The following is a 115,343-nucleotide window of genomic DNA, read 5'->3' as shown; positions in this document are numbered from 1 at the left end:
CCATGTTCGTCTGAAAGTTTTACTGTTGGAATCCATTCTTTGTTTGGTGCCTGTACCCCAATTAATTTCATAACGATATTCATTGGTTTTAAACCTACATCGTTCGTAAGGTTGGTTCCTATACCGAAAGAAATACCGATTTTTCCTCTGCAGTAATTGGTGATTTCTTCTACCTTCTCAAGATTAAGAGCGTCAGAGAAGATAATATATTTAAACATCGGATTAATGCCGTTATTCTGATAATGAGCAATGGTTTTATCGGCAAATTCTAACGCATCACCGCTGTCATGGCGTACGCCGTCAAACAGTTTAGCAAATTTTTTGTCGAACTGCTGGAAGAAAACATCAGTAGTATACGTATCAGATAAAGCAACCCCGAGGTCTCCTCTGTATACATCTACCCAATGTTCCAGAGCCATTTCGTTGGCCATTTTAAACCCATATTCGGCAGCATGGAACATAAACCATTCATGCGCATGGGTTCCAATAGGTTTTACTCCGTACTTCATGGCAAAATGAACGTTGGAGCTTCCGATAAATGTAGACTCTTTTTTCTGTGTCAAAGCCTCCATTACCAGATTTTGTACCTTATAAGAATGTCTTCTTCTGGTCCCGAATTCAGCAAAAGTAACACCAAGTCTTCCTAATGAATCTGCTTTTTCAAGGGTTTTACTCATAACAACTTCGTTAGAGTCTCTTTCCATATGGTTCATTTCGTAATGGAGCTCACTGATGAGTGCCAATAAAGGAACTTCCCAAAGAATTGTTCTGTACCAAAGCCCTTCAACCGTTACGGAAAGGTCGCCGCCTTCCTGGTGAATCTTCACCTCAGACGGATCGTAATGATAGCCTTCTAAGAAATCAAGATAAGGTAAATCTATATAAGGACATGTTCTTGCCATAAACTTTTTCTCATCCTTAGTCAGTTTCAGTTCTGCCATTTTATTTACCGCTTCCCTTAACGCTGCATCAAAACCTTCCGGGAAATGATGTTTTCCTCTGTTGATAAATTCATATTTTACAATGGAACTTGGGAATAGTTTCACCACGGCATTCTGCATTGTTATCTTGTAAAAGTCATTATCCAGGATAGAGTTCAGTCTTACGTCGTTCATAATATGTGTAATTTTAACGCAAATATAAAAATAAAAAATAAAATCGCCTAAATGTAAGGCGATTTTTTTGAAATATTTCAATGCTTTTTGTTAGCTTATTTTCCCAGATAAGAATTATACATCCACACTTCTTTCTCCTGTTCCGTAATATAGTCGCTCATTTGAGAGTTGGTACCTTCATCCCCCGCCTGGTCCGTAATATCCAACAGCTCTCTCTGCAGGTCAATCACTACCTTGAATGAGCTTAGGATCTGTTCAACACTTTTTGTGCCATCTGTTACTTCTTTACTTTCCTTAATGGTGGCTACTTTTAAATAATCGGAATAGTTGTGTGCCGGAATAGCTCCTAATGTAAGGATTCTTTCTGCAATCTCATCGATCTTTAATACAAGGCTGTTGTACAGCTCTTCAAATTTCGGATGAAGCGTAAAAAACTGCTCACCTTTGATGTTCCAATGAGAACCTCTTGTATTCTGATAAAATACAGAATAGTTAGCTAAAAGTACATTTAATTTTTCTGAAATCTTTTTACAATCGGCTTCTTTAAGGCCGATAATACTAGCGTTTTTCATATGTATATATTTATTTTTTCTGAAGTTTATTTTTGTCTATCTCAAATTTACGAAATATTGTGCCGAACTCCCATGATTATTAATAGATGATAACTATAAGAAAATTTTTAAATATAGTTTGGATATATAGAATAAGACTATTGGCATTGTATTTTGGAAGCGAATTATTTAAATATTATAAATTTCATAATTATTTAATACTCATTTTTTAAGCAAAGAAGGGGAGTGGTATTTGTTCATTTTTGGCCTATATATTATGCTTGTCCGATTGTCATATGGAAAGGTCTTCCATTTTGGATGTAAGTATTTGATTTTAATTTTTATATAAGTATTTGCAGATTAAAAAAATATTCCTATTTTTGCACCCTAAAATAAAAAGCAATTAAATGCCTACTATTCAACAATTAGTAAGAAAAGGAAGAGCCACGCTTGCCAAGAAGAGCAAATCGGCTGCCCTTGATTCTTGTCCACAAAGACGTGGAGTATGTACGAGAGTATATACTACTACACCTAAGAAACCTAACTCTGCACTTAGAAAAGTTGCAAGGGTAAGACTTTCTAACGGTAAAGAAGTGAATGCCTATATCCCGGGCGAAGGACACAATCTACAGGAGCACTCGATAGTATTGGTTAGAGGCGGAAGGGTGAAAGACCTACCGGGAGTACGTTACCACATCGTAAGAGGTGCATTAGACACCGCTGGTGTAAATGGAAGAACTCAGAGAAGATCTAAGTACGGAGCTAAGAGACCTAAACCAGGACAAGCAGCTGCTGCTCCTGCAAAAGGAAAGAAAAAATAATCATTAAATAAGGTACAAAAGCAATGAGAAAGACAAAAGCGAAAAAAAGACCGTTGTTACCAGATCCGAAATTTAATGATCAATTGGTAACGAGATTCGTAAACAACTTAATGCTTGACGGTAAGAAGTCAATTGCATTCAAAATTTTCTATGATGCATTAGATATCGTAGAAACTAAAAAAGGAGATAACGAAAAAACTGCACTTGAAATCTGGAAAGATGCACTTACAAATGTAATGCCTCACGTAGAAGTACGTTCTAGAAGAGTAGGTGGAGCTAACTTCCAAATCCCTATGCCAATCAGAGCTGATAGAAAAATTTCTATGGCAATGAAATGGTTAATCAAATATTCTAAAGCTAGAAATGATAAGTCTATGGCTTTGAAATTAGCTAACGAAGTTGTAGCTGCTTCAAGAGAAGAAGGTGCTGCTTTCAAAAAGAAATCTGATACTCACAAAATGGCGGAAGCTAACAAAGCTTTCTCACACTTCAAATTCTAATCTGAAATGGGAAGAGATCTTAAATTTACAAGAAATATTGGTATCGCTGCTCACATTGATGCAGGTAAGACTACCACTACAGAAAGGATTCTATTCTACACAGGGGTAAACCACAAAATTGGAGAAGTTCACGATGGTGCTTCTACAATGGACTGGATGGAGCAGGAAGCAGAAAGAGGTATTACTATTACTTCTGCAGCGACCACTTGTTCTTGGAACTTTCCAACAGATCAAGGAAAACCTCTAGCTGATACTAAGCCTTACCACTTCAACATCATTGATACACCGGGACACGTTGACTTCACAGTAGAGGTAAACAGATCTTTAAGAGTATTGGATGGATTGGTATTCTTATTCTCTGCAGTAGATGGAGTAGAGCCTCAGTCTGAAACAAACTGGAGACTTGCTGACAACTACAAAGTTGCTAGAATGGGATTCGTAAACAAAATGGACAGACAAGGTGCTGACTTCCTTAACGTGGTAAACCAGGTTAAAGAAATGTTAGGATCTAACGCAGTTCCAATCGTTTTACCAATCGGTGCTGAAGAAGATTTCAAAGGTGTTGTTGACTTAATTAAAAACAGAGCGATCATCTGGGATGAAGCAGGACAAGGAGCTACTTTCGAAGTAGTGCCAATTCCTGAAGATATGAAAGATGAAGTTCTTGAATATAGAGAGAAATTAGTAGAAGCTGTTTCTGAATATGACGAAACTTTGATGGAGAAATTCTTCGAAGATCCGGATTCAATTACAGAAGAAGAAATCAATGCTGCATTGAGAGCTGCTACTATCGATTTATCTATTATCCCAATGACTTGTGGTTCTTCATTCAAGAATAAAGGAGTACAGTTTATGTTGGATGCAGTATGTAAATACCTTCCTTCTCCATTGGATAAAGATGATATCAAAGGTACTGATCCAAGAACAGACGCTGAAATCACAAGAAAACCATCTGTAGACGAGCCTTTCTCTGCATTAGCATTTAAGATTGCTACCGATCCTTTCGTAGGAAGATTAGCATTCTTCAGAGCTTACTCTGGAAGACTTGATGCAGGTTCTTATATCTTGAACACTCGTTCAGGTGATAAAGAAAGAATCTCTAGAATCTATCAGATGCACGCTAACAAGCAAAACCCGGTAGAATATATTGAAGCTGGTGATATTGGTGCAGCGGTAGGATTCAAGTCTATCAAAACTGGTGATACAATGTGTGATGAGAAAAACCCGATCATTCTTGAATCAATGGTTTTCCCTGATCCGGTAATTGGTATCGCTGTTGAGCCTAAAACTAAAGCTGACCAGGATAAAATGGGTAACGCTCTAGCTAAATTGGCTGAAGAAGATCCAACGTTTACAGTAAGAACTGACGAGGCTTCTGGACAAACGATCATCTCTGGTATGGGTGAGCTTCACTTAGATATCATTGTTGACCGTATGAAGAGAGAGTTCAAAGTTGAAGTAAACCAAGGACAACCTCAGGTAGAATACAAAGAAAACTTAACAAAAGTTGCTCAACACAGAGAAGTTTACAAAAAACAATCTGGTGGTAAAGGTAAATTTGCTGATATTGTATTTGAATTAGGACCTGCAGATGAAGGTAAAATTGGTTTAGAATTCATCAATGAGATCAAAGGTGGTAACGTTCCTAGAGAATTCGTTCCTGCAATTGAAAAAGGCTTTAAAGCTGCAATGAAAAACGGTCCTTTGGCTGGTTTCGAAGTTGAAGGTATTAAAGTTGTTCTTAAAGATGGATCTTTCCACGCGGTGGATTCTGATGCTCTTTCCTTTGAAATGGCTGCTAAATTAGGATTTAAAGAAGCGGGACGTGCTGCTAAGCCAGTAATTATGGAGCCTATTATGAAACTGGAAGTTGTAACTCCGGAAGAATATATGGGTAACATCATTGGTGACCTTAACAAGAGAAGAGGTACAATCAGTGGTCAGGAAGAGAAAAATGGAGCTGTTGTAATTAAAGGTTCTGTTCCACTTTCTGAAATGTTTGGATACGTAACTACTCTAAGAACACTTTCATCAGGAAGAGCTACTTCTTCTATGGAATTAGAGAAGTACCAAGCTACTCCACAAAACGTTGCTGAAGAAATCATAGCTAAAGCAAAAGGTTAATTTTTAAATTAAAGAAATGTCACAAAGAATCAGAATAAAACTAAAATCTTACGATTACAACTTGGTAGACAAGTCTGCTGAGAAAATCGTAAAAACGGTAAAGGCTACTGGTGCTGTTGTAAACGGACCAATTCCATTGCCAACGAATAAGAGAATCTTCACTGTGTTGAGATCTCCGCACGTAAACAAGAAAGCAAGAGAGCAGTTCCAGCTTTCAGCTCACAAGAGACTGATGGATATCTACTCTTCTTCTTCTAAAACTGTTGATGCTCTAATGAAATTAGAACTTCCTTCAGGAGTAGACGTAGAAATTAAAGTGTGATAAATGCATACTTTGCAATGATTATACAATCCCTTTTCTTACGAAAAGGGATTTTTTGTTTTAATATAATGTGTTAAAAACAGAAATAGGTATTACATGGTTCTATATTTTGTATAAATTTGTGCAAATCTATGCTTATGAAAACAACTGTCTTTTTATTGATATTCTGTGTTTCCACTTTAAGTGCACAAACACACCGCTATATTTATGATCTGGTGTATAAACCGGATTCCGCTTCTGTAAACACCCGTAAAGCGAACTATTACCTGGACATTAACCCGACGGAAACCTATTATTTTGAGAGACCTTATTTTGTAAGTGATTCCATTGAAACAGCCACGGGAAGGAAAATATTTTCCGGTAAGACCAGCGATCTTTTAAGTAAAAATCTTAAAACCAATGAATATACTCTTTTTAGTATTCAATATTTTGAAGTGTATCAATTGAAGGATAAACCACAGATGAAATGGAAAATTGAAAATGAAACCAAGACATTTTCTTCCCTGCAGCTGCAAAAAGCAACGACCCGTTTTGCCGGAAGAAATTGGGTGGCCTGGTTTTCAAAAGAGTTTCCGTTTCAGGAAGGTCCCTATAAGTTTCATGGCTTGCCGGGAATGATTATTGAAATCTATGATGATAAAAAAAATTATCATTTTACCCTCAATAAATCTGAAAATTTCAAGGAAACCTATTCTATGAAAATCTTTAAGAATGCCAGAGAAAGAGGAACGGAAATACCCTATTCCAAATACCAATCTTTACTGATGAATTACTACCAAAATCCGTTGAAATTTATTCAAAGCGGTCAACTGGAGATTAATGAAAATAATAAATTGACATTGGATGACGGAAGAACAATCTACAAGCCCGAGGAGCTGCGTCTCTTTGAAAAAGAAGAACAGGAGAGATTAAGGAAATACAATAATCCCATTGAACTTGATAAAGCAATACGCTATTCCGGTTTTAAAAAATAAAATATAAATTCAACTGTTTTAAAGCGCCCAAAGTATCATTATCCAATACTTTGCAGTAATTATACAATCCCTTTTCGTAAGAAAAGGGATTTTTTTGTTTTTCAGAATCAAATTTCAAAAAAGGTATTTTAGTTATTCCGGCTTAGTATATTCACCTTCCACATAGCCTCCATTTACATATCTTGTGGTATCATTTGTATGCCAGGCATATACACCTGAAACCATAATACCTAGATCCTGAACATATTCTTCTACAAGATTCTGAAAATGATTAAAAGGAGGAATATGCTTTTGTAAGATCAGAAATTCTTCTAAATATTCATCATGCAGTGCAAGAGCTGCCATATAAGCCTCATATAAAGTACTGTTGTTTTGTTTTTGGAATACTTTTACAAGGTTCATAGTATCTTCTTCCCTGTGAAGTTCTTTAGGTAAAGAAATGATGTCATTATGAATGCCAATCATTAAAGAACATAATGTGTAGATTCGTCTTATGTGAGGATGTTCAAAAATCTCATCTGGTAACTTACGATAATCTTTTTGCATGACAACGTAATCTGAGAAAGGTTGTGCCCCGCTTGTCGCTTCTCTGATAATTAAATATACTGGTAAAGGGGGAATTGTATTTGTTCTGTAGTATACTTTCTCATCCGCATAGCCCATGAACACATATTGAATAGAGTTTACAAATCTCTTATACAAATGTTCTGGAAGCTTACATTTAATAGCATCTTGTCGCAGGACCCAAAATAAATGATATACACCATTTTCAGTTGGCTCATTGGGATTATCGCCCGTTAATATATCTGTTATATTACTTGCAATTTCATACATTTCCTCGTGCGAGCAGCGGTCGAAATAATCATCCATCATGGCTCCGTTGGACGCATAATTAGCCAATGGCCTCAGTTCTTCAATTGTTTTAAGAAAAGGACATCCACGTGCAGCAATATCAGTTAGATGATGTTTCTTGTGTTTCTCGCGGGCTTCACGACTATGTATTACATACTCTGTGTCAATCCACTGATAATACTCTTCCCGCTGTTGTTGGAAATTGTTGTGAATAAAATCTTGAAATGGATACCTGGGCTTGGGAAGATCCTGCAATCCTGCATAGAATTCTTCATCTGAAATTGATGTTTTCATATTATTTTGTTTTTATGGTTGATTAAAATTATGTATAAATACAGATTTATTAATAAATATTGTGAAATATTTATGATTTGTGATTTATTATTTTTATCCTTATTTTGTGAATTATTTTATTAATAATATAGATCTATTCGTTGATTACAAGTATTTCATTACTCCTGTTTTAAAGATTTGTTTTTAATAGTCATATAATAAGTTTTAAGAAAAATTGGCTATTTATTCTGAGTATATGTTGATGTATTATGATCATATATGTGTTATTAATGGTAATGTGATATTGATAGTTCTTTGATGGGTGACATATGTCACTTTGTTTTATTTATTTAGAATGAATAAAAACAATAAATTTGCAAAAAATTATCAGATGAATAAAGTAGTATCCTTTTCTCTGCTATTATTGGGTGGGGTTCTGGCGAATGCGCAGAAGACAAATGATTCGATTAAGCATAAAAAAATCGATGAAGTAGAACTGTTTGGTGAAAGAAAGAAACAGCCGCAAGGTTTAGAAGCCATTACAAGATTGCCATTAAAACCAAGAGATCAGATCCAAAGTATTTCTGTAATTTCTTATAAAGTAATTGAAGATCTTGGAGGTTTGACTGTGACGGATGTTGCAAAGAATGTTCCAGGGGTAACTCAATTCGGAAGTTATGGTGGTATCAGAGAAAGTATGTCAATCCGAGGATATAGAGGAGTTCCTGTATTAAAGAACGGGGTTCAGATGGATTCGGATTTCCGTACAGGTGCTATGCTTACCGATATGCAGGGAGTAGAGAGTATTCAGGTAATTAAAGGTTCTGCTGCTGTAACGCAGGGAATCGGAGACGGGCTGGGTTCTGCCGGAGGAGTCATTAATGTAGTAACTAAAGTTCCCAAGTTTATCAATCAAACCAACGTAGGTTTCAGATACGGAAGCTGGGATTTTTATAGACCGACCGTAGATTTTCAAAGAGTATTAGACTCTCAGGGGAAAGTTGCCGTAAGATTAAATGCGGCCTATCAGAGCAGCAATAGCTTCAGAAGATTTGTAAATACAGATCGTATTTACGTAAACCCATCCATCGCAATCCGTCCGGATGATAAAACGGAAATTGTGGTTGAAATGGATTATATGCATAATAATACCACACCGGATAGAGGAACCATCAACCTTGCTAAAGGAGATGTTGAAGCTATTTATAAAATGCCGGGAAGAAAATTCCTTGGATTCTCTACGGATAATGCAAAAATAGAAACATTCAATTTCTCAACTACGGCGACAAGAAAGCTGACTGAAAAACTAAAATTAAGAGCAGCTTTTATGAGCTCTTCTTATCAGTCTGAAATTGTAGGAGCTGCTTTAGCTCCACTAAAGAGAGAGAACCCGACAGAAGAACGTAACAGAACATTAACAAGATCAGACAGAGAAGATATAAATAAGGTTTTTCAATTTGACTTCATCGGAGCAGATGTGATGACCGGATTTATGAAACATACATTCCAGGTAGGTTTCGACTGGAAAGAATCTAATGTAACAACTACTTCTTACAAAGCAGTGGATGTTGATAAGATCAATGTTCTGAATGAAATTAACAATATTCTTCCTTCCAATATTAATATAAACTTATCAACCGCTAATCCTGTTAACGCAGTTGCTCCTACAATGGGGTTAATGGCTCAGGATGTTATTACCTTCAACAAATACATCAAAGCTCACTTAGGGATTCGTTACAGCAGACTGATAGGTTCAGATAAAGAAAAAGATTTCGCGTGGAACCCGTCATTAGGAATTATGATCTCTCCAATTGAGAACATGAACATTTTTGGATCCTATACAAGTACCACTGCTTTAAGAAATGCTAATAATCAATTATTAGCCGGAGGTACGGTAGGAGCTTCTACAACCAGACAATGGGAGGCAGGAATCAAATCAGACTGGTTGAATGAAAGATTGAGATTCAATGTTACATTCTTTGATATCAATACCGATAACCTGTCATATGAAGTTCTTGGAAATAATGGTCAGGGAATAGGAAAATATGCTTTAGCAGGAGAACTGAGAAGAAAAGGAATGGAAGTAGAATTAATCGGTAAGATTCTACCTAACCTTCAGGTGATGACAGGATGGGCATATGTTGATGCACAATATCAGGACAGCCCTTCATTTGTAAGTGGTTCAGCGCCGATTAATACCCCTAAGAATACTGCAAATGCATGGTTGAATTATAAATTTAATACAGGTGTTTTGACAGGGTTCGATATTGGGGCTGGAATATACTATGTAGGAACCAGACCTGTTGATGATTATAAAAATGAAGCCATCATTGATAACGGGCATGTAAACGGAACGCAGCCGGGTGAAAGACCATTCAATATGCCGGATTATACTACTGTGGAAGCTCAGGTGGGATACACTTTCAAAAATGGGTTAGGGTTAAGAGGATTCTTCAATAATATCTTTAATGCAGTAGGATACAATTCTTATTTCAGAGGAGGATATATCGATCAGATCCAGCCAAGAAACTTTGCGGTACAGGTAAATTATAAATTCTAATTACACAATCATTAAAGTATGAAAAGTTTAAAATCATTATTATTCGCATTCGCTATTGGAGCTGTTTTCGCTTCATGTGCCGGAGATAAGAAGAAAGGAATAGATTATAACCAGTTCAAAACTGAAGTTCAGCTTACCCCTGATCAGGTGAAAAGTTTCGACGAGATCACCAAAAAATATCAGGATCTTCAGGAACAAAACTTCCAGGCGGCTAAAGCTCAGGGAGGAAATATGGACCGTGTAGCATTGGGGATCAAAAATGAAGAACTGAGAGCTCAGCAGTCTCTTGAAATGGCGAAAGTTCTTGATGCACCACAAATGGAAAGATTCAACAAATTTGTTGATGAAAATTCCAGAAAAAGACCGAGATATGATAATGCTTTATTGGAAAGAATCAAAACTGAAGCTCAACTTTCCGAAGAAGAATTCAAAATGGTAAATGCGGCCAATGATGCTTTTGAAAAAGCCTTCAATGACGCTCACGATGTGTATCACGGAAACAATGATTTAGCTAAAGAATACTGGGAGAAATTTGATGCGCAGAGAAAAGCTGCCATTCAGAAAGCACTTAGTCCTGAACATTACACGAAATTTGAAGAGATTGTGAAAGATGTTCAGTTCAAAGGAAGAAAGTAATGAAGACCGGAATTAAAGAGAGGAACCTATTCCAATCATTATTCTTGTTTTTATACTCATCCATATAAACACATTTTTTTTATTCATATCAATTTTAATATCTAAAAACATTAAGACGGTACAGCTGTCTTAATGTTTTTGCTGTTATCACCTGATGAAGTTATTATTTAAAAGCCTTTACAGAAAAAGAAGAAAAAATGAATCAGTTACAAAATATCTGATGTGGCTCATCCATCTTTGGCTGGGACTTTTATCAAGTATAATTGTCTTTATGATGTGTCTTACCGGCTGTCTGTATGCATTCAAAAATCAGATTACAGATTTTAACAACAGAAATAAAGTGTATATCACACCAGTTTCCACGGCAGTGAAAAAACCAGGCCAGATCCAGGCTGAGTTTTTAAAACAGAATAGAGAACTTACTTCTTTACTGATTCCTGAGGATAAAGGACGAAGCTATGTGATAGGTTATCGCGAAAACCAACTGGATAAAAGTACTTACTATAATCAGTATACAGGTGAAATTCTTGGGCAGCCTGATGTGAGTTCCAGCCGGTTCTTTGAAGTGGTTCTGGATCTCCATAGAAATCTGATGATGGGAAATGCCGGCCGTCAGGTTGTAGGAGCTGCAGTACTGATGTTTTGTATGCTGCTGATCTCAGGGTTGATTCTTTGGCTTCCGAAAAAACTAAAATTTTTGAAACAGGGATTAACAGTTATGCTTAAAGCAAAATTTCAAAGATTAAACTATGACCTTCATAATACACTCGGTTTTTACACCTTTCTAATGCTCTTCTTTATGGCTGTTACCGGATTGTATGTCACTTATCCCTGGGTGAAAAATGCTCTTATTGTAAGCTTGGGGGGCAGTTCAATAAGTAATATTTCAAAAGAAAAAGATAACGGGGATAATGCTTTTGAAGGGCTTCTGGAAGATATGCTTCAGAAACAGAGTGAGAAAGAAAATCTGAAAGATGCAGCTTCAGCTTCTATTGATGAGATTTTAAAACTCGCCAATCAAAAGCTCCCTTACAAGGCAGTTACGAGTATAGAGCTTCCTAATAAAGACAATCCGAGATATGTGGTGATTAAAACCAACAGGCAGAACTTTCTCGGAATGATGCTCCCGGACGAAGTAACATTTGATAAAACCGGAGTCTTCAAAACCAAAGAGTTATTTTCAGACAAACCTCTGAATAAACAGTTTACTGCATTGGCTAAGCCTTTACATACCGGAGAAATTATGGGGCTGCCAAGTATTGTTCTCTATTTTATAGTTTCTCTTATAGGCTGCTCTCTGCCGGTGACAGGATTTTTGATCTGGTGGCACAGATTCAGAAAAATGAAATAGAAAAATGCAGCGCCTTTCAGTTTATATACCTTAGTTTTTCATATTCTAATGATTGGTTCACGTTTATTTTATACATTTATTATATCAAATAACTTAGACTATGGAACATAAGAATCGTAATTTTTTTGAAAAATTTTCTAACTGGGCAGTGAAATTTACAGGAAGTGCGAATGCCTTTATCGGGGCTATGCTTATTGTAATTGTCTGGGCTGTTTCCGGACCTTTTTTTGATTATTCAGAAACATGGCAGCTTGTTATCAATACCGGAACCACAATCATTACTTTCTTAATGGTATTCCTGATTCAGAAGGCTCAGAATAAGGATTCAAAAGCTATACAGATTAAGCTGAACGAACTTATTGCCGCTCACGAAAAAGCAAGCAACAGAATTGTAGATATTGAAGATCTTACAGAAAAAGAACTGGATCAGCTTCATTGTTATTACGAAAATCTTGCGCAGTTTGCTAAAAAAGATGCAGATATCCATACTTCCCACTCCATAGATGCTGCCCAGAGAAATCAGGACTATAAGCATGAGTTTTTCAAAAGAAAACACGAAGAATGGCTGCAAAAACAAGAGCAGAAAAAGTAGAGTAATTTTGAAGAATGTTCCTGCCGGTCTTCGATTGTGTGGTCTTGATATTTTTTATTTATTTACTGTATTTGTATGGATTCTTAATTAAATCGTGTGTTTTATTTAATGATATTCAATAAGTGTATATATTTGTTGGGTAAAAAATAATCTCATGAATAAAAAACTATTCTGTTTACCCTTGTTGTTTTTAGCAGCAAGCGTAACTGCACAATGGGCAAAAGGTGTCCCCGATAAGAAGATCATAAAAACAAGTGATCGCTCAGTTTATTATAAGCTTGATATTGATCAGGTGAGAACCCAGCTTCTCAGAGCCTCAAAGGCAGGAGAAGGATCTCCGGTTACAATCAGCATTCCTACTTTAGCAGGAAAAATCGAAAGATTTACCGTGAATAGCTTTCCTGTAATGGATGAAGCTCTGGCTAAGCAATATCAGCTTGGATCATATGTAGGAGTAGGACTTGATGACCCTTCCAAATACATCCGCTTTAGTGTCGCTCCGAATGATTTCCAGTCTATGATTATTCATGACGGAAAATATGAATTTATTGAGCCGGCTACAGCAGATAAGTCTTATTATTCCATACATGGAAAAAGCAGTAAAAATGGGCATGCATTTAAATGTTCTACCAAAGAAGATAAAGAATCTGTAGCCAGATTACAGCAGTTAATGAAAAACGGTGAAGCAGAGAAATCAGGAAATAAAACATTCCATACATTAAGATTAGCATTATCCGTTACCGGTGAATATACCAGTCATTTTGGGGGAGTAGCCAATGCCCTTACACAGATTAATGCAACACTTTCTAAGGTAGATGCCATTTTCGAACAGGAGTTTAATATACACCTTACAATGATTAATGCTCCGAATCTTATTTTTGCTGATGCGAATACAGATCCTTATAGTACTTCCGAATACATGTGTAAATGGAATTATGAGCTGATGAATACTTTGCATGGCGGAACTTATGGAGTCAGCGATGCCGGCTTTGATATCGGTCACTTGTTCGGAGCAACAGGAGGGGGAGGAAATGCAGGCTGTATAGGCTGTATAGGAAGTAATGATGTTTCAACAACATCTTATACGGCAGCGCAAAGTGACTGTCAGAACGCTGCCGGTACTTACTATGCTTATATTTCTCCTAATAACTATAAGGGAAGCGGTATCACGTCACCTGCAGATAATAACCCTAATGGAGATAACTTTGATATCGATTATGTAGCTCACGAAATTGGACACCAGTTGGGAGATAACCACACTTACAGTTTCAAAGAAAATACAGGGGTTGAAGTTGAGCCGGGGTCAGGTTCAACAATTATGGGATATGCTGGGATTACAGGAACAACAACGGATCTTCAAGATCATTCTGATCCCTATTTTCATAGTGTAAGTATCGATCAGGTTCAGGCTAATATGGCGACGGTAACAGTGGATGTGGAAACTCCTATCACCAATAACCCTCCGGTGGTTGCCGCAATGAATACTACCTATACCATTCCGAAATCTACAGCTTTTGTATTAACTGCCTCAGCTACTGATCCGGATAATGATCCTCTGACATACAGCTGGGAGGAAGTAGATGCAAGTACTTTGACAAATGGAGTTACTAAGACCAATCTTGGAAATACATCATCCGGAGCAACTTTCAGATCGTGGCCGGCAACATCTAATCCAACAAGATATTTCCCTAAACTGGCTACAGTACTTGGAGGCGCTGTAAAAAATACAACAGATTTTGAAGCGGCAAGCACAGTTGCCAGAACAACTAAGTTCAGAGCCACTGTAAGGGATAATAAACCTGCCGGACAAGCACAGACTGCTTATGCAACACAAACCATTGTAGTGGGATCAGCAGCAGCATTTACAGTAAATACAACATCTCTTACTCCAAATACTAACTCAACCATCGCATGGACAGTTTCAGGAACCACAGCTTCTCCATACAACGTAGCTAATGTGAAAATTGATTGTACTGCAGATGCAGGAGCAACCTGGACTGATCTGGCTGTTTCAGTTCCTAATAGCGGATCTGCAAGTGTTTTCATCCCGGCATCTTTGGCGGGCAAAACAATTTATATCAGAGTTTCAGCCATAGGAAATGTATTCTATGCCGTGAAAAGTGCTACGGTAGCAACATTAGCTGTATCTGAAGCAGGAAACGTAAAATCTGTTCAAATCTATCCGAATCCGGTTGAAAATGTATTGAATATTACCAATGTTTCTTCAAGATCAGCATATGAAATTTATAATGCACCGGGACAGTTGGTTGCAACCGGAACCGTGGGAGAAGGTAAAATTGATGTGACTAATCTGGTAAAAGGAGTTTACTTCATTACAATCAGTAATAACGGAGAAAATATCAAAACCAAGTTCGTTAAAAAATAAACTTTAAATTTAAAATAAAAAACCTCTGAGCGATCAGAGGTTTTTGTTTTTATTATCTCATAAAATAATTAAAATAGCTGCAGCTTCCCATCAGATTTTTAGTGGTTTCGGTATCAGAATACTGCGCTTTCAGCTGAGCGAAATATGTTCTGTACTTCTGGTTTCTGAGGTTGTTCAGTTCTTTTTGGTGGGCATCCTCTTTTTCAGACCATTTCGGATCGGAATAATCATATTTCAACTGATTTTTAGCTTCGTACTGGTAATATTTTCCCTGTTCGGCACTTGCCATCTGGAAAAGAATTCTGGCTTTCTCTTCCTTATTGTTGGAAAGCTTAAGTGCTTTTTGATAATAACTGATAGTAAGGTCAAAATTATCAGGTTCAATATAAGACGTATCCAGGAAGTTCTTATAATAATATTTGTAAGGGTTCTTTCTGTCGGTGTTCCAGAAATCATATTTTCCACCGTTACTGTTATCAATATCCATAACGAACAACTGTCTGTAATATCCTAAAATAGAAGTATTGTATAACAGGTTTCCTATAAGCTGATTAGCTCTTGCGGCTTTTTCATCGTTTCCGTTTCCTATTTTCTTAAGCTGAATTAAAACATCGGTCAATTGAAGTTTATTCATATTATCTTTGATGAAAGGGAAATCTGAGTAGTTTTCAGCTTTCATGCTTTCAGAGTCCTGGCTTCCGAAACTTTCCCACACATTATGCCCGAAGACAAGGCTGGAAATATTATCAAACCCATCGTATTCTTCACTTGTGTATTGTTTAGGCGTAATTTTTTCTCCTTCTTTTTCGGTCCAGTCGTAATTTACTCTTGGTATTCCGGCGAACTTCTGAGCTTTTTCATAATAAGATTTAGCCTTTTCAAAATCAGCAAGCCTCATGGCTCTGTCTCCATAGATGGTACTGAAGAATGCATCTATATTACCAACGCTGTCCATGTTCTTGGCAATGATCTGCTGCTCAAATTGAGTTTTGTTCGGTTTTCTGTAAAAGTCCTCAACGCTCTTTACCAGACTGGAGTTAGGATTGTACTGAAGGTCGGAAAGTTTATTGTTCATCAGGAAGGATTTTCCATCTTCGCCCTGAAGGAAATAGCGGTTAGCGATAACATCTTTAAGGAAATCCGCCGTAGAGGGAGCATCTCCGTAATAGTCATACCTTTCTGTATTAACCGTATCTTTTTCAACCTTTTTCTCTACAAAATATTCAGCATAATCTTTCATCAGATGATCTTCATAGGCAGCATCAATTTTAGGCTGGGAAACAATGTCGTTCAGCACTTTCATTCTTTTGATCTCTTCCAGATATTCAGGATTGGTAGTTTTGATCTCATTGAGAATTTCTGTACTTTCTTTGTAGTCTTTTTTCAGAAATTTAAGATAAGCATCTGCAATCTGCCAGTATTCATCCTTAGATTTTTCTTTCGTTTTATCCGTGAATTTCTCCAGGCTGTCAAGGAAGTCCTGTGTTTTTTCATCATAGTAATAAGCCGTTCTATTGTAGAATGGAATTCTGTCCGGGTTGTTGAAAAGTTCATCATCGCTCTGGTCATTCTTGGCATTATTTCCTGTTTTGTCAGATTTAGAACCTCCAAAGAGATTTTTGAAAAACCTTACGATTTTTTGCCATAAAGAAAGCTTCTCTTCCTTTACCTCAGAGTTTGTTTTGTCTGCTGAACCGTCTTTTGAAGTATTTTCCGCAGAATTTTCTTTAGCAGAAGTCTTTTGTGCAGCATCCGAGGTATAATAATAAGTAGGAAGGTAGCTTCTTTCAAGCTCATTGATGCTTCTGGCGGCCATTACCTTCAGAATTTCAGAATCAGGATTAATGTCATACATCTTTTCCATGATAGGAATAGGATTGTTGAAATCTTCATAACCTAAAAGGAAATATGCCATGTTCTTTTCCTCATTCGTACCTGCTCTTTTCATAATATTGCTGAAAGAAGCCGTATCCGAAAGTTTCATAGAAATAAAAGCAGATTCCTTACGGTCTTTACTATTCATAAAAACCTGGAAGAAGTTCCAGTTGGCATCACTATTCTTTTCCAGTCCTCTTTGTGCTCCGGCAAGCTGATCCAGGGCCATAAAGTAAACCGTGCTTTTTAGTTTAATAGGTTCTACATAGGTTTTGAATGCCTGTGCAGCAGAGTCGTAGTTTCTTGTATAATGGTTGAAGCGTACCAGCTGATATCCGTAACGTTGTTTGATCTCGGGATTTCTGGCTGCATTATATAAAGATGCCAGAGCAGCGATGGTTTTGTCATAGTTGAGAGAAGTTGCATTCGCTCTGTTAGCATCTCTGTCGTAATAAAATGAATTTTCGCTTTCAATATAATTAATACTCATATAAGGCTCCAGGTATTTAGCCTCAATCAGATAATCTATGCCTTCTTTGTATTTTTGGTAAAATCCTGTTCCCAGCTTCTGTAACAGTGGATTTGTTGGAGTGCCTTTCTTTAAAGCATTAAGGTCATTGATGCCTATCTTGTATACGAGATTGCTTGTATCTGCATAGCTAAGCTGATTGTTGAAATACTTTTTCCATGTTTCGATATTATCGTCAGGAATCAGTGAGGGATTGTAACCACCGTAGAACCTCGAAGAATAACTGTGTAGAAAAGGAAGGTAAGACTTATCCTTTATGATGCTCTGGGTGAAAAGATTGAAATAATCATAATCAGGATCCGACCAGGCGCAAGCGTCAGATTTCGTGTAGAAAAGTGATGCAACGGCAAGTGAAAGAATATACTTTTTCATAGGATGTGTGGTGTGTTTTTAATTTTTTATAGTGTCGTTTATAATCAAAATTTGAACAAATAAGCAGCTGTGATCTTAATGTTTAAGGGGGCTGCCTATCTGTAAAGGGCTTACAATCTTCTATCTAACACAAATTTACTATCTAATTGATAATAAATAATATTAAAATTTGGGATTTTTTTCTGTAAGAATCGGATAACATCCTCTAGCTGTTCCTCAGATATTTCCTCTACTTTTATTCTGAAGCCTTTGTTCAGATAATTTCCGAAGTAAAAACCATCTTTCATGATTTCAATTTCATGGTCTGAGATCTTTTTAAAGTTGGGATTTTCAAGGTCTTTTACAGATAGAGCATTGATCAGCTTATGCTTTTCCAGGTGATTGGTAACAATTCCCCAGGAATAAATAGGTAATGCCACTTCAATTTTTTTAATAGGATACTCTTCAAGCTTAGAAAGATAACTTTTTAAAATGGTTACATCAAGGATCGAATTTTTATCAGAATTTTCCAGCGGAGATGAAGTAGAGTAGCACATCAGATATACTTTTTCCACTGGTGGAATTCCGGTTTGCTTTTTATCTTTCACCTGATGAAGCCTTAGAGTACAGGTTATATCTTTTCCGGAAACTCTTTTCAGCTCCTTTAAGAATTTGAAATAATCATTTCGGGTTCCCGCAGTCCAGTCACAGTCAATCTGAATTTCATTATTGGTTTTAAGGTGATATGCTTCGGTTTTCTTCAGAATTAAATCATGAATGCTTTTTGCAAGAAATGTAATCTCTTCCGAAGAAATACCCAATAAGGTCTGATTAGTGATAAAGACAGTTGGGACAATCAGTTTGTCAGTCTGAAAACTTTTGTTTTTTGTAATAACGGCTACCGGCTGAAACTTTCCGTTGGCTTTGTCCACATCAAAAAAACGTGTATACAAAAAAGGAGACGGTGCCTTATCTAATGCTTTTTTCTCTTCAGTATCCAGTTTCAGGTGAGTTTTCCAGTAATAAAAAGTGTAAGGATGGTCCTCTTTCCCGCCGCAGGAAATAACAAAGAAAAGGAAGAATAAAGCTTTTAAAATTTTCATTGATATTAAATACTCTTGGAGTCACATCTTTTTTCTGAAGAACATAGAAAATAAGCTCCTTATTTTCTTCAAAATTAAAAATATTTGATCAATACTGAAACCGTAAAATCCCGGTGATTGCTGATTTTATATTGGCTTTGTTCTCAACCTTAAAATGAATAGTTTGCTGTTGTTGATTTACCTATTCCCTTCCTTTGGAGGAGGTAAATCGAAGATTTGACGGGGTGGTTTTCAAAGAAACAACAGCCACTCCATAAGGAGCAGCTGTTGTATCATATAATTAAAGTTCCATTTAAAAAACTGTTGCTGCAAGTTGTATCCTTGCGAACTTATTAGAAGGATTCCACATCGCCATCATAGAAACGGGAAGGCTGTAATGCTCTGTGATCTTAATCACTTTTCCTGCTTTTACGCCTACATTAACAATGTCAAAACTGTTTTTGCCGTTCCCGTACAGAAAGGTTTTATCATTAAGAGCAAAGCCGGCTCCTACAAAAGCATCCAGATTCACTTTCTGTCCGCTGATGACGGGGTAACTTGCCTGAATATAGGTAGAATACCTGTTCTTTTTATATGTTCCGTCCTGATTCAGAATAACTTCTCCCGCGTTGGCACCTCCGTAAAGCATAATGTCTGCTTCGATATTAATCGGAAAAGACGGACCGAAAGTATAGTTGGTTCTTAAATCAATAATATGAGCGGTTCTTCTCTGCGAATAACTGAAAATATCATCTGCAGCTACAGCAGTATTAATGTTTCTTGAATTATAAAGATCCCATAACCCAATATAAAAACGTCCGTTAGAATACTGAATATAATAATTGATTTCCTTATAATGTGTATTGTCTTTATCATCAGCCAAAGCCGAAGCTCCCCAGATTCCTACTTTCCATTTTTTTTCAGCATCTAATGCGTAGGAAAGATTTCCCATTACAACAGGTTTATCTGTAATAATAAGGCCTCTCCATAAATGGTTGTTCTGAATATTGGCTGTAAAATCAAGTCTTCCTTCCTTGGTTTCTGTGCTTTCCTGTGAAAGTAATCTTCCGGTGCCTAAAATCAGCAGCAGAATCCCTTTTAATGCTTTCATCATCTGTATTCTTTGTTTTTATTTTAAAACCATATATAAAAGGGCAGCAATCACAGCTCCAGTAATGGGGCCTATCACCGGAATCCATGCATAGCTCCAGTCACTGCTCCCCTTTACAGGAAGAATAGCGTGCATGATTCTTGGAGCAAGATCTCTGGCAGGATTAATAGCATATCCTGTAGTTCCGCCAAGAGATAACCCGATTACCCAAACCAGAAATGTAACAGGAATGGCTCCTACTGTGCCCAGTCCAATCTTCGCATGAGGGTCCGTCTGTAAGGAAACGCTCGGATCTGAAAAATGAAAAATAACAAATACAAGCACAAAAGTTCCGATAATCTCACTGATCAGATTTGAAGAAGTCTTTCTGATAGCAGGTGTAGTGCTGAAGCAGGCCAGTTTCGCTCCCTCATCTTCCGTAATCGCAAAGTGATCTTTGTGAAAAAGCCATACCAGGAAAGCTCCTAACATTCCCCCGATCATTTGAGCCGCAATATAAGACGGTACCAGGTCCCATGAAAACTTTCCTGCAGCAGCAAGACCAATAGTTACGGCAGGATTCAGATGGGCTCCACTTATTGGCCCTGCAACGGTTACTCCCACAAAAACGGCTAATGCCCATGCGGTAGTAATAACAATCCATCCGGAATTATTTCCTTTGGTATCTTTTAAGACAACATTGGCTACCACACCGTTGCCTAATAGTATAAGAAGCATCGTTCCGATTACTTCTGCAATAAATGGAGTCATAGATGTATTTTTAAAGTGAGGAGATTAATCTTCGATCCAATTTTGAGCACGGGAAACAGCTCTTTTCCAGGAATGGATCATTTTTTCAACCTTTTCTTTTTCAAGTTGAGGATGGAAATCTTTATCAACGATCCATTGGGCCTGTATTTCGTCCACACTTTTCCAGTATCCCACGGCAAGTCCTGCCAGATAAGCAGCTCCTAATGCTGTAGTTTCAAGTGTTTCAGGTCTTGTGATTTTAAATCCGAAAATATCAGATTGTATCTGCATCAGAAGATCGCTTGCGGAAGCACCTCCGTCCACTCTTAATTCAAGACTTGCTCTTCCGGAGTCAGCTTCCATTGCTTTTACAATATCATACACCTGGAATGCAATTCCTTCCAGTGTTGCTCTTGCAATATGGCCGTCTGTAGTTCCGCGGGTGATACCTACAATAGTTCCGCGAGCATACTGATCCCAATAAGGCGCTCCTAAGCCGGTAAGTGCAGGTACAAAATAAACTCCGCCATTATCTTCAACGGTAGAGGCAAGGTCATTCACCTCTTCTGAAGAATGAATCAGCTTTAAGCCGTCTCTTAACCATTGAATAGCCGCACCTCCCACAAATACACTTCCTTCCAATGCATAGTTAACTTCTCCGTTGATCTTCCATGCCACAGTGGTAAGGAGATTATTCTTAGATAAAACAGCTTCTTTTCCTGTATTCATTAATAAGAAACAGCCTGTTCCATAAGTATTTTTTACCATTCCGGGAGTGATGCACATCTGTCCGAATAGTGCGGCCTGTTGGTCTCCGGCAATCCCTGCGATCGGAATTTTTGTAGAAAACAGGGTAGTGGCAGTCTCTCCGTATACTTCGCTGCTTTGTTTTACTTCCGGAAGGATGTTTTCAGGAATGTTGAATAACTCCAGCAGATCTTTATCCCATTCTAAAGTGTGAATGTTCAACAACATTGTTCTGCTGGCATTGGAAACGTCGGTGATAAACATCTTCCCGCGGGTAAGCTTCCATACAAGCCAGGTATCAACCGTACCGAAACATAGCTTTCCGGCAGCGGCTTTTTCTCTTGCTCCTTCTACATTATCAAGGATCCATTTCAGTTTGGTTGCAGAAAAGTAAGCATCAAGTACAAGTCCTGTTTTTTCTTTAATGGTTTCGGTATGACCTTGTTCTTTCAGTTCATCACAATATTTGGATGTTCTTCGGTCCTGCCATACAATGGCATTATAAATCGGTTCCCCGGTTTCTTTGTCCCAGACAATGGTTGTTTCACGCTGGTTTGTGATTCCGATGGCGGCAACTTCAAGTCCGGATATTCCTGCTTTTGCAATAATTTCTGCGGCTACGGAAATCTGAGATGACCATATTTCGTTTGGATCATGTTCTACCCAGCCCGGAGTAGGAAATATTTGTCTGAAATCTTTCTGAGATACATACTTGATTTCTCCACTGTGATTGAATAAGATCGCTCTGGAGGAAGTTGTCCCCTGATCTAAAGCGAGAATTAACTTTTCATTCATATATGTAGTGTTAATTTAGGTTGATAACTTTAGGTGAATAAGGAGTCAGTAAATATCCCCTCGCGAGCTCGATAAACTCATTTTCCTGATTCTGTGCCCATTCTTCAGTATATCCTTTTTCCTCAGCAATGATCCGTGCTATGTTGTGGGCGCTGTCTATTGCGGCTCTTGCATCCAGGAACAGCATACGAACTCTTCTTGCCAAAACATCCTCAATAGTTTCTGCCATCTCATTTCTCACTGCCCAAACCACTTCTGCAACGGTAAACGGATGGTCCGGATGGATTTTCTGTGCATATCGCGGATTGCTGTTCTGTAATGATTTTATTGCAGGGATGTCAGAACCGTAAACATATAAATGATTGGATCTGTCCACCTGTTCAGGTTTCATATTCCCATGAATTGAAAGATGTTCTGTTTTTGATGGTGAATTACCCAGCCTGTGAACTTTCATGGCTTCGTTTACGGTGTCTTCAGCCATTTTACGATAAGTAGTCCATTTTCCTCCGATAATGGAAACGAGTCCTGTTTCGGAAGTGATGACTTTGTGGCTTCGGGAAACCTCTTTTGTGTTTTTGCTCCCGTCTTTAGGGGCTGCAAGTGGACGTAAGCCTGCAAAAACAGATTTTACGTCTTCTCGGGTAGGCTTTTTGGCAAGGTATTGTCTTGCTGTATTCAAAACAAAGCTGATCTCTTCTTCCAAAGCACGAGGTTCAAAGCTTTCATCCTTTAAAAGAGTGTCCGTAGTTCCTACCAATGCTCTGTCGTGCCATGGGACAACAAACAGAACTCTTCCATCCGATGTTTTCGGAATCATGATGGCATCATCACTTTTCAGAAATGATTTATCCAGCACTAAGTGAATTCCCTGGCTTGGAACTACAAATTTTCCATGCTTAGGGTTGTTCATGTTAAGAATATCATTTGTAAATACCCCGGTTGCATTGATTACTACGTTTCCATGGATCTGATACTGCTGTTGGGTAAACTGATCTTCTGCTGTAACCCCGATAATTTTTCCGGCATCATTTTTCAAAAGGCCAATTACTTTCATGTAATTGATAGCACTTCCTCCTTTTTCAATGATAGTTTGAGTTAGGTTTATGGCTAATCTGGCATCATCGAACTGCCCGTCCTGATAAACAACACCACTCATTAAATGATTTTGTTCAATAGTAGGAAGTTTTTCAATGGTTTTTGATTTGCTGATGTATTTCGTTTTACCCAAACTTAGTTTTCCTGCAAGAAAGTCATAAACGGATAATCCTATTTTATAATAGATACCGCCCCACCATGTATAGTTGGGAATAATGAAAGACTGGTTTTTTACGATATGTGCTGCGTTTTTCGCTAATAAGCCTCTTTCTTTCAGTGCTTCTTTTACTAATCCGACATCTCCCTGAGCAAGATATCTTACTCCACCATGCACCAATTTGGTGCTTCTGCTGGATGTTGCTTTTGCAAAGTCATGAGATTCAAGTAGTAAAGCTTTGAATCCTCTGCTCACTGCATCTAATGCTGAACCTAAACCGCTGGCTCCTCCTCCTATGACTATAAAGTCCCATTCTTTTACTTGGGTTAATGTATTGAGTTCTTCGTTTCGTTTCATAAATGTTTCGTTTATGTTTCGTTTTCAAATATATAAATTAAAAATGAAAGCAAAAAGAAAATAAATGAAATTTTAAAATCTGAGAAAAAAACGATAATTTTGAGGAAACGAATAAAATGGAAAAGCTTATACCAAGGCAGGATGAAATATTAAAAGAGCTTAACGAAAAAGGTCATGTTCTGGTTCAGGATCTGTGCGAAAAACTGAATGTTTCTTCGGTTACGATTCGAAAGGATCTGAACTATCTTGAAAGTTTAGGGCTACTTTTCAGAAATCACGGAGGAGCAAGCAAGCAGGTGAGGTATGCTTATGAGAAAAATGTAGGTGAGAAGGAGAATATTAATGTAGAAGCCAAACAGGCGATTGCGAAAACGGCTTTATCATTGATTCAGGAAAATGATTGTATTATTCTGGCTTCAGGAACTACTATGCATTATCTTGCAAGAATGCTGGTGAATTTTGGACCGCTTACTGTTTTGACATCTTCTCTGCGGGTGGCTATTGAACTTTGTAATAATCCTAATATTAACATCATTCAGTTGGGAGGAGAGGTTCGCAAAAGTTCCACTTCTATTGTTGGCTCTATTTCGGAAGGTATTCTTAAGCAGTTTTCGTGCAATAAACTTTTTCTGGGAGTTGACGGTATTGATCCGGAATTTGGGATCAGTACATCCAATGCAGCAGAGGCACATCTGAATCAGGCGATGATTGAGTGTTCGGACAAGGTGGTTATTCTTGCTGATTCATCCAAGCTGAATAAAAAAGGTTTCGGGAAAATAGCATCTCTGGACCAGATTGATTATCTGATTACGGATAATGGGATTTCTGATGAAGATAAAGTTATTCTGGAAGAAGTTGGGGTGAATGTACTGACATAAATTAACCCTCTTTTTACATTATTTTTAAAATCAAAATAAAACGCGGGAAAATTGGCTCTGAATTTTCCCAAAAATATCTAATTGATTAAAAATCAAAATATTTTACTCAAAATATTTGTCAGTAATAAAATTATTCATAAATTTGCACACTCATTTTAGGAGCGTAGTATGCCTATATCAAAAGTAGAAATTACTTCAGACTTCCGAAAAATGGGGATAAATAAAGGATAAATTTTATTATAATATAAACAATGTCAGGTATTATTGGTAAAAAAATCGGTATGACATCTTTGTTTAACGAAGAAGGAAAAAACATTCCTTGTACAGTTATTCAAGCTGGTCCATGCTCGGTTTTACAGGTCAGAACCATAGAAAAAGACGGTTATAAAGCTGTTCAATTAGGTTTCGATGACAAGAGTGAGAAGAACGTTGGTAAAGCGTTAGCTGGCCATTTTAAAAAGGCTGGTTCTGCTCCTAAAGCTAAATTAGTAGAATTCTACAGAGAATTCGTTGATGAAGTAAAAGTAGGAGAAGAAGTAAAAGTTGATTTATTCGCTGAAGGTGAATTTGTTGACGTAACAGGAACTTCAAAAGGTAAAGGCTTCCAGGGTGTTGTTAAGAGACACGGATTTGGAGGTGTAATGCAGGCAACTCATGGTCAGCACAACAGACTTAGAGCTCCAGGTTCTATCGGTGCTGGTTCAGACCCTTCAAGAGTATTCAAAGGGATGAGAATGGCTGGAAGAATGGGAGGTAAGCAGGTAACTGTTCAAAACCTTCAAGTGTTAAAAGTTGATCAAGAACAAAATCTTTTAGTAGTAAAAGGTGCTGTTCCGGGAGCTAAAAATTCTTATGTAATTATCAGAAAATGGAACTAGTAGTATTAAATACATCAGGAAAAGAGACCGGAAGAAAAGTAACTCTAGACGAAACAGTATTCGGAATTGAGCCAAATCAGCACGCGGTTTACTTAGAAGTTAAACAGTACCTTGCTGCACAAAGACAAGGGACTCATAAAGCAAAAGAAAGAAGCGAAATTACTGCTTCTACTAAAAAGCTTAAGAAGCAAAAAGGATCAGGATCTGCTAGATATGGTGATATTAAATCTCCAACTTTCAGAGGTGGAGGTAGAGTATTCGGACCAAAACCAAGAGACTACAGATTCAAATTGAACAAAGCTCTTAAGAGATTAGCTAAAAAATCTGTTTTATCTCAAAAAATGAGAGACAACAGCATTAAAGTTTTAGAAGATGTGAGCTTTGACGCTCCTAAGACTAAAGATTTCATCAATGTATTAAACGCATTGGAACTTAACGGTAAGAAGTCTTTATTCGTTCTTCCTGAAGCTAACAAGAATGTGTATTTATCTTCAAGAAACTTACCTAAAACTAAAGTAATGAACTTCAACGAGATCAGTTCTTACGATTTAGTTAACGCTGGTGAGATTATTTTCTTCGAAGGTGCAGTTGAAAAATTCCAGGAAAATTTAAAGAAATAAGTCATGTCAGTTATTATTAAACCAGTTATTTCAGAAAAGGCTAACTACCTTACAGATTTAAGAGGTACTTATTCTTTCTTAGTTAACCCTAAGGCGAATAAGATCGAGATCAAAAAGGCTGTTGAAGCAGCTTACGGTGTAAAAGTAGCAGACGTTAACACAATGATTTATGCTCCGAAGGTTTCTTCAAAATACACTAAAAAAGGTCTTCAAGTAGGAAAGACAAACAAATTGAAAAAAGCGGTAATCAAACTTGCTGAAGGTGAGGTTATCGATATTTTTGCTGTAAATTAATTATTAATTATAAATAATAGTAATGTCTGTTAGAAAATTAAAACCTATCACCCCGGGACAGAGATTCAGAATTGTAAACAATTTTGAGGAAATTACTACCAACAAACCAGAGAAATCTCTAACAGTTGGTATTAAAAAGTCAGGTGGACGTAACCAAACAGGTAAAATGACCATGCGTTACACCGGAGGTGGACACAAAAAGAAATACAGAATTATTGACTTCAAAAGAAACAAAGCAAACGTTGAAGCCACTGTAAAATCTGTAGAATACGATCCAAACAGAACTGCATTTATCGCATTACTTGAGTATGCTGACGGAGAGAAGAGATATATCATCGCTCCAAACGGTATCAAAGTTGATCAGAAAGTAATTTCTGGTGAAAGCGTAGAACCAAATGTAGGTAACGCAATGAAGTTGAAAAACATTCCTTTAGGTACTGTAATTTCTTGTGTTGAAATGAAGCCTGGTCAAGGTGCAATTTTAGCAAGAAGTGCTGGTTCTTCAGCTCAATTGACTTCTAGAGACGGTAAATATGCAATCATCAAATTACCTTCAGGAGAATCAAGAATGATCCTTACTGAATGTATGGCAATGATTGGATCAGTTTCCAACTCAGATCACCAATTAACTGTATCAGGTAAGGCTGGTAGAAGCAGATGGTTAGGTAGAAGACCAAGAACAAGAGCGGTTGTAATGAACCCAGTAGATCACCCAATGGGTGGTGGTGAAGGACGTTCTTCAGGAGGTCACCCAAGATCTAGAAACGGTAAACCAGCTAAAGGTTACAAAACTAGAAAGAAAAACAAAGTGTCTAACCGTTACATCGTATCTAAAAGAAAATAATTATGGCAAGATCACTTAAGAAAGGACCGTTCATTCATCATACTTTAGATAAGAAGGTTCAGGCAAATATAGAGTCTGGTAAGAAGACAGTTATCAAAACTTGGTCTAGAGCATCGATGATCTCTCCGGACTTCGTAGGACAAACTATTGCTGTGCACAACGGGAAATCTTTTATCCCTGTATATGTTACAGAAAACATGGTTGGTCACAAGTTAGGCGAATTTTCTCCAACAAGATCTTTCAGAGGTCATGGTGGTAACAAAAACAAAGGAAGCAGATAATCATGGGATCAAGAAAACAAGATAGTTCAATCGCAAGAAAAGAAGCTAACAAAGACGTTGTAAAAGCTTCATTAAATAATTGCCCGTCTTCTCCAAGAAAAATGAGATTAGTTGCTGATATCATTAGAGGAGAGCAGGTAGATAAAGCTCTTTATATCCTAAAATATTCTAAGAAGGATGCATCTAACAAGTTAGAGAAATTACTTCTTTCTGCTATGGCAAACTGGCAGACTAAAAACGAAGGTGCGGATATTGAAGAAGCTAACCTTATCGTTAAAGAAATCTTCGTGGATAGTGCAAGACAACTGAAGAGACTAAGACCAGCTCCACAAGGTAGAGGGTACAGAATCAGAAAAAGATCTAACCACGTTACATTAATCTTAGGTAATAAAGAAAATTAATCAAGGTATGGGACAGAAGACAAATCCAATTGGTAATAGATTAGGTATCATCAGAGGATGGGATTCTAACTGGTTTGGTGGAAACGATTATGGAGACAGAATCGCTGAAGACTACAAAATCAGAAGATACCTTGAGGCTAGATTATCTAAAGGTGGTATTTCAAAAATCTATATTGAAAGAACACTTAAATTAGTAACAGTTACAATCACTACTGCTAGACCGGGACTTATCATCGGTAAAGGAGGTCAGGAAGTTGATAAATTAAAAGAAGAGTTGAAGAAATTGACTGGTAAGGATATTCAAATCAACATCTTCGAAATCAAAAGACCTGAATTAGATGCTGTATTAGTTGCTGATAGTATTTCTAAGCAAATTGAAAACAGAATTTCTTACAGAAGAGCTGTTAAAATGGCAATGGCAAGTACTATGAGAATGGGTGCTGAAGGTATCAAAGTTCAGATTTCTGGTAGATTGAACGGAGCTGAAATGGCAAGATCAGAATCTTTCAAAGAAGGAAGAATTCCATTGTCAACTTTCAGAGCTGATATCGATTACCACTGGGCAGAAGCTCACACTACTTACGGTAGACTAGGGGTAAAAGTTTGGATCATGAAAGGGGAAGTTTACGGTAAAAGAGAACTTTCTCCACTAGTGGGACAACAGAAAAAAGGAGGTCAGTCAGACAGAGGAAACAGAGGAGGAGACAGAGACAACAGAAGACCTAGAAAAAACAACAACAATAACAATAATAATTAAAATTTTAGATTAGAAATTTTGAATTTTAAATTACCGTTACTTTTTTAAAATTAAAAAAAATCTAAAATCTAAAATCTAAAATCTAAAATTTAGAAATTATGTTACAACCAAAAAGAACCAAATTCCGTAGAGTTCACAAGATGAAGATGAAGGGGAATGCCCAGAGAGGTAGTCAACTTGCATACGGAACTTTTGGGATCAAGGCAACGGAAGGAGCTTGGATCACTGCAAGACAAATTGAAGCGGCTCGTATTGCTGCTACAAGATACATGAAGAGAGAAGGTCAACTATGGATCAAAATCTTCCCAGATAAGCCAATTACTAAGAAACCAGCGGAAGTACGTATGGGTAAAGGTAAGGGTGCTGTTGAATATTGGGTAGCTGTAGTAAAACCAGGTAAGATTATGTTCGAAATCGGAGGAGTATCTTACGAAATCGCTAAGGAAGCTTTAAGACTTGCTGCACAAAAATTACCAGTAGTTACTAAATTCATCGTTGCTAACGATTTTGTTAAACCTCTATAATCTTTGAATACAATGAAAAATGCTGATATTAAAAATTTAAGCGCGGGTGATATTCAAGCTCAATTAACTGAAGCAAAAGCTCAATATTCTAAATTGAAATTGGCTCATGCAATCAGCCCAATTGAAAACCCGATTCAAATCAGAGATTTGAGAAAAACAATCGCAAGACTAAACACTGAGTTAACTAACAAACAATAATTTCATTTTACAATGGATAGAAATTTAAGAAAAGAAAGAATCGGAGTGGTTTCCAGCAATAAAATGGAAAAAACTATTGTTGTTAGTGAAACTACAAGAGTAAAGCACCCGATGTACGGTAAATTCGTTTTGAAAACGAAAAAATATACTGCACACGACGAGAACAACGAATGCACAGAAGGAGATACAGTTTTGATCCAAGAAACTAGACCTTTGAGCAAGAATAAGAGATGGAGATTAGTAAGAATCATTGAAAAAGCTAAGTAATAATGTTACAAACAGAATCAAGATTAAAAGTTGCTGATAATACAGGTGCAAAAGAAGTACTAGTTATCAGAGTTCTGGGAGGAACCAGAAGAAGATATGCTTCAGTTGGTGATAAAATCGTTGTTACGATCAAAGATTCTACACCATCAGGAAACGCTAAAAAAGGTCAGGTATCTAAAGCTGTAGTAGTAAGAACTAAAAAAGCAGTAAGAAGAAAAGATGGTTCATACATCAAATTCGACGACAATGCTTGTGTATTACTAAACGCAGCGGGAGAAATGAGAGGAACGCGTGTTTTCGGACCAGTTGCTCGTGAGTTGAGAGACAAAGAATATATGAAAATCATTTCATTAGCTCCTGAAGTACTTTAATTTTTAAAATTTTTTAAAGAAATGTCAAAGTTAAAAATAAAAAGAGGAGATAACGTAATCATTACTACTGGTAAGAAAGATATCAAAGGTAAGACTGGTGAAGTTATTGAAGTGATCAAGAAAGAAGGAAGAGACCCTAGAGTAGTTGTTGCAGGACTTAACATCATCAAAAAGCACGTTAAGCCTTCAGCTTCAAATCCTCAAGGAGGAATCGTTGAAAGAGAAGCTTCTATTCATATCTCAAACGTAGCTTTAGTTGGTAAAGACGGAAAAGCTATCAAAGTAGGTTACAAAATCGAAGGAGATAAGAAAGTAAGAATCAACAAAAAAACGGGTGAAACTTTATAATTTTAAATAACACATGGAATATATAGCAAGACCCAAAAAAGCATATAAAGAAACAATTGTTCCTGCAATGATGGAAGAATTCGGGTATAAGTCAGTAATGCAAGTACCTAAATTAGAGAAAATCGTTGTATCACAAGGTTTAGGTGATGCTACTGCAGACAAAAAAATCATTGATTATGCTGTAGAAGAGCTTACAAATATCACTGGTCAAAAGGCTGTTGGTACGATCTCTAAGAAAGACGAAGCTGCTTTCAAATTGAGAAAAGGTATGCCAGTAGGTGCAAAAGTTACCCTAAGAGGAAATCAAATGTATGAATTCTTAGACAGACTTACTTCTTCTGCTTTACCACGTATCAGAGATTTCTCTGGAATCAAAGCTGATGGTTTCGATGGTAGAGGTAACTATAACCTAGGTATCACTGAGCAAATTATCTTCCCTGAAATCGTAATTGACAAAGTGAAAAAAATCCAAGGGATGGACATCACTTTCGTTACTACTGCGAAGACAGATAAAGAAGCTAAAGCATTATTAACTCACTTCGGTTTACCATTTAAAAAGAACTAAGAAATGGCTAAAGAATCAATGAAAGCGCGTGAGCGCAAAAGAGAAGCACTAGTTGCTAAATACGCTGCTAAAAGACAAGCTCTTAAAGAAGCTGGTGATTACGAAGGACTTCAAAAATTGCCTAAAAATGCTTCTCCTGTAAGATTACACAACAGATGTAAACTAACAGGTAGACCAAGAGGATACATGAGAACGTTCGGTATTTCCAGAGTAACTTTCAGAGAAATGGCAAACAACGGTCTTATCCCAGGTGTAAGAAAAGCTAGTTGGTAATAATTACTAATTAAAAATCGGAACAATTAAGTTGTTCAGATACTAAAGATAAAAATATCAGACCGAAGATTTCTGACGTCTGATATTTTACTCTTCAAGTCTTTGCAAAACTGATTGTTCTTTAACCAATAATTTATAAAAGAAAAATGGTAACAGATCCAATTTCAGATTTCCTAACAAGAGTAAGGAACGCACAAAGCGCAGGCCACAAAGTGGTGGAAATTCCTGCATCGAAAATCAAAAAGGAGATTACTAAGATCCTATTTGATCAAGGGTATATCTTAAACTACAAGTTTGAAGATAACGCTGTTCAAGGAGTGATCAAAATCGCTTTAAAGTACGATAAGCAAACCAACAAACCAGCTATCAAGTCTATCCAAAGAGCTTCTAGACCAGGTTTGAGACAGTACAAAGGTTCAACTGAACTTCCAAGAGTACTAAACGGTTTGGGTATTTCTATCATCTCTACTTCTAAAGGAGTAATGACTGACAAGAAAGCTAGAGAAGAGAAAGTAGGCGGTGAAGTAATCTGCTATGTTTATTAATTTTTAATCAGAGGAAAATGTCAAGAATTGGTAAAGCAATTATAACAATTCCAGCTGGAGTTACAATCACTGAAAACAACGGTGTAGTAACTGTAAAAGGAGCTAAAGGAGAACTTTCTCAAGAGCTTACAGCAGGAATTACTGTAGAACAAAAAGATGGAGAACTGAACGTAAACAGACCATCTGATACTAAGCAACACAAAGCGCTTCACGGTTTATACAGAGCGTTAATCAACAACATGATTGTTGGTGTAAGTGCAGGTTTCGAAAAGAAACTAGAACTAGTAGGGGTAGGATATAGAGCTTCACACGCAGGTCAAAAACTTGAGTTAGCTTTAGGATTCTCTCACGGTATCGTATTAGAACTTCCTAGCGAAGTAAAAGTTGATACATTGACTGAAAAAGGTAAAAACCCAATTATTACTTTAACGTCTCACGACAACCAACTTCTAGGAATGGTAGCTGCAAAGATCCGTTCTTTCAGAAAGCCTGAGCCATACAAAGGAAAAGGTGTAAGATTCGTAGGAGAAATTGTTAGACGTAAAGCTGGTAAATCTGCTTAATAAATTATAAGTATTATGGCATTAAGTAAATTAGAAAAAAGAATAAGAATCAAAAGAAGAGTAAGAGGGAAAATCTCTGGATCTTCTGAATTGCCAAGATTATCTGTATACAAAAGTAATAAGGAAATTTACGCTCAGTTAATCGACGATAAAAATGGTAAAACTTTAGCATCAGCTTCTTCTAGAGAAAAAGGTGTAGACGCTAAAGGTACTAAGACTGAAGTTTCTGCTGCTGTTGGTAAAGCTATCGCTGCTAAAGCTATCGCTGCAGGAATCGAAAGTATTGTATTTGACAGAAACGGTTTTGTTTACCACGGTAGAGTAAAAGCTCTAGCTGATGGTGCAAGAGAAGGAGGACTTAAATTCTAATCATTAAATTTCGGAAAATATGTTAGGACTAGATAATATAGAAAGAGTAAAACCGGGAGGATTAGAATTAAAAGATCGTCTCGTAGCTGTTAACAGAGTAACAAAAGTAACTAAAGGGGGTAGAGCTTTCGGATTTTCTGCTATTGTTGTAGTAGGTAACGAAGAAGGTGTTATCGGTTTTGGTTTAGGAAAATCTAAAGAGGTTGCTTCTGCAATTGCTAAAGCAGTAGAAGACGCTAAGAAAAACCTTGTGAAAGTTCCTGTAATGAACCACACTATTCCTCACCAAACTTCTGCTAGATACGGTGGTGCAGATATCTTCTTAAGACCTGCTTCTCACGGTACAGGACTTATCGCCGGTGGTGCGGTAAGAGCAGTATTGGAATCAGCTGGTATTCACGATATCCTTTCAAAATCTAAAGGATCTTCTAACCCTCACAACGTGGTGAAAGCTACTTTCAAAGCGTTATTAGACATCAGAAGACCTGAAGAGATCGCTAGAATGAGAGGAGTTTCTCTAAGTAAAGTGTTTAACGGTTAATAATAAAACAATGGCAACAATTAAAGTAAAGCAAGTAAGAAGCGCTATTGGTAGAACAAAAACCCAAAAGAGAACGCTTGAAGCATTAGGATTAAAGAAACTTCACCAAGTTGTAGAACATGAAGCTACTCCTTCTATCTTAGGAATGATAGCTGCAGTGAGTCACTTACTTGAAGTTCAAAAATAATTTTATAAAAGAGAAATTAAAATGAATTTAAATAACATAAAACCAGCTGCAGGATCTACTTTCAACTCTAAAAGAATTGGTAGAGGTCAAGGTACTGGAAAAGGAGGTACTTCAACAAAAGGACACAAAGGTCAGAAAGCTAGAGCTGGTTATTCTCAGAAAATCGGTTTCGAAGGTGGACAGATGCCTTTACAAAGAAGATTACCTAAATTCGGTTTCAAAAACGTAAACAGAAAAGAGTTTAGAGGAGTTAACCTTGATACTATCCAGACTTTAATCGAGAACAAATCCATCACTGGAGATATCACGAAAGAAGTTTTAGTAGAAAACGGAATAATTTCTAAAAACGAATTAGTGAAAATTATGGGTAGAGGAGAATTGAAATCTGCGGTTTCAATCTCTGCTGACAAATTCACTAAATCTGCTGAAGAGCTTATTGCTAAAGCAGGTGGAAAAGCAATTACCTTATAATACTTACTAATGAAAGAATTTATACAAACACTTAAAAATATTTGGAGTCTTAAAGAATTGAGAGATAAAATTCTCTTCACTTTAGGTATTATCCTTGTGTATAGATTCGCATCTTATATCTCGCTTCCCGCAATTAACCTTGCAGAAGTGGGAGATCTCTTAGAGCATTATAAAAATCAAGGCGGTAACAAGCAAGGAGCAGGTCTCCTTGGCTTGCTTTCGTCGTTTACGGGGGGAGCTTTCAGCCACGCTTCCGTAATGGCGTTGGGAATTATGCCTTATATTTCTGCTTCTATTATTGTTCAGTTGATGGGGATGGCTATTCCTTATCTTCAGAAGCTTCAGAAAGATGGAGAGTCAGGTAGAAATACATTGAACCAAATTACAAGATGGTTAACGATTGGAGTTTGTCTGGTACAGGCACCTTCTTACTTAACTTCTATTACTCAATTATTCTTACCATATGCTCAGTTCCAGTCTGCATATTATGTAGAGCCTAATTCAATCATGTTCTGGTTGCCAAGTATTGTTATCCTGGTTGCCGGTTCAGTTTTTGCAATGTGGCTAGGTGAAAAGATTACCGATAAGGGAATCGGAAACGGTATTTCTATCCTTATTATGGTAGGAATCCTTTCAAGATTGCCTGAGGCATTCGTACAGGAGATTGCCGTGCAGAACGGAAAAGGAGGAATGGGATCTATCATGATCCTTATTGAAGTATTATTCTGGATGTTGGTAGTTCTTTTAGCAGTAATCTTATCAGTTGCTGTTAGAAAAATTCCGATTCAGTATGTAAGCAGAGCTCAAGCAAGAGGAGGTGTAAACAGAAATCTTATGCAGGGAGCAAGACAATGGATCCCATTGAAAGTGAATGCTGCTGGTGTAATGCCGATTATCTTTGCCCAGGCATTGATGTTCGTACCAGGATTATTAACAAAATTCGATGAGTCCAATACTTTTCTTGCAGGTTTCAAGAATGTTTTTAGCTGGCAGTACAATGTATTGTTCGCGCTATTAATTATTATCTTCTCATTTTTCTATACTGCGATTACAATTCCGGTGAACCAGATGGCTGATGATTTGAAGAGAAATGGAGGTTTAGTACCGAAAGTAAGACCCGGTAAAGAAACAGCTGATTATTTAGATGATATTTTATCAAAAATTACCTTGCCAGGTGCAATTTTTTTATCTATCTTTGCAGTCCTTCCGGCAATTGTGCATGGAAGCTTTGTTCAGACAGATGCGTTTGCCCTATTTTTCGGGGGAACGTCCCTATTAATTATGGTGGGTGTAATTTTAGATACAGTTCAACAGATTAATACATATCTGCTGAACCATCACTATGATGGCTTAATGCAGTCTAAATTATCAAGAACGACTGGATATTAATTTATGGCAAAACAAAAACATATTGAACAAGATGGCGTGATCGTGGAAGCACTTTCGAACGCCATGTTCCGTGTAGAGCTGGAAAATGGGCATATCCTTATTGCTCATATCTCTGGTAAAATGAGAATGCATTATATTAAACTTTTACCTGGTGATAAGGTAAAACTAGAAATGTCTCCCTACGATTTAACAAAAGGGAGGATCACATTTAGATATTAAAACAATTAGCCAAATGGAATTCTCATTCCATTTGGCATTTGTAAAAAATAAATACTATCAAAATGAAAGTAAGAGCATCAATTAAAAAAAGAAGCGCTGATTGCAAAATCGTACGCAGAAAAGGTGTACTGTTCGTAATCAACAAGAAGAACCCAAAATTTAAACAAAGACAAGGTTAACATTAAATTATGGCGAGAATTGCAGGTATTGATTTACCAAAAAACAAAAGAGGTGTTATCGGTTTAACTTACATCTATGGAGTAGGAAGAAGTACTTCTTCTGAAATCCTTAAAGCTGCCGGTATCAGCGAAGACAAGAAAGTCAACGAATGGAATGACGATGAATTGGCTGCAATCAGAACATATATCTCTGAAAACGTAAAAGTAGAAGGAGAATTAAGATCTGAAGTGCAATTGAACATCAAGAGATTGATGGACATAGGATGCCAACGAGGAATACGTCACAGACTTGGATTACCTTTAAGAGGCCAGAGAACGAAAAACAACTCTAGAACACGTAAAGGGAAGAGAAAAACTGTTGCTAACAAGAAAAAAGCTAGTAAATAATCGTTAGGAATTATGGCAAAACAAACTAAAGTAGTTAAAAAAAGAAAAGTAAAAGTTGAAGCTATTGGTGAAGCTCATATTCAGGCTTCTTTCAATAACATCATCATTTCTTTAACAAATAAAAACGGAGAGGTTATCTCTTGGGCTTCTGCCGGTAAAATGGGTTTCAGAGGTTCTAAAAAGAATACTCCATTTGCTGCTCAGATGGCAGCTGAAAATTGCTCTGCTGTAGCTCACGAAGCTGGTTTAAGAAGAGTAAAGGTGTTTGTGAAAGGTCCAGGTGCAGGTAGAGAATCTGCTATCAGATCTATCCACAATTCAGGAATTGAAGTTAGCGAAATCGTTGATGTGACTCCAATGCCACACAACGGATGTAGACCACCAAAAAGAAGAAGAGTTTAATTTTTAGAATTTACCCATTATGGCAAGATATATTGGACCTAAAACTAAGATTGCTAGAAAGTTTGGTGCTGCAATCTACGGAGATGATAAAAACTTCGAAAAAAGAAAGAACCAACCGCCAGGACAACACGGTCCTAACAAAAGAAGAGGTGCTAAAAAATCAGAATATGCAGTTCAGTTGGCAGAAAAACAAAAAGCTAAATATACTTACGGTATCTTAGAAAGACAGTTTGCTAACTTATTTGAAAAAGCACACAGAAGTAAAGGTGTAACAGGGGAAGTTCTATTACAACTTTGTGAATCAAGATTGGATAACGTAGTATACAGATTAGGTTTTGCTAAAACAAGATCTGGTGCTAGACAATTAGTTTCTCACAGACACATCACTGTGAACGGAGAAATTCTTAATATCCCTTCTTACTTGGTAAAAGCTGGTGATGTAATCACTGTAAGAGAAAAGTCTAAGTCTCTTGAAGTTGTTACCAATGCATTGGCTTCTAAGTCAAACTATGAGTGGTTACAATTCAACGATGAGAAGAAAGAAGGTACTTTCATTTCTGCTCCTGAAAGAATCCAAATTCCGGAGGACATTAAGGAAAACCTTATCGTCGAACTTTACTCTAAATAATTTTTTAATCAAATTTTTGCTCAACCCAATAATATGGCAATTTTACAATTCATAAAACCCGATAAAGTAATTTTACTTAACTCTGATGAATTTAAAGGTCAATTCGAATTCAGACCTTTAGAACCAGGTTTCGGGCTTACAATCGGTAATGCTTTGAGAAGAGTGTTGCTTTCTTCTCTGGAAGGATACGCTATTTCATCTATCAAAATAGAAGGTGTAGAGCACGAATTTTCAACTATTCCAGGAGTAATCGAAGACGTTACCGAAATTATTCTTAACCTTAAGCAGGTAAGATTAAAAGCTGCAGCAGAAGGCCAGGCTAACGAGCAGGTTGTTGCTAAAGTTTCAGGTCAGACGGTTATTACTGCTGGTGATTTAGGAAAGTCTATCAATGGATTTGAGGTTCTAAACCCAGATTTAGTGATCTGCAACCTAAACAGTGATGTAACTTTCGAAATTACTTTCAATATTGAAAAAGGAAGAGGGTATGTGCCTTCTGAACAAAATAAGTCAAACAATGCACCTGTAGGTACTATTGCTATTGACTCTATTTTCACGCCGATCAAGAAAGTACAATACAGCATTGAAAATTATCGTGTAGAGCAAAAAACAGACTACGAAAAACTTGTATTAGATATAGAAACTGACGGATCTATCAGTCCGCAGAACGCTTTAACTGAAGCTTCTAAGATATTAATCTATCACTTCATGTTATTCTCTGATGAGAGAATCACCCTTGAAACAGAAGCTGTAAAAGCATCTATCCAATACGATGAAGAAACTCTTCACACAAGACAACTTCTTAAGTCTAAATTAGCAGATATGGATCTTTCAGTAAGAGCCCTTAACTGTCTGAAAGCAGCTGAAGTAGAAACTCTTGGAGAATTGGTTTCTTACAGTAAGTCTGATTTGATGAAATTCAGAAATTTTGGTAAAAAATCTTTGACAGAACTAGAAGAATTAGTGCATTCAAAAGGTCTTAACTTCGGTTTCGACGTTGCAAAATATAAGTTAGACGCTGATAAATAATTAATAATGAGACACGGTAAAAAATTCAATCACTTAGGAAGAACAGCTTCTCACAGAAGTGCTTTACTTTCTAATATGGCTTGTTCTCTAATTGAGCATAAAAGAATCAACACTACTGTAGCTAAAGCTAAAGCTTTAAGAGTATATGTTGAGCCTCTATTAACAAAAGCAAAAGAAGATACTACACACAACAGAAGAGTAGTATTCTCTTACCTTCAAAATAAATTTGCGGTTGCTGAATTATTCAGAACTGTAGCTCCTAAAATCGCTGAAAGAAACGGTGGTTATACAAGAATCATCAAGACAGGATTCAGACCAGGTGATGCTGCTGATACTGCTCTTATCGAATTAGTAGATTTCAACGAGCTTTACAACCCTAATGCTGAAGAGAAAAAAGCTACAAGAAGAAGCAGAAGATCAACTGCTGCACCTAAAAAAGCTGAAGCTGTAGTTGCTGAAGCTCCTGCAGTAGAAGAGAAAGTAGAAGAAGCTAAAGCTGATACTACTGAGGAAAAAACTGAAGAATAATATAATATTATTTCAGATATAAATTGAAAACCATTCGGATTCCGAATGGTTTTTTTTATTTCCTTACTATTTAATTTATATCTTTGAGATAAATTTGGGACTGAAAAAAAATCTTTATCATGATAATTTTAAAAGATAAGTTAGGAAAAACAATTTCCGGTGAGAGTATTAGCTTTGTAGATACTCCAAATAAAGGGGGAATTATTATTCCTGAATATATCATTATCCATTTCACTGCAGGAAGAGGGGCGGAAAGTTCTATAAGCTGGTTTAAAGATCCTACAGCAAAGGCTTCAGCACATATTGTCATAGATAGAGATGGCAGAGTTACTCAAATGGTGGAATTCAATAAAAAAGCCTGGCATGCCGGAAGAAGCAAATGGGCAGATCGTACAGGATTTAATGACTTCTCTATTGGGATCGAATTGGATAATCCCGGGGAGCTTACCAAAGTTAATGACAGGTATTATGCCTGGTTTGAAAAAGAATACTCAAAAGATGTAGTGGTGGAAGCCAGACATAAACATGAAGATACGACCTCTTATTGGCATAATTTTACAGAAAGACAAATAGATTCCTGTTTTCAGGTCTGTAAAACCTTAATGGAAGCCTACAATATTAAGGATATTCTGGGGCATGATGATATTGCTCCTTTCAGAAAACATGACCCGGGACCAGCATTTCCTATGGATAGTTTCAAAGCAAAACTGTTCGGAAGAGAAGATGATACTGCAGATATGTATAAAGTAGCAGCTGATCATGTAAATCTGAGAAGTGGAGCGGGAACTGAGTTTACTCCAATTATGCAGCTTAAAAAAGATACGCAGGTTGAGTTTATTAAAAGTAAGCTGGGATGGTTCTATGTATATATTGTATTGGAAAAAGGCAGTGATGGCGAACCTATCTATGGGTGGATCAACAGTGATTTACTGGAAAAATTTTAAGTCCGTATAAAAATAATATACCTCTCAATTGAGAGGTATATTTATTTTAGATCTTAGTTCTTTTAAGTTCAATGATATTGTTCCCTTGTTCAAGGTGAAGGCTGTCTCCTTTTACCCTTGCAGTCATATCATCCTTCTTGTAGATGGTTTCATCTCCTTTGGTTTCCGACTTAGGTAATGTAAATGTTTTTTTATTACTGGTAATAGCAACTGTGCTTTCCTTAGGATCATTCTTGAATACAACTTTCACTAAAGTTCCATCTGTCGCTTTATAAACAAAATCAGTTTTTTCAGTTTTCTGTCCGTTTACATCTACTGTTGAAGAACTCTGTGTTACAGAATCAATTTTTCCGTTGTGGTCTGTAACGACAGTTTCCGAACTGTCTGTTTTGATAACGCTTTTGTTTCCGCTTTCACTTTTTTTACAGCTTACTACAGCTAATGTGAGTATAGCACCTAGTGCTAAAAGGCTTTTTTTCATGATTATATTATTTGATATTCAATATGATTTTTATATTTTAATTTTACAAAAATCATGCCTTACAATATGAGAAATTTCAGCCGATATTTATACATAATTCTTTTCTTTTTCTCTTTTAATACAGGGTTTTCACAAAAAGGAAAATTTGAGATTAAAAATGGAGATTTCCTCTTGAACGGAAAGCCTTTCACAATTTATTCCGGAGAAATGCATTATCCGAGAGTTCCCTCAGAATATTGGAAGCATCGAATGCAAATGATGAAGGCGATGGGACTGAACACAGTAACTACCTACGTTTTCTGGAATTATCATGAAGAAGCTCCTGGGAAATGGAATTTTTCAGGCGAAAAGGATTTGCGGAAGTTTATAAAAACAGCACAGGAGGTAGGTTTGTATGTGATTATCCGACCTGGCCCATACGTTTGTGCAGAATGGGAATTTGGCGGCTACCCATGGTGGCTGCAAAAAAATAAGAACCTTGAAATAAGAAGAGATAATAAAGCCTTTTTGCAGGAATGTGAAAAATATCTTAATCAGCTGGCAAAACAGATTGTTCCTTTACAGATCAATCATGGCGGGCCGGTGATTATGGTTCAGGCGGAAAATGAATTTGGATCTTATGTGGCCCAAAGAAAAGATATTTCTTTAGATGAACACAAAAAATATAGCCATAAAATCAAAGATATGCTTTTGAAAAGTGGAATTACTGTTCCGTTATTTACTTCGGACGGAAGCTCCCTTTTCAAAGGAGGTTCTATTCAGGGAGCTTTGCCTACCGCAAATGGCGAAAGTGATATTGAAGTTCTGAAGAAAAACATCAACGAATACAATGACGGACAAGGCCCTTATATGGTTGCAGAGTATTATCCCGGGTGGCTGGATCATTGGGCAGAGCCTTTTGTAAAAGTTTCCACGGAAGAAGTAGCAAAACAAACAGAATTATATATTAAAAATGGGATTTCCTTTAATTATTATATGATACATGGCGGAACTAATTTTGGATTTACAAGCGGAGCCAATTATGATAAAGACCATGATATTCAACCGGACATTACCAGCTATGACTATGATGCTCCCATCAATGAAGCCGGAGGGGCAACCCCAAAATATAAAGCGCTAAGAGAAATTTTTCAAAAAATAAATCATAATCAGCTCCCCGAAGTTCCAAAACCTGTAAAAATTATTACAATTCCTTCCATTGAATTTTCGAAAATCAGTTCTCTTTTTGATATTACAGATCGGCAGAAACCCACTGTTAATGATCAGCCGCTTACATTTGAAGACCTGAATATCGGAAACGGATATATGCTCTACAGAAGAAAATTCAACAAAGCCCAAAGAGGGGTATTGGAAATAAAAGGATTGAGAGATTATGCTAATATTTACATTAATGGGATCTGGAAAGGAGAGCTCAACAGAGTATTCAAAAAATATGACCTCGATATTGATATTAAAGCAGGAGACCGCTTAGAGATTCTCGTTGAAAATATGGGAAGAATTAATTACGGAGCCGGGATCGTTCATAATTTAAAGGGAATTATCAGCCCGGTAAAAATAGGAGAAACAGAAATTTCCGGTAATTGGGAAATGTTTCCGCTGCCTTTTGATCAATTTCCTAAACATACTTACCAACACAAAGACATTACAGACCATTCCCCCGTTATTCAGGAAGCTGAATTTAGACTTAGTGAAACCGGAGATACTTTTCTTGATATGAGAAATTTCGGAAAAGGAATTGTTTTCATCAATGGCAGGAATATTGGCAGATATTGGAGTAAAGCCGGCCCGCAGCAGACGTTGTATATTCCGGGTGTCTGGTTGAAAAAAGGCAGAAATCTTATCCAGATCTTTGAACAGATCAAATATCAACATTCCGTTAACAGTATTGATCATCCTATTCTTGATCAGCTTGCGAAATAATAGCTTATTTCTTATTATTTGTTTTAATTTATTGTGAATTATTTGATTTTTAGTTGGCTTTAGAGTCAAAAATTGATTAAATTTAGTAGAAAACTGAAAGACTAAAATATAACCATGACTCAAGCATCAATATTACACAAAGGGGTAATTGATTTTGATTGGTTTTCTGTTGAAATTTGCTTCAAACAAAAAAGAACATGAGCATTTCCATTGCCATAGTAGAAGACGAAAAAAACTACAACAACGCGTTGAAGAAGGTAATTAATTATCAGAAAGATATGAAGGTAGTTGCTCAGTTCTTCGATGGAAAGACGGCTCTGGATGCTCTTACGGATATTGCTCCGGATGTGGTGATGATGGATATCCAACTGCAGGATATGCTTGGTATTGAAATCATAGAAAAATTAAAGATGGACCTGCCGGATACACAGTTCATTATGTGTACCAGCTTTGAAGATGATGAAAAAATCTTTAATTCCCTTAAAGCCGGTGCCATGGGCTACCTTGTTAAAGGGGAAAGTATGGATAAAATTCTCTCTTCTATCCGGGATGCATACAATGGCGGTGCTCCCATGAGTTTTTCTATTGCGAGGAGGGTTCTTCAGCATTTTGAAAAAAAACTTCCCGAAATTAAAGGTTTCGATGAACTTACTGAACGTGAAAAAGAAATCCTGGAACTTCTTTCTCAGGGGCTTCTATACAAAGAAATTGCCGATAAAAAATTCATCAGCATTGACACCGTAAAGAAACACGTTGGAAATATCTACAGAAAACTTCACGTCAACAATAAAGTGGAGGCCATTAATAAATTTAACCAATCAAAAAACTAAGAAATCATGGAAAGACTTAAACAAGAATTACTGGAAGAAGTGAACAGTTTACAATTTGTAAATCTCGAAAATCTCGAAAATTTTTTTACTAAGGAATCAAATGTAACCAGGATGGTACTCCCATGGCATTACGTAAAAGTGTATTATGCAAAATATCTATTTGTCACACAGTATTGTAATGATGAAAGTGGAGAACCCTTTTTTACAAATAGTTTTAAGATAAGCGCAGATGAGATGAATAGGATTGTAAAAGATAATAGTGACAAAGAATACTTACATTTCTTTTTCTGCGATGTGAAATTACCTACCGGGAGTGATTTAGGTTTGATACTTAGATTTTCACATATAGAAGATTACGGTGAGTATGGAAGCTATGATTCAGAAACAGATAACTCTTATTTTATAGCAAGTGGTGGAAGAGCAACTTTATTGGATAACACTAACTCGTTTAATAAGATTGTCAGTGAATACGAAACCGGAATAGGAACTATAATCGAAAAAGATTCCTCCACACAGACTTTGACAAAATATATAACTTATGAGATGAGTAATATTCAAATATTTAATGGATTTGAACATGAATTAACTTTTGAATTAATTTGTAAAGAAGAGGGAGGAAAATTAAGAATCGGTTTAGTCGTATACATAAAAGATAAAGATAGAATACATCATACAAATACTACAATGAGGAAAGATTATTATGAAGGCTACTATGATGCAGGTGATTTAAAACCCTAAGCAGAATGTTAATAGGAATTATTTATAAGATAATATTGCTGGTTCCTTTAGTAAAATCTTTTTATCTGGGTAGAAGAAGTTCTTTTTCTGCCCAGAATTATATATTTATATATTTACTGCTAACTCTTGTGAATGAATGGTCATCCTTCATTAGAAATCAATTGAATCCGGATGTGAAAGTGGGAATTCAATATCACCTCTATTTTATTTTTTGTATATTATTTTTTCATTTTTTTTACTCTTATAGGTTTAAGTATCTTTTTAAAAAAATATCTACAGGGGTTACCATTCTTTCATTAAGTTATATATTCTTTTTTACCAATTTCTTGGAAAATGATTTTGATAAAAAGATAGGAATAGCAATTACTTTATTTTATATCATTGTCTCTATGTTATGGTTTTGTCAAAAAATAACATTTTTTGATGAGTATAGAATTACTGATGACCCAACATTTTGGATTTCGACAGCTTTGTTAATGTGGAGTTGTTTTTTTATTTTCAGAGTGACACCTATGTTCTTTTTCGCAAAGAATGATAATGAATTTCTCCAATTTTTAAAAGTTGGGCAAAACATCATTAATATCATAATGTACAGTATGTTCTACATATCATTAATTAAATATGAAAAACAGGTTAATTTATGACACATATTCAGGATGATATAAAATTAGCTTACATTATTGCTATTTCGATAATGATGTTATTTGTTGCCTTTATTGTTTTAATTGTTGTTTTGTATAATAAAAGACAACTTTTTTTTATTCAGCAGCAACAACTCAAAGAAGCTGAACACCAAAACCAGCTTCTTCAAAAAGAGCTCGAAAAACAAAAAGTGTTGGAGCAGGAACGTGAACGTATTTCCCATGATATGCATGATGACCTTGGGGCTGGAATTTCTGCATTGAAACTTCAGGCAGAATTTTTAAGACAACGAGCCGAAGATGAAGAATTGCAGACCGATATTGACGAACTTCTGAAAACCTCAGAAGAGATGAATATTTCTATGCGGGAAATGCTTTGGAGCCTGAACTCAGGAAATGATACATTAGGGAGCTTCACCGATTATGCCATTCTTTATACCGAAAATTTTTTGAAAAAAACAAGGATCATATTGTATTCAGAATGTGAAGACATCATTGATGAAACACCTATTTCCACAGAATTGAGGCGTAATCTTTTTTTATGTTTAAAAGAAGCTGTCAATAATGTTTATAAACACAGCCATGCAGATACTTTAAGACTTTCGTTTTCTCAGAATAAAAATAAATTCTCCATGAAAATTTCCGATAACGGAATAGGAATTAGTAAAGGACAGCCAGAGGGAAACGGTCTCAGGAATATGAAAAGAAGAATGAATGAACTGGCAGGAGAATATAAAGTTTTATCTGAAAGTTCAGGAACAAGTTTAATCTTCGAAGTAGAAGTATAGGATTTTCATAATGCTTTATCATTTTATAATCACCCTTTTGGGTAATTGACAGATGTCTTTTTTAGAAGGAAATTTGAAATATAAAACTGACAACCATGAAAACTTTAATTAACGACAGTATTGGAGAGCTGGAAGCTGCTTTAAAAAACAATACCGATCTTCAGGAGAAATTTAAGAACAATCCTCTAGAGGCTATACAAAATATGGAAATTAGAGGTCCGCAAGGAACAGATTATTGGATTTACAGAATTATTGTAATTATGCTTGGACTGGCAATTATAGCCATCATAACAGGGCTTATTCTAATCTCTTTCTGGAGTAAAGGCAAGACCCCGGATAATCAACTGATAACTATTTTTGCTACGATCTCATCAGGAGCAATAGGTGCTTTAGCAGGGCTTTTGTCTCCTACACCGAGAAAATAAAAATAATAACTCAAATAACTATAAGTCATGAAAAAATTAATATTGAAAGTTACAATTGAAGGAGGTAGTTCTCAATTAGGGATTTATTATAAATTAGTTAAAAGAGGACACACCTCAAACCCTGTACAAAAAAAGCAAAGTTTTGAAGAAACCTTTACTGATCTCGATGGAGATTATACATTATATATAGGAGGCGGGAATGCTGATTCTGACAAAAGAAGAGCAATTATAAGTCTTATTTTTGATGATAAAGAAATTACATTAGATAAAAATTTATCATACGCAAATCCATCGATTCAAAAAGGTAAACATATTTATGCCGAATATTATTTTAAAGCTTAAGAAATGAAAACAAATAGACTCTTATTATTTGCTTTAATATTGGTTTTTTTCAATATAATGAAACTTAATGCTCAGACTAATATTAATTTAAAGCAACAGAGTAATGCCATTAAAACAGTGAATGCCGCTAAAACAGGTAACTGGAATGATGTCTTTACCAACTTTATGCAGCTTGCGGCCAAGAATCTTGCAGGGGATAATAAATCTTTTGAATACAAGACAACAATCTTTGCAATAAAGAGTGAAGTGGATAGTACATTGCTAATTGACGAAAACTATGTTAAAGAAAATTTTTCAAGGAATTTTCAAATAAATATGGGACTAAGATTAGATAATGATTATAAATTTAAAGGATTTTCATACGGCTTTGATTGGGCTTTGATTAATAAAAGAGATTTAAGCATAAATACATTGGTGAATGGAGAAGCAGCAAAATTATACGAGAAGTATTTTGATATGCTTACAACATCTAGAGAAAGATATAATAACGATTTAATCAAAAATGAAGATCCGGACAAAAACAAGAAAATAAAACAAATACAAGAAGCGATAAGTAATAATGCTGATGAGTATATTATCCCAATAGATCTATTTCCCAAAGATTTTATAAAATATCTGCCACCCGATTATCAGGATACTAGAAAATACTTCCGTGAAGTGTACGAAGAAGAACTTGATGCTATTAAAAGAAAGCCATTGTTGAAAATTGGTTTTAATAGTAACTTTCAAAAAAATGCAAAATTTTTAGACGAGTTTGATGCTAATTTGGTTTATCTGCAAGGATTGAAATCTAAGACGGGAAGTAAACTAGAAATAGACTTCAGAAATCAGTTTAAAGCAAAAGACAGTATCACAACATCGGTTATAAAACGAAAAGAATTTTCGTCGCAGTTAGGATTGAATATTTCAATTTGGGAAACTAAAGAGAAATCTATAATAGAACTTAAGCCAAATTTTGAATATAAAAGAATTGTTTCAGGAATAATGGCTGATGAAAAAAATGATCAGTTCCTAGCCAATGCAGATTTAAGAATAAGAATTTTAAAAAACCTTTGGGTTCCATTGATTTTAAAATATGACATTAAAAACAATAATCTTTTTGGTTTCTTAAATGTCAGTTTCAATTTTGATGCAATGAAAAAAGAATAACGTAATAATTACAGTAAAAAACTCACCTTTTAAATTTTAAAAGGTGAGTTTTTTTATCATTCTTTCCCTATTTTAAATTCTCAATCCGGCATAAAGAAATTGTAGAATTATCATAATATAAATTAACTAAAATTTAACTTCGAATTATTGCAAAAAGATCACGTCGGAATACCCCTAAAAGTTAAATTTTGATTAAATTTGTATAAACTAAAAAAAATAAAAAATGAGTGCAATTTCTTACATAGAAGCAAGACAGATTTTAGATTCCAGAGGTAACCCTACCATTGAAGTAGATGTATTTACGGAAAGCGGGGCAATGGGCCGTGCTGCTGTACCTTCAGGAGCATCTACAGGAGAACACGAAGCCGTGGAATTACGTGACGGTGGTTCAGAATACCAAGGAAAAGGAGTTCTGAAAGCTGTTGAAAATGTAAAAGAAGTAATTGCAGAGAATTTAGTTGGACAGCCCGTTTTTGAACAAAACTATATCGATCAGATTATGATTGATCTTGATGGTACACCTAACAAAGGAAATCTTGGTGCTAATGCAATTCTTGGTGTTTCTTTAGCAGTAGCAAGAGCTGCCGCTGCAGAACTGGGAATGCCTTTATATAAATATGTGGGTGGTGTAAATGCCAACACACTTCCTGTTCCAATGATGAATGTAATCAATGGAGGATCTCACTCAGATGCGCCTATCGCATTCCAGGAATTTATGATTATGCCGGTAAAAGCAGATTCTTTCTCTCATGCATTGAGAAAAGGAACTGAAATTTTCCACAACTTAAAATCGATCCTTAAAGGAAGAGGTCTTTCTACTGCAGTAGGAGACGAAGGAGGTTTTGCCCCAACTTTCAATGGAACGGAAGATGCTTTGGATACATTACTTCAGGCTATCGAAAAAGCAGGGTATAAGCCTGGTGATGACATCATGCTGGCTTTAGACTGTGCTGCTTCAGAATTCTACAAAGACGGAACTTACGATTACAGAAAATTCGAAGGAGACAAAGGAGCTCACAGATCAAGAGAAGAGCAGGTTTCTTACCTTGCAGAATTAGCTGCTAAATACCCGATCATCTCTATTGAAGACGGTATGCAGGAAGATGACTGGGAAGGATGGAAATTGTTAACGGAAAAAATCGGTGACAGAGTACAGCTTGTTGGTGATGATTTATTTGTAACCAATGTAGACAGATTATCAAGAGGAGTAAAAGAAGGTATTGCGAACTCAATCCTTGTAAAAGTAAACCAAATCGGTTCGCTTTCTGAAACAATGGCAGCAGTACAGATGGCTCAGAATAACAAATTCACTTCAGTAATGTCTCACAGATCAGGAGAAACTGAAGATTCTACAATCGCTGATTTAGCAGTAGCAATGAACTGCGGGCAAATCAAAACAGGTTCAGCTTCAAGATCAGACAGAATGGCAAAATATAACCAGCTATTGAGAATTGAAGAAGCTCTTGGTGAAACGGCAATTTTCCCAGGATTAGAAGCATTTAAAATAAAAAGATAATTGAATTTATAAATAACGGCAAGCGATAATTTTTGTTTGCCGTATTTTATGGAAAGTAGTATATTTAAACAAAATAAATAAATAATGTCAGACAACAAAGTAATATTGAATTACGACGGTAATTCATATGAATATCCAATCGTGGATAGTACTATCGGAGACAGAGGGATTGATATTTCAAAATTAAGAGACCAGACAGGTTTAATCACTCTGGATTTAGGTTACAAAAATACAGGAGCTACTATTAGCGACATCACTTACTTAGACGGAGATAAAGGAGAATTATTCTACAGAGGTTATCCAATCGAGCAGATTGCTGAAAAATCTAACTTCACAGAAGTAATGTATCTTTTATTACATGGAGAATTACCTACTCAGGACCAATTTACTTCTTTTGACAACAATATCAAAAAATATAACTTCATCGCAGATGAGATGAAAAAAATCATTGATGTTTTTCCTCGTTCTGCTCACCCTATGGGAGTTTTATCTTCTTTAACTTCCGCTTTAACAGCTTTCAATCCAAAAGCAGTTAACGTAAACTCTAAAGAAGAAATGGATCACGCAGCTGAGCTGATGATCGCTAAGTTCTCTCACCTTTGTGCTTGGACTTACAGAAAAACTCAAGGTTTACCATTAAACCACGGAGATAACAACCTAAACTACGTAGAGAACTTCTACAAAATGGCATTCAGATTACCAAACGCAGATTTCGAAATCGATCCGGTAGTTGTAAATGCATTAGATAAATTATTAATCCTTCACGCTGACCACGAGCAAAACTGTTCTACTTCTACAGTAAGAATGGTAGGTTCTGCTCACACAGGTCTTTTTGCTTCTATCTCTGCCGGGGTATCTGCACTTTGGGGACCACTTCACGGTGGAGCAAACCAGGCAGTAATCGAAATGCTTGAGCTTATCGAGAAAGACGGTGGTGATGTATCTAAATATGTAGCTAAAGCTAAAGATAAAGGAGATAGCTTCCGTCTAATGGGATTCGGACACAGAGTATACAAAAACTTCGACCCAAGAGCGAAAATCATCAAGAAAGCTGCTGACGATATCCTTAAAGCATTAGGTATCCAGGATAAAGCTCTAGACATTGCAATGCAGTTAGAAAGAGTAGCTCTTGAAGACGAGTACTTCGTAGAAAGAAAACTATATCCGAACGTAGACTTCTATTCAGGTATCATCTACAGAGCGTTAGGAATTCCTACAGAAATGTTTACAGTAATGTTCGCATTAGGAAGACTGCCAGGATGGATCTCTCAATGGAAAGAAATGAGATTGAAAGGAGACCCAATCGGAAGACCAAGACAGGTTTACCAAGGAGCTCAACAAAGAAACTATATCGATATCGCAAGCAGATAATATTTGCTTATACCATATCAAAATCCCAAAGCTTGCTTTGGGATTTTTTGTTTTTCTAACCGGAATAGTTAATAAGAGTAAGTTTCAGCCATCTAATTCATAAATAATTAAGCCAGTGAATGGTGCCCAAACATGAAATCTAATAGAATATATATATGTTGTTGAATTTGAATGAAATAAATTATTAAATTTACTCTGCAGAATTTATGTGTTTAAAATAAAATTAATCAATCATGACTTTCGGACAACAGATGTTATTTTTTTTCAGTGCAGTAGGAGCATTCAATGGGCTTTTGCTGGGAATATACCTGTTGTTTGTGAAAAAACTAAAATATTTACCGGATTTTTTCCTCGGAATTCTCCTCCTCATGTTAAGCTTAAGAGTTGGTATTTCGGTATGTATTTATTTTTATCCCGATTTACCGCGGTTGATTCCTTATCTGGGACTGGCAGCGTTATTTTTCACAGGACCGGCTTTGTATTACTATGTTAAATCCTCATTTCAGCAGGAACATTTTGATCAGAAAAACTGTCGTAAGCTATTTGGAATCCTGACATTGATTCTGGGAAGCGTTGGGCTGCTGTATCTTTTCTTCCCGGTAACATGGGATCATTATTTCGGAACCTTTATTTATACCGTGTGGTCCATATTTGTATTTCTTACGGCTTACCAGTATTATTTGTATGCAAAGCAGAATATCAGATGCCCCAATAAATTTGTTCTTCCTGTTCTGATCAGTAATGTAATTATCTTTTTGACTTATCAACTGATTTCCACAGGTTGGGTTCAGATCTATTGTGCAGGAGGAAGCCTTGTATTTTCATTCGTTTTGTATGCTAATTTTCTGATTCTATTCAATAAAAAATATCAACAGACTCCGGTAAAAGAGATGGAAAGATATTCCAATAAGAAAATTTCGCATGAAAAAGCGGATAATTTTGTATCCAGATTAGAAAAATTAATGGAGGCAGAAGAACTTTATAAAAATCCGAATCTGAAGCTGAATGACCTCGCTTCTAAAATGAATATCTCTGCCCATCAGCTTTCCCAGCTGCTGAATGATAATCTAGGGAAAAGTTTTTCTACTTATATCAATGAATACCGAATTGATGAGGCTTGTGAAAAAATAGAAAATGGTTCTTATTTAAAAATTGAAGAGATAGGATATGAAGTAGGATTCAACTCTAAATCTACCTTCTTTTCTACCTTCAAGAAGATTAAGAATACAACACCACTTTTATACAAACAGACGCAAACCTTTGCAGAACCTGAGTTTCAGAGTTCAAATTTATAATTTCGTACTGCGGAATTTTAACTTCAAAACCGAAATTTTACCCTAAGCCGATACTTTTGATCTCATAAAATCTAAAATTTATGATGATCAAATTATGGTTCTTTCTGCTCATGCTATTTCTGTACGTTTTTGGAAAAGCACAGGAAAAAAAGACTCCGGATTCTCTCAATGGATCAAAGCCTGCTACAACAAATATTTCAGAAGTCATTATTCAATCAGTTCCAAAGAATATCAAACTGAATGATGGAAATGTAGTGATGTCCGTTTCCGGAAATCGGAATTTCAAAACATCTGCAAATCTTCTTGATGTTCTGAGAAAAACTCCAGGTGTAACTGTTGACCAGGAAGACGGAATCTTTGTAGGAGGAAGAATAACCCCTGCAATTCTTATTGACGGAAAACCTGTAGTAATGAGTAATCAGGAATTACAGGCCTATCTGAGATCTTTATCGCCGGAGATGGTAGAATCTGTAGAAGTGAATACCAATCCGTCTTCAAAATATGATGCAGAATTTAAAGGAATTATAGATATTAAATTAAAAAAGAACGCAGCCCTTGGCTGGAAGGGAAATTATAACGGGAATGTCTATGTAAATAAATTCAATTATCGAGAAAACACCTTCAATCTTTCTTATAATACAGGAAAAGTAATTTATAATCTGCAGACAGGATATAATGAAGGTATTTCCACTTATCGGTATCACGCGCTGCAACGGCTTGCAAATACGAATATCATGCGTACCCGTACTTATCAGAATGACAATGCTAAAGTATATACTGTACAAACAGGAGCAGATTTCAGATGGAATGATAAAAACAGAATAGGTTTAAACCTTAGAGGTAATTTCAGGGAAAATAACCGTAACCGGTTGGGTTCACTTTATACCACTGATAAAAATGAAGCTCAACTGATTTTTAATACAATGAGTGAAAACCCCACAGCATATCTACAGGATAATTATGGAATAAGTACAGATTACTCTTTTCAGAATAAAGGATTTAAATTAAGCTTATTAGGGAATTATCTCTCGGTAAAGAATACACAGAATGATGATTTTATCAATAGAGATCAGCCTGCCAATGACCTTTTATCCTATTGGAAATCTGATCTTCTTAATAAGATTACAATTTATACCGCTCAGATGGATGTTTCACAAAAGGTAGGAAATGCAGATTTCGAAGCAGGAATTAAATACAGCAGCTCAAAAACCAATAATAATATAAGATATGATACTTTATCGGTGTCTAATCAGTTTGTTTTTGATCCTGAAAGAAGCAATCAGTTTTCTTATCGGGAAAAAATATGGGCGGGATATTTGGCTTATCGGCAAAAATTTGGGAAACTTCAGCTTAATGCAGGGTTGAGGTTTGAAAATACAAATAGTATTTCCAATGCTGTTACCATAGACTCTATTGTCTCAAGAAATTATTCGGAATGGCTGCCGTCATTCAGTGCCGGCTACACGTTTAATACATCCAGCGACCTTTCCCTGTCCTACAGCAGAAGAATAACAAGACCGGTTTTTTCCCAGCTTAATCCTTTTCGGTTTTATTTCAGCCCATTGAATTACTGGATTGGGAATCCTTACCTTCAGCCCTCTTTTACCAGCCAGATCAAAATTGCTTATCGTTATAAAAACTGGATTACCAGCTTTACAGTAGGAAAAGAAAAAGATGTAATGACCCGTTATCCGCTGTATAATCCGAAAACAAATGTTTTAGAATACCTGGGAACCAATCTTCCTTACCGTAATTTTGCCATTCTGGAGACCAGTTTTCCGGTAAAAATTGCAAAGTGGTGGAATATGACAGGCCAGATTACAGGATATTATAACTATGAATTCAGACCCTATCTGGATGAAGTTTTTGCAATGGGTATTTATAATTTTGAACTCAGGTTGAATCAGGTATTTTCTCTCCCGAAAGGATATACCATTAATCTCTTTGCAAACTATGAATCCAAAACAGGTAATAGCCTTTACATCATAAAACCTCGTTACACTGTTGATCTGTCTGTACAGAAATCCTGGTTTGATAATAAACTGAATACCAAAATTGGCTATAATAATATTTTTGATTCTTATGATCAACGGCTGGAATTCAGACATAAACAAATTATGGATAACCGTTTTACCCACTGGTGGGATAGCAGCCGATTAATTATTTCACTCAGCTATAATTTTGGAAGTACAAAATATCAGGTTAAAGAAACACAAAGAACAGAAGAAGAAAACAGAGCCAGATAAAAGAAAACCTGCTTAAAAAAGCAGGTTCCTGTAATTTATTATGGGCATACACAATTACCACATGTCCAGATGATGCAATTACCGTCCATATCCCATTCACAGCAGTATCTGGGTCTTATACCAATTCCTCCTGTTACTGATTTTTTTTGTTCTCTGCTTAGCTTTTGTGCATTTTTCAGCACCTGATTGTTCTTGTTCATAACTTTGATTTTTGGTGTTAATAGTTAAGTTTTATTTTTATAATCTTGCAAAATTATATCACTAATATAGGAATATTTTTTTGTTTTCAATAAAATGTTTGTAATTAAATCAGTGAAATATAATATGTTGCATAAAAATAATACTTGTATTATGAACGTAATCATGACAAATAAAGGAGAAATATTAAACTGCTTATTTTTTGTATAAAAAAATGAAGTTGTTGTGGAATATAAAAAAAGCCGTTTCCCAATTACGGAAACGGCCTCTATTTTCTATGGGCACTGACATCTGCTGCATATCCAGAGGAAGCATTCTCCGGTGACATGATCCCACTCACAGCATCTTTTAGTTCCCGGCATAAATTCTCCTCCCACAACAGTTTTTTGCTGTTCTCTGCTTAGTTTTTGTGCATTCTTCAGCACAGAGGTCTTCTTGTTCATAAACTTTGATTTTTGATGTTAATAGTAAAGTTTTATTTTTTATAATCTTGCAAAATTATATCACTAATGTATGAAGTTGATCTGGTATTGTAAAAGAAATTCAGGTTCTTATGTAGATGAAATAGAGTGGTTTATAGACATTTGGGAAACTAAATTTGGTGTTTTTGTTAAAAAATCATAAAAATCAAACCAGAGGCTCATCAAATTTAATACATAAAATAATCCAAAAGTTTTATAGGTAGAGACCTTTACTTATATTTGTAGTATTGCATAAATCTTTATGAGACTAAACATTAAAAACGAAACAGGTAGGCTGAAGTCAGTAGTTCTAGGCCAGCCTAATTCATTGGGACCGGTTCCCACACTAGAGGAAAGTTATGACGCCAAGTCATATTACTCAATCGAACATAATATGTATCCTAAAGAAGAGGATATTATCAATGAAATGAACGCTTTTGAAGCCGTTTTAAAAAAGTATGACGTTGAAGTACTGCGTCCGAGTATCATTAAAGATTACAATCAGGTTTTTTCAAGAGATGTAGCCTTTGTGATAGATGATAAAATGATCATTTCCAATGTGATCGCAGACAGAGCAGATGAGCAGGAAGCATACAAGAGCGTTTTTGAAAAAGTAGCGTGGAGAAAAATTATCAACCTTCCGGAAACGGCACATATTGAAGGGGGAGATGTTATCGTATGGGACGATTTTATTTTCATCGGAACCTGCTTCAGTGAGGACTATAGAAACTATAAAACGGCAAGAACCAACGAGTATGCTATTGAGATTTTAAAAGAATATTTTCCAAAGAAAAGAATCATAGATCTTGAGCTGAAGAAAAATGATAAAGTTCCGTTTGAAGGGATTCTTCACTTAGACTGTACATTCAATCCCGTAGGAGAAGACAAATGTATCATCTATAAGAACGGATTTGTAGATGAAAGCGATTACCGCTTGATCATTGATATTTTCGGAGAAGAAAACTGCTTCCATATCAATGATGAAGAAATGTTTGAAATGTTCCCTAATATTTTCTCTATTTCTCCAGAAGTAGTGGTTTCAGACAAAGCATTTACAAGAATGAACAATCACCTAAGAAACGAATGGGGAATGACTGTTGAAGAAATTCCTTACAGAGAAATCTCTAAAATGGGTGGGCTGTTGAGATGCTCTACAATGCCGCTTGTGAGAGAATAGTTGAGTGGGAGAGTTTTAGTGTTTGAAAGTGAGAGCGTTCCTAATCTTTCAATCTTTTAATTTTTCAATCTTTTAATCAAAAAAAATGCAAACAACAGATACCGTATTAATGATAGAACCGATTGCATTCGGTTATAACGCTGAAACAGCGAAAAACAATTACTTTCAGGTAGAACAGACAGGTTCTGATATCCAATCGAAAGCTTTGGCAGAATTCAACACTTTTGTAGGAAAACTGAGAAGTAAAGGAATCAATGTGATCACCATAAAAGATACATTAGATCCTCATACTCCGGATTCTATTTTCCCTAATAACTGGGTAAGTTTCCATAAAGACGGAAAGGTAGTTCTATATCCGATGTTCGCTTCCAACAGAAGAGTGGAAAGAAGAGAAGATATTATTGAAAGCATCCAGAATCTGGGGTTTGAAGTGGCGGAAATTGATGACTGGTCTTTTTCGGAAACACAAGGTCATTTCCTGGAAGGTACAGGAAGTATGATCTTTGACCATGATAATAAAATTGCTTACGGTTCAGTTTCTTTAAGGCTGGATGAAAAACTGTTCAGAGAATTTTGTACAAAATATGGCTTTACTCCGGTGGTTTTCCATTCATTCCAGACAGTAGGAACAGAAAGACTTCCAATTTATCACACCAACGTAATGATGTGTGTAGCAGACCAGTTTGTGGTTATCTGTCTGGACTGTATTGATGATGAACTGGAAAGAGAAAAAGTAATTGAAACCATCAAAGGTTCCGGAAAAGAGATCGTCGAAATTTCTGAAGAACAGATGCAGCAGTTTGCGGGAAATATGCTTCAGGTTCAGAATAAAGAAGGAGAAAAATTCCTGGTGATGAGCCAGACTGCGTACCAGTCTTTAACAACAGAACAAGTTGCAGCTATTGAAAAATACTGTGAAATTATTTATTCAGACCTGAATACGATTGAAGTAAACGGAGGAGGAAGCGCAAGATGTATGCTTGCAGAGGTTTTCCTTCCAAAAAAATAGATAATGATCATATCAAATCTTCTGGCTTATATAGGTCAGAAGATTTGTATTAATGTGTTAGTAACTCAAGGTGTGAAACAAATTTTTCAACTCCGCCATATTGATTGGTGATCCATTTCAAGGCAGATTGGTTGACCGTTAATCCTTCTTTACTGAAGGAATAATCCATAGCTGATACAGCTTCGTTGCCCAGATAAATAGCAGATAATATTTTTATTTCTTTTTCTGAAAACAGAGATGAAGAATCTTTTCTCAATAAAGGAGTAGCTTTATCCTGTCCTCTTAATAAATACTTTGGATCTTTTAAAGGGATTATTTGAAAACTTTGGTGAAGAAACTGTGGATGCCACAGCGGAATTATGAAGTTTTCTTTGTTCAGTATTTTCTGTTCCACTATTCTGTAAAAATCATCAGGATGATTGCTTGTAAAGTGGAATCCATTATGCTGTAATTCATATTTTTCTATGATTTCCACTGAAAAGCGGCTAATACCTGCACCCATACCAATTCCATTGATTTCCTTTTGTATAAAACCACATGTTTCCGGATTTTTCAGATCATGTATAGATTCTATTCCTTTTTCCGCTAAATAATCAGGAATGCCCCAAATGCAGTAGGGTTCATAGATAGGGTTTAGCTGCAATACCTCATTACTGTAGGGCTGAAGATAAACCTCATGGCTCCCCGGAAGCCAGGCACTAATCAGCAGATCTACTTTTCCCTCTTTCTGGAGTTCAAACATTTTTTCATGAGGTGCACTTTGTATAGTTACTTCATAACCCCAAAATTCAAGAATATGTTGGAAGACTCCCGCAGCTACTTTATGAAAAGACAAGTCTATGGATCCTAAATTGATATTTTTTCTCATGATTCCAGTTCAGCAATTATATAAATTAAGACAGGAGCATTCAGCGGAGCCTGGTAAATACCCACGGCAGATCTTGTGTGATATCCTTTATCTCCAAAAATTTCATTAATAAGATCTGAAGCTCCATTCAATACATCAGAGTGATTTATAAAGCCCTCGGCCGCTTGAATATGGCCATCTATCCTGATAATTCTTTTTATTTTATCCAAATCTCCTGCAGCCTCTTTAAGCTGGATGATTGCGTTAAGAGCACAGATTCTCGCACAATCATAAGCTTCTTCCATACTTATATCCAGTCCTATCTTTCCTTCATAGGCAAGTGTTCCATATTGCCCGCCTTTCCATGGAAGCTGTCCCGAAGTATACACAATATTCTGCGAAACTACCCAGGAAGCATAATTTCCTACTCCTTTGAGGGATAATGGCAGGGTAATTCCCTTCCTTTTTATATGATCTTCAATATTGCCCATACCTTATTTTTTAAATTCAACAGTTAAAAATATAAGAGTGGTTTCTCCAATATTTTCAAGATTATGAATAAAATGATTTTCTTCATTCAGATCATCAAAATAGACCGTATCCCCACACTCATATTGATTTTCAGCTACACTGCCGTCATTATACCACGAGCGGGCAGTTCCGGGAGAAAGAGCAGACCAGAAATAACGGTTCTTATGGATATGAAAAGGAAGACTATCTCCCGGGCTGAGGTGAATGCTCCATACCGTAAATTCATCATTTTCCAATACGATACGATCTCCCAAATTGAAATTCTGTGCTCCACTCTCTAAAGCTCTTTTCTCTTTTTCCTCCCAAAAATCCCAGTTTCCAGCGGGATTGATTATTGTTGACTTTTCCATTGTAGAAAATTGAATTATTAAAGAGTAAATATAATAATGATGTGATGCTAAAGGATTTAAACGTGATAGATGCTATCTAAATCGAAAATTTTACAGAACAGAATTATGTATAATAGTATTCTTTAAGCAGCAGATTTAAAAGTGAACTTTACCCCGAAACTACTGATGAAACCTGAAAAAAGTCTTTTTCTTCCAAAAAAATAATATATTTACCGAAAAATTAATTGAACCCATTATCAAATAAAGGTTTACATATACTTCTGACTCTGGAAACGGAATCAGAAGATTTGTTATTAGACAGTAAAGGTTTCCTTGCATTTACAGAACATATTCTGGAAACCAAAGAAGTGGAAATTGTTGGGATTACCAATCATATTTTTGAAAATCAGAGTTTTACTTCTGCAGTATGCCTTAAGGAATCACATCTTTGCATTCATACCTGGCCAGAGTTTAAACAGCTTACTTTTGATGTTTTTCTTTGTAATTATACTCAGGATAATACCGCAAAAGTTGAGCAGATTGCAGATGAGGTGGTTCAATATTTTAAAGCTAATACCATTCAAAAACACAAAATTTACAGATAGAACATGCATTATGTCTGCCCTGCGTGCAATTCGGAAAATAAACTAGACCTTACATTTCCCGTTAAAGAATATGTTTGCAAAATCTGCTCTCATCTCGTTGACGTAACTACAAACGATCATACCAGACCTCTGAAGGTTCCTACGGAAAACGTTGTTCTGGAAATCGGGCAAAAAGGAATAATTGAAGGGATAGAATATACCGTTACCGCAATTATTGTCAGAAAATACGGATCAAATATCTTCTGGCGTGAATATTACCTTAAAGACAGTAAAGGAGAAGACGTTTTCCTGAGCGAAAGTGACGGACACTGGGTTTTCCTGGTTCCAATGCATCCTGATGATTTTAAAAGTAAAAGTTCAAAATTATCAACGTACGCGGGCCGAACTTATCGCTGGTACGAAAATTCCCAATGCAGTATTCATGCGGCAGCAGGTTTCTTTGACGAAAAACTGGATTTTAGTATTGCCACCTACAAAGAATACGTCAACGGAACCCGTATGATCTCTCAGGAGAAAACCGGAAAAAGAACCCAGTATTTCTATGGAACCCATATTCCAAAATATAAAGTTAAAAAAGCTTTTAACATAGCGAATATGCCATATTATACAGGAATAGGCATTGTTCAGCCTTATTATGTAAATATCAGAGACGCTGTAAATATCTTCTGTGTGGCAGCATTGCTGATATGTCTTCTTCAGTTGTATGTGTATATCACAAGAACTAACGAGACCGTTTTTGAGCAATCTATCAGCTTTACAGATGTGAAAGACAAAGAAATGATCAGTAAAAGCTTTACTCTTTCTGGAGGATCTGCTCCATTGAAGGTGAATGTATTCTCAGAAGTGGATAATTCCTGGGCTAACGTGCAGCTGAGCCTTGTGAATGAAAATACAAACGAAATTGTTTACACATCAAAAGACATTGAGCAGTATCATGGTTACGAAGATGGAGAAAGCTGGTCGGAAGGAAGTCAGTCTGAAGAATTCAATCTTTGCGGAGTTGGTTCAGGAAAATATCATTTCCTTATCTCTGCAGAAAAAGAAGGAGGTTTGCCTGCCTTTTCAGGTCTTCAGTCACCCGATTCAAAAGTAATGATCTCCAGAGACAGATCAGGGATTCTGGATGTTAATGATGTTTATAAAGCCCAGACTACAACTTTCGAAGATGGAAAAGCGCTGGAAAAAGATACATCAGAAATAGGGAGACTGGTAAAAGCATCCTTTGGAACATCAAAAATAGACTCTCTTATCAATACTGAAGGGCTAAGACTTACTACAGATATTATTTCAGGAAACAATGATGTTAAGATCAAAGCAACTTGGCTGCCTGTTTCATTCTGGAACTTCGGTTTTATTCTGTTTATAATGATCATTCTTTTTGTGGTAATGCTTATCGGAAGACATTACTTTAATGTAAATAAATGGAAGAATAGTTCCAACTCACCTTATTCCGTATCATAATGACAAATATTGTAGACTATATAAGACAAAACTGGATGCTCTGCCTGCTTGGAGGATTTTTCCTGACATGGTTTGTATATCTTACTTACCAGGGAAATCAGGTTTGCGATTGTGCAAAAACAGAAACTTACAGAGACGGAACAACCAGAAGCCACTCCAGAGGAGGAGTTGGATATTACAGATACTATCACAAATAAAAATATAAAACTATGGACAACATCAATTTAATACCAATATTCAATTCCGTTCTTTATTCATTCTTGGGAATTGCTATTTTACTGATATGCTATTTCATTATCGAAAAGCTTACTCCGGAAAAAACATGGCATGAGATCGCCCAGAATAAAAATATAGCGCTGGCTATTGTTTTTGGAGCGTTTATCATCGGAATTTCAATGATTATAAGCGCTGCAATTCATGGATAAGAAGAGGATTCCTCTTGAGCTGCTTTTATTGTTTTCAGTATTTGTCATTGCGACATGCGGATTGATTTATGAGTTGGTGGCCGGAGCTTTGGCAAGTTATCTTTTGGGAGATTCCGTAAAGCAGTTTTCTTTCATTATCGGGGTATATCTCTTTTCAATGGGGGTAGGTTCCTATTTCGCGAAATTCATCAAAGGAAATCTTATAGATAAATTTATTGAGATTGAAATTCTGGTAGGAATCGTTGGCGGAATCAGTTCCGTGGTATTGTTTGTCCTGTTCAATACACTTGCCCATTTTGAAAGCGTTTTATACCTCTTTGTCTTTTTCACAGGATGCCTTGTAGGAGTGGAAATTCCACTTCTGATGAATATTTTAAAAGACCGGGTGCAGTTTAAAGACCTCGTGTCAAATGTTTTTGCCTTTGATTATATCGGAGCGTTGCTGGCATCAATCCTCTTTCCTTTAGTTCTCATTCCGAAACTGGGAATTGTAAAAACACCTTTGTTTTTTGGATTGATCAATATCTCCATTGCTATATTCTTATGCTTTTATTTAAAGCGGGAATTGTCTAAACCTCATTCATTAAAAGCGAAATCAATTGCTGCTTTTGTTCTGTTAATAGGGCTTTTCATCTTTTCAGACAGAATTCTGTCATACTCTGAAGAAAAATTATACGGAGAGAATGTTGTTTTCACCAAGAGCTCCCCTTATCAAAGAATTGTTTTAACCCGAAACAGCCACGAATTCCGTTTATATTTAAATAATAATTTACAGTTTTCCTCCACAGATGAATACCGTTATCACGAAGCTTTGGTACATCCGGCGATGTCTATGGCAAAAAATGTTGATAATATACTGATCCTGGGAGGAGGTGACGGCTTTGCAGTACGGGAAGTATTAAAATATAAAGATGTTAAAAAAATAACCCTTGTAGATCTTGACGGTGAGATGACACAGTTCTTTAAAACTAACGAGACTATGCGCGGATTGAACCAAAATTCATTTTCAGACCCAAAAGTGGAAGTGATTAATAAAGATGCCTACATTTGGGTAAAAGACTGTAAAAAGAAATATGATGTGATTATCATCGATTTTCCTGATCCGTCCAATTACAGCCTGGGGAAATTATATTCACTGCAGTTTTATAAAGAGCTGGAAAAGCTGACAACCTTAGATACTAAAATTGTAGTTCAGACTACATCACCTTATTTTGCACCGAAATCTTTCTGGTGTATAGAGAAAACCATCAACCAGATCTTTCCTTTCACCGCGGCATATCATACCTATGTTCCTTCTTTCGGGGAATGGGGGTTTTCGATGGCTTCATTTGAGCCTATCAACAACAGAATCTACAGAAAACTTCCCAACCTGAAATTCTATGATTATAATTTTTCACAAATGTCTTACTTTAATAAGGATATGAAAGTGAAAGAAGTAGAAGTTAACCGTCTGGATAACCAGATATTAGTTCGTTATTTTGATGAAGAGTGGGGGAAAGTACAGTAGAAAGAGATTTCTTACAACTATATTTTTAGGTAGCCTGATGCTTCCTTTTCTTCAGTATTGTGAAAAGAAAGTAAAATCTTTGCTGCTTAAGATCACAGGAACCAATCATGTACTGGGACATCAATTATGGGCCAAGGATTTTCCACAATTTTCAGAAGTTATCCACACTCAATATCTAGTGGTAGGAGGCGGTATTTCCGGACTTTCGGCATGTCGGTTCTTTCATATGAATAATGAACAGGATTATCTTCTTCTGGAAATGGAGAATCATTTAGGTGGAAATTCCTCAAATGGTCAGAATAAATTTTCAAAGTTTCCGTTGGGAGCCCATTATTTACCATTACCCAATAAAGAAAATACTGAGATCATCGACTTCCTGAAAGAATGTGGAATCTGCTTAGGGCATGAAGAAAATGGAGAGCCGATTCTTGATGAATATCAGATGACTTTTCCACAACAGGAAAGGTTGTTTTTTAAAAACTCATGGCAGAATGATATTGTTCCGCAAAAGGGAATTTCTGACAAAACTCAAAAAGAGCTTAACCGTTTTTTCAGATTAATGGATAGTTTCCGCCAGAAAAAGGACAGAGAAGGAAAATATTGGTTTGCTATTCCCGTACATGATTCCAGCAACGAGGAAGATGCAATACAGCTGGAAAAAATTAATTTCAAAGATTGGCTGAAGGAAAACAACTTTCAGGCGGAAGAATTATTATGGCTTCTGGATTACTCCTGCCGCGATGATTTTGGATTAGGAATAGATTATGTTTCAGCCTGGGCAGGGATTCATTATTTTGCAGGGAGAAAAAATAACTGGAGTAAGAAATATAAAGAACAGGTGTTTACGTGGCCGGAAGGAAATGCAAGGCTGGCAAAGCACTTTTCAAAATATACAAAAGAGAAGCACTTATCCGGACATTTGGTATTCGATGTGAAAATCAATGACAAAGTTGAGGTTTTAAGTTTTGATAATACCCAAAAGAAAACAAAGAAGATCATTGCTGAAAAGGTTCTTTTTGCATCTCCTCAGTTTGTAAACGAAAGAATATTGAATCATAAAAAGGCTGCATCCTTCAATTACGTTCCATGGCTGTTGACAACTATTACGCTGAAAAACGAATTTGGAGGCGATGAAGAACTGGCGTGGGACAATGTGATCTACGGGACTTCCGGATTAGGATATATTTATGATCAACATCAGAATATCAACCAGATCATGGGCGAAAAGGTGATTACACACTATAAAAGCTTTTCTACAGGTGATTGCAGAAAAGCAAGGAAAAAGCTGTATGCAATGAAAGAAGATGAACTTAAAAATTTAGTTTTGGAAGATTTGAAAAAGGCCCATCCTTTAATTGAAGATCTTATTCTGGAAATGCAGTTTCATAAAATAGGGCATGCCATGATTGCACCGGTTCCCAACCAGATTTTCGGAGAAGCTGCAAAAATTGCAAAACAACCTATTGACGGTAAAGTTTTCTTTGCCCATTCTGATCTTTCAGGAATATCTATTTTTGAAGAAGCCTTTTATCAGGGTATGAGAACAGCAGAACAGATGTTATGAAGCAACCTTGGATACATAATGCAAAAACAGACTGGTGGTTTATTTTATCACCACCTTTTCTTGTATTGTTGATCATCTTTCTTTTTCAGAAACAGATTCAGGGGCTTGAGAATCACTATTCGTTTTATACCTGGCTGTTCCTCATTGTTTTTGTAGATGTGGCACATGTGTATTCCACCTTGTTTAAAACATATTTTGTAAAAGGTGAAATACAGAAGAGGAGACTCTTGTATATAGGAATTCCGGTTATTAGCTGGGGATTGGGAATTATTTTATTCCAGTTCGGAAGTTTGGTATTCTGGTCTGTGCTTGCCTTGGTTGCCGTATTTCATTTCATCCGTCAGCAGTATGGTTTTATGAGGATTTATGCCCGGTTTGAACCCAATAACTGGAGTAAAAAAGTAGATGAGGTCGCCATTTATGCAGCTACAGTTTACCCAATGTTGTACTGGTTCAAAACACCGCGTGCTTTTACCTGGTTTGTCAATAATGAATTTGACTGGCTTCAAAATCTTCCGGATTACAAGAGCTTCATTACAATAGTATACTTTTCAATATTAGCTGCCTGGGTTGGGAAAACCATTTTTGAAGCATTGAAATTCCAAAATCTGAATATTCCTAAAACCGCACTTATAATCGGGACTTATCTTTCCTGGTATTTCGGAATTGTATACTTTAATAACGACCTTCTTTTTACTTTTCTGAATGTTGTTTCTCACGGAGTCCCTTACATTGCTCTAATCTATATCCGGGAAATCAGACAAAAAGAGAACCATCAGCTGAACTGGATGCTGGCCTTCAAATCAGCATCAGGAATATTTTTATTTATAGGGATTATCTTATGTTTTGCTTTTCTGGAAGAATTTCTATGGGAAACTCTGGTATGGAACGAGCATTTCACATTAGATTTTACCGTTTCTGAAACTTTAGTCCAGTTTCTGGTTCCATTATTGGTGGTTCCGCAGCTTACTCATTATCTTCTGGATGGCTTTATTTGGAGAAAACCGAAAAAAGTTAGCTAAATTTGTCTCGAATGTAAAAATCTAAAAATGAGACAATACTTTTTATCGATAGCAATTTTCCTGGGAATATGGGTGAGTTCACAGCAAAAAACATTCTGTAATCCCATTAATATCGATTATGGTTATACCCCCTTTGAAGTCTTTTCAAAACAAGGGAAACACCGCGCTACAGCCGATCCGGTGATTGTTAACTTTAAAAATAAGCTTTTTCTTTTTTCTACCAATCAGGAAGGATACTGGTACAGTGATGATATGCTGGACTGGAAATTTGTAAAAAGAAAATTCCTCAGAGATAACAAATATATTCATGATCTTAATGCTCCGGCTGTCTGGGCAATGAAAGATACCCTTTATGTTTACGGTTCTACCTGGGAACAGGACTTTCCGATCTGGAAAAGCACCAATCCTACGAAAGATGACTGGAAAATTGCCGTTGATACATTGAAAGTAGGGGCATGGGATCCCGCATTCCATTATGATGAAGATAAAAACAAACTCTATCTGTATTGGGGATCCAGCAATGAATGGCCGCTGTTAGGAACAGAAGTTAAAGTTAAAAATCTACAATCCGAAGGTTTTGTTAAACCGATTATTAAATTAAAACCGGAAGACCATGGATGGGAGAGATTCGGGGAATATAATGACAATGTTTTTCTTCAGCCTTTTGTTGAAGGTGCGTGGATGACTAAGCATAATGGAAAATATTATATGCAGTATGGTGCTCCGGCTACAGAATTCAGCGGGTATTCAGATGGTGTATATGTGAGTAAAAGTCCTTTGGAAGGCTTCGAATATCAACAGCATAATCCATTTTCTTATAAACCGGGAGGGTTTGCCAGAGGAGCAGGGCACGGTGCCACTTTTGAAGACAATTATAAAAACTGGTGGCATGTATCAACTATTTTTATTTCCACCAAGAATAATTTTGAAAGAAGACTCGGAATCTGGCCGGCCGGCTTTGATAAAGATGATGTGATGTACTGCAATACGGCTTATGGTGATTATCCTACTTACCTTCCTCAATATGCACAGGGAAAAGATTTTACAAAAGGCCTTTTTGCCGGATGGATGCTGTTGAATTATAATAAACCGGTTCAGGTCTCTTCTACTTTAGGCGGATATCAGCCTAATTATGCGGTGGATGAGGATATCAAAACTTATTGGAGTGCAAAGTCGGGAAATTCAGGAGAGTGGTTCCAGACAGATCTTGGTGAGGTTTCAACCATTAATGCAATTCAGATCAATTACGCTGATCAGGATGCCGAATTCATGGGGAAAACATTGGGAAAGATGCATCAATACAAAATCTATGGTTCCAACGATGGAAAGAAATGGAGTGTGATTATTGATAAAAGTAAAAATACAAAAGATGTTCCTCATGATTATGTTGAACTTGAAAAGCCAGCTCAAGCCAGATTCCTGAAAATGGAAAACCTGAAAATGCCTACCGGAAAATTTGCACTAAGCGGATTCCGGGTATTTGGCAAAGGTGCGGGCGAAAAGCCTGCAAAAGTAGACGGTTTTGTTCCTCTGAGAGCCGATCCTAAAAAATATGGAGAAAGAAGAAGTATCTGGATGAAATGGCAGCAGAATCCCAATGCAGACGGCTACGTAATCTATTGGGGGAAATCTCCGGATAAAATGTACGGAAGTATTATGGTGTATGGAAAAAATGAATATTTCTTTACAGGAGCAGACAGAACGGATGCTTACTATTTTCAGATCGAAGCTTTCAATGCCAATGGTGTTTCCGAAAGAACTGCAGTTGCAAAATCTGAGTAGATTCAATCTGAAAAATAATAGAATAACACGTTTTGAAGAATCAGAACGTGTTATTTTTTGTCAATTTTTTTAAGAAAAGCTTCAATTTTATCAATAAGAAATTCTTTCTGAGGTTCTTTATCCCAATCCAGATGCCCTCCGGTAAATTCGTAAGATTCATGATTGATACTATTCTTATCTAAAACAGAATCCAGGATCTTTTTTTGAGTTAAAGGAATCACATAGTCTTTTTTACCATAATATGAGAGAGTAGGAGGTGAAGATTTTGAGATCCAATGTACAGGGCTTGCAAAATTAACGGCTGAGGTTCCTTGTGGGAGAATCTTTGGATCAACCAAATGCTGTTCGGTAAATGCATAATCATCATAGGTTTTAAAACCCGAATCTGAAAGATCAGCAGGACCAACAATATTGATAACCGCCTTTATTTTTTTATCCGGATCAAATTTATAGGCATATAGCATAGATAAATGCCCTCCGGCACTATTCCCTAACAAAATCACCCGTGGATTATAGCCTAATTTATTTTTTAATAGTTCCGTTACTTTTTTAATATCATCTGTTTGATTGGGAATAGCATATTGTGTTTGTGATGCCAGTCTGTAATTGATATTAGCGAAAATATAATCAGGAAATTTTTGCATCATTGACAGCGTGAATAATGTCAGTTGTGATTTATTTCCGCCACGCCAGCCCCCACCATGAATCATTATGAAAACCTCCTTTTCCCTATTTTTTTTATTATGAGGAATATAAAGGTCCATCACTTGTTCAGGATTATTTCCATAATGGATATTTTCTTCTTTATCATATAAGATATTATCACCAAGCGTTATTTTTTTCTCTTTACAACTTGTTAGTAAGAGAAACAGAGGGAGTGAAATAAAGAGTATAGCTGCAATTTTTTTCATAGGCATTAAAGATAAAAAACCCGCTGAAAAGATCAACGGGCTAGTTAAAATAATTGAATATGAAGAAAGATAACTTCCTATTTTGTTCTGCTCTTGATGGCATCAGATGCCCCTTCAATGTCTCTTACTTTTTTCACTTTCTGATTTCCGAAATTGTAAGTAAGACTCACCGTTAAGCTTCTGTTGTAACGGTTTTGATGGATATAATTATAATTTCCATTGTCCTGGTAATCTTCAATTTTGACAATATTGGTATTTAAAATATCATTTACATTAACCGCAAATGTCCATTCATTCCAGGTTTTCTTTAAGCTAAGATCCAAACTCATTAAGCTTTTTAAAGACCCAAGTTCAATCTGTTGTTTATCTACAAAGAAGTAGTTGACTCCCAGAAACCATGTTTTCTTTTTATCAAGACGAATAGTGTTGTTAGTCTGAATCAGAAGGCTGGTAGAATTCATTTTATTGGTGTATGAAATAAATTCTCCTTTTTGATTTTGGAATCGGTCTCCCGTAGTAGGATCCGTATCCAGACTTCCATTGTTAATATTATGCTGAACTCCGATATTGAAGTTGGTGGTCCAATATTGTTTAAAGAATGATTTCTGAATACCTACCATCGCAGACATTTCCTGCTTATTTCCAAAATTCGTTCTGATGTATCTCAGCACAGGATTAGCACCTACAACCCCTCCAGGAGATACCGGATATCCCTGTAACGGTACCTGGGTAATAACATCCTGAAAATAGGAGTGATTCAGAATCAGGAAGTAGGAATTTTTGTACATGTAGGTAAGCTCCTGGTTGTATGTGGAAGAAGCCTTTACAAAAGGATTGTTTTGAGTATAATTATCATCTGTCAGAATATTTTTCACCGGGTTGATTTCCCAGAAGCTCGGTCTTCTCATTCTGCTCGAGAATGAATATGAAAGATTGTTCTTCTCGTTGATGGCATAATTGAAACTTAAATAAGGAAGAAAATTATTATAATTTCTTTCAATTCTTTTAAGTGCATCAGTAGGCGCATTGTCTGAAGTTCCCAAGCTGTTGGTGATCTCGTATCTTGCCCCGATTTTTCCTGAGATTTTATCCGAGAATTTTTTCTCCGCAGTCAGATAAAAACCATAGATATTTTCATCATAAATAAAATGATTAGGTTTTGGCTCTGACGGCTTTGCGGGTTCAAAGAAATTTGTTGTGTTTTTAGAATCGTTGTCTGTTTTGGTTTTATTGTAATTTCCTCCTATTGAAATGGTCAGATCATTTTTGAACTTCTGAATATAGTCCACCATTCCTGAAAAATTATTAATGACCTGAGGAAGATCCTGGATCACCTGTGTTGTTCTTGTTCCTATGCCCATATTAGCATCAGATTGAAAGGTTTGGTTATCCGTAAGCTGAAATCTTCTATAGTTCAGATAAGCAGCATTTACATTAAGCTTACTTCCTAATGAATCTGTCTTTAGTTCATAGTTTAGATTCAGGGAGTTATTATAAGATCTTGCATCCTCCTTATTTTTAGACCAGGTATATTTTGTATCATTACCGTTTTTAATCGTATTAAAAAGATTAACCGTTGAATTATAGCTTTTATTAGCCCATGTATTCCAGGATAGAGCAAGATTGCTTTTGTCATTCAGCTGATAGTCAATATTCAGATAACCGCCAATATATTTGTTGGGATCATCAATGTTTCCTGTAGATTCGTTAGAAGTTGTAGCCGTACCATTTCTTAAAGTATATGTTTGTGGCTCAATTTCTTCACCTCCATTCAGGTTGGCGCTGATACCAAGCTTCCCTTTTCTGTAATTGGCAGAGAAGCTGGCCTGGTTTGCGTTATATTTATTTTGTGTGTTAGACATTCTCATGTTTCCGTTGAGACCATCGCTCATTTTTTTCTTTAGAACGATGTTAATGATCCCATCCGATGATTCCACCTGATATTCACTTCCGGGAACCGTAATTACTTCTATTTTCTGGATATTTTCTGCCGGAGTGTTCTTCAGAAACTGAATCAGAGATTCAGAATCCATATTGGTCTTTCTTCCGTTAATATAGATCAGGGCATTATTTTTTCCTGCAATTTTCAACGTTTTATCATCGGTAGATGACAACAGCGGAGTCTGTTTCAGAAGATCAAACGTTGTATTTCCTTTCGCAACAGGAGATGCCGCAACATCATATACAAAACGATCGCTTTGTTTTTTAAAAACCTGTTTGGTAATAGTAACACCTTCTATATTTTTTGTTTTTGCCGTGTCAGATTTTTTTTCCTGAGCAAAGACGCAGGTGCCGAAGATAATTGCGATTGACAAAAGTGTACGTTTCATGATGGTCTATTTAAGAGTGATTGATGTAATAAGTGATATAGATTAGGTTCTTGATTTTACAGCATCATTCGCTGATTTCATTTCCCTTGCTTTTTTCAGTTTCTGATTTCCGAAATTATAAGTAGCTCCAATGCTTATTAATCTTGGGTAATTGAAGTTGGTAATATTATTATATACTCCTTTAGGCTGTACCCCGCGAACTCTGTAAAAACTTTGGTTAAACAGGTCATTTACTTCTGCCACGAGAGTCCAGTCACCTATAATTTTTTTCAGGCTCAGATCAACACTTTGTCTTACTCCAATAGCCCCTCCTTCCATAGCATCTTTACTTGAGAAATAGTAATTAACACCTAAATACCAGTCTTTTTTAGATGATAATCTGACAATATTATTAAGGGTAACAGACATATTGTAGTTCTTCACATCAACAATGTATGGTTCCAATTCTTCCGTTTCCAGAGGAGCAGGTTGGGAAGTTGGATCTTCTAACACTGCACCGCTGTATTTTACATATCTCAGGTTAACAGAATAATTGGTTGTCCAGATATCTTTGAACCAGGATTTGTTCATACCAAGTGTTAAAGCAAGTTCCCTGTTTTTACCATAATTCGTTCTTATATATCTTAAAAACTTTGTTGTTTTCATGATTATATTTCCGTTGTCATCATAGCGTATATTACCATTCTCATCTGTATCAGGACCAGTCACTTTTCCTTGTAGCGGAAGCAGATCCGAAGCAGAAGCATCTTCCACGATATTAAAACTCAGATTAGCATAGAATGCATTTTTGTACATATAATTAAGCTCCTGATTATAAAATTTGGAAGCCAGTATAAAAGGATTGTTCTGCGTGTAATTGGTAGGAGTGAAGTAGGTCCTGGAAGGATTCAGTTCCCAGAATCTTGGCCTTCTGATTCTGCTGGAGAAAGTATAGCTTAAGTTATGATTATCATTAACTGCGTAATTCAGGTTCAGATACGGCAGAAGGTTATTATAATTTCTCTCAAAGCCTGTTTTATTAAGAATATCTCCTGTGCTTCTTGTCATTTCATAACGGGCTCCTATTTTCCCTGATAGCTTCTCACTCAGTTTTCTTTCGTAATTCAAATAAATTCCTAAAATATTTTCCTTATAAATAAAATGATTGGTTTGCGCTGGATCCTCTACAAAATCACCATTCTGATATTTGTCCTGTTTAGTATCATTATCTGTATTCGTTCGGTTATAGCTGACTCCCATTAACCATGTTTCGCCTTTAGCTGTTTTCTTCAGATAATCAATATTGGCCGCATAGTTGTTGATGATTTGTGGAACCGATTGATGTAAAGCAGAATATCTATTGTTTGGATCATTATTCAATGGAAAACTTTCATTAAAGCTTACTTTATCCCTGTTGAACCATAAATAAGAAACGTTTGAGGTAAGTTTGCTGCCCAAAGAATCTGTTTTGATTTCATAATTTAAATTAAAAGAGTGATTCCTTGTCTGTGCATCCTCATGATTTATAGTATTGTTAGTAAGAACACCATTCTGCCAGTTCGTGATATCCAGAATGGAGTTGAAACTTTTATTATATCTCATATTATAAGAGAATCCTAAACTCTGCTTTTTACTGATCTCATAATCAATATTGAAGCCTCCGGCATAAGTCATATTAGGATCATCATTATATCCGTAAGATTCATTTCTGAACGTAGGATCCCCGTTGGATAAAGTATATTTTTGTCTTTCTGTCCAGCTTCCTGTTCTGAAATTTGAATTTCCGGACCATTTTCCCTGTCTGAAATTGAATGAAGCTCCTGCATTGGGATTGTTATAGTAAGCTTGCTCATTCTGCATTTTCAATGTCCCATTGTAACCATTGTTCTTACTCTTTTTCATTACAATATTGATCACACCTTCAGTAGACTCAACCTGGAACTCACTTCCGGGAACAGTAATGACTTCAATTTTCTGTATATCTTCAGATGGAGTAGCTTTCAGCATTTCGATCAATGCTTCAGCATCCATATTCGTTTTTTTGTTATTGATGTAAATGACAGCATCCGATTTCCCTAGAATTTTTAATGTTTTTCCATCTATACTGGAAATCATCGGAGTCTGTTTTAAAAGATTAAAGGTATTAGTCCCTTTAGCAATAGGTGAAGAAGCTACATCATATACTAAGCGGTCACCTTGTTTTTTGAAAACCTGCTTCTTGATATTAACGGCCTCAATAGAATTCACTTTCAAACTGTCTTTTTTTTGTTGAGCGGTAACAAGTCCGCTGAAAAATAGAGCTGCAATAAGAATTTGAGTTTTCATGATATTATTTTTTAATTAATAGCTTGTATCGTTTGTTATTTAACATTACAAAGATATATAATAAATTTAGTATTATGCAATACAAAGTACTTAAAAATATTTATAATTAAATGTAAGTGCTTGATTTACAGTTATTAAAAATTCATGTTAAAAATTTTGATAACTTGAACTTTCTGTATAATAAGACAACTTAGCCCATAAATTTGTTACATGGGGGATAGAAAATTAATTAAGTTTAAAAAAAACTAATGAAAAGAATAAAGAATTTCTACGGTATTTATATTATTATTAATTTAGTAAAAACTAAAAACTAATACCATATGAGAAAATTTTACCCCTTATTCTTATTGTTTTTGCTATTGTTTTCATGTAAAAATGATTCTTTCTTAGAAATAGAAAATAACTCGTCCAATTCCTCGTCTAATTATAATTTTGGAAATAGTACCCAAAAAAATTTTCAGGGTGTAGTTCTTGATATAAACGGACTCCCGGTTTCAGGCGCAGCTGTTACAATAGGAACAAATAACACAACAACCAATCTTAAAGGTTTTTTTACATTTAAAAATGCTTTGGTAAAAGAAAACTTTGCGCACATAAAAGTGACAAAGCCCGGTTACGTGAATGCATCGAGAGTGATGGTTCCAACCAACGGAACAAATCAAATAAATATTATGATGATTCCTGCAGTTACGACTTCTACAATTTCAACGGGATCAGTAGCCACTGTTTCATTGCCCAACGGAACCAAGGTGAAATTTGACGGAAGCTTTAAAGACGCAAACGGCAATGCTTACTCTGGTCATGTGGATGTAGCTGTTTTTCATCTGGCACCCTCCAACAAATATCTTAATGAATTAATGCCGGGATCATTTTTGGCTGCCAATTCAGGAGGAAATACCAGAGTGATGGAAACTTTTGGAATGTTGCATGTACAATTAACAGGAAGTTCAGGACAAAATCTTCAGATTGCAAATGGACATACAGCGGAAATTACAGTTCCGGTAGATGCCACACAAGCTTCCAGTTCACCAGGTACAATTCCACTGTGGGCCTATAATGAAGAGACAGGCATATGGAAGGAAGAAGGCTCAGCCACAAAGATTGGCAATGCTTATGTAGGAACAGTGAGCCATTTTTCCTGGTGGAACTGTGATGCCCAGTTTGAACAGGCAACCATGAAAGTAACATTGAAAAATACGGCAGGGCAGGTGTTACCCAATCTTAAAGTAACACTCAAGAGAAATTCCCAGGCCTATGAAACTTCCGGAATTACAGATAATACAGGAATGGTTTCCGGAATTGTTCCTGCAGGCGAAGTGCTTGTCCTGAAAGTTTATGATGTTTGTAATAATGTAATTTATACATCCAATGTTGGCCCTTTTTCTGCCGGAATAGTTACAACAATCGCAGATATTATTGTAAACCCTGCTTCATCTACCAGTTATACAATTCAGGGAAATCTGAAAACGTGCACCAATGCGAATGTGACTGATGGGTATGTTTTATTGAGACCTGCAACAATTACAAACTATTTCCAGTATATTTCTTTACCGGTAAACAGTAATGGAAGTTTTACATTTAATACCTATTCATGCGCAGCCAATCCTCAATTTACGTATGAAGGATTTGATAATGTTAATTTTCAGACAACCAACGAAGTTAATTTCACAGCATCATCCAATACGATAAATTTGGGTGACATTATAGTTTGTAATGCTGTGAGTGAATATATAAGTTATAAAATAGATAATCAGCCTGTCAACCATATATTGGGATCGTTCAATGCACTGTGGGGCGGACTTGTCCCTACATCGCCTGCTGTTCCAACAAAACAATTGAGAATAAATTCAATGAATCCTGCCGGACCTTCCTTTTATATGACTCAAAGCAATATGTCGGGAGTTGTGGCAAGTTTTACTACAGGGTACATGTTTGAATTTCAAGGAGGAGCTGTTACATCAAATAACGGAAATTTGGTGGTCAGCATAAACTCTTTTGGAGCAGTAGGAGATTATATTGATTTTACAGTTAACGGAACGTATACCAATAGTTCAGGTAATCATACCTTAACGGTAACAGGACATGTGAAAAGAGATTTGTAGTATTACTAAAAAATGAAAAGGACCGGAAAGGTCCTTTTTTTATGCTGTATTTTTATTCTCTATCGAATCGAGCTAGTTTTTTATCCACCCAAATGGTTGCGAAAGGGAAGAATGCAGCTAATAAAGCAAAAACAAAATCTTCATCATCCCATTTGAAAATTTTTCGTACCGGAAGACAAAATAAAAGATAAAGCGTGAAAAACAGGCCATGAATATTTCCCACAACAATTATAAAAATAGTAGGAAGAAGGCCTTCATCATCATATCTTTTCCAGATCATGGCGATACCATACAGCAGAAAGCAGGTGATGGCTTCGGCAATACAAATCTGTTTAAACCATTTGATGATTTTGTCCTGTGGGTATTTTGAAAAAAAATTGTCTATAAAGTTCATGTCTTTACCTATGAGTTGAGAGTTAAAAGTTAAGAGGCTCTCTCCAACTTTCAGTTTCTAACTTTTGATTTCTGATTGGCAAAATTACTTATAAAAGCTGCTTCCATCCAAATATTCAAAAACTTCAGGAGGGAGCATTGGCCTTACATTTTTTCCGTCTCTGATCATATTACGAATTTCGGTGGCAGAAAGCTCAATAACAGGAGCCTTGATCAGGGAGATGTTTTCATGCTGCAAATATTCCGAATCCTTCTGTTCCCCGTCAAATACTCTCGGATACACAATAATATGATGGTTTTTTATCAGTACATCAGAGTTTTTCCACTTGTGAAGACTTTTCAGGTTATCTTCTCCCATAATGAGACTGAAAGAATAATCAGAATATTTTTCATGAAGATAAGTAAGTGTATCAATTGTGTAGCTTGGTTTAGGAAGAGTAAACTCTACATTGGAAGCTCTCATATTCGGGTAGTTCTTTACTGCGAGCTGAACCATATCCAGTCTGTTATGATCCTTCAGTAAAGATTTTTTGTCTTTAAAGGGATTTTGAGGGCTTACTACAAACCAAAGTTCATCCATATCAGAATTTTCCAGAATATAATTAGCCAGAATAAGATGTCCGATATGAATAGGATTAAAAGATCCGAAAAATAAACCGATTTTTTTCATTTGTTTAGATAGCAGATGATGGACAAAAGGCAAGGCAGTAAAATTAATCCCTGAATTTTACATCCTTGATATTAAGATAATGAGTGACATTGCCTTTCCAGTGATTTTCTTCTAAAGTGAAAGCAAGATCGAAATTCTTGGTTTTAAAATCTTCCACAAACTGCCCGAGTTTGAAGCCGACACATTCAATATTTCGTCCCGTAGCCTCTTGTCTGATGTAAAATTTAAGGTGATTGTTATCTTTTCCCATAGTTTTTACGTAACCCGACAGTTTCTGATCTGTCAAGGTGAAAATAGGCTTCATATTATGAGGACCAAATGGAGCCAGTTTTCTGTGGAAATTGATAAACTCTCTGTTGATCTCATCAACTTTGATTTCAGTATCAATGGATATGGAAGGCTCCTTCTGATGATCCTGGATCTTTTCAGAAACAATTCTTTCAAACTTTTCTTTAAAGGCATCGAATTTGTCCTTTTCCATAGAAAGTCCTGCCGCAGCGTGATGTCCCCCAAACTTTAAAAAGTATTCAGAACACATATCAAGAGCTTCATGTACATCAAAATCCGAAACAGATCTTGCGGAAGCTACCATTTCGCCATTATTTCCGTCAGTAAATACCAAGGTGGGTTTATAATAGGTTTCAATAAGTCTGGAAGCTACAATACCAATCACCCCTTTATTCCATTCAGGATGATAAACAATGGTGGTATGTTTGGTTTCCTGCTGGGATTCTATAATTTGATTTAAGGCGGAAAGGGTAGAATTCATATCCAGTTCACGCCTTTCATCGTTGAGGTTCATAATGTCATTAACGATCTGATTGGCATGCTTAAGGTTATCAGAAACCATAAGCTCTACCGCAGCCTTACCATGTGAAATTCTTCCGGCAGCATTAATCTTAGGGGCAATTTCAAAAACAATATTTGAAATTTCAAAATGAGAAAGTTTATCTTCAGGAATTAGCAATCTTAATCCCATATTTCTGGTCTTTCTGAGGATCTTTAATCCCATTTTGGCCAAAACCCTGTTTTCTCCGGTCATAGAAACAATATCTGCTGCAATAGAAATCGCAAGAAGATCTGTAAGTTCAAATAATTCAGATTCCGGAATTTTATAGATGGTATTCAGCCCCTGACAAAGCTTAAAGCCCACACCGCATCCTGAAAGTTCTTTGAAAGGATACCGGCAGTCACTTCTTTTAGGGTCTAATACCGCTGCTGCATTAGGAATTTCTTCGCCCGGAAGGTGATGGTCGCAGATAATGAAATCTATGCCCAGACCAGTAGCATAATTGATCATGTCAAGTGCCTTAATTCCACAGTCCAGAGCAATGATTAATGAAAAACCATTCTCTTTGGCAAAATCAATTCCTTCTGTGGAAATTCCGTAGCCTTCAGAGTTCCTGTCCGGAATATAATAATCAAGGTATTTTTTTTCAACAATTTTGCTGAGATAGAGGTACATCAAAGCAACAGCCGTGGTTCCGTCCACGTCATAGTCACCGTATACCAATATTTTCTCCCCATTTTCAATTGCAGTTGCAATGCGCTCTACCGCTTTCTGCATGTCTGCCATTAAAAATGGATTATGGATATCGTTAAGGTTCGGTTTGAAAAATTCTCTGGCCTTTTGATAATTGTCAATTCCTCTTAAAACGAGAAGTTTAGATTCAAAAGTACCAAAACCAAGTGACGAACTTAGTCTGTCCACAACTTCCTCATCGGGTTCGGGCTTGTAAATCCATTTTTGACTCATTTCACAAAAATAAGGAAAAAAAATAGCATACTGAACAGAAGAGGTAGGGGATTTTGACTTAATAATTGTTAAAAATTGGACATCTTCGCACTCCCGGTTTTAAAATGATTATGAAAGAAAATTACTTTTTACCTTTTGCTATTGGATAATATCAGGTATATGAACAGAAAATCAATCCAGATTAAGATGATTTGATATTAAATAATTCTCAAATAACTGTTGAGGATCTGTCTTTTTTATTGAGCTAAAAAGATTGGCTTGTTTTTATACCTTAAAATTCAACTGCCAGTTTAGAAGTGAAAAGCAAACAAATCATAAGTATGGAATTCTTTGAAATTTAGGTATTTGTATATTTCGTTCTTTATTTTGAATCTTTATTGTGGTCTTGTTCGTTTTTTTTAAAACATTATATGATAATTTTAGGATTTTATTTTATATATTTTTAGTTAAAATATGTTAATATTTTATATTGTTGTTGTTTGATTTTTAATTTTGTTATTTAATTAAAAAAGCACAATATGAAATTAATAGTATGTTTTCTTTATCTTATGATGAGCTTTCTGCCGTCTGTATTTTATGCTCAGTGTAATGCTGTAGATGTACCTTATATTGAAAATTTTGGGCAAACTGCTGCCGGAACGATTCCTGCATGTACTTCAACCCAACAGATTACTCCGCATGTTTGGAAGGTTTCTTCCGCAGGTGTTTTAACGATTTCCAATAATTATGAAACAGCCAACTCCTGGTTTTATACTCAGGGGGTTAATCTGGAAGCTGGAAAAACTTATACACTTGCACTTGATTACAAACGTACTGCAAGTCCGCAAAGTTTTAAGGTGGCGTATGGCACTTCACCAGTGGATACTTCTATGACAAATATGATTCAGACTTTTTCTTCCGTGACTAACAGTTCTGCTATGCCGGTATCCTTTGCAATTACTCCTTCGGCTACAGGAGTTTATTATTTTGGTTTTAATCTTACTACAGAGTACGTGGGAATGTTTGCGGGTGTTTTGTTAATTGATAATATTGCAGTGAGTCAATCAACGCTTTCCACGTTAGAGGTACAGCCGTCAAAAATACTGGGGATTTACCCTAATCCGGTTAAAAACCATTTGTATATAAAAGGCTCAGGAAAAAAAACAGAGGCGGAAATTATGAATGAAGCAGGTCAAAAAGTACTCTCCGTAAATGGAGTCTTGTCTGAAATCGATATTTCCGGTTTAGTGAAGGGAGTTTATTTTCTGGTTATGAAAAATGAGGCCGGGATCAGGTTTTCAGAAAAATTTATTAAAGAATAATCAATGAATTTTTAAATTAAAATAGCTGCTCGGCCGAGCAGCTATTTATTTTTATCTTCAATAGATTAAGAATACATTTTTTCTCTTAATTCTTTTACCTTTTTATCAGCAAGGTATTCGTCATAAGTCATTTCTCTGTCAATGATTCCGCTAGGAGTCAATTCAATGATTCTGTTACAAACCGTAGACAACATTTCGTGGTCATGAGATGCTAATAAAAGATTTCCTTTGAAGTTAGACAATGAGTTGTTCAAAGTTGTGATACTTTCAAGGTCTAAGTGGTTAGTAGGCTCATCTAATAAAAGAACGTTAGCTTTCTGAAGCATCATTCTGCTGAACATACATCTCATTTTTTCACCTCCGGAAAGTACTTTACAAGATTTTAAAGCTTCATCACCAGAGAAAAGCATTCTTCCTAAGAATCCTCTTACGAATTCTTCGTGGCGCTCTTCATCATTTTTTGTGAATTGTCTTAGCCAATCAACTAAGCTTAAATCCTCTTGGAAGAAATTAGTATTATCTAATGGCATGTGAGATTGGTTTGTTGTAACCCCCCAAGCAACACTTCCTTTATCTGCTTCAACGTTTCCAGCTAGAATTTCAAAAAATTCTGTGATTGCTAAAGAGTTTTTAGAAAGTACAGCTACTTTATCACCCTTTTTAAGGTTTAAGTCGATGTTAGTGAATAATAATTCTCCGTCTTTTGTTTTTTCAAGACCTTTTACATCAAGGATCTGATCTCCCGCTTCTCTTTCCATTTCGAAAATAATCGCAGGATATCTTCTTGAAGAAGGTTTAATGTCGTCAATATTTAATTTGTCGATCATTTTCTTTCTTGCTGTAGCTTGTTTAGCTTTAGCAACGTTAGAACTAAATCTAGCAATGAAGTCCTGAAGTTCTTTTTTCTTTTCTTCAGCTTTCTTATTAGCTTGAGCTCTTTGTCTTGTTGCTAATTGAGATGCCTGGTACCAGAATGAATAGTTACCCGTATAAAGGTTTAGCTTAGAATAGTCTAAGTCACCGATGTGAGTACAAACTGTATCTAGGAAGTGACGGTCGTGAGATACCACGATCACTGTATTTTCATAATCTGCAAGGAAATCCTCCAGCCATGAGATAGTATCAATATCAAGGTCATTGGTAGGCTCATCCAGAATCAATACATCAGGATTACCGAAAAGTGCCTGAGCCAAAAGAACTTTTACTTTGTCTTTGTTCTCAAGTTCCCCCATCAGCTGCCAGTGCATATCGTCTGTAATTCCTACGTTTGAAAGCATGGTTTGTGCATCAGATTCTGCAGTCCATCCACCCATTTCATCATAAATTACACCTAGTTCACCGGCTTTAATTCCGTCTTCGTCAGAGAAATCTTCTTTTGCGTATAACGCATCCATTTCCTCTTTTATCTCAAATAATTTCTTATTACCTCTCAAAACAGCTTCAAGAACAGTAAACTGATCATAAGCAAAGTGATCCTGCTCCAAAACTGACATTCTTTTCCCCGGTTCCAGAGATACATGCCCTGTTGTAGGATCCTGCTTTCCTGTTAATATTTTAAGGAATGTAGACTTTCCCGCACCGTTTGCTCCGATGATTCCGTAGCAGTTTCCTTTGGTAAACATAATATTTACCTCGTCAAAAAGAACTCTTTTCCCGAATTGTAAAGATAAGTTAGATACTGTTAACATATAGTTTTGTAAATTTGGCGCAAAAATACGAAAAGAATTTGGGTATTTTGTAATAATATAATAGTCAAGTTTTTAAATGTATGGTATTTTTTATATATTTCATTAACGAAATTTTAAAATGATGAAGATTGAGAAAACAGTTAATATATTAAATAGGAGAGCCCGTTTTGAATATGAAATTCTTGAAGAATACGAAGCCGGAATGGTTTTGACGGGTACAGAAATAAAATCTTTACGTTCTTCCAAAGCATCCATCACAGAATCGTTCTGTCAGTTTATTGATGGGGAATTGTACATCATTAACATGATGATTGATGAGTACAAATTGGGAACTTTTTACAATCATAAAACAAAAAGGGAACGGAAATTGCTCTTGCACAAAAAAGAATTACAAAAACTTGAAAAAAAGTTAAAGGATGCAGGAAATACCATTATACCTTTAAAATTATATATCACTGATCGAGGTAAAGCAAAGGTGCTGATAGCGCTGGGTAGAGGGAAAAAGCTTTTCGATAAAAGGGAAGCAATTAAAGATAGAGAAAATAAACGAAACCTGGACAGAATATTAAAGAAAAGTTAAAAATCATTTGAAAAACTTTGTATATAAAGAAAAATTATATTTATTTTGCATTATCAATTATTTAATCATTTAATTCTATGAAAAATCTAAAATTAGGAATTTCAGCATTGGCGCTTACTGTTGCCTCTACTGTTTTCGCGCAGACTACCAACAATCCGTGGTTAATCGGGGTTGGTGCTCATGCTGAAAACCACGTAGCAGCAAGAGGTAGTTTTAGTAATACGTTCTCTGCTAACAATTTGACGAAAAGTATGTTCAATGTGAACAACTTTTCTATTACACCTCCTTTGTCGAAGCTAACAGTTGCTAGAAACATTGGTAAAGGTTTAGTAATTGACTGGCAAACTTCTGTTGGAAATGTTGAAAATAAAAGATTCAACATGGGGAAAGAATTTTTCCTAATGACAGGTCTTGGTTTCCAGGCTCACGCTGCAGGTCTTTTATGGAACGAAGAATCTTGGTTTGATCCATATTTAAGAGTTGGTGCTAACTACCTAAGACACGATTATACTGCACTTACTTTCCCTAGAACTGCTGTTGACGCAAACGGTAACCCTATCGAGGTTGTGCCAAACGGTAAGGATGGTAACGAAAACGGTAAAGCTAACCACTTTACTGTAGCTACAGGTGCTGGTGCTAACTTCTGGGTAACTAAAAACTTCGGTCTTGGTATTCAGGGAGATTATGTATCAACTCCAGGTGATAAATCTACAGTTGCTAACTTCTGGCAAGCTTCTGCTTCCATCTTATTCAGATTCGGAAACAGAGATAGAGATAAGGATGGTATCCTAGATAAAGATGACCTTTGTCCAGATACACCAGGTTTACCAGAATTCCAAGGATGTCCTGATACAGACGGTGATGGAGTTCCAGATAAAGACGATCAATGTCCAGACGTAGCTGGTCCAGTTGAAAACAACGGTTGTCCTTGGCCAGATACAGACGGTGACGGTGTAATCGATAAAGATGACGCTTGTCCTACAGTAGCAGGTCCTGCTGAAAACAACGGTTGTCCTTGGCCAGATACAGACGGTGACGGTATCCTAGATAAAGATGATGCTTGTCCTACTGTTCCAGGTCTTCCAGAATACAACGGATGTCCTAAGCCAGCTGAACCAACTTCTGTTGTTGTAACTAAAGAGTTGAAAGATATTCTATTCGACTTCAACAAAGCTACAATCAGACCTCAGTCTAGCGGTAAGTTAGATAACGCTGCTAAGATCATCAAAGAAGCTGCTGCTGAAAACTTCGTAGTAGTAGGTATGACAGATGCTAAAGGTGCTGCTGCTTATAACTTGAAACTTTCTAGAGAAAGAGCTGCTTCTGTAGTTGCTGCTTTAGAAGCTAGAGGAGTTAACCCTGCAGTATTGAAGTCTATCGGTATCGGTTCTCAGGAAGCTAAAGTTCCTGCAACTGCTTCTGATGCTGAAAGACAAGAAGACAGAAAAGTTATCGTAAGAGCGATCTCAGGTGCTGAGTGGGATACTTACAAGAAAAATGACTTAACTGTAGCTAAACCAGCTAAAAAAGCTGTTAAGAAAGGTGCTAAAAAAGCTCCGGCTAAAAAAGCTCCAGCTAAAAAGAAAAAATAATTAATTTTTCTAAATAATGAATACCTCCAATCTTTTGGAGGTATTTTTTTTTTGTTGACTTTTAAGTAATTTTGTTGAAAATTAAAAATTAAAATGGGAAGAGCATTTGAATATAGAAAAGCTTCTAAAATGGCCAGATGGGATAAGATGGCCAAAACATTCTCCAAAATAGGTAAAGATATTGCGTTAGCTGTAAAAGCAGGTGGAACAGATCCTGAATCTAACCCGGCGCTTAGAAGATGTATCCAAAACGCGAAAGGGGCAAACATGCCTAAGGATAACGTAGAAAGAGCTATTAAGAAAGCAAGTGGTGCGGACGCAGAAAACTATGAAGAGATCACATACGAAGGATATGGACAGGGTGGTGTTGCTTTCTTTGTAGAGTGTACAACAAACAATACAACAAGAACTGTAGCCAATGTAAGAGCTGTTTTCAATAAGTTTGACGGTAATCTGGGTAAAAATGGTGAGCTTGCATTTATCTTTGACAGGAAAGGAATTTTCACAATCGATCTGGCTCAGATCAAAATGGATTGGGATGATTTCGAAATGGAAATGATTGACGGAGGTGCCGAAGACGTAGAAAAAGACGAGGATGAGGTAATGATTACCACTGCTTTTGAAGATTTTGGTTCTTTATCCCATAAATTGGATGAACTGAAAATTGAAGCGAAAAGTGCAGAACTTCAAAGAATTCCAAACAATACAAAAGAAGTAAACGCAGAGCAGTTCAAGGCCAATATGAAAATGCTTGAACGTTTCGAGGAGGATGATGATGTTCAGAACGTGTATCACAACATGGAAATCACAGAAGAGCTGATGAACGCTCTATAAAAAATAATATAGCATTCATATACAGTTAATTTTCAATTAGTTTCTTTGTATAAAACTATGAAAAGAAACGTTGAATTAGTTGTTATATCGGATGTTCATTTGGGAACTTATGGATGTAAGGCTAAAGAATTGTTGAGATATCTCAATTCTATCCAGCCTAAAACTTTAGTTTTAAACGGTGATATTATTGATATTTGGCAGTTTAAAAAGTCTTACTTCCCTAAACCTCATTTGAAAGTAATCAGAAAGATTCTTTCATTTGCTACCAAAAACACAGATGTCTATTATATTACAGGAAATCATGATGAAATGTTCCGTAAGTTTACGGACTTTGAACTTGGAAAACTTAAAGTCTGTAATAAAATCTGCCTGAATATTGATCAGAAGAAAACCTGGATATTTCACGGTGATGTTTTCGATGCATCCGTCCAGCATTCCAAGTGGATCGCCAAACTTGGAGGAAAAGGTTATGATCTGTTAATTATTATCAATAATGTTGTAAATTGGTTCTTGGAAAAAATGGGTAAAGAGAAATATTCATTTTCAAAAAAAATCAAAAACAATGTGAAAAAAGCGGTGAAATATATCGGCGATTTTGAGCTTACAGCTTCTGAACTGGCTATTGATAACCAATATGACTATGTAGTTTGCGGGCATATCCACCAGCCGCAGATTCGTGAAGTTGTAAATAAAAAAGGATCCTGCACCTACCTGAATTCAGGAGACTGGATCGAAAATCTTTCTGCTTTGGAATATCATGATAAAGAGTGGAAAATTTTCTATTATGATGAACATAAACACCTGTTGAAAGATGACGAAGTAGAAGAGATCCAGGAGATGGATAGTTCTGCTCTCTTAAAAATCGTAACCAATTTTTCCTAAATGAAGATTCTGTACGCATTCCAGGGCACTGGTAACGGACATATGGCCAGAGCACAGGAAATTATTCCCATTCTCAAAAAATATGCATCGGTAGATACCCTGATCAGTGGTCATCAGTCTCAATTAAAGGCTGATTTTGACATTAATTTCCAACATAGAGGTATTTCCCTCCTTTATAACAAAACAGGCGGTTTATCCTACCGAAAAACATTTACTGATAATAAATTCTTTGAAGCTGTAAAAACGATAAAGGATTTAGAACTATCCCATTATGATCTGATCATTAATGATTATGAGCCATTAACAGGCTGGGCTTCTAAACTTAAAAAGCTGCCTATGATAGAACTCAGTCACCAGGCATCAATGAGTTTTAAAGAAACACCTAAACCTCAGAAAAAGGATTTTCTGGGTGAATTGATTCTAAAATACTATGTTCCTAGTGAAAGAAAGATAGGCTTTCATTTTGAAAATTATCACCCCCAGATTAAAAAACCGGTCATCAGAAAGAAAATAAGAAACCTTAATCCTTATAAAAAGGGATATTATATGGTTTATCTTCCCAGCTTTGCAGATGAAAATATTATTAAAGTTTTGAGAAAAATTCCTGTGGAATGGAAAGTATTTTCAAAATACAGTAAAGTACAGGTTAAAGTAAAAAACGTTGAAGTTTTCCCGATCGATGAGAGCCAGTATCTGAAATACTTTGAAGGCTGTGAAGGAATTTTATGCAACGCCGGTTTTGAAACTCCTGCAGAAGCATTGTTTATGGATAAAAAATTATTCGTGATTCCTATCCACAATCAGTATGAACAGGAATGCAATGCCTGTGCTCTGGATAAAATGGGTATTCCCAATTCTAAAGTATTAAATCTGCAGGAAATTATGGAATGGGTTGCTTCGGATCATCATCTGAAAGTGGATTATCCTGATGATATTGAAGAAATTTTACTGAACGAGGTTTTAATTTTTTAAAAAGATATCATCTACATCATTCATTCTCATCATCACAGATCTTGCATATGAGCAATGTGGATAAACATTCCAGTTATTTTCCCTTGCAAATCTGATGGCTTCTTCTACTAAATATTTTCCCATACCTCTGCCTTCAAACTCAGGATGTACAAGTACGAAAGAAATAATCAGTTTGTGATCTTCAGGAAAGATAGTATAGGTAAGTCTTCCTATTTCTTTGATTTCATTATTTAGAGTAAGAACTCCACCATTTCCGGATTTATTGTTTTCAAATTTCATAGTTTATAACTTTACTGTTATTAAAGATACGGAAAATTATGTTTATTGATGAATAAGAAATGATCGTAGTACCAATTAATCTTCTGCTTTTTAAGAGAGTTGGGTTTTAATTATCCTTTCCCGTATAGTAATTGTAATCTTTAATAATAATACCAATAAATTGTCTTTCCGTCATTTTGGTGGGATCTATCTCCAATTTTAGAATGCTTTTAATTTTATCGGAAAGTTTACTGATAATCTGGCGGTCGTCTGCTCTTACAGCCTTTGTGTAATTATCCTTAATGATTCTCATGTCATTATCGCTTAAAGCAATAACCTGAGGAAATGAAGGGATATAATCTTCATGGATATTTTCTAAAATGGTATGAGAGATGTTAATATTATTTTTTAGTGAAATAACAGCTGTTCCGGAAGCAATATCTCCCAGGCGTTGGTTGTTTTTAGAAACAATCATTGAGATCAGTCCAATTACTCCGGCAAAAGAAACATCTACAATTCTAAATACCCAACGGATCAGGTAGTCTCCAAAGCCGGCCTGGTATCCGTCAATTTTCACAACCCTGATCTTCATAAGTTTTTTTCCTGGTGTTTGTCCTTCCATTAAACTTTCAAATACAAGAGGATAGATATAAGTAGGAAACGTCAGGATAATATACACGGCCATTACGGACCATTCATCGAGGCCGTTTAACAGATACCCCAAATCAAAAATGTTAAAGAACAGATAAAGTATAATAACAACATAAGCTACCCTTATCAGGAGATCAATAATGAATGCAAGCATTCTTTCTCCTACACCGGCAATATTAAAGCTAATATTTACATTTTGTGAGGTATTTATCGCAATTTGAGACATAATTTTTATTATTTTAGCCTTTACAATTATGAGAGAAGTTTATTTCATTAAACAAAATAAAGAAAAATGGTTGGGAATAGAACAGGTTATTCAAGGGAAAATTAAAAAAAATCCAGATGACCTGTCTTCGTTATATATTAACCTGATCAATGATCTTTCTTTTGCACAGACTTATTATCCTAAAAGTAATACAACGGTGTATCTGAATCATCTGTCTTCTCAGATTTTCCAAAAGATCTACAAGACAAAAAGAGTGGAGGAGAACCGGCTTGTTTATTTTTTCAAAACTGAAGTTCCGTTACTGGTATACCAGTATCGAAGGTATTTGATGTACGCCTTTCTGTTTTTTATTTTGTTTACCTCAATAGGAGTGCTTTCCGCAATCTATGATAAAAGTTTTTTGACAGTTGCGATCCCAAATGGGGAAGCGTACGTTAATGAAACGGTAGAAAACATTAAAAAAGGAAATGCCGTTGCCGTATACGGAAGCGGTACAACCTGGGGAAGCACCATCGGAATTATTTTTAACAATATTCAGGTGGGAGCAAAATTGTACATTTATGGTATTGCAGGCGGTGTGGGAACTTTATTTGCACTGCTCTCCAATAGTGTAATGCTGGGAGCTTTTCAGTATTTTTTCTACGATTACGGAGCTTTGAAAGACAGTGCAAGAGGAATCTGGCTTCACGGGGTTTTTGAGATTTTTGCTATGGTGGTAGAAGCCATGTGCGGATTAATTCTGGGAGCCTCTATTTTATTTCCGAGAACATTTTCGAGGTTTAATTCTTTTAAAAAAGGTTTTAAAGATTCGTTTAAAATATTTCTGAGTACAATTCCTTTTACTATTTGTGCCGGAATTATTGAAGGCTATGTTACAAGACATGCTCTGAAGATGCCGTTATTTCTGAATCTTCTCATTATTTTCGGCTCACTTGCGATTATAGGATTCTACTATTTTGTATATCCTTCAATGGTCAATAAAAAAACTAATAAAAACATCCATGATACAATTTTATAAAAAAAGGGATTTCGGAACCTTTATCAGTGATAGTTTTAACTTTTTCAAATTATACGGAAAGAATTATTTTAAGAACTATATCCTGATCAACGGGTTGCTTTTGATTATTATGATAACCGTTATGATCTTCGGATACAGAGAACTTTTTTCACAGGTTTTCGGATCGAACCTTAGCGGTGAAACATATTATTTTGAACAGTATTTTTCGGATAATGCCGGAATGCTTATTACCGTGGGTATTTTGACATTTCTGCTTTTCATGATCCTGATGATCGTAAACTACCTGTACCCGGTTTTCTATTTAAAAAGAATTGCAAGAGGAGAAGAAAAGATAAAGACAGATGACATCCTGGGTGATTTTAAAACAAATGCAGGAAGAATAGGCAAGCTTTGCATTGGAATGATCTTTATTGTAACTCCTGTAGTTTTGTTTGTAGTAGGCATATCTTACATTCTCATCTTTATTATTATCGGATTGTTCCTGATCCTGCTTTTATATCCTACAATATTCAATTTTACTACATTTCTGATGTACGATTATTTTAATTCCGATAGAAAATTCTTAGACAGTATGAGCTATGCCATGCGGTCGCAGTTTTCTTATGCTAACGGGAGTGAAAAATCACCGTACTGGAAGTATTGGGGATCAGCTTTTGTCATGTTTATTATCATTTACATTGCAACTTCCATGTTCACATTTATTCCGATGATATTTTTTTACGGATCGCTTCTTACTTCAACCCCGGATGGGAACTTTGAACAGAACCCTTTTACCGGAGCATTCGGAGTGATGTTCTTTGTATTTTATGGAATTTCTATGCTGCTTTCATTCTTCCTTTCCAATCTGATGTATGTAAACGCCGGGTTGATGTATTATGACAGCAGAACAGACCTTCATCAGAAAGTAGAACTTGCAGAAATAGACACCATTGGAATCAATGAATAGAATTCTTTTTTTCTTATTGTTTTTTTTCTCATTGGGCTTTGCACAGGCTCAGGACGATACACCTGTGGATGAATACTTGGGAGATTCCCTTTATACAACGGGGCATTATCATAATATGCTGAGGGCAGATTCTGTACTGATGAAAAATCCGGTTTCAGAAAATGAAGCATATCCCAAAACATTTAAAGAGAATATTCCATCCAGATATAAAGGCAATGAATTCGATTATTCAGTATCAAAACCCAGAGAGTCTTTCTGGCAGAAACTAATGAAAAAAGCAGACCAGTTCCTGCGCAGTATTTTCGGAGAAACGGTTTTTACAAAATCAGGGGAGGTTACAGCAGTGCTTATTCGCCTGTTTGCCATTATTCTTGTAGGGTTCCTTCTTTATTTCATCATTAAATACATCCTTGGAAAAGAAGGTAATTTTATTTTTGGAAAAAAGAACAAGAAACTGGATATCAATGTAGAGGAATTGCATGAGAACATCCATGAGATTAATTTTCCTGAAAGTATTGCACAATTTGAGCATGCAGGAGATTATCGTTCAGCAGTACGTTATCAGTTCTTATTTATTCTTAAAAAATTGAGTGATAAAAAGCTGATCAGCTGGAATCCTGAAAAGACAAATAAAGATTATGTGGCAGAGTTGAAAGTTCCAAATCTTAAAAAAGATTTTTCTGATCTTTCCTACATTTTTGAATATGTATGGTATGGAGAATTCAGCATAGAAGAACAAAGCTATCAGAAGTTTAAAAACCAGTATCAGTCATTTAAACCATAACAAAATTTAACCATGAATAAAACTTTCAAAACATATGCTGTCATTTTCGTCATTGTGATGATTATTTTGGCATTGCTTGAAGTTAACAAAAAAGAAACTACAGACTGGCGTAAAAATTTTGATATTAATGAAAAGTCTCCTTTCGGGCTGTTTGTTTTTAATAATGAAGCCAAAGATCTTTTTAAAAATAATCTGAAGAAAATTGAACAGGTTCCGTACGAGTATTACAGTCAGCATAAAAAAGGAGTTCATAATATCATTGTTATTGAAAATGATCTCGACGGAGCGTCGTGGAAGAAAATTCTGGATCAGGTTTCAGAAGGTTCGGATGCGATGTTGATAACGAGTCAAATGCCTAAAGAAATTTCAGACAGTATCGGATATTATGATTCGGAAATCTCATTCGAAGAAGAAAATGTTCTGAAGCTTACAGATAAAAAATATCAGAATGATTTTATTAAATTAGATAAATTTCCATCAGGAAGAGGATTCTCCTTTATTAAACCTAATGTTGAGATATTGGGTAAAACCGTGGAGAAAAAGAATACGGATCAGGCCAATTTTATTAGAGCTAAATTTGGAAAAGGAAATATATATATTCATGTTGAACCGCTTTTTCTTACCAATTATTACCTTCTAAAGCCCGGAAATGTAAAATATGCACAAGATGTATTTTCATATCTCCCGGATAGGGAAACGCTATGGTTTGTAGAAAGTAACAGTAAGACCTCACGTTTCTTTATGAGATTTATATTGTCTAATCCGGCATTGAAATATGCCTGGTGGGTGTTTTTAGGAGGACTTGTTCTCTTCATTTTCTTTAATGCAAAGAGAAAACAGAGAATAGTTCCTGTTATAGAACCATTGCGCAATACTTCGCTTGATTTTGTGAAAAGTATAGGAAATCTTTATCTTCAGGAAGGCGATTTTCATGATATGATGGCTAAAAAAGCGCAATACTTTCTGAATAAAGTCAGAATGGATCTGTTGATAGATACCCAGAATTTAGATCCGGAATTCGCAAAGAAACTGCAATTAAAAACCGGAAAAACGATGGAGATGATCAATGAGGCGATATCATTAATTAAAAAAGCACAGGATCCTTATGCCAGCGTTATGAAAGAAGATCTGGCAAGAATGAATAAACTGCTGGATGATATTCTTAAATAATATGGCAGCTTATGAAAAGCAATATAGATAAGAGTCTCAACGGAACGATTTAATAAAAGATAGAACCAAATCTATCACATCAAAAAATAAAAATTATGGAAAACACTGATAACCCAAACATAGAAAATCAAAGCTCTATAAACCTTAATAAAACAGAAGAGCAGTTTCAGTCAAGAATAGATATGGATGAACTCCGTACCAACTTAGAAAAAGTAAAATCCGAAATTGGAAAAGTTATTGTAGGCCAGGAAAGTATGATAGAACATCTTCTGGCTGCGTTACTTTCCAACGGACATGTCCTGATTGAGGGCGTTCCCGGAGTGGCTAAAACCATAACGGCAAAATTACTGGCGAAGACTATTGATGTAGGCTTCAGCAGAATTCAGTTTACGCCGGATCTTATGCCTTCTGATATTTTGGGAACATCTGTATTCAATGTGAAAAATTCCGAATTCGAATTTAAAAAAGGACCTGTTTTCTCTAACTTCATATTGATTGATGAGATCAACAGATCGCCTGCAAAAACTCAGGCAGCATTATTTGAAGTAATGGAAGAAAGACAGATCACAATGGATGGGACCCGTTATATAATGGAAGAACCTTTCCTTGTGGTAGCTACTCAAAACCCGATAGAACATGAAGGAACTTACAGACTTCCGGAAGCTCAGCTGGATCGTTTCTTATTCAAAATCAATGTAGGATATCCAAATCTTGAACAGGAAATAGCCATCATTAGAAACCAGCACGAAAATAAAAGAGAAGATAAGACCGCAGTAGTAAACCGCGTAATCACTGCAGAACAGTTGAAAAAATATCAGCATCTGGTAAAAGAGATTATTGTGGAAGCTCAGCTGATGGAATATATTGCGAAGATCATCATCAATACCAGAGAAAACCAGTTCTTATATCTTGGAGCTTCTCCCAGGGCTTCATTGGCGCTGCTTACGGCATCAAAAGCATTTGCTGCATTAAGAGGAAGAGACTTTGTAACTCCTGAAGATATCAAAGAAGCAAGCTACGCTGTATTAAGACACAGGGTTATCGTATCTCCGGAAAGAGAAATGGAAGGTCTTACAGCTGACGAAATTATCCGTCAGATCTTAGAAGGAATAGAGATTCCGAGATAGGTAATAAGTAATTGATTATGTAAAATTAAATCAAGAAATTATTGAAATAACAAAAATATTGAATGAGCTCTCTACAATAATAACTCCCGACATGAAGTTAATGAGCATCTACCCAATACCAATAATCTGCTGCCTGCCACCTAAACAATGAAAAATTTATACATTAATACACGTTTCTTTTTTGCACTCATCGGAGTGGGGATTCTGTATGTTCTGGCGTTTTTCTTTCCGGTTTTGATGTGGATAGCCCACATCGTATTGCTGATATGTTTTCTTGCTGCAATGGTAGATTATCTATTGCTGTTTAACGAAAAGAATACACTACAAGCCCAAAGAATACTTCCGGAAAAACTTTCCAACGGAGATGAGAATTTTGTCAAAATTGATATTAAAAACAATTATAATTTTAAGATCACGACCAGAATTATTGATGAAATTCCGTTTCAGTTCCAAAAAAGGGACTTTTTAATCGAAAAACATATTGCTCCCGGATCAAATTCCTATTTTCAATATACATTAGAGCCGAAAGAAAGAGGAGAATATCATTTTGGAAGTATGAATATCTATGCTTCCTCACCGCTAGGGTTCATATCAAGGCGGTTTAATTTTCAGAAAGACGCAATGCTGCCTTCTTATCCATCGTTTATTCATCTCAGAAAATATGAGTTGATGGCATTGCAGAGTGAATTTCTATTAGGCGGAATTAAAAAAATCCGGAAATTAGGTCACACGATGGAATTTGAACAGATCAAAGACTATGTTCCCGGGGATGATATCAGAACAATCAACTGGAAAGCTACGTCTAAAGCTAATCGTTTGATGGTTAATCAGTTTCAGGATGAAAAGTCCCAGCGTATTTTTATGCTCATTGATAAAGGAAGAACGATGAAAATGCCTTTTAACGGACTTAGCTTGCTGGATTATTCCATTAATGCCTCTATGGCGCTTTCACATATCATTCTGAGAAAAGGAGATAGGGCCGGGATGATGACCTTTTCTAAAAAAGCTGAAAATAAAATTGCAGCAGACAATAAATCAGGACAGTTGAAAAAGATCTCAGAAGCACTTTATAATATCAAGACTGATTTCTTTGAAAGTGACTTCAACCGTTTGTATCAGGATGTGAAATATTCTGTCAATCAGAGAAGCTTAATTCTGCTGTTTACGAATTTTGAAACATTAGACGGGCTTAACCGCCAGATGAAATACCTTCGGGGGATTGCAAAAAACCATTTGCTGGTTGTTGTGTTCTTCAAAAATTCCGAACTGCAGACACTCATCAATAAAAATCCGGAAAATATGCAGGAAATATATGATGAGATTGTTGCCGAAAAATTTGAATTTGAAAAAAAACTGATCATTCAGGAACTCCGTAAATACGGTATTTATACAGTATATACACTTCCGGAAAACTTGAATATAGATGTCATCAATAAATATTTGGAAATAAAAGCGAGAGGAATTTTATAATACAATTTTGTGTGATTTATTTTTGTTGTTTTAAAAATTATTTTTATTATTGTAATGTTAATCGTTTATAAATTAACATAATAAATAATTTATTAACAAACAAAAATCTAAAAACCATGAAAAAAATTATCTATGGAATGGCTATGTCAATTAGCTTTACCGCCTTCGCATTTGCGTCTAGTCCAACAAGTCCAACAAATTATGATGAAAATGTCTTCGAAGAAGTTACACCAGTAGAACTTTGTTGCCATACAGCCGATGTTTACGTAGGAAACGTAAATTATGGATCTGTAACATCTTGTGCAGGAACTTGTCAGGCAGCTCAGGATAACTGGAATAGTATTCGTCAGCAGGTTATCAAAGCTGTTGAAAAGAACGAGTCATTAGATTAATCAAAATTTTTTGGGGGGCTATACTCCCCCCCTTTTTTATTTATCTTAATTTTTCGAAATCAGACATGAAATTACTCTATATCATTTTTCTCATTACAATCAATATTTCAGCACAAACATTTGAAATAGATTATAAATATCATGAACTTTTACAACCTAAAAACCTTCCCAGAGACGAGGTTCATAAACTCATAAATATTGATAATGAGATATCTTATTATGTTGTAGATAAAGAACAAAATCATAGTAATGTTCCTGGATATACACCACCTGTTGAATCAGAAGCTTTAAGAACATTTAAAAAATTTAACCAGGATTCTATTTATACAGTTTATCCGGTAGGTCTTAAATATGCCTATGTAAAAGAAAAGATTCCTGCAATTAACTGGAAAATAGAGAAAGGGACTAAAAAGATATTAGACTATGACTGCAAAAAGGCAACCGCAGAATACAGAGGCAGAAAATATGAAGCTTATTTCACAGAGAAAATACCTACAACGGATGGGCCATGGAAATTCTCCGGACTTCCGGGTACCATACTGGAAATTTATGATACTGAAAAGAAACTTACTATTGAAGCTGTCGCTATAAAAATATCTAAGAATATAAAAAATCAGGACCAGTATTTGTCTCATTTAAAAGTAAAAAAGAAATACACTTATGAAGACTTTGCCAAATTAAGCGTTAAGAGACATTTAAAGATATTGGCCGCAATTAACTCAAGCTTACCAAATAATTCAGATGTTAGCTCAACATCTAATTTGATTAAGAATTATCCACAGGAGATAGAGATTATAGATGTTGAAAAGTACAAATAGATATTTTTTTTTATTCATTTTGCTTTTTAGCTCCTTCCTTTTTTCACAAGGAATTAATATAACAATTAAAGATGAAAAAGGTGAACCGATAAAAAATGCAAAAGCTTTTTTCTATGAAGAAGGAACTGAAAGTTATATTGAGTTTTCTTTAATTAGGAACGGAACTGTATTGTTCACTCCTAAAAGCGAATATCAGAGCCTTCGTATTAAAATTGTTTCTGAAGGCTTTCTTCCTGAAGAAAAAGTAATTGATGATTTTAAAATCTCAAAATCATATGAATTTAGTTTTCAACTCAAAAAAGATAAAGAATACGCAATTGAAGAAGTTGTCATAAGTAAAAGAAAACCAATCACGATTAAAAAAGATACTGTAACGTATAATGTTGAGAGATTTGCAGATGGTACAGAAACAAAACTCGAAGATATTCTTAAAAAGCTTCCAGGTATTGAAGTAGATGACATTAATGGGAGTATTAAGTATAAAGGAAAAAGCATAGAAACAATCACATTAGATGGTGATAATCTTTTTGATAGTAATTATACAATAGGGAGTAAGAATATTAATTTTGATATGATTGATAAAGTGGAAGCGGTTGACAATTATCAATCTAATCCTTTATTGGTTAATGCAAATAGAGGGGATAAAGTTTCCCTGAATGTAAAACTTAAAAAAAGTATACTGAATGTTTCCGGCTCTGTGAGTTATGGAAACGGCTATTTTGGAAATAGGAAAGAAGCCTATGATTTTGGAGGAAATATAATTACACTCTATAATAAACTAAAATCTTTTTCATCCATACAATACAATAATCTAGGACTATCTGGCAATAATGATTTTACGGCGAAAGATACTGATTTAAAATATAATAAAACAATTGATGATATCCGTACTACAGCATCATTACCTACTTCCAGATGGAATTTCAACAATAATTTTATAGGAAGCCTAAACTTGATTTATAAGCATAATAACAGTACAAGCTTCAAGTTTAACTATTACATTAATAATGATAAGGTTTCAATGAATGAACAGACCAAAAACTCTTATCAGACAGATAATGTTAATTTTGAAAATAATTCCTCCACCAATATAACTAAGTCTTTGCTGATGAATTATTTTAGTGGAGAGTTAAATTATTTACCCTCAAAAAAGATTAGGGTAAACTCTATTTTTGTTTTAGATCATACACAAGATTTTCGAGATGGTTTTTATCGTTTTAATGACCAGGGAAATATACGAAACCTGTCTTTTAAACAACTTTATTTTAAAAACACAACCAATATTACCAAAGTCTTTAAAAATGAAGATGTTTTAGATTTCTTTTTTAAACTGAGTTCCTTCAGAGGAAATGATAATCAGGAATTTTTGCCTAATTTAGAAGCAGGAGGTCTGCATAGTCTGCAAAATGTTGAAGCTGAAAAAAAGGTGTTAAGCAGTTATTTTAACTATCATAAAAAAATAAAGAAAATTAACATCATACAATCTTTGGGATTCAAAGGTTATGATGTGAATTTAGAATCTTTTCTTACAGAAAATACAGGATTCAATAATGAAAAAAATAATATTCTATACACGGATAGAAGTTTTTTTGCGAATACCCATTTGAAATACAATTATCAAAAGTGGATTTTTGAATCAAAATTAAATCTGGAACAGAAAACTTTCGGATACAATAACCAATCAGAAAATTGGACCAATAATAATTTTTTGTTAGGAAACGAATCTAATATTTCTTACCTATTTGGCGGAATTGATGTTCTTTCTGCTAATTTTGAATATCAGAAAAGGCCAATATTAGAAAATTACCTTTATCATAACTATATTCGTACTTCATATAATTCTGTACAGAAAAATTTAATTACCAGAGACCTCCAGACTTCAAAGTCGGTAGGACTTAAGTTTTGGCACAATGATTTTGAAAACCAATTCTTGATTAATACTTTCTTAAATTATAATAATGAAAAGGGACAGTATTTTTCAAATCTAAATATGGACAGTGATCTTATTTCTGCGGTGTACTTCTTTAGTCCTAGAGAAAATAATCAATTTACCCATTTTTTTAACTTAACTAAACTTATTTTTCCGATAAAAACAAAAGTGAAAATAAAAACCTTTTACGCAAGGTCAAGCTATTTCAATATAATTAATTCTGAAGATAGAAAAGTACAAGTTCAGAATTTTAATATTACATTAGGCCTAAACTCAGCATTCAGCTCAAAAATTAGATTTGAAAATGAAACTACTTTTGGCTTTTTGGATTATAAATCTGATGTTGAGACCAAAAACAGATCTATTCAAAATAAATTTACTTTTGTTTTAATACCGATTACTAATCTTTCGTTTATTAGTGAGTTTTATACTTATGTTCCCAATAGAAATCAGAAGTCAACCTTTAATTTTCTGGACATTACAATAAAATATCTTCCCATTAAAACAAAATATAGCTTCTCATTTTCGTTAAGAAATTTGTTAAATGAAAAATCATTTGTTAATACTTTTACGACTGATTATTCACAAATAATTCAGGCAATTCCGCTCTTACCTTTCCATTTTTCCTTTGGTGGAAGCTATCGCTTTTAAGAATTTTGATGCTTCAAAAATTCAACTTTATCAGATTATATAATTGCATTTTTATTAATAGAACATCTTCAAATAAAAACAATTGAATTTTATAACTTTGCAACAAGCAACAAGCAACAAGCAACAAGCAACAAACATTATGAAAATAACACTTAATAGAATCAACGACGACTTTTTATTTGAATGTACAAACTCCCAAGGAAACTCAATCCTTTTGGATAATACATCTCAACCCGGAGCAAAAGGAGTTTCTCCAATGGAAAGTGTATTAATGGCAGTAGCAGGATGCAGCGGAATTGATGTGGTTTCTATTCTTAAAAAGCAGCGTCAGGAAATTACAAGTTTCCAGGCAGAAGTGGAAGGAGAAAGAATTCCGGTAGATGATGCAAAACCTTTTAAGTCGATCAATGTTAAATTTCTTTTAGAAGGAGAAATTGATCCTAAGAAAGCATTAAAAGCAGCCCAGCTGTCTTTTGAAAAATATTGTTCCGTATCAAAAACTTTAGAACCGAATGTGGAAATCGGATACGAAGTGTACGTGAACGGAGAAAAAATTTAATGTCCATTTAAAGATATGAAAAAGCCGAATCAATGATTCGGCTTTTTTAGATTCGTTACCCATTACTCATCGTAGATTAAAAGGTAAGTCTTGGTTTTATCAGTTTCGCAACAGTGGCAGTCCATCCTGTCTGATGAGAAGCTCCGACACCTCTGCCATTATCACCGTGGAAATATTCAAAGAAGGTAATATAATCTCTGAAATGTTCATCATAATTGAATTTTGGATTTCCTCCATTGAAAGCGCGTTGTCCGTGCTCGTCCTTTAAAAATATGGTACAAAGTCTTCTGCTTATGTTTTGAGCAACTTCATCAAGATTCTTCTTATCACCACTTCCTGTCGGCAGTTCTACTTTCAGGCTGTTCCCGTAGTAGTAATGGAAACGCTGCAAGCTCTCCACGATCAGGAAATTAATCGGAAACCAGATGGGTCCACGCCAGTTGCTGTTTCCCCCGAACATCCGGCTGTCACTTTCTGCAGGCGTATAATATACTCTGTTTTCTTTACCATGAACGGAAAACACAAATGGGTTTTCCTCATATACTTTAGACATAGCGCGAATTCCATAAGAGCTTAAAAATTCTTTTTCATCAAGCATTCTACTCAGTACTTTTGTAAGTCTGTTTTTACGAAGAATACTCATCAGATGTTTTCTGCCTTGTCCTTCCTCATCCCAATGAGATACGAGTTTGGTGAGCTCAGGTTTGTTTTTTAAGATCCATTCCATTCTGCTTCTGAAATTGGGCATCTTTTCCAATAAGCGGTGGTCTACAATTTCAACAGCAAACATAGGAATCAGCCCTACAATACTTCTTAGTCTTAGAGAAACACTGTCTCCGTTTCCAAGCTGTAAAACATCATAGAAGAATCCGTCTTCCTCATTCCATAGTCCTTTAGTTCCTTCACCCAGATTTTCCATGGCTTCAGCAATATAAAGATAATGTTCAAAAAACTTGATGGCCATATCTTCATAAACCTGATAGTATTGGGCAAGCTCCATGGCAATTCTCATCATATTCAGTGCATACATTGCCATCCAGCTTGTTCCGTCTGCCTGTTCCAGATGTTGTCCGTCTTTCAGAACCATATTCCGGTCAAAAGCTCCGATATTATCCAGCCCAAGAAAGCCGCCGCCGAAGATATTTTTCCCGTTTTTATCCTTTCGGTTCACCCACCAGGTGAAATTGAGAAGCAGTTTCTGGAAAACTTTCTCTAAGAATAAAAGATCCGGTTTGCCATTGTTTTTTTCATCAATCTTAAAAACCCGGAAACAGGACCATGCATGTACAGGCGGGTTCACATCACTCATATTCCATTCATAGGCTGGAAGCTGCCCGTTGGGATGCATATACCATTCCTTAGTAAGAAGTAAGAGTTGACCTTTGGCAAATTCCGCATCAATGATGGAGAAAGGAACACAATGAAATGCGAGATCCCATGTAGCATACCAGGGATATTCCCATTTATCCGGCATGGAAATGATATCCTTATTGTGGAGGTGGTTCCATTCCGTATTTCTTACATATTCATTGAAATTTCTTGGAGCTTCAAAATTCGGATCTCCTTTCAGCCATTTCCCGATATTGTAATGATAGAATTGTTTATTCCAAAGAAGTCCGGCGAAAGCCTGTCTCTGAACATTTCTTTCGTCCTCATGCGTGGTGTCGTTCTGAATTTCATTATAAAATTCTTCTGCCTCATTCTTCCTGATGAGGAATATCTCATCAAAACTTTCAAAAGGTTTGTCCATTTCATCAGGACACAGCCTGAATTCAAACACTTTCGATTCTCCGGCACCAATCATTTCATCGATCAGAAAAGAAGCCTTTGTTCCTCTTTTTTCTGGATTTACAGTATCTCCCTGATGAATAATGAAATCATTGATCCCGTCTTTGAAATAGGTGTTTTCAGTTTCAGGAACTCCATAAAGCTTAACCGTGTTGGTTTCATTTTCACAGAATACACTTTGGGTATTTGTATTTCTGGAATAGAGCTTTTTGATGGAAATGCTGTCATGCCCGATATTGATACTTCCGTCATGAGAAGCGTTTAGTTCTCCCTTATATGTATTATATCCCCATTTCCAATTGTTTCTGAACCATGCGGTGGGAGCCACTACGATGGGGGCTTCATGGGAGCTGCGGTTGCAAACCGTTATCCTGGCTAAAATATCATTGTGATCAGCTTTGCAGTATTCAATAAAAATATCAAAATAGTCATCATTATCGAAGATTCCGGTATCAAAGAGTTCGTATTCCGGTTCCTTTTTGCTGCGTCTGCCATTCTCGGTAACAAGCTCATCATAAGGAAATTCATTGATAGGATATTTATAAACCATCTTCATATAACTATGAGTAGGCGTATTATCCAGATAATAAAATATTTCCTTGATATCTTCACCATGGTTGCCCTGAGGATTGCTCAACCCAAAGAAACGCTCCTTTACAATTCTATCTTTCTTGTTCCAGAACGAAAAAGCAAAACAGAACAGCTGCTTTACATCAGAAATTCCTGCAATTCCCTCTTCCCCCCAGCGGTAGGCATAACTTTCCGCATTATTGTGATTGGTGTGGTTCCAGGCATTGCCGTTGGGGCTGTAATCTTCCCGTACGTTTCCCCACTGTCGGTTGCTTACATAAGGTCCCCAGTTTTTCCATTTGGTATCTTGTAATCTTTCTTTTTCAGCGGTCATATTTCATCATTTTTCCATACGAAGTTAGTTTTTTTGAAAAGTAATTCCAATTTTTTTCATCTGAATTATTATTAATATAGCCTTGAAATACTTGTATTTAAGGGGTTTTTGAAATATTAAAATAATTTTTTTTTGAAATTAAAAGAAAAGAACTACCTTTGCACCATTCGTTCATTCAAATATTGAAAATGTTATCAAGAAAGGTTGAGGGATTAGACCCTATGAAACCTTAGCAACCCTTTGCGAAAGCAAAGAAGGTGCTACGTTCTACCAAAATTATTTTGGACAGATAACTTACTGAAGTTCTTTTCAGCCATTTCCTGTGGCATTTTCAATTGTATTAAAAATAATAGAATTGAAAACAGAACTAAACTATATTAATCTTTCGTATCAAACCTATTCCCAAAAGGAATACAATATCCCGTTAAGCTATCAGCTTTTTGGGAAAGATCTGTTTACAGCACCCATTATTCTGATCAATCACGCTCTTACCGGGAATTCAAATGTTTCCGGAAATAAAGGCTGGTGGAATCAATTGGTAGGGGAAGATCAGATTGTTGATACTAATAAATACACTGTTCTGTGCTTCAATATTCCCGGAAACGGTTACGATGACTTTTTAATTGAAGATTACGAAGATTTCACCCCTTCAGATATAGCCAATATATTCCTGAAAGGGCTTGAAGCTTTACATATCGAAAACGTATATGCCATTATCGGAGGCTCTTTAGGAGGTGGGGTTGCCTGGGAAATGCTCGCTAAGCAACCTGATCTGGCGGAAATATTCATTCCTATAGCTTGTGATTACAGAACCCACGACTGGCTGCATGCACAATGTCTGGTTCAGAAGTTTTTATTAAATGATAAAGACGAGCCATTGCAGAAAGCAAGAATCCATGCCATGCTGTGTTACAGAACACCGCAGTCTCTCAATGATAGATTTCAAAATCAATATAATCAGGAAAAACAACGCCTGGAATCAGAAGATTGGCTGGTTTATCATGGTAATGCTCTAAACGAAAGGTTTAGTTTAAAAGCATATAAGCTGATGAACCATTTACTGATGAATATCAATACCGATGAAATAGAGCTGGATAAGATCAAAGCACGAATGCACATGATCTCCGTTGATACAGATTTATTCTTTCCCGCTTCTGAAATTCGTATGTGTTTTGAAAATTTAAAAGCGAAAAAGGAGAATGTTTCTTATCACGAGATCCAATCTATACACGGGCATGATGCCTTCCTAATGGAATATCAACAATTAAATAATATCATCAAAAATATTTTATAGAAGTAATGAAAAATGCTAACGAAATAAAATTTTTAAAGAACAGATCAATCGTAAAATTTGAAGGAGAAGATTTCTTAGGAGAAATCGGGATTGACGGACGAATCTTTAAAGCGCTTACTTTAGCGCGCATCAGTGTAGGAGTAATCTCTCAGCAAGCTATAGAAAACGGAATTTCTATTCTGGTTCATGAAAATGATGCAGAAAAAGCAGTTGCTTGTCTTATTGATGAATTTGAGGAAGAAAGAAAATCAGGAAAAGTTTCTCAGATCTATAGTATCAATAATGTTTCTGTAATTGGCTTTGTAGCAGAAGATTTTAATAAAGTCTTTGCAGAATTGGCGAGAAATAATGTTTTCCCGTTGCTTTTAAATCAGGTTGCGGGAGAAAACAGAGTGAACATCGTAGTCACTTCTTCACAAGATGAAAAAACAAGAAACATCATCGAGTCCGAAATTTTCAAAAAGCCAAAAACAGTTCATCTGGCAATTATTGGCCATGGAAACGTAGGTAAAACTCTGATCGAGCAGGTTTTGGAGTCTTCAGAAGAAATTAAAAGACGTAAAAAAATAGATTTGAAAGTAGTTGCTGTTGCGAATTCAAAGAAGATTGCTTTCAACAAAAAAGGATTTGACAGCAATTGGAGTGATGAGGTTTTGGCAGCAGAACATTCGTCAAACGTCCAGGAATTGATTAATTTCTCCAACGAAAATCAATTGGAAAACCTGATTGTTGTGGATAATACAGCAAGTAAAGATTTTGTGAAAAACTATCATGCTTTGGCTGAAAATGGCTTTGACCTTGTATCATCCAATAAGATTTTTAACACACTTCCTATTGAAGAATACCGTAAACTAAGATATACGTTGAGTAAGAATAACAGACGTTATCTGTATGAAACTAATGTAGGAGCGGGACTGCCATTAATTGACACAATCAAATTATTACACCTTTCAGGAGAAAATATCACAAGAATCAAAGGAGTATTTTCAGGAACACTAAGTTATGTTTTCAACAATTTCTCTTTAAGGGATGATAAATTCTCAACAATTATCAATGAAGCATTGGAGAAAGGATATACGGAACCGGACCCAAGAGAAGATTTATCAGGAAATGATGTTGCTAGAAAATTACTGATCCTGGCCAGAGAATTAGATTTGATTAATGAATTTAATGATATCAATATTCAAAATCTGGTTCCGGAAAGTTTACTGGAAGTTTCAAAATCAGAATTCCTTTCAAGACTTGGAGAACTGGATGAAGAATACCAAAAAATCAAAGAAAATCAGGAACCTGGGCATGTATTGAGATATGTTGGAGATTTACATGGAGATTTACAGAAAGATAAGGGGGAATTGGATGTAAAACTGATTTCCGTACCTGCAACTTCCGCTTTAGGGCAGCTAAAAGGTTCAGACTCAATCTTTGAAATTTATACAGAAAGTTACGGAGAAAACCCAATCGTGATTATGGGAGCCGGAGCCGGAGCACAGGTAACAGCAAGAGGTGTTTTCGGAGATATTTTAAGAGTAAGTGAAACAAAATAAAATTAATGTAGCAATCTAATAATGTAGCAATTTACTCATATTGATTACGGTCATTTTGAGTTTGACGAAGAATCTCATTGTTATATTGTTAGGCTGCTATATCGGTAAATTAATTAAAACTATATGGAAAATTTTGAAACATCAGCTATAAGAACCCAAACTGAAAGAACCCAGTTTGACGAACATTCCACTCCATTATATCTTACCTCCAGTTTTATTTTTCAGGATGCAGAAGATATGAGGGCTAGTTTTGCAGAAGAAAAGCCTAAAAACCTGTACAGCCGTTTCTCCAATCCGAACGTAACGGAGTTCACAGAGAAAATTGCAAAAATGGAAGGTGCAGAAGCAGGCTATGCATTTGCAACAGGAATGGCAGCCATCTATTCTACATTTGCTGCATTATTGAGCGCTGGAGATCATATCGTAAGCTGTCAGTCGGTTTTCGGATCTACTCATACTCTTTTTACCAAATATTTCCCGAAATGGAATATTGAAACCACTTATTTCAAAGCAGAAGATGCAGAGAATGTAGAACAATATATCAAGCCAAATACAAAGATCTTATACCTTGAAACTCCAACTAATCCGGCAATTGAAATTCTTGATCTGGAATTTTTCGGACAGATTGCTAAAAAGCATAATCTGCTTTTTATTGTAGATAACTGTTTTGCAACGCCTTATCTTCAGCAGCCGATCAAATATGGTGCGGATGTTGTTGTACATTCTGCAACGAAATTAATTGACGGGCAAGGAAGAGTTTTAGGTGGAATAGCCGTAGGAAAAGAAGACCTGATCAGAGAAATCTATCTGTTTGCAAGAAATACCGGACCGGCATTGTCTCCTTTTAATGCATGGGTATTATCAAAAAGCCTGGAAACATTGGCGATCCGTGTTGAAAAACACTGTGAAAATGCATTGAAAGTAGCCGAGTTTTTAGAAAACCATCCGAATGTAGAGTTGGTAAAATATCCATTCCTGAAATCCCATCCAAGTTATGAAGTGGCTAAAAAGCAAATGAAACTTGGAGGAAATATTGTTGCATTTGAAATAAAAGGAGGTATAGAAGGAGGCAGAAACTTTTTAGATAAGATACAAATGTGTTCACTTTCCGCAAATCTGGGTGATACAAGAACGATCGTAACCCATCCGGCATCTACCACACACTCTAAGCTTACTGATGAAGAGAGAAATGAAGTGGGGATTACAGCAGGATTAGTGCGTTGCTCGGTAGGTTTGGAAAATGTAGAAGATGTTATTGCAGATCTTAAACAGGCTTTAGATTAATTTCAAGTTAACAGTTTATGGATAAAGGAATGAATAGAGATCATACAGAACTGGAGATTTGGATTGAAGGGAAAAAGCTGGTTAATCTGGCTTATATTCTGACTACAAAGCTTCCGAAAGAATTATTTGCTTCGGCTGGCCGGATACGAAAAACAGCAGTTTCAGTTCCGCTAAACATAGCAAAAGGGTACGAAAGGAGAACTTATAAAGATACATTACCATTTCTGCAGAGTGCCGGAGAATCTATCCATGAACTGGAAACCCAATTTCATCTGGCTTTAGGGCACGCACATGTTTCCGGGAAAGATTTTGAAATGATAAACAAAAAAATCCTCCTATGTAAAAAACTGATCAGCGGATTTATAAACTACCATAAAAAGATTGAATATGAAAAATAATATACAAGACTCTCAACGCTCTCTTAATGCTCAGCTTCAAAAGAGAATTCTTGTTTTGGACGGAGCTATGGGAACCATGCTTCAGAGATATAAATTTGAAGAAGAAGATTATCGCGGAGAACGCTTCAAAGACTGGGAACATCCTGTAAAAGGAAATAACGATCTGCTTTCTCTTACCCAGCCTCAGGCTATTGAAGAAGTTCATAAGAAATATCTGGAAGCCGGTGCCGATATCATAGAAACCAATACATTTTCCGGAACAACGATTGCGATGGCAGATTATCATATGGAAGAACTGGTATATGAACTGAACTATGAATCTGCAAAGATTGCAAGAAAAGCTTGTGACGAATACACAGCAAAAGATCCGGATAAACCGAGGTTTGTAGCAGGATCTATCGGGCCAACCAACAGAACGGCAAGCTTAAGCCCTGATGTTAATGATCCGGGATACAGAGCCATTACCTTTGAAGAATTAAGAGTAGCCTACAAACAACAGTGTGAAGCATTATTAGATGGAGGTTCGGATATTCTTTTGGTAGAAACGATTTTTGATACACTGAATGCCAAAGCAGCTTTGTTTGCGATTGATGAACTACAGGAGGAAAGAGGGATCAAAATTCCAATTATGGTTTCAGGAACAATTACAGACGCATCAGGAAGAACATTGAGCGGGCAGACAGCAGAAGCATTTCTGATCTCCGTTTCCCATCTGAATTTATTAAGCGTAGGATTCAATTGTGCTTTAGGAGCAGACCAGCTGACACCTTATCTCGAAACACTGGCTCACAATTCAGAATTCTATGTTTCCGCGTATCCGAATGCCGGGCTGCCGAATGCTTTCGGAAAATATGATGAAACTCCCGAAGATATGGCGAGACAGATTAAAGAATATGTAGAAAAAGGATTGATTAATATTATCGGAGGATGCTGCGGAACAACCCCCGAACATATAAAAGCAATTGCAGATCTGGTGAAAGAGTATTCACCTAGAAAATTGAAAGAATTTGTATGATTTGATAGATTTTTTTAATTAAAATCAAGAATGAAGGCTGGATTATTAATATTATCTTTAAATAAACCACAAATTTAATATAATGGAAAAGCCGAGTTACTTAAAGGATTCAGATGATGCCAGACTGTTTAACGAATTGAGGAAAAAGGTGAACCAACGGATAGAAGCAATTCCGGAAAACAGAGATATCTATATTCAGATAAAGGCCGTTTTACTGCCCTTGATCTATATAGGATTATATTTTTTTGCAGTTTTGAATGCAGAACAGCAATGGGTTTATATACTGAGCTTTATTCTAATGGGAATTTCCCTGGTTTTAATTTATTTGAATCTGATCCATGAAGCAGCACACAATAACATTTATAAAAGTAAAAGGCTGAATTGGATGGTGCTGCACATTTTTGATTTTATAGGAGCTAATTCTTATATCTGGAAAAAAAGACATATTGCAAGCCACCATGCTTATCCGAATGTAGATGGATGGGATACGGATATTGAACAGAGTGGTTTACTGTTAATTGTTCCATGGATCAAAGCAAAAGGAATTCAGAAGTATCAGCATAGGTTTTTCTTTTTAGTATATCCATTGTATTTATTCAACTGGATGTTTATAAGAGACTTTAGAGACTTCTTTGATAAAGAAAGAGTGATTTTAAAAACGCAGGGAAGAATACCTGTGGTAGAAAAAGTAAAAATGTTGGGCTATAAGCTGTTCTATTTCTTTTATCAGATTGTAGTTCCTGTTTTGTTCTTTAAAGTATCAATAGGGTTGGCTTTAGGGGCGTGGTTTTTACAGGTGATTGCGGCAAGTATTTTTGCATTGTTTGTATTACTGCCTTTACATCCGCTGCCGGACAATGCCTTTCCGAAATTAGATAAAGATAACGGGCTTCCGTTCAGCTGGCTTCGCCACCAGTTGGAAGTGACCAATGATTTAAGAGAAAATAACTGGCTTGTAAGGAATGTGTTGGGAAATTTTAATTTTCATGTAGCCCATCATTTATTTCCGAATTACAGTTATATGTATTATAACGAGATCACAGAAGAGATCGAAGATTTTGCCAGGGAACATAACCTGGCCTATAAAAGATTTCCACTGATCACGGCTCTGAGGAAACACAGAGATTTATTGAGGCAGAATGCAAATAATGCCTACTATATTTTAGAAGAATAAAATGAAATATTTAAGATTATCAGGCCTTGAGCCTCTTATCATAACACCGGAAAGTAATTTCATCAATGTTGGTGAAAGGACTAACGTTGCCGGTTCCAAAAAATTTTTAAGGCTAATTAAAGAGGAAAAGTTTTCCGAAGCATTAGATATTGCCCGCCATCAGGTAGAAGGAGGAGCACAGATTCTGGATGTAAATTTCGATGATGGATTGATTGATGGAAAAGCGTCCATGATCAAATTTCTAAACTTAATAGCATCAGAACCGGATATCGCGAGAATTCCTATTATGGTAGATTCTTCCAAATGGGAGATCCTGGAAGCCGGGCTTCAGGTGGCACAAGGGAAATGTGTAGTGAATTCGATCAGCTTAAAAGAAGGAGAAGAAGAATTCATCAAACATGCCAAAGCTATCAAAAGATACGGGGCAGCAGTTATTGTAATGGCATTTGATGAGGTAGGGCAGGCAGATAATCTTGAACGAAGAATTGAAATTTCAAAAAGATCCTATGATATCCTGGTGAATCAAATTGGTTTTCCCGCAGAAGATATTATTTTCGATTTGAATATTTTCCCGGTAGCTACGGGAATGGATGAACACAGACGAAATGCCATCGATTTTATTGAAGCAACACGCTGGGTAAGACAAAATCTACCTTATGCATCTGTAAGCGGGGGAGTGAGTAATGTTTCCTTTTCATTTCGAGGAAATGATACTGTAAGAGAAGCCATGCATTCGGTATTCCTCTATCATGCCATTCAGGCAGGAATGAACATTGGTATTGTAAATCCTGCGATGCTGGAAGTATATGATGAAATCAACAAAGAGCTTCTTGAACTTGTAGAAGATGTAATTCTTGATAAAAGAGAGGACGCAACGGAAAGACTTCTTGATTATTCCGAAAAACATAAATCAGTCAAAAAAGAAAAAACCGAAGATCTGGAATGGAGAAACAATCCGTTACAAGATAGAATCACTTATGCATTGGTGAAGGGAATTGACCGTTTTATTGAAGAAGATGTAGAAGAAGCAAGACAATTGGCTGAAAGACCACTTCACGTCATTGAAATAAATCTGATGACAGGAATGGGAGTGGTGGGAGATTTATTCGGAAGCGGAAAAATGTTCCTGCCTCAGGTGGTAAAGTCAGCAAGGGTGATGAAAAAAGCCGTTGCTTATTTACAACCTTTCATTGAAGCAGAAAAAGACGGCTCAAAACCTGCCAACGGAAAAATATTAATGGCAACAGTAAAAGGTGACGTTCATGATATTGGTAAAAATATTGTGAGTGTCGTTTTAGGCTGTAACAATTATGAAATTGTTGACCTTGGAGTAATGGTTCCCGCTGAAAAGATCATTCAGACAGCAATTGAAGAGAAAGTGGACGTTATTGGGTTAAGCGGGCTGATCACTCCAAGCCTAGACGAAATGGTGTATATCGCCTCAGAATTAGAAAGACAAAATTTAGATTTTCCTTTATTGATTGGTGGTGCAACCACTTCAAAAGCACATACTGCTGTGAAAATCGATCTAAAATATAAAAATGCAGTTGTTCACGTAAATGATGCTTCAAGAGCGGTAAACGTAGTAAGCTCATTGCTGGGCGACAGAAATAAAGAATATGTTTCAGATTTAAAGAGTGACTATTCAGATTTCAGAGAAAAGTTCCTAAGCAGACAAGTTGATAAAGATTATGTTTCTATTGAAGAAGCAAGAGAGAATCATTTTAAAATTGATTGGGAAAGCGAAGAAATTTTTACACCGAATAATTTAGGTATAAAAGTTATCGAAAATCAGGATCTGAATGAATTGGTTCCTTTCATAGACTGGTCTCCGTTTTTCAGAAGCTGGGATCTCCACGGTAAATACCCGAATATCCTGGAAGATGAGGTAGTAGGAGTACAGGCGAAAGAATTGTTCAAAGATGCACAGGTTATTCTGAAAAGAATTTTGGATGAGAAATTGCTGACGGCAAAAGCCATCTTTGGAATCTTCAAAGCAAACTCCAACGAGACAGATGATATTTTGATTTTTGATGAAAATAATAATGAGCAGGCTCGATTTTTAACTTTAAGACAGCAGGCTCAAAGATCAAAAGGAAAAGATTATCTGGCATTAAGTGATTTTATTGCCCCTCAAAGTTCAGAAAAAACAGATTATGTTGGAGCTTTCTGCGTGACAACAGGCTTCGGAACAGATGAACTTTCAAATGAATATGAAAAAGCCAATGATGATTATAATTCTATCATGGTAAAAGCATTGGCAGACCGTTTTGCAGAAGCTTATGCGGAATTTTTGCATAAAAAAGTCAGAACAGAATATTGGGGATATGCTAATCAGGAAAGTCTGAGCAATGAAGAACTGATTGCAGAAAAATATAAAGGGATTCGTCCTGCACCAGGTTATCCTGCCTGTCCGGACCATCTGGAAAAGAAAACAATCTGGGATTTATTAAAAGTAGAAGAAAATACAGGCGTTTTCCTTACTGAAAGCTTAGCTATGTTCCCTACGGCTTCTGTTTCAGGATATTATTTCGGAAGTCCGCATGCAAAATATTTCGGTTTAGGAAAAATTACAGAAGACCAGCTTAAAGATTATGCTGCAAGAAGAGGTTGTAGTATTCAGGAAGCCAGAAAATGGTTGTCACCCAATTTAGCAGATTAATAATAGACATGAAGATAACAGAACACATTAAAAATGCAAATGGAAAAACTTTATTTTCCTTAGAAGTTGTTCCGCCACAGAAAGGAATCGGTATTGAAGATTTGTACACCAACATAGATCCGCTGATGGAGTTCAAGCCGCCGTTCATTGATGTAACCACTTCCAGAGAAGAATATATCTATCTGGATAAAGGAAATGGGCTGATGGAGCGCCGCATCACAAGAATGCGACCGGGAACGCTGGGAATTTGTGCAGCCATTCAACACAAATATAATGTAGATACAGTTCCTCACTTACTTTGTGGTGGTTTTACCAAAGAAGAGACAGAATATCTTTTGGTAGACTGTATGTATCTTGGAATAGACAATGTAATGGCACTCAGAGGAGATGCTATGAAAGGACATCAGTATTTTGAACCTACTCAGGGTGGGCACGCAAGTGCAATGGATCTTGTGAATCAGATTAATAATTTAGGAAGAGGAAAGTATCTTCACAATGAAGAACAGACTTGTGATGAACTTAATAAGTTTTGCATTGGTGTAGCTGGTTATCCGGAAAAACATATGGAGGCACCTTCTATGAATTATGATCTGAAATGGCTGAAGCAAAAAGTAGATGCCGGAGCAGATTATATTGTTACCCAAATGTTCTTTGACAATAAAAAGTATATAGAATTCGTTCAGAAAGCAAGAGAAATGGGAATTACCGTTCCTATCATCCCCGGAATTAAACCCATTGCTACCAAGAAACATCTGAAAATTCTTCCACAAGTATTTAAAATCGATCTTCCGGAAGAGTTGATCAATGAAGTGGAAAATGCTAAAAATAATGAAGCTGTAAAACAGATCGGAATAGAGTGGGCCATTACCCAATGCAGAGAGCTTCTGGATTTTGGAGTTCCTGTTCTGCATTTCTACTCAATGGGAAAGAGTGATAATATTAAAAAAGTAGCCGGTGAGCTATTCTAATAAAAGTACCAAAAATGAAGGAATCCCTGTGAATTTTCACAGGGATTTATTTTTTTATCAAAAGAAGTTAGGGGTGTTACTAAGATTTTCCATTTAGAAAATTAACTAATTTCACCAAGTCCTCCTGTTTGTCTAATTTTTTGTTTGATTTAAAATAAGTCTCCAGTTCGTCTTTTCTATCTGGAAGTTCTTTAATAATATCTTTTGCTGTTTTAGTCTTTTTAACAAAGCCATTGGGAGTTTTGATATAATATACAGGATCTAAAACTTTAAATGAAGCCGGTCTGTCTGTAGCATAAGAATTTACGGCTGGAGCAGCATCAATAAATTTAGTTTTAATTTTTTTATAAAGACCGTATTTACCATCTGCTAATTCAAAAAAATACCCCGATAAATCATCTCCTGTATCTAATTTTACTAAAGTCTCTTTTGAATTGGTAAATGTGATTTTTGAGAAAGCATCATTTTTAGGAAGAACAAATGTTTTATCTCCTTTCTGAAATTCCACTTCATCTTTAAAAGAATTATATCTCGCAGGAGCGGTTTCATCTGTACCTGAAAATTTAGCAGGAGAAAATCCTTTTCCATAGTACGGTGTACCGATAATATCATCATAGGTAAGAGTTTTACCTGCGTTTGGAGAGTTTACTTTATTAAAAATAGCATTATCTTGTGGCAAACCTAATCCATTATTGGACAAGGAAAATTGAGCATGTGCTACTACTGATGATGTAAATAAAGCACAAATAATAATCTTCTTCATGTTTTGTTTTATAGTTTTTAAAATTTAGCACTCAAATTTACAAATAAAAAACCAATGGTTAATTAATTTTGTATGGATGTTTAAATAAATGTAAAATATTCACAAAATCCCTACTGTAAAGTCTGATGTTTCTCAAACTCCTTATTCTTATCAAATAAATACCGGTAAGTTGCCAGTTTTCTGGTTACAGTGGTATCAAGTGTCTCTGCAATCTTGATCATTTTCGGGTTAAAATCGCCAATCCATTGGAGCTCGGTAATGGTGAAATCCGTATGTTTTCGTAAATGTTGAGTTCCTTCCCAGATCATATATCCGTCAATTCCTTTCTTTTGCCATTCCGGTACCACCCCAAATACAAGGCCAACCATTTTTTCATTCTTTTTAAATCTTTTTAAGAAAAGAAACTTAAGCTTTTCAAAGATTCCAAATTTTCCATTTAAATATTTGAACCACTGGTTGAGGTCCGGAAGATTAATCCACATGGCAATCGGTTTCTCATTTTCATAAACAAACCAGGAGATATGTTCATTAATGATAGGTTTCATAGTATTGAACATTTTCAGAACCTTGGTTTCTTCCAGCTGTTTTCCTTCCCCGTGGGAAGCCCAAGCCTTGTTGTAAATCTCTGTAAAATCTTTTGCAAACCTGGACAGATTATTTTTTTTCATAGGTCGAGATGAAATAGCAGGATTTCTTCTGTTTTTTTCATGAGCAATAGTGAAAACTCTTGAAACTTCATCAAAAATGGATCTCGTGAAACACAACTGTTCAAAATAGATCTTAAAGCCATAGTTCTCAAAAAGAGCTTTATAATAGGGGAAATTATAATTCATTCCGAATAAGGGCTCTATAAAACCTTCAATCAGAAGTCCCCAGAATTTATCACGTTCTCCGAAATTGATAGGCCCATCCATTGCCTCCATACCTTTTTCCTGAAGCCAATTCTTACAATGATCAAAAATAAAATTTGCCGTCGACTGATCATTGATACAGTCAAAAAAACCAATCCCTCCAGTAGGTTGTTTTTGTTCATAACATCCATTGATAAAAACAGCTACTTTCCCAACCGTTTTATTATCCTTCCTAAATAGAAATCTTTTACATTCTCCATTCTTAAAGAATTTGTTTTTTGCAGGATCAAAAATTTCTTCAATATTTTTATCTAAAGGCCGGATATAATTTTTGTCGTGTTGATAAAGTTGTGCCGGGAATTCAAGGAATTCCTTTTTTTGGAGTTGGTTTTGTACTTCTTCGGCAATAATCATAAGTTTTTAATCAGAGTAGGTTCTAAAATATAATGTTTTTCATCCTGACTGAAACCTCCGTGGTTAAAAAATCCAATAATGGTGGAAATAATAGAGGTTTTGGTGATCCAAAAAATAAATAAAAAGCTTTCGGAAAAAATAGATGAACAGATATTATCCGTATTTTTGCTGCAAATTAAATAAAAATGGTTGATTTTACTGATAACGACGATGATATTTTCACAGGAAAAGAACATACGCCTATAAGGGAAGATGCTTTTGATAAATCGCCACAGGAAAAAATAGAGAAAATTACTGAACTTTTTGGCGAAATTATGGAAACTTTAGGATTGGATATGACCGATGATTCCCTGAAAGACTCTCCAAGACGTGTTGCTAAAATGTATGTAAACGAAATTTTTGGAGGGCTCCTTCCCGAAAACAAACCGGGAATTTCCACATTTTCCAATAAATATAAATACCGTCAAATGCTGGTAGAAAAAGATATCACAGTATATTCGTTCTGTGAGCATCACTTTTTACCCATTATCGGAAGAGCCCATGTTGCTTATATATCAAATGGAGAAGTAATCGGGCTTTCAAAAATTAACAGGATTGTTGATTACTATGCCAAAAGACCACAAGTACAGGAAAGATTGACAATGCAGATTGTAGATGCTTTAAAAGAGGCATTGGGAACAAAAGATGTAGCCTGTATCATTGATGCAAAACATCTTTGCGTAAATTGCAGAGGAATTAAAGATACAGCGAGCTCTACCATAACGGCGGAATTAAGTGGTATATTCAGAACCAATCCCATTACAAGACAAGAATTCTTACACTATGTAGGAAGCCATGCAAAACTGGATTAATATAACCATGAACTACCAGATCCTTAAAAATATTATTGATGCCGAGCTTCAGAGGTTCCAGAATATCACTGAAGAAGAGTGGTTACATAGAAGTTCCCCTGAAAAATGGTCTAAAAAAGAAATTATAGGACACCTTTGTGACAGTGCTTTTACAAATATCCGTAGATTTGTAGTCACTCAATATAAAGAAAACGACAATATTGTATATGATCAGAATGCTTGGGTAAAAGCTCAGAACTATCAAAATGTTCCAACGGAAGAATTAATTAGTTTGTGGAAATCCCTGAATTATCAGATTGTTCATGTCGTTGAAAATATTCCGGATGAAGCTATGCAAAGAACCTGCGATACTACCAAAACAGATCCTCAGGTTTTTACATTGGAGTTTATTATCAATGATTATGTGGATCATCTGCAGCATCATTTAAAAGCGATTTAATTATGATAAAATTTAAAAAAATAGCAGATAAAATTTTTATCACTACAATTATTTGTTGTGACAGAATTTTATTTTAACTAATTTTTGAATCTTAAAACTATTGAATCTTTTAATAAAAAATAAATGCAATTAAAAATATATAACTCGCTTACAGCGGAAAAAGAAATATTTAAACCAATTTTAGAAGGAAACGTAGGAATGTATGTCTGCGGACCTACCGTATACAGCAACGTGCACCTCGGAAATGTAAGAACATTCCTTTCTTTCGATTTTATTTACCGTACCTTAATGCACTTAGGGTATAAAGTAAGATATGTAAGAAATATTACCGATGCAGGGCATCTTACTGATGATGGAAATGTAGACAATGACAGATTTGTAAAACAAACCAGACTTGAAAAGCTGGAACCAATGGAGATTGTACAGAAGTATACCGTGGATTTCCATAAAGTTTTGGATATGTTTAATCTGCTTCCTCCAAATATCGAACCCACTGCTACCGGCCATATCGTAGAGCAGATTGAGCTTACACAAAAATTAATAGAAAGAGGATTTGCTTACGAAAGTAACGGCTCAGTTTACTTTGATGTTTTGGAATACAACAAAAGAGGACTGAATTATGGTGAGCTATCAAAACGTAATATAGAAGAACTTTTTGCCAATACCCGTGATCTTGACGGGCAGGGAGAAAAGAAAAATCCTCAGGATTTTGCGCTTTGGAAAAAAGCTTCTCCGGCTCATATTATGAGATGGAACTCTCCGTGGGGAGAAGGATTTCCCGGATGGCACCTTGAATGTACTGCAATGAGTACAAAATATTTAGGTGAAACATTCGATATCCATGGAGGAGGGATGGACCTTAAATTCCCCCATCACGAATGTGAAATTGCACAAGGAAAAGCTTGCAATGATGCCGCGCCGGTAAATTATTGGATGCATGCCAATATGTTGACGATGAACTCACAGCGTATGAGCAAGTCTACAGGAAACTATATCCTTCCGATGCAGTTGGTTACAGGAGAAAATGATTTCTTCGAAAAACCTTTCCATCCATCAATAGTACGTTTCTGCTTCCTGCAGGCACATTACAGAAGTGTCCTGGATATTTCTAATGATGCCATGATAGCGAGCGAAAAAGGCTTTATCAGATTAATGGAAGCAATCAAAGTTTTGAATTCAATTACACCAGATGACACAAAACAGTCAGGCTTTAGCTTGAAAGAGTGGAAGAATAAATGTTATGAAGCTCTAACTGATGATTTCAATTCCCCAATACTGATTGCTCACTTATTTGAAGCCGTTAAATATATATTTGCTTTAAATGATGGTAAAGAGACAATCTCTACCGCAGATCTTGAAGACCTGAAATCAACATTAAATGCCTTTATCTTTGATGTTCTGGGATTGCAGACAGTAGAAGAAAATAACAATGAAAAGCTTGATCAGACACTAAAAGTTTTGATAGAGCTTAGAAATCAGGCAAGAAAATCCAAAAACTTTGAGCTTTCAGATCAGATCAGAGACAAGCTGCTGGCAGAAGGAATCGAGTTAAAAGATGGAAGGGACGGAACATCCTATGTTCTGAACTAAAAATACAACTTCGTTTTATAGCCATTCCGTAGGGATCCCATTTAAGAAGGATTCTTACGGAATGTTTTTTTTACCCCCTACCGGATTCTGTATACATTATATAGTATAAATATATAAGTAACTTATTTTATTCAGGAGCTATTTCCTGCTATCCATTTCTACTCCTCGTGCCGTTGTTCCCGCACCAAGACCAAGAGCTATTCCTTGCGTACTGCGGGGTAACCATTTCTATCAGGGCTAGGGTAGAGGAGGTTAATAAGCCGTAAGCCATACCTCATTAATAACCATTCTTCTTATCCTGTCCCCACCCCACGCCCGCCCGAGCCCTTCCTCCAAACAGATGTTTAAAATTTTTGTTTCTGCGTTTCAGTGGATTAGGCTTAAAATGCGTTGTCATATGAAATTTAAGTTAACAAAACTTGTTTTGCGTATTAATAAGTTATTATCTTTGCCCCACTGAAAACGAGAGATTATCAGTAAGCGCAGAAGAGGCTTTTAGATAAGCAAAAACATGAGTCTACTTTAAGAAACGGACGAAAAAAAAACTTTAACTTTTTATCAAATAAAAGTTGTGAGATAAAAAAGAGTTTGTATCTTTGCAGTCCCAAATAATGGGAGCGCAGGAGTAGGAGATTGAGGGTTAAGAGAGAGCTTAAGGTTACTT

116 protein-coding genes and 1 riboswitch (1 of these 117 running past the window's edge) are annotated in these 115,343 nt (G+C 35.9%); of the genes, 89 read left to right on the top strand and 27 right to left on the bottom strand.

Going from position 1 to position 115,343, the window contains the following annotated elements; genetic code table 11:
- Positions 1-1,115, bottom strand: partial view of a nicotinate phosphoribosyltransferase gene (pncB, locus tag F3J23_RS08185; RefSeq protein WP_167026843.1) — the 5' portion only. Its footprint begins 64 nt before the window's first position; the window shows 1,115 of its 1,179 coding nt (coding positions 1-1,115); it begins with the start codon at positions 1,113-1,115; its stop codon lies beyond the left edge, outside the window.
- 95 nt (positions 1,116-1,210) lie between these two features.
- The gene (locus tag F3J23_RS08180) at positions 1,211-1,687 is read right to left on the bottom strand and encodes a Dps family protein (protein WP_167026841.1); all 477 of its coding nucleotides are present in this window, start codon (positions 1,685-1,687) and stop codon (positions 1,211-1,213) included.
- Positions 1,688-2,073: 386 nt separating this feature from the next.
- Here F3J23_RS08180 and rpsL point away from each other — a divergent pair, with 386 nt between their 5' ends.
- The 5 genes from rpsL (at position 2,074) to F3J23_RS08155 (ending at position 6,407) form a co-directional block, all read left to right on the top strand.
- Positions 2,074-2,487 carry a 30S ribosomal protein S12 gene (rpsL, locus tag F3J23_RS08175; protein WP_002983146.1) on the top strand — a complete coding sequence of 138 codons (414 nt, stop codon included), beginning with the start codon at positions 2,074-2,076 and terminating at the stop codon, positions 2,485-2,487.
- Positions 2,488-2,510: 23 nt separating this feature from the next.
- Positions 2,511-2,987, top strand: coding sequence for a 30S ribosomal protein S7 (rpsG, locus tag F3J23_RS08170; RefSeq protein ID WP_062673583.1), 477 nt, complete (start codon positions 2,511-2,513; stop codon positions 2,985-2,987).
- Between the two features lie 6 nt (positions 2,988-2,993).
- Positions 2,994-5,111: an elongation factor G gene (gene fusA, locus F3J23_RS08165; protein WP_167026839.1), complete on the top strand. Its 2,118-nt coding sequence runs from the start codon at positions 2,994-2,996 to the stop codon at positions 5,109-5,111.
- Positions 5,112-5,127: 16 nt separating this feature from the next.
- Complete coding sequence (gene rpsJ, locus F3J23_RS08160; protein ID WP_002661363.1) at positions 5,128-5,433, top strand: 30S ribosomal protein S10; 306 nt, start codon at positions 5,128-5,130, stop codon at positions 5,431-5,433.
- 137 nt (positions 5,434-5,570) lie between these two features.
- Positions 5,571-6,407 carry a GLPGLI family protein gene (locus F3J23_RS08155; RefSeq protein WP_167026837.1) on the top strand — a complete coding sequence of 279 codons (837 nt, stop codon included), beginning with the start codon at positions 5,571-5,573 and terminating at the stop codon, positions 6,405-6,407.
- Positions 6,408-6,539: 132 nt separating this feature from the next.
- Here the strand turns inward: F3J23_RS08155 and F3J23_RS08150 are convergent, their stop codons facing one another.
- A complete protein-coding gene (locus F3J23_RS08150; RefSeq protein ID WP_167026834.1) occupies positions 6,540-7,553 on the bottom strand; it encodes a terpene synthase family protein in 1,014 nt (337 codons plus the stop codon).
- A 370-nt stretch (positions 7,554-7,923) separates the two neighbouring features.
- Here F3J23_RS08150 and F3J23_RS08145 point away from each other — a divergent pair, with 370 nt between their 5' ends.
- The 5 genes from F3J23_RS08145 (at position 7,924) to F3J23_RS08125 (ending at position 15,057) form a co-directional block, all read left to right on the top strand.
- Entirely contained in the window at positions 7,924-10,092 is a 2,169-nt protein-coding gene (locus F3J23_RS08145) for a TonB-dependent siderophore receptor (RefSeq protein ID WP_167026832.1), read from the top strand.
- A gap of 18 nt (positions 10,093-10,110) precedes the next feature.
- Positions 10,111-10,728, top strand: a complete 618-nt coding sequence (locus F3J23_RS08140) for a hypothetical protein (protein ID WP_167026830.1) — start codon at positions 10,111-10,113, stop codon at positions 10,726-10,728.
- 154 nt (positions 10,729-10,882) lie between these two features.
- Positions 10,883-12,079: a PepSY-associated TM helix domain-containing protein gene (locus F3J23_RS08135; RefSeq protein WP_167026828.1), complete on the top strand. Its 1,197-nt coding sequence runs from the start codon at positions 10,883-10,885 to the stop codon at positions 12,077-12,079.
- Positions 12,080-12,179: 100 nt separating this feature from the next.
- A complete protein-coding gene (locus tag F3J23_RS08130) occupies positions 12,180-12,671 on the top strand; it encodes a low affinity iron permease family protein (protein ID WP_167026826.1) in 492 nt (163 codons plus the stop codon).
- Positions 12,672-12,825: 154 nt separating this feature from the next.
- Positions 12,826-15,057 (top strand): zinc-dependent metalloprotease, encoded by a 2,232-nt coding sequence (locus F3J23_RS08125; RefSeq protein ID WP_167026823.1) that lies wholly within the window; start codon positions 12,826-12,828, stop codon positions 15,055-15,057.
- Between the two features lie 52 nt (positions 15,058-15,109).
- Here the strand turns inward: F3J23_RS08125 and F3J23_RS08120 are convergent, their stop codons facing one another.
- The 6 genes from F3J23_RS08120 to F3J23_RS08095 form a co-directional block, all read right to left on the bottom strand.
- A complete protein-coding gene (locus F3J23_RS08120) occupies positions 15,110-17,833 on the bottom strand; it encodes a hypothetical protein (RefSeq protein ID WP_167026820.1) in 2,724 nt (907 codons plus the stop codon).
- Positions 17,834-17,943: 110 nt separating this feature from the next.
- Entirely contained in the window at positions 17,944-18,915 is a 972-nt protein-coding gene (locus F3J23_RS08115) for a hypothetical protein (protein WP_167026817.1), read from the bottom strand.
- Positions 18,916-19,207: 292 nt separating this feature from the next.
- Positions 19,208-20,008: a hypothetical protein gene (locus F3J23_RS08110; RefSeq protein ID WP_194303845.1), complete on the bottom strand. Its 801-nt coding sequence runs from the start codon at positions 20,006-20,008 to the stop codon at positions 19,208-19,210.
- 15 nt (positions 20,009-20,023) lie between these two features.
- Positions 20,024-20,755: an MIP/aquaporin family protein gene (locus F3J23_RS08105; protein ID WP_167026814.1), complete on the bottom strand. Its 732-nt coding sequence runs from the start codon at positions 20,753-20,755 to the stop codon at positions 20,024-20,026.
- Positions 20,756-20,779: 24 nt separating this feature from the next.
- Positions 20,780-22,276, bottom strand: a complete 1,497-nt coding sequence (glpK, locus tag F3J23_RS08100; RefSeq protein ID WP_167026810.1) for a glycerol kinase GlpK — start codon at positions 22,274-22,276, stop codon at positions 20,780-20,782.
- Positions 22,277-22,286: 10 nt separating this feature from the next.
- Positions 22,287-23,885 carry a glycerol-3-phosphate dehydrogenase/oxidase gene (locus F3J23_RS08095; protein WP_167026807.1) on the bottom strand — a complete coding sequence of 533 codons (1,599 nt, stop codon included), beginning with the start codon at positions 23,883-23,885 and terminating at the stop codon, positions 22,287-22,289.
- A 116-nt stretch (positions 23,886-24,001) separates the two neighbouring features.
- On the opposite strand from F3J23_RS08095, the gene F3J23_RS08090 reads away from it, so the two are divergent.
- The 30 genes from F3J23_RS08090 (at position 24,002) to F3J23_RS07945 (ending at position 39,765) form a co-directional block, all read left to right on the top strand.
- Positions 24,002-24,763 carry a DeoR/GlpR family DNA-binding transcription regulator gene (locus F3J23_RS08090; protein WP_167026804.1) on the top strand — a complete coding sequence of 254 codons (762 nt, stop codon included), beginning with the start codon at positions 24,002-24,004 and terminating at the stop codon, positions 24,761-24,763.
- 251 nt (positions 24,764-25,014) lie between these two features.
- Positions 25,015-25,641: a 50S ribosomal protein L3 gene (gene rplC, locus F3J23_RS08085; protein WP_167026801.1), complete on the top strand. Its 627-nt coding sequence runs from the start codon at positions 25,015-25,017 to the stop codon at positions 25,639-25,641.
- Positions 25,632-26,261, top strand: coding sequence for a 50S ribosomal protein L4 (gene rplD / locus F3J23_RS08080; protein WP_105683332.1), 630 nt, complete (start codon positions 25,632-25,634; stop codon positions 26,259-26,261). Before rplC ends, rplD begins: the two co-directional genes overlap by 10 nt.
- A 3-nt stretch (positions 26,262-26,264) precedes the next feature.
- A complete protein-coding gene (rplW, locus tag F3J23_RS08075) occupies positions 26,265-26,555 on the top strand; it encodes a 50S ribosomal protein L23 (protein WP_045491154.1) in 291 nt (96 codons plus the stop codon).
- Positions 26,556-26,577: 22 nt separating this feature from the next.
- Complete coding sequence (gene rplB / locus F3J23_RS08070) at positions 26,578-27,399, top strand: 50S ribosomal protein L2 (RefSeq protein ID WP_167026798.1); 822 nt, start codon at positions 26,578-26,580, stop codon at positions 27,397-27,399.
- Positions 27,400-27,401: 2 nt separating this feature from the next.
- Positions 27,402-27,680, top strand: a complete 279-nt coding sequence (gene rpsS, locus F3J23_RS08065) for a 30S ribosomal protein S19 (RefSeq protein ID WP_002983209.1) — start codon at positions 27,402-27,404, stop codon at positions 27,678-27,680.
- 2 nt (positions 27,681-27,682) lie between these two features.
- A complete protein-coding gene (rplV, locus tag F3J23_RS08060) occupies positions 27,683-28,081 on the top strand; it encodes a 50S ribosomal protein L22 (protein WP_047096818.1) in 399 nt (132 codons plus the stop codon).
- A gap of 7 nt (positions 28,082-28,088) precedes the next feature.
- A complete protein-coding gene (rpsC, locus tag F3J23_RS08055; RefSeq protein WP_034694675.1) occupies positions 28,089-28,838 on the top strand; it encodes a 30S ribosomal protein S3 in 750 nt (249 codons plus the stop codon).
- A gap of 98 nt (positions 28,839-28,936) precedes the next feature.
- Entirely contained in the window at positions 28,937-29,362 is a 426-nt protein-coding gene (rplP, locus tag F3J23_RS08050; RefSeq protein WP_167026795.1) for a 50S ribosomal protein L16, read from the top strand.
- A 12-nt stretch (positions 29,363-29,374) separates the two neighbouring features.
- On the top strand, positions 29,375-29,560 hold the full coding sequence (gene rpmC / locus F3J23_RS08045; RefSeq protein ID WP_034694678.1) for a 50S ribosomal protein L29: 186 nt from the start codon (positions 29,375-29,377) through the stop codon (positions 29,558-29,560).
- A gap of 12 nt (positions 29,561-29,572) precedes the next feature.
- Positions 29,573-29,827 (top strand): 30S ribosomal protein S17, encoded by a 255-nt coding sequence (gene rpsQ / locus F3J23_RS08040; RefSeq protein WP_042720938.1) that lies wholly within the window; start codon positions 29,573-29,575, stop codon positions 29,825-29,827.
- Positions 29,828-29,829: 2 nt separating this feature from the next.
- Entirely contained in the window at positions 29,830-30,198 is a 369-nt protein-coding gene (gene rplN, locus F3J23_RS08035) for a 50S ribosomal protein L14 (RefSeq protein ID WP_002983226.1), read from the top strand.
- A gap of 21 nt (positions 30,199-30,219) precedes the next feature.
- Positions 30,220-30,546 carry a 50S ribosomal protein L24 gene (gene rplX / locus F3J23_RS08030; protein WP_002983229.1) on the top strand — a complete coding sequence of 109 codons (327 nt, stop codon included), beginning with the start codon at positions 30,220-30,222 and terminating at the stop codon, positions 30,544-30,546.
- Positions 30,547-30,559: 13 nt separating this feature from the next.
- Positions 30,560-31,111, top strand: coding sequence for a 50S ribosomal protein L5 (gene rplE, locus F3J23_RS08025; protein WP_065400324.1), 552 nt, complete (start codon positions 30,560-30,562; stop codon positions 31,109-31,111).
- Between the two features lie 3 nt (positions 31,112-31,114).
- Positions 31,115-31,384: a 30S ribosomal protein S14 gene (rpsN, locus tag F3J23_RS08020; protein ID WP_002983233.1), complete on the top strand. Its 270-nt coding sequence runs from the start codon at positions 31,115-31,117 to the stop codon at positions 31,382-31,384.
- A gap of 146 nt (positions 31,385-31,530) precedes the next feature.
- Positions 31,531-31,929 (top strand): 30S ribosomal protein S8, encoded by a 399-nt coding sequence (gene rpsH, locus F3J23_RS08015; protein ID WP_034694686.1) that lies wholly within the window; start codon positions 31,531-31,533, stop codon positions 31,927-31,929.
- A gap of 17 nt (positions 31,930-31,946) precedes the next feature.
- A complete protein-coding gene (gene rplF / locus F3J23_RS08010) occupies positions 31,947-32,492 on the top strand; it encodes a 50S ribosomal protein L6 (RefSeq protein ID WP_167026792.1) in 546 nt (181 codons plus the stop codon).
- Positions 32,493-32,507: 15 nt separating this feature from the next.
- The gene (rplR, locus tag F3J23_RS08005) at positions 32,508-32,861 is read left to right on the top strand and encodes a 50S ribosomal protein L18 (protein ID WP_034694689.1); all 354 of its coding nucleotides are present in this window, start codon (positions 32,508-32,510) and stop codon (positions 32,859-32,861) included.
- Positions 32,862-32,880: 19 nt separating this feature from the next.
- Positions 32,881-33,402 carry a 30S ribosomal protein S5 gene (gene rpsE, locus F3J23_RS08000; protein ID WP_167026789.1) on the top strand — a complete coding sequence of 174 codons (522 nt, stop codon included), beginning with the start codon at positions 32,881-32,883 and terminating at the stop codon, positions 33,400-33,402.
- A gap of 10 nt (positions 33,403-33,412) precedes the next feature.
- A complete protein-coding gene (gene rpmD / locus F3J23_RS07995; RefSeq protein ID WP_029297759.1) occupies positions 33,413-33,589 on the top strand; it encodes a 50S ribosomal protein L30 in 177 nt (58 codons plus the stop codon).
- 21 nt (positions 33,590-33,610) lie between these two features.
- Positions 33,611-34,060 carry a 50S ribosomal protein L15 gene (gene rplO / locus F3J23_RS07990; RefSeq protein WP_065395923.1) on the top strand — a complete coding sequence of 150 codons (450 nt, stop codon included), beginning with the start codon at positions 33,611-33,613 and terminating at the stop codon, positions 34,058-34,060.
- A gap of 9 nt (positions 34,061-34,069) precedes the next feature.
- Positions 34,070-35,449, top strand: coding sequence for a preprotein translocase subunit SecY (secY, locus tag F3J23_RS07985; protein ID WP_053327925.1), 1,380 nt, complete (start codon positions 34,070-34,072; stop codon positions 35,447-35,449).
- Positions 35,450-35,452: 3 nt separating this feature from the next.
- Positions 35,453-35,668 (top strand): translation initiation factor IF-1, encoded by a 216-nt coding sequence (gene infA, locus F3J23_RS07980; protein ID WP_002983257.1) that lies wholly within the window; start codon positions 35,453-35,455, stop codon positions 35,666-35,668.
- A gap of 62 nt (positions 35,669-35,730) precedes the next feature.
- The gene (gene rpmJ, locus F3J23_RS07975) at positions 35,731-35,847 is read left to right on the top strand and encodes a 50S ribosomal protein L36 (RefSeq protein WP_007839480.1); all 117 of its coding nucleotides are present in this window, start codon (positions 35,731-35,733) and stop codon (positions 35,845-35,847) included.
- Between the two features lie 9 nt (positions 35,848-35,856).
- Positions 35,857-36,234, top strand: coding sequence for a 30S ribosomal protein S13 (gene rpsM / locus F3J23_RS07970; RefSeq protein WP_002983260.1), 378 nt, complete (start codon positions 35,857-35,859; stop codon positions 36,232-36,234).
- Positions 36,235-36,246: 12 nt separating this feature from the next.
- Positions 36,247-36,636: a 30S ribosomal protein S11 gene (rpsK, locus tag F3J23_RS07965; RefSeq protein WP_034694697.1), complete on the top strand. Its 390-nt coding sequence runs from the start codon at positions 36,247-36,249 to the stop codon at positions 36,634-36,636.
- Between the two features lie 19 nt (positions 36,637-36,655).
- Positions 36,656-37,264, top strand: a complete 609-nt coding sequence (gene rpsD, locus F3J23_RS07960) for a 30S ribosomal protein S4 (protein ID WP_047096812.1) — start codon at positions 36,656-36,658, stop codon at positions 37,262-37,264.
- Between the two features lie 33 nt (positions 37,265-37,297).
- Positions 37,298-38,293 (top strand): DNA-directed RNA polymerase subunit alpha, encoded by a 996-nt coding sequence (locus tag F3J23_RS07955; protein WP_047376582.1) that lies wholly within the window; start codon positions 37,298-37,300, stop codon positions 38,291-38,293.
- A 6-nt stretch (positions 38,294-38,299) separates the two neighbouring features.
- Positions 38,300-38,821: a 50S ribosomal protein L17 gene (gene rplQ, locus F3J23_RS07950; protein ID WP_027371704.1), complete on the top strand. Its 522-nt coding sequence runs from the start codon at positions 38,300-38,302 to the stop codon at positions 38,819-38,821.
- A gap of 119 nt (positions 38,822-38,940) precedes the next feature.
- A complete protein-coding gene (locus F3J23_RS07945) occupies positions 38,941-39,765 on the top strand; it encodes an N-acetylmuramoyl-L-alanine amidase (RefSeq protein ID WP_167026786.1) in 825 nt (274 codons plus the stop codon).
- A gap of 46 nt (positions 39,766-39,811) precedes the next feature.
- Here F3J23_RS07945 and F3J23_RS07940 read toward each other — a convergent pair whose 3' ends face one another.
- On the bottom strand, positions 39,812-40,246 hold the full coding sequence (locus F3J23_RS07940) for a hypothetical protein (protein WP_167026783.1): 435 nt from the start codon (positions 40,244-40,246) through the stop codon (positions 39,812-39,814).
- Positions 40,247-40,312: 66 nt separating this feature from the next.
- On the opposite strand from F3J23_RS07940, the gene F3J23_RS07935 reads away from it, so the two are divergent.
- The 11 genes from F3J23_RS07935 to F3J23_RS07885 all read left to right on the top strand — a co-directional run bounded on the left by F3J23_RS07935 (position 40,313) and on the right by F3J23_RS07885 (position 53,507).
- Positions 40,313-42,166, top strand: a complete 1,854-nt coding sequence (locus F3J23_RS07935; protein ID WP_167026780.1) for a glycoside hydrolase family 35 protein — start codon at positions 40,313-40,315, stop codon at positions 42,164-42,166.
- 197 nt (positions 42,167-42,363) lie between these two features.
- Positions 42,364-42,996: a response regulator gene (locus F3J23_RS07930; RefSeq protein ID WP_167026777.1), complete on the top strand. Its 633-nt coding sequence runs from the start codon at positions 42,364-42,366 to the stop codon at positions 42,994-42,996.
- Between the two features lie 6 nt (positions 42,997-43,002).
- Complete coding sequence (locus F3J23_RS07925; RefSeq protein WP_167026774.1) at positions 43,003-43,734, top strand: hypothetical protein; 732 nt, start codon at positions 43,003-43,005, stop codon at positions 43,732-43,734.
- Between the two features lie 640 nt (positions 43,735-44,374).
- Positions 44,375-45,163 (top strand): sensor histidine kinase, encoded by a 789-nt coding sequence (locus tag F3J23_RS07920; RefSeq protein WP_167026771.1) that lies wholly within the window; start codon positions 44,375-44,377, stop codon positions 45,161-45,163.
- A 95-nt stretch (positions 45,164-45,258) separates the two neighbouring features.
- A complete protein-coding gene (locus F3J23_RS07915; RefSeq protein WP_167026768.1) occupies positions 45,259-45,588 on the top strand; it encodes a hypothetical protein in 330 nt (109 codons plus the stop codon).
- A 27-nt stretch (positions 45,589-45,615) separates the two neighbouring features.
- Positions 45,616-45,930, top strand: a complete 315-nt coding sequence (locus F3J23_RS07910) for a hypothetical protein (RefSeq protein WP_167026765.1) — start codon at positions 45,616-45,618, stop codon at positions 45,928-45,930.
- 3 nt (positions 45,931-45,933) lie between these two features.
- Positions 45,934-47,079 carry a hypothetical protein gene (locus F3J23_RS07905; RefSeq protein WP_167026762.1) on the top strand — a complete coding sequence of 382 codons (1,146 nt, stop codon included), beginning with the start codon at positions 45,934-45,936 and terminating at the stop codon, positions 47,077-47,079.
- Positions 47,080-47,302: 223 nt separating this feature from the next.
- Positions 47,303-48,595: a phosphopyruvate hydratase gene (gene eno, locus F3J23_RS07900; protein ID WP_167026759.1), complete on the top strand. Its 1,293-nt coding sequence runs from the start codon at positions 47,303-47,305 to the stop codon at positions 48,593-48,595.
- 84 nt (positions 48,596-48,679) lie between these two features.
- Complete coding sequence (locus tag F3J23_RS07895) at positions 48,680-49,966, top strand: citrate synthase (protein WP_101238434.1); 1,287 nt, start codon at positions 48,680-48,682, stop codon at positions 49,964-49,966.
- A 233-nt stretch (positions 49,967-50,199) separates the two neighbouring features.
- On the top strand, positions 50,200-51,261 hold the full coding sequence (locus F3J23_RS07890) for a helix-turn-helix domain-containing protein (protein ID WP_167026756.1): 1,062 nt from the start codon (positions 50,200-50,202) through the stop codon (positions 51,259-51,261).
- 80 nt (positions 51,262-51,341) lie between these two features.
- The gene (locus F3J23_RS07885) at positions 51,342-53,507 is read left to right on the top strand and encodes a TonB-dependent receptor domain-containing protein (protein ID WP_167026753.1); all 2,166 of its coding nucleotides are present in this window, start codon (positions 51,342-51,344) and stop codon (positions 53,505-53,507) included.
- Positions 53,508-53,545: 38 nt separating this feature from the next.
- Here F3J23_RS07885 and F3J23_RS07880 read toward each other — a convergent pair whose 3' ends face one another.
- Together F3J23_RS07880 and F3J23_RS07875 are read right to left on the bottom strand one after the other, a co-directional pair.
- Positions 53,546-53,707 (bottom strand): hypothetical protein, encoded by a 162-nt coding sequence (locus F3J23_RS07880; protein ID WP_167026603.1) that lies wholly within the window; start codon positions 53,705-53,707, stop codon positions 53,546-53,548.
- Positions 53,708-53,980: 273 nt separating this feature from the next.
- Positions 53,981-54,148 carry a hypothetical protein gene (locus F3J23_RS07875; protein ID WP_167026750.1) on the bottom strand — a complete coding sequence of 56 codons (168 nt, stop codon included), beginning with the start codon at positions 54,146-54,148 and terminating at the stop codon, positions 53,981-53,983.
- Positions 54,149-54,428: 280 nt separating this feature from the next.
- On the opposite strand from F3J23_RS07875, the gene F3J23_RS07870 reads away from it, so the two are divergent.
- Entirely contained in the window at positions 54,429-55,343 is a 915-nt protein-coding gene (locus tag F3J23_RS07870) for a dimethylarginine dimethylaminohydrolase family protein (RefSeq protein ID WP_167026747.1), read from the top strand.
- 85 nt (positions 55,344-55,428) lie between these two features.
- Positions 55,429-56,352, top strand: coding sequence for a citrulline utilization hydrolase CtlX (gene ctlX, locus F3J23_RS07865; RefSeq protein WP_167026744.1), 924 nt, complete (start codon positions 55,429-55,431; stop codon positions 56,350-56,352).
- Positions 56,353-56,401: 49 nt separating this feature from the next.
- Here ctlX and F3J23_RS07860 read toward each other — a convergent pair whose 3' ends face one another.
- From F3J23_RS07860 to F3J23_RS07850, 3 genes are read right to left on the bottom strand one after another with little or no spacing between them, the layout of a single operon-like run.
- Positions 56,402-57,220, bottom strand: a complete 819-nt coding sequence (locus F3J23_RS07860) for a glycine betaine ABC transporter substrate-binding protein (RefSeq protein WP_167026741.1) — start codon at positions 57,218-57,220, stop codon at positions 56,402-56,404.
- Positions 57,217-57,690: a RidA family protein gene (locus F3J23_RS07855; RefSeq protein WP_167026738.1), complete on the bottom strand. Its 474-nt coding sequence runs from the start codon at positions 57,688-57,690 to the stop codon at positions 57,217-57,219. Before F3J23_RS07855 ends, F3J23_RS07860 begins: the two co-directional genes overlap by 4 nt.
- Positions 57,691-57,693: 3 nt before the next feature.
- Positions 57,694-58,080, bottom strand: a complete 387-nt coding sequence (locus F3J23_RS07850; protein ID WP_167026735.1) for a cupin domain-containing protein — start codon at positions 58,078-58,080, stop codon at positions 57,694-57,696.
- A gap of 224 nt (positions 58,081-58,304) precedes the next feature.
- Here F3J23_RS07850 and F3J23_RS07845 point away from each other — a divergent pair, with 224 nt between their 5' ends.
- The 8 genes from F3J23_RS07845 to F3J23_RS07810 are packed head-to-tail and all read left to right on the top strand — an operon-like array spanning position 58,305 to position 66,425.
- Positions 58,305-58,664 (top strand): S-adenosylmethionine decarboxylase family protein, encoded by a 360-nt coding sequence (locus F3J23_RS07845; RefSeq protein ID WP_167026732.1) that lies wholly within the window; start codon positions 58,305-58,307, stop codon positions 58,662-58,664.
- A gap of 3 nt (positions 58,665-58,667) precedes the next feature.
- The gene (locus tag F3J23_RS07840) at positions 58,668-60,125 is read left to right on the top strand and encodes a DUF4178 domain-containing protein (RefSeq protein ID WP_167026729.1); all 1,458 of its coding nucleotides are present in this window, start codon (positions 58,668-58,670) and stop codon (positions 60,123-60,125) included.
- Positions 60,125-60,322, top strand: coding sequence for a hypothetical protein (locus tag F3J23_RS07835; RefSeq protein ID WP_194303844.1), 198 nt, complete (start codon positions 60,125-60,127; stop codon positions 60,320-60,322). Before F3J23_RS07840 ends, F3J23_RS07835 begins: the two co-directional genes overlap by 1 nt.
- Positions 60,323-60,334: 12 nt before the next feature.
- Entirely contained in the window at positions 60,335-60,550 is a 216-nt protein-coding gene (locus tag F3J23_RS07830; protein ID WP_065396003.1) for a DUF350 domain-containing protein, read from the top strand.
- Positions 60,543-62,057, top strand: a complete 1,515-nt coding sequence (locus tag F3J23_RS07825) for a polyamine aminopropyltransferase (protein ID WP_167026726.1) — start codon at positions 60,543-60,545, stop codon at positions 62,055-62,057. Before F3J23_RS07830 ends, F3J23_RS07825 begins: the two co-directional genes overlap by 8 nt.
- A gap of 37 nt (positions 62,058-62,094) precedes the next feature.
- Entirely contained in the window at positions 62,095-63,621 is a 1,527-nt protein-coding gene (locus F3J23_RS07820) for an NAD(P)/FAD-dependent oxidoreductase (protein WP_228455294.1), read from the top strand.
- The gene (locus tag F3J23_RS07815; protein WP_167026723.1) at positions 63,618-64,643 is read left to right on the top strand and encodes a hypothetical protein; all 1,026 of its coding nucleotides are present in this window, start codon (positions 63,618-63,620) and stop codon (positions 64,641-64,643) included. The genes F3J23_RS07820 and F3J23_RS07815 overlap by 4 nt, the downstream gene beginning before the upstream one ends.
- Before the next feature lie 27 nt (positions 64,644-64,670).
- Positions 64,671-66,425 carry a discoidin domain-containing protein gene (locus F3J23_RS07810; protein WP_167026720.1) on the top strand — a complete coding sequence of 585 codons (1,755 nt, stop codon included), beginning with the start codon at positions 64,671-64,673 and terminating at the stop codon, positions 66,423-66,425.
- 50 nt (positions 66,426-66,475) lie between these two features.
- Here F3J23_RS07810 and F3J23_RS07805 read toward each other — a convergent pair whose 3' ends face one another.
- The 3 genes from F3J23_RS07805 to F3J23_RS07795 all read right to left on the bottom strand — a co-directional run bounded on the left by F3J23_RS07805 (position 66,476) and on the right by F3J23_RS07795 (position 71,970).
- Positions 66,476-67,336, bottom strand: a complete 861-nt coding sequence (locus tag F3J23_RS07805; protein ID WP_167026717.1) for an alpha/beta hydrolase — start codon at positions 67,334-67,336, stop codon at positions 66,476-66,478.
- A 77-nt stretch (positions 67,337-67,413) separates the two neighbouring features.
- A complete protein-coding gene (locus F3J23_RS07800) occupies positions 67,414-69,666 on the bottom strand; it encodes a TonB-dependent receptor domain-containing protein (RefSeq protein WP_167026714.1) in 2,253 nt (750 codons plus the stop codon).
- A 42-nt stretch (positions 69,667-69,708) separates the two neighbouring features.
- The gene (locus F3J23_RS07795; RefSeq protein WP_167026711.1) at positions 69,709-71,970 is read right to left on the bottom strand and encodes an outer membrane beta-barrel family protein; all 2,262 of its coding nucleotides are present in this window, start codon (positions 71,968-71,970) and stop codon (positions 69,709-69,711) included.
- Between the two features lie 320 nt (positions 71,971-72,290).
- On the opposite strand from F3J23_RS07795, the gene F3J23_RS07790 reads away from it, so the two are divergent.
- Positions 72,291-74,072 (top strand): carboxypeptidase regulatory-like domain-containing protein, encoded by a 1,782-nt coding sequence (locus tag F3J23_RS07790; RefSeq protein WP_167026708.1) that lies wholly within the window; start codon positions 72,291-72,293, stop codon positions 74,070-74,072.
- Between the two features lie 52 nt (positions 74,073-74,124).
- On the opposite strand, the gene F3J23_RS07785 is transcribed toward F3J23_RS07790, so the two are convergent.
- The 3 genes from F3J23_RS07785 to recJ form a co-directional block, all read right to left on the bottom strand.
- The gene (locus F3J23_RS07785; protein ID WP_167026705.1) at positions 74,125-74,466 is read right to left on the bottom strand and encodes a DUF3817 domain-containing protein; all 342 of its coding nucleotides are present in this window, start codon (positions 74,464-74,466) and stop codon (positions 74,125-74,127) included.
- Between the two features lie 84 nt (positions 74,467-74,550).
- Positions 74,551-75,135, bottom strand: a complete 585-nt coding sequence (gene nadD, locus F3J23_RS07780) for a nicotinate (nicotinamide) nucleotide adenylyltransferase (protein WP_167026702.1) — start codon at positions 75,133-75,135, stop codon at positions 74,551-74,553.
- A gap of 43 nt (positions 75,136-75,178) precedes the next feature.
- On the bottom strand, positions 75,179-76,891 hold the full coding sequence (gene recJ, locus F3J23_RS07775) for a single-stranded-DNA-specific exonuclease RecJ (protein ID WP_167026699.1): 1,713 nt from the start codon (positions 76,889-76,891) through the stop codon (positions 75,179-75,181).
- A gap of 518 nt (positions 76,892-77,409) precedes the next feature.
- Between recJ and F3J23_RS07770 the strand changes: the two genes are divergently transcribed.
- Entirely contained in the window at positions 77,410-78,192 is a 783-nt protein-coding gene (locus tag F3J23_RS07770; protein ID WP_167026696.1) for a T9SS type A sorting domain-containing protein, read from the top strand.
- Positions 78,193-78,257: 65 nt separating this feature from the next.
- On the opposite strand, the gene F3J23_RS07765 is transcribed toward F3J23_RS07770, so the two are convergent.
- Positions 78,258-79,880, bottom strand: coding sequence for an ABC-F family ATP-binding cassette domain-containing protein (locus tag F3J23_RS07765; RefSeq protein WP_167026693.1), 1,623 nt, complete (start codon positions 79,878-79,880; stop codon positions 78,258-78,260).
- 121 nt (positions 79,881-80,001) lie between these two features.
- Between F3J23_RS07765 and smpB the strand changes: the two genes are divergently transcribed.
- The 5 genes from smpB to F3J23_RS07740 all read left to right on the top strand — a co-directional run bounded on the left by smpB (position 80,002) and on the right by F3J23_RS07740 (position 84,740).
- A complete protein-coding gene (gene smpB / locus F3J23_RS07760) occupies positions 80,002-80,460 on the top strand; it encodes an SsrA-binding protein SmpB (RefSeq protein WP_041462062.1) in 459 nt (152 codons plus the stop codon).
- A gap of 77 nt (positions 80,461-80,537) precedes the next feature.
- Positions 80,538-82,052 (top strand): OmpA family protein, encoded by a 1,515-nt coding sequence (locus F3J23_RS07755; protein ID WP_167026690.1) that lies wholly within the window; start codon positions 80,538-80,540, stop codon positions 82,050-82,052.
- Positions 82,053-82,145: 93 nt separating this feature from the next.
- Positions 82,146-82,886 carry a YebC/PmpR family DNA-binding transcriptional regulator gene (locus F3J23_RS07750; protein WP_167026687.1) on the top strand — a complete coding sequence of 247 codons (741 nt, stop codon included), beginning with the start codon at positions 82,146-82,148 and terminating at the stop codon, positions 82,884-82,886.
- Between the two features lie 57 nt (positions 82,887-82,943).
- The gene (locus F3J23_RS07745; RefSeq protein ID WP_167026685.1) at positions 82,944-83,768 is read left to right on the top strand and encodes a UDP-2,3-diacylglucosamine diphosphatase; all 825 of its coding nucleotides are present in this window, start codon (positions 82,944-82,946) and stop codon (positions 83,766-83,768) included.
- Positions 83,769-84,740 carry a glycosyltransferase family protein gene (locus F3J23_RS07740; protein ID WP_167026682.1) on the top strand — a complete coding sequence of 324 codons (972 nt, stop codon included), beginning with the start codon at positions 83,769-83,771 and terminating at the stop codon, positions 84,738-84,740.
- Here the strand turns inward: F3J23_RS07740 and F3J23_RS07735 are convergent.
- Together F3J23_RS07735 and F3J23_RS07730 are read right to left on the bottom strand one after the other, a co-directional pair.
- Positions 84,729-85,019 carry a GNAT family N-acetyltransferase gene (locus F3J23_RS07735; protein WP_167026679.1) on the bottom strand — a complete coding sequence of 97 codons (291 nt, stop codon included), beginning with the start codon at positions 85,017-85,019 and terminating at the stop codon, positions 84,729-84,731. The genes F3J23_RS07740 and F3J23_RS07735 overlap by 12 nt on opposite strands.
- 106 nt (positions 85,020-85,125) lie before the next feature.
- Positions 85,126-85,875 carry an RDD family protein gene (locus tag F3J23_RS07730; protein WP_167026676.1) on the bottom strand — a complete coding sequence of 250 codons (750 nt, stop codon included), beginning with the start codon at positions 85,873-85,875 and terminating at the stop codon, positions 85,126-85,128.
- A gap of 28 nt (positions 85,876-85,903) precedes the next feature.
- Here F3J23_RS07730 and F3J23_RS07725 point away from each other — a divergent pair, with 28 nt between their 5' ends.
- The 10 genes from F3J23_RS07725 to F3J23_RS07680 all read left to right on the top strand — a co-directional run bounded on the left by F3J23_RS07725 (position 85,904) and on the right by F3J23_RS07680 (position 96,740).
- The gene (locus F3J23_RS07725; protein WP_167026673.1) at positions 85,904-86,893 is read left to right on the top strand and encodes a stage II sporulation protein M; all 990 of its coding nucleotides are present in this window, start codon (positions 85,904-85,906) and stop codon (positions 86,891-86,893) included.
- Positions 86,877-87,839, top strand: coding sequence for a DUF4013 domain-containing protein (locus F3J23_RS07720; protein WP_167026670.1), 963 nt, complete (start codon positions 86,877-86,879; stop codon positions 87,837-87,839). Before F3J23_RS07725 ends, F3J23_RS07720 begins: the two co-directional genes overlap by 17 nt.
- Entirely contained in the window at positions 87,832-88,623 is a 792-nt protein-coding gene (locus F3J23_RS07715) for a DUF4129 domain-containing protein (protein ID WP_167026667.1), read from the top strand. The genes F3J23_RS07720 and F3J23_RS07715 overlap by 8 nt, the downstream gene beginning before the upstream one ends.
- Positions 88,624-88,635: 12 nt before the next feature.
- Positions 88,636-89,793 carry a hypothetical protein gene (locus tag F3J23_RS07710; protein WP_167026664.1) on the top strand — a complete coding sequence of 386 codons (1,158 nt, stop codon included), beginning with the start codon at positions 88,636-88,638 and terminating at the stop codon, positions 89,791-89,793.
- A gap of 95 nt (positions 89,794-89,888) precedes the next feature.
- Positions 89,889-90,920 (top strand): AAA family ATPase, encoded by a 1,032-nt coding sequence (locus tag F3J23_RS07705; protein WP_167026661.1) that lies wholly within the window; start codon positions 89,889-89,891, stop codon positions 90,918-90,920.
- 147 nt (positions 90,921-91,067) lie between these two features.
- Positions 91,068-92,390: a DUF58 domain-containing protein gene (locus F3J23_RS07700; protein WP_167026658.1), complete on the top strand. Its 1,323-nt coding sequence runs from the start codon at positions 91,068-91,070 to the stop codon at positions 92,388-92,390.
- 116 nt (positions 92,391-92,506) lie between these two features.
- Positions 92,507-92,782, top strand: a complete 276-nt coding sequence (locus tag F3J23_RS07695; RefSeq protein WP_167026655.1) for a hypothetical protein — start codon at positions 92,507-92,509, stop codon at positions 92,780-92,782.
- A gap of 65 nt (positions 92,783-92,847) precedes the next feature.
- Entirely contained in the window at positions 92,848-93,600 is a 753-nt protein-coding gene (locus F3J23_RS07690) for a GLPGLI family protein (protein WP_167026652.1), read from the top strand.
- A 19-nt stretch (positions 93,601-93,619) separates the two neighbouring features.
- Positions 93,620-96,181, top strand: a complete 2,562-nt coding sequence (locus F3J23_RS07685; protein ID WP_167026649.1) for a TonB-dependent receptor — start codon at positions 93,620-93,622, stop codon at positions 96,179-96,181.
- Between the two features lie 139 nt (positions 96,182-96,320).
- A complete protein-coding gene (locus F3J23_RS07680; protein ID WP_167026646.1) occupies positions 96,321-96,740 on the top strand; it encodes an OsmC family protein in 420 nt (139 codons plus the stop codon).
- 76 nt (positions 96,741-96,816) lie between these two features.
- Here F3J23_RS07680 and F3J23_RS07675 read toward each other — a convergent pair whose 3' ends face one another.
- Complete coding sequence (locus tag F3J23_RS07675; protein WP_167026643.1) at positions 96,817-99,432, bottom strand: MGH1-like glycoside hydrolase domain-containing protein; 2,616 nt, start codon at positions 99,430-99,432, stop codon at positions 96,817-96,819.
- Between the two features lie 188 nt (positions 99,433-99,620).
- A riboswitch (SAM riboswitch) is annotated at positions 99,621-99,728 on the top strand.
- Between the two features lie 59 nt (positions 99,729-99,787).
- Between F3J23_RS07675 and F3J23_RS21815 the strand changes: the two genes are divergently transcribed.
- The 8 genes from F3J23_RS21815 (at position 99,788) to metF (ending at position 109,771) form a co-directional block, all read left to right on the top strand.
- The gene (locus tag F3J23_RS21815; RefSeq protein ID WP_167026640.1) at positions 99,788-100,726 is read left to right on the top strand and encodes an alpha/beta fold hydrolase; all 939 of its coding nucleotides are present in this window, start codon (positions 99,788-99,790) and stop codon (positions 100,724-100,726) included.
- Between the two features lie 5 nt (positions 100,727-100,731).
- Positions 100,732-102,270, top strand: a complete 1,539-nt coding sequence (locus F3J23_RS21810) for an ACT domain-containing protein (RefSeq protein ID WP_167026637.1) — start codon at positions 100,732-100,734, stop codon at positions 102,268-102,270.
- A 123-nt stretch (positions 102,271-102,393) separates the two neighbouring features.
- Positions 102,394-103,554, top strand: coding sequence for an O-succinylhomoserine sulfhydrylase (locus F3J23_RS07660; RefSeq protein WP_167026634.1), 1,161 nt, complete (start codon positions 102,394-102,396; stop codon positions 103,552-103,554).
- 17 nt (positions 103,555-103,571) lie between these two features.
- The gene (locus F3J23_RS07655) at positions 103,572-103,952 is read left to right on the top strand and encodes a four helix bundle protein (RefSeq protein ID WP_167026631.1); all 381 of its coding nucleotides are present in this window, start codon (positions 103,572-103,574) and stop codon (positions 103,950-103,952) included.
- Complete coding sequence (locus F3J23_RS07650; RefSeq protein WP_167026628.1) at positions 103,942-104,967, top strand: homocysteine S-methyltransferase family protein; 1,026 nt, start codon at positions 103,942-103,944, stop codon at positions 104,965-104,967. The genes F3J23_RS07655 and F3J23_RS07650 overlap by 11 nt, the downstream gene beginning before the upstream one ends.
- 82 nt (positions 104,968-105,049) lie before the next feature.
- The gene (locus F3J23_RS07645; RefSeq protein ID WP_167026625.1) at positions 105,050-106,141 is read left to right on the top strand and encodes a fatty acid desaturase family protein; all 1,092 of its coding nucleotides are present in this window, start codon (positions 105,050-105,052) and stop codon (positions 106,139-106,141) included.
- 1 nt (position 106,142) lies between these two features.
- On the top strand, positions 106,143-108,803 hold the full coding sequence (metH, locus tag F3J23_RS07640; protein WP_167026621.1) for a methionine synthase: 2,661 nt from the start codon (positions 106,143-106,145) through the stop codon (positions 108,801-108,803).
- Between the two features lie 8 nt (positions 108,804-108,811).
- Positions 108,812-109,771 carry a methylenetetrahydrofolate reductase [NAD(P)H] gene (gene metF / locus F3J23_RS07635; protein WP_167026618.1) on the top strand — a complete coding sequence of 320 codons (960 nt, stop codon included), beginning with the start codon at positions 108,812-108,814 and terminating at the stop codon, positions 109,769-109,771.
- 79 nt (positions 109,772-109,850) lie between these two features.
- Here the strand turns inward: metF and F3J23_RS07630 are convergent, their stop codons facing one another.
- Positions 109,851-110,534, bottom strand: coding sequence for a hypothetical protein (locus F3J23_RS07630; protein WP_167026615.1), 684 nt, complete (start codon positions 110,532-110,534; stop codon positions 109,851-109,853).
- Positions 110,535-110,644: 110 nt separating this feature from the next.
- Positions 110,645-111,799, bottom strand: a complete 1,155-nt coding sequence (locus F3J23_RS07625) for a hypothetical protein (RefSeq protein ID WP_167026612.1) — start codon at positions 111,797-111,799, stop codon at positions 110,645-110,647.
- A 185-nt stretch (positions 111,800-111,984) separates the two neighbouring features.
- On the opposite strand from F3J23_RS07625, the gene folE reads away from it, so the two are divergent.
- The 3 genes from folE to cysS all read left to right on the top strand — a co-directional run bounded on the left by folE (position 111,985) and on the right by cysS (position 114,679).
- Positions 111,985-112,650, top strand: coding sequence for a GTP cyclohydrolase I FolE (folE, locus tag F3J23_RS07620; protein ID WP_002983392.1), 666 nt, complete (start codon positions 111,985-111,987; stop codon positions 112,648-112,650).
- Between the two features lie 7 nt (positions 112,651-112,657).
- Complete coding sequence (locus F3J23_RS07615) at positions 112,658-113,089, top strand: DinB family protein (protein ID WP_167026609.1); 432 nt, start codon at positions 112,658-112,660, stop codon at positions 113,087-113,089.
- Positions 113,090-113,212: 123 nt separating this feature from the next.
- Complete coding sequence (gene cysS, locus F3J23_RS07610; protein WP_167026606.1) at positions 113,213-114,679, top strand: cysteine--tRNA ligase; 1,467 nt, start codon at positions 113,213-113,215, stop codon at positions 114,677-114,679.
- Positions 114,680-115,343 lie beyond the last annotated feature (664 nt).

Source organism: Chryseobacterium sp. Tr-659 (assembly GCF_011752975.1).
Taxonomy (GTDB): Bacteria; Bacteroidota; Bacteroidia; order Flavobacteriales; family Weeksellaceae; genus Chryseobacterium.
The sequence above is the reverse complement of the archived record's forward strand: the minus strand, read 5'-3'. Positions and strand labels throughout refer to the sequence as shown.

Excerpts from the sequence above, each read along its gene's own strand:
- F3J23_RS08180 (WP_167026841.1), bottom strand. The coding sequence starts at position 1,687 with ATGAAAAACGCTAGTATTATCGGCCTTAAAGAAGCCGATTGTAAAAAG.
- rpsL (WP_002983146.1), top strand. The coding sequence starts at position 2,074 with ATGCCTACTATTCAACAATTAGTAAGAAAAGGAAGAGCCACGCTTGCC.
- rpsG (WP_062673583.1), top strand. The coding sequence starts at position 2,511 with ATGAGAAAGACAAAAGCGAAAAAAAGACCGTTGTTACCAGATCCGAAA.
- fusA (WP_167026839.1), top strand. The coding sequence starts at position 2,994 with ATGGGAAGAGATCTTAAATTTACAAGAAATATTGGTATCGCTGCTCAC.
- rpsJ (WP_002661363.1), top strand. The coding sequence starts at position 5,128 with ATGTCACAAAGAATCAGAATAAAACTAAAATCTTACGATTACAACTTG.
- F3J23_RS08155 (WP_167026837.1), top strand. The coding sequence starts at position 5,571 with ATGAAAACAACTGTCTTTTTATTGATATTCTGTGTTTCCACTTTAAGT.
- F3J23_RS08150 (WP_167026834.1), bottom strand. The coding sequence starts at position 7,553 with ATGAAAACATCAATTTCAGATGAAGAATTCTATGCAGGATTGCAGGAT.
- F3J23_RS08145 (WP_167026832.1), top strand. The coding sequence starts at position 7,924 with ATGAATAAAGTAGTATCCTTTTCTCTGCTATTATTGGGTGGGGTTCTG.
- F3J23_RS08140 (WP_167026830.1), top strand. The coding sequence starts at position 10,111 with ATGAAAAGTTTAAAATCATTATTATTCGCATTCGCTATTGGAGCTGTT.
- F3J23_RS08135 (WP_167026828.1), top strand. The coding sequence starts at position 10,883 with ATGAAGTTATTATTTAAAAGCCTTTACAGAAAAAGAAGAAAAAATGAA.
- F3J23_RS08130 (WP_167026826.1), top strand. The coding sequence starts at position 12,180 with ATGGAACATAAGAATCGTAATTTTTTTGAAAAATTTTCTAACTGGGCA.
- F3J23_RS08125 (WP_167026823.1), top strand. The coding sequence starts at position 12,826 with ATGAATAAAAAACTATTCTGTTTACCCTTGTTGTTTTTAGCAGCAAGC.
- F3J23_RS08120 (WP_167026820.1), bottom strand. The coding sequence starts at position 17,833 with ATGAAAAAGTATATTCTTTCACTTGCCGTTGCATCACTTTTCTACACG.
- F3J23_RS08115 (WP_167026817.1), bottom strand. The coding sequence starts at position 18,915 with ATGAAAATTTTAAAAGCTTTATTCTTCCTTTTCTTTGTTATTTCCTGC.
- F3J23_RS08110 (WP_194303845.1), bottom strand. The coding sequence starts at position 20,008 with ATGATGAAAGCATTAAAAGGGATTCTGCTGCTGATTTTAGGCACCGGA.
- F3J23_RS08105 (WP_167026814.1), bottom strand. The coding sequence starts at position 20,755 with ATGACTCCATTTATTGCAGAAGTAATCGGAACGATGCTTCTTATACTA.
- glpK (WP_167026810.1), bottom strand. The coding sequence starts at position 22,276 with ATGAATGAAAAGTTAATTCTCGCTTTAGATCAGGGGACAACTTCCTCC.
- F3J23_RS08095 (WP_167026807.1), bottom strand. The coding sequence starts at position 23,885 with ATGAAACGAAACGAAGAACTCAATACATTAACCCAAGTAAAAGAATGG.
- F3J23_RS08090 (WP_167026804.1), top strand. The coding sequence starts at position 24,002 with ATGGAAAAGCTTATACCAAGGCAGGATGAAATATTAAAAGAGCTTAAC.
- rplC (WP_167026801.1), top strand. The coding sequence starts at position 25,015 with ATGTCAGGTATTATTGGTAAAAAAATCGGTATGACATCTTTGTTTAAC.
- rplD (WP_105683332.1), top strand. The coding sequence starts at position 25,632 with ATGGAACTAGTAGTATTAAATACATCAGGAAAAGAGACCGGAAGAAAA.
- rplW (WP_045491154.1), top strand. The coding sequence starts at position 26,265 with ATGTCAGTTATTATTAAACCAGTTATTTCAGAAAAGGCTAACTACCTT.
- rplB (WP_167026798.1), top strand. The coding sequence starts at position 26,578 with ATGTCTGTTAGAAAATTAAAACCTATCACCCCGGGACAGAGATTCAGA.
- rpsS (WP_002983209.1), top strand. The coding sequence starts at position 27,402 with ATGGCAAGATCACTTAAGAAAGGACCGTTCATTCATCATACTTTAGAT.
- rplV (WP_047096818.1), top strand. The coding sequence starts at position 27,683 with ATGGGATCAAGAAAACAAGATAGTTCAATCGCAAGAAAAGAAGCTAAC.
- rpsC (WP_034694675.1), top strand. The coding sequence starts at position 28,089 with ATGGGACAGAAGACAAATCCAATTGGTAATAGATTAGGTATCATCAGA.
- rplP (WP_167026795.1), top strand. The coding sequence starts at position 28,937 with ATGTTACAACCAAAAAGAACCAAATTCCGTAGAGTTCACAAGATGAAG.
- rpmC (WP_034694678.1), top strand. The coding sequence starts at position 29,375 with ATGAAAAATGCTGATATTAAAAATTTAAGCGCGGGTGATATTCAAGCT.
- rpsQ (WP_042720938.1), top strand. The coding sequence starts at position 29,573 with ATGGATAGAAATTTAAGAAAAGAAAGAATCGGAGTGGTTTCCAGCAAT.
- rplN (WP_002983226.1), top strand. The coding sequence starts at position 29,830 with ATGTTACAAACAGAATCAAGATTAAAAGTTGCTGATAATACAGGTGCA.
- rplX (WP_002983229.1), top strand. The coding sequence starts at position 30,220 with ATGTCAAAGTTAAAAATAAAAAGAGGAGATAACGTAATCATTACTACT.
- rplE (WP_065400324.1), top strand. The coding sequence starts at position 30,560 with ATGGAATATATAGCAAGACCCAAAAAAGCATATAAAGAAACAATTGTT.
- rpsN (WP_002983233.1), top strand. The coding sequence starts at position 31,115 with ATGGCTAAAGAATCAATGAAAGCGCGTGAGCGCAAAAGAGAAGCACTA.
- rpsH (WP_034694686.1), top strand. The coding sequence starts at position 31,531 with ATGGTAACAGATCCAATTTCAGATTTCCTAACAAGAGTAAGGAACGCA.
- rplF (WP_167026792.1), top strand. The coding sequence starts at position 31,947 with ATGTCAAGAATTGGTAAAGCAATTATAACAATTCCAGCTGGAGTTACA.
- rplR (WP_034694689.1), top strand. The coding sequence starts at position 32,508 with ATGGCATTAAGTAAATTAGAAAAAAGAATAAGAATCAAAAGAAGAGTA.
- rpsE (WP_167026789.1), top strand. The coding sequence starts at position 32,881 with ATGTTAGGACTAGATAATATAGAAAGAGTAAAACCGGGAGGATTAGAA.
- rpmD (WP_029297759.1), top strand. The coding sequence starts at position 33,413 with ATGGCAACAATTAAAGTAAAGCAAGTAAGAAGCGCTATTGGTAGAACA.
- rplO (WP_065395923.1), top strand. The coding sequence starts at position 33,611 with ATGAATTTAAATAACATAAAACCAGCTGCAGGATCTACTTTCAACTCT.
- secY (WP_053327925.1), top strand. The coding sequence starts at position 34,070 with ATGAAAGAATTTATACAAACACTTAAAAATATTTGGAGTCTTAAAGAA.
- infA (WP_002983257.1), top strand. The coding sequence starts at position 35,453 with ATGGCAAAACAAAAACATATTGAACAAGATGGCGTGATCGTGGAAGCA.
- rpmJ (WP_007839480.1), top strand. The coding sequence starts at position 35,731 with ATGAAAGTAAGAGCATCAATTAAAAAAAGAAGCGCTGATTGCAAAATC.
- rpsM (WP_002983260.1), top strand. The coding sequence starts at position 35,857 with ATGGCGAGAATTGCAGGTATTGATTTACCAAAAAACAAAAGAGGTGTT.
- rpsK (WP_034694697.1), top strand. The coding sequence starts at position 36,247 with ATGGCAAAACAAACTAAAGTAGTTAAAAAAAGAAAAGTAAAAGTTGAA.
- rpsD (WP_047096812.1), top strand. The coding sequence starts at position 36,656 with ATGGCAAGATATATTGGACCTAAAACTAAGATTGCTAGAAAGTTTGGT.
- F3J23_RS07955 (WP_047376582.1), top strand. The coding sequence starts at position 37,298 with ATGGCAATTTTACAATTCATAAAACCCGATAAAGTAATTTTACTTAAC.
- rplQ (WP_027371704.1), top strand. The coding sequence starts at position 38,300 with ATGAGACACGGTAAAAAATTCAATCACTTAGGAAGAACAGCTTCTCAC.
- F3J23_RS07945 (WP_167026786.1), top strand. The coding sequence starts at position 38,941 with ATGATAATTTTAAAAGATAAGTTAGGAAAAACAATTTCCGGTGAGAGT.
- F3J23_RS07940 (WP_167026783.1), bottom strand. The coding sequence starts at position 40,246 with ATGAAAAAAAGCCTTTTAGCACTAGGTGCTATACTCACATTAGCTGTA.
- F3J23_RS07935 (WP_167026780.1), top strand. The coding sequence starts at position 40,313 with ATGAGAAATTTCAGCCGATATTTATACATAATTCTTTTCTTTTTCTCT.
- F3J23_RS07930 (WP_167026777.1), top strand. The coding sequence starts at position 42,364 with ATGAGCATTTCCATTGCCATAGTAGAAGACGAAAAAAACTACAACAAC.
- F3J23_RS07925 (WP_167026774.1), top strand. The coding sequence starts at position 43,003 with ATGGAAAGACTTAAACAAGAATTACTGGAAGAAGTGAACAGTTTACAA.
- F3J23_RS07920 (WP_167026771.1), top strand. The coding sequence starts at position 44,375 with ATGACACATATTCAGGATGATATAAAATTAGCTTACATTATTGCTATT.
- F3J23_RS07915 (WP_167026768.1), top strand. The coding sequence starts at position 45,259 with ATGAAAACTTTAATTAACGACAGTATTGGAGAGCTGGAAGCTGCTTTA.
- F3J23_RS07910 (WP_167026765.1), top strand. The coding sequence starts at position 45,616 with ATGAAAAAATTAATATTGAAAGTTACAATTGAAGGAGGTAGTTCTCAA.
- F3J23_RS07905 (WP_167026762.1), top strand. The coding sequence starts at position 45,934 with ATGAAAACAAATAGACTCTTATTATTTGCTTTAATATTGGTTTTTTTC.
- eno (WP_167026759.1), top strand. The coding sequence starts at position 47,303 with ATGAGTGCAATTTCTTACATAGAAGCAAGACAGATTTTAGATTCCAGA.
- F3J23_RS07895 (WP_101238434.1), top strand. The coding sequence starts at position 48,680 with ATGTCAGACAACAAAGTAATATTGAATTACGACGGTAATTCATATGAA.
- F3J23_RS07890 (WP_167026756.1), top strand. The coding sequence starts at position 50,200 with ATGACTTTCGGACAACAGATGTTATTTTTTTTCAGTGCAGTAGGAGCA.
- F3J23_RS07885 (WP_167026753.1), top strand. The coding sequence starts at position 51,342 with ATGATGATCAAATTATGGTTCTTTCTGCTCATGCTATTTCTGTACGTT.
- F3J23_RS07880 (WP_167026603.1), bottom strand. The coding sequence starts at position 53,707 with ATGAACAAGAACAATCAGGTGCTGAAAAATGCACAAAAGCTAAGCAGA.
- F3J23_RS07875 (WP_167026750.1), bottom strand. The coding sequence starts at position 54,148 with ATGAACAAGAAGACCTCTGTGCTGAAGAATGCACAAAAACTAAGCAGA.
- F3J23_RS07870 (WP_167026747.1), top strand. The coding sequence starts at position 54,429 with ATGAGACTAAACATTAAAAACGAAACAGGTAGGCTGAAGTCAGTAGTT.
- ctlX (WP_167026744.1), top strand. The coding sequence starts at position 55,429 with ATGCAAACAACAGATACCGTATTAATGATAGAACCGATTGCATTCGGT.
- F3J23_RS07860 (WP_167026741.1), bottom strand. The coding sequence starts at position 57,220 with ATGAGAAAAAATATCAATTTAGGATCCATAGACTTGTCTTTTCATAAA.
- F3J23_RS07855 (WP_167026738.1), bottom strand. The coding sequence starts at position 57,690 with ATGGGCAATATTGAAGATCATATAAAAAGGAAGGGAATTACCCTGCCA.
- F3J23_RS07850 (WP_167026735.1), bottom strand. The coding sequence starts at position 58,080 with ATGGAAAAGTCAACAATAATCAATCCCGCTGGAAACTGGGATTTTTGG.
- F3J23_RS07840 (WP_167026729.1), top strand. The coding sequence starts at position 58,668 with ATGCATTATGTCTGCCCTGCGTGCAATTCGGAAAATAAACTAGACCTT.
- F3J23_RS07835 (WP_194303844.1), top strand. The coding sequence starts at position 60,125 with ATGACAAATATTGTAGACTATATAAGACAAAACTGGATGCTCTGCCTG.
- F3J23_RS07830 (WP_065396003.1), top strand. The coding sequence starts at position 60,335 with ATGGACAACATCAATTTAATACCAATATTCAATTCCGTTCTTTATTCA.
- F3J23_RS07825 (WP_167026726.1), top strand. The coding sequence starts at position 60,543 with ATGGATAAGAAGAGGATTCCTCTTGAGCTGCTTTTATTGTTTTCAGTA.
- F3J23_RS07820 (WP_228455294.1), top strand. The coding sequence starts at position 62,095 with ATGCTTCCTTTTCTTCAGTATTGTGAAAAGAAAGTAAAATCTTTGCTG.
- F3J23_RS07815 (WP_167026723.1), top strand. The coding sequence starts at position 63,618 with ATGAAGCAACCTTGGATACATAATGCAAAAACAGACTGGTGGTTTATT.
- F3J23_RS07810 (WP_167026720.1), top strand. The coding sequence starts at position 64,671 with ATGAGACAATACTTTTTATCGATAGCAATTTTCCTGGGAATATGGGTG.
- F3J23_RS07805 (WP_167026717.1), bottom strand. The coding sequence starts at position 67,336 with ATGAAAAAAATTGCAGCTATACTCTTTATTTCACTCCCTCTGTTTCTC.
- F3J23_RS07800 (WP_167026714.1), bottom strand. The coding sequence starts at position 69,666 with ATGAAACGTACACTTTTGTCAATCGCAATTATCTTCGGCACCTGCGTC.
- F3J23_RS07795 (WP_167026711.1), bottom strand. The coding sequence starts at position 71,970 with ATGAAAACTCAAATTCTTATTGCAGCTCTATTTTTCAGCGGACTTGTT.
- F3J23_RS07790 (WP_167026708.1), top strand. The coding sequence starts at position 72,291 with ATGAGAAAATTTTACCCCTTATTCTTATTGTTTTTGCTATTGTTTTCA.
- F3J23_RS07785 (WP_167026705.1), bottom strand. The coding sequence starts at position 74,466 with ATGAACTTTATAGACAATTTTTTTTCAAAATACCCACAGGACAAAATC.
- nadD (WP_167026702.1), bottom strand. The coding sequence starts at position 75,135 with ATGAAAAAAATCGGTTTATTTTTCGGATCTTTTAATCCTATTCATATC.
- recJ (WP_167026699.1), bottom strand. The coding sequence starts at position 76,891 with ATGAGTCAAAAATGGATTTACAAGCCCGAACCCGATGAGGAAGTTGTG.
- F3J23_RS07770 (WP_167026696.1), top strand. The coding sequence starts at position 77,410 with ATGAAATTAATAGTATGTTTTCTTTATCTTATGATGAGCTTTCTGCCG.
- F3J23_RS07765 (WP_167026693.1), bottom strand. The coding sequence starts at position 79,880 with ATGTTAACAGTATCTAACTTATCTTTACAATTCGGGAAAAGAGTTCTT.
- smpB (WP_041462062.1), top strand. The coding sequence starts at position 80,002 with ATGAAGATTGAGAAAACAGTTAATATATTAAATAGGAGAGCCCGTTTT.
- F3J23_RS07755 (WP_167026690.1), top strand. The coding sequence starts at position 80,538 with ATGAAAAATCTAAAATTAGGAATTTCAGCATTGGCGCTTACTGTTGCC.
- F3J23_RS07750 (WP_167026687.1), top strand. The coding sequence starts at position 82,146 with ATGGGAAGAGCATTTGAATATAGAAAAGCTTCTAAAATGGCCAGATGG.
- F3J23_RS07745 (WP_167026685.1), top strand. The coding sequence starts at position 82,944 with ATGAAAAGAAACGTTGAATTAGTTGTTATATCGGATGTTCATTTGGGA.
- F3J23_RS07740 (WP_167026682.1), top strand. The coding sequence starts at position 83,769 with ATGAAGATTCTGTACGCATTCCAGGGCACTGGTAACGGACATATGGCC.
- F3J23_RS07735 (WP_167026679.1), bottom strand. The coding sequence starts at position 85,019 with ATGAAATTTGAAAACAATAAATCCGGAAATGGTGGAGTTCTTACTCTA.
- F3J23_RS07730 (WP_167026676.1), bottom strand. The coding sequence starts at position 85,875 with ATGTCTCAAATTGCGATAAATACCTCACAAAATGTAAATATTAGCTTT.
- F3J23_RS07725 (WP_167026673.1), top strand. The coding sequence starts at position 85,904 with ATGAGAGAAGTTTATTTCATTAAACAAAATAAAGAAAAATGGTTGGGA.
- F3J23_RS07720 (WP_167026670.1), top strand. The coding sequence starts at position 86,877 with ATGATACAATTTTATAAAAAAAGGGATTTCGGAACCTTTATCAGTGAT.
- F3J23_RS07715 (WP_167026667.1), top strand. The coding sequence starts at position 87,832 with ATGAATAGAATTCTTTTTTTCTTATTGTTTTTTTTCTCATTGGGCTTT.
- F3J23_RS07710 (WP_167026664.1), top strand. The coding sequence starts at position 88,636 with ATGAATAAAACTTTCAAAACATATGCTGTCATTTTCGTCATTGTGATG.
- F3J23_RS07705 (WP_167026661.1), top strand. The coding sequence starts at position 89,889 with ATGGAAAACACTGATAACCCAAACATAGAAAATCAAAGCTCTATAAAC.
- F3J23_RS07700 (WP_167026658.1), top strand. The coding sequence starts at position 91,068 with ATGAAAAATTTATACATTAATACACGTTTCTTTTTTGCACTCATCGGA.
- F3J23_RS07695 (WP_167026655.1), top strand. The coding sequence starts at position 92,507 with ATGAAAAAAATTATCTATGGAATGGCTATGTCAATTAGCTTTACCGCC.
- F3J23_RS07690 (WP_167026652.1), top strand. The coding sequence starts at position 92,848 with ATGAAATTACTCTATATCATTTTTCTCATTACAATCAATATTTCAGCA.
- F3J23_RS07680 (WP_167026646.1), top strand. The coding sequence starts at position 96,321 with ATGAAAATAACACTTAATAGAATCAACGACGACTTTTTATTTGAATGT.
- F3J23_RS07675 (WP_167026643.1), bottom strand. The coding sequence starts at position 99,432 with ATGACCGCTGAAAAAGAAAGATTACAAGATACCAAATGGAAAAACTGG.
- F3J23_RS21810 (WP_167026637.1), top strand. The coding sequence starts at position 100,732 with ATGAAAAATGCTAACGAAATAAAATTTTTAAAGAACAGATCAATCGTA.
- F3J23_RS07660 (WP_167026634.1), top strand. The coding sequence starts at position 102,394 with ATGGAAAATTTTGAAACATCAGCTATAAGAACCCAAACTGAAAGAACC.
- F3J23_RS07655 (WP_167026631.1), top strand. The coding sequence starts at position 103,572 with ATGGATAAAGGAATGAATAGAGATCATACAGAACTGGAGATTTGGATT.
- F3J23_RS07650 (WP_167026628.1), top strand. The coding sequence starts at position 103,942 with ATGAAAAATAATATACAAGACTCTCAACGCTCTCTTAATGCTCAGCTT.
- F3J23_RS07645 (WP_167026625.1), top strand. The coding sequence starts at position 105,050 with ATGGAAAAGCCGAGTTACTTAAAGGATTCAGATGATGCCAGACTGTTT.
- metH (WP_167026621.1), top strand. The coding sequence starts at position 106,143 with ATGAAATATTTAAGATTATCAGGCCTTGAGCCTCTTATCATAACACCG.
- metF (WP_167026618.1), top strand. The coding sequence starts at position 108,812 with ATGAAGATAACAGAACACATTAAAAATGCAAATGGAAAAACTTTATTT.
- F3J23_RS07630 (WP_167026615.1), bottom strand. The coding sequence starts at position 110,534 with ATGAAGAAGATTATTATTTGTGCTTTATTTACATCATCAGTAGTAGCA.
- F3J23_RS07625 (WP_167026612.1), bottom strand. The coding sequence starts at position 111,799 with ATGATTATTGCCGAAGAAGTACAAAACCAACTCCAAAAAAAGGAATTC.
- folE (WP_002983392.1), top strand. The coding sequence starts at position 111,985 with ATGGTTGATTTTACTGATAACGACGATGATATTTTCACAGGAAAAGAA.
- F3J23_RS07615 (WP_167026609.1), top strand. The coding sequence starts at position 112,658 with ATGAACTACCAGATCCTTAAAAATATTATTGATGCCGAGCTTCAGAGG.
- cysS (WP_167026606.1), top strand. The coding sequence starts at position 113,213 with ATGCAATTAAAAATATATAACTCGCTTACAGCGGAAAAAGAAATATTT.